The organism is Microbacterium sp. ABRD28, assembly GCF_003850245.1.
In the GTDB taxonomy this organism is placed as follows: Bacteria; Actinomycetota; Actinomycetes; order Actinomycetales; family Microbacteriaceae; genus Microbacterium.
On the sequence record NZ_CP031015.1, the window covers coordinates 1,297,213 to 1,412,555 of the forward strand.

General features: G+C 70.2%; 103 protein-coding genes and 2 riboswitches (2 of these 105 only partly in view). Of the genes, 51 read left to right on the plus strand and 52 right to left on the minus strand.

Annotation, left to right across the window (positions count from 1 at the left end; translation table 11 throughout):
- The 8 genes from DT073_RS06345 to DT073_RS06380 form a co-directional block, all read left to right on the plus strand.
- A protein-coding gene (locus DT073_RS06345) for a carbohydrate ABC transporter permease (protein ID WP_124292626.1) crosses the window boundary here: on the plus strand, positions 1-482 show its 3' portion. The gene continues 505 nt to the left of window position 1, outside the view; only the last 482 of its 987 coding nucleotides appear in the window; its start codon lies beyond the left edge, outside the window; the stop codon is at positions 480-482.
- Positions 479-1,318: a carbohydrate ABC transporter permease gene (locus DT073_RS06350; protein ID WP_124292627.1), complete on the plus strand. Its 840-nt coding sequence runs from the start codon at positions 479-481 to the stop codon at positions 1,316-1,318. The genes DT073_RS06345 and DT073_RS06350 overlap by 4 nt, the downstream gene beginning before the upstream one ends.
- The gene (locus DT073_RS06355) at positions 1,315-2,409 is read left to right on the plus strand and encodes a glycoside hydrolase family 130 protein (RefSeq protein ID WP_502697161.1); all 1,095 of its coding nucleotides are present in this window, start codon (positions 1,315-1,317) and stop codon (positions 2,407-2,409) included. Before DT073_RS06350 ends, DT073_RS06355 begins: the two co-directional genes overlap by 4 nt.
- A 35-nt stretch (positions 2,410-2,444) precedes the next feature.
- Positions 2,445-4,490 carry a hypothetical protein gene (locus DT073_RS06360; protein WP_124292629.1) on the plus strand — a complete coding sequence of 682 codons (2,046 nt, stop codon included), beginning with the start codon at positions 2,445-2,447 and terminating at the stop codon, positions 4,488-4,490.
- Between the two features lie 93 nt (positions 4,491-4,583).
- Entirely contained in the window at positions 4,584-6,260 is a 1,677-nt protein-coding gene (locus DT073_RS06365; protein WP_240638789.1) for a DNA-3-methyladenine glycosylase 2 family protein, read from the plus strand.
- Positions 6,257-6,772 carry a methylated-DNA--[protein]-cysteine S-methyltransferase gene (locus DT073_RS06370; protein ID WP_124292630.1) on the plus strand — a complete coding sequence of 172 codons (516 nt, stop codon included), beginning with the start codon at positions 6,257-6,259 and terminating at the stop codon, positions 6,770-6,772. The genes DT073_RS06365 and DT073_RS06370 overlap by 4 nt, the downstream gene beginning before the upstream one ends.
- Positions 6,773-7,031: 259 nt before the next feature.
- A complete protein-coding gene (locus tag DT073_RS06375) occupies positions 7,032-8,924 on the plus strand; it encodes an ABC transporter ATP-binding protein (protein ID WP_124292631.1) in 1,893 nt (630 codons plus the stop codon).
- Positions 8,921-10,738, plus strand: a complete 1,818-nt coding sequence (locus tag DT073_RS06380; protein WP_124292632.1) for an ABC transporter ATP-binding protein — start codon at positions 8,921-8,923, stop codon at positions 10,736-10,738. The genes DT073_RS06375 and DT073_RS06380 overlap by 4 nt, the downstream gene beginning before the upstream one ends.
- Positions 10,739-10,857: 119 nt before the next feature.
- Here DT073_RS06380 and DT073_RS06385 read toward each other — a convergent pair whose 3' ends face one another.
- Both DT073_RS06385 and DT073_RS06390 read right to left on the minus strand, forming a co-directional pair.
- Positions 10,858-11,745, minus strand: a complete 888-nt coding sequence (locus DT073_RS06385; protein WP_124292633.1) for an endonuclease domain-containing protein — start codon at positions 11,743-11,745, stop codon at positions 10,858-10,860.
- 209 nt (positions 11,746-11,954) lie between these two features.
- The gene (locus DT073_RS06390; RefSeq protein WP_124292634.1) at positions 11,955-12,407 is read right to left on the minus strand and encodes a GNAT family N-acetyltransferase; all 453 of its coding nucleotides are present in this window, start codon (positions 12,405-12,407) and stop codon (positions 11,955-11,957) included.
- A 177-nt stretch (positions 12,408-12,584) separates the two neighbouring features.
- Here DT073_RS06390 and DT073_RS06395 point away from each other — a divergent pair, with 177 nt between their 5' ends.
- Positions 12,585-14,804, plus strand: coding sequence for an NADP-dependent isocitrate dehydrogenase (locus tag DT073_RS06395; protein ID WP_124292635.1), 2,220 nt, complete (start codon positions 12,585-12,587; stop codon positions 14,802-14,804).
- A 33-nt stretch (positions 14,805-14,837) separates the two neighbouring features.
- Here DT073_RS06395 and DT073_RS06400 read toward each other — a convergent pair whose 3' ends face one another.
- The 3 genes from DT073_RS06400 to DT073_RS06410 form a co-directional block, all read right to left on the minus strand.
- Positions 14,838-15,806, minus strand: coding sequence for an acetylxylan esterase (locus DT073_RS06400; RefSeq protein WP_124292636.1), 969 nt, complete (start codon positions 15,804-15,806; stop codon positions 14,838-14,840).
- Between the two features lie 40 nt (positions 15,807-15,846).
- On the minus strand, positions 15,847-17,367 hold the full coding sequence (locus DT073_RS06405) for a L,D-transpeptidase family protein (RefSeq protein ID WP_124292637.1): 1,521 nt from the start codon (positions 17,365-17,367) through the stop codon (positions 15,847-15,849).
- A 96-nt stretch (positions 17,368-17,463) separates the two neighbouring features.
- Complete coding sequence (locus tag DT073_RS06410) at positions 17,464-17,943, minus strand: hypothetical protein (RefSeq protein WP_124292638.1); 480 nt, start codon at positions 17,941-17,943, stop codon at positions 17,464-17,466.
- A 122-nt stretch (positions 17,944-18,065) separates the two neighbouring features.
- Here DT073_RS06410 and DT073_RS06415 point away from each other — a divergent pair, with 122 nt between their 5' ends.
- The 4 genes from DT073_RS06415 to DT073_RS06430 all read left to right on the plus strand — a co-directional run bounded on the left by DT073_RS06415 (position 18,066) and on the right by DT073_RS06430 (position 21,654).
- Entirely contained in the window at positions 18,066-19,247 is a 1,182-nt protein-coding gene (locus DT073_RS06415; RefSeq protein ID WP_124292639.1) for an ROK family transcriptional regulator, read from the plus strand.
- Between the two features lie 67 nt (positions 19,248-19,314).
- A complete protein-coding gene (locus DT073_RS06420) occupies positions 19,315-19,923 on the plus strand; it encodes an extracellular solute-binding protein (protein WP_240638790.1) in 609 nt (202 codons plus the stop codon).
- Positions 19,923-20,882: an ROK family protein gene (locus tag DT073_RS06425; RefSeq protein WP_124292640.1), complete on the plus strand. Its 960-nt coding sequence runs from the start codon at positions 19,923-19,925 to the stop codon at positions 20,880-20,882. The genes DT073_RS06420 and DT073_RS06425 overlap by 1 nt, the downstream gene beginning before the upstream one ends.
- Positions 20,875-21,654: a glucosamine-6-phosphate deaminase gene (locus DT073_RS06430; RefSeq protein WP_124292641.1), complete on the plus strand. Its 780-nt coding sequence runs from the start codon at positions 20,875-20,877 to the stop codon at positions 21,652-21,654. Before DT073_RS06425 ends, DT073_RS06430 begins: the two co-directional genes overlap by 8 nt.
- Here DT073_RS06430 and DT073_RS06435 read toward each other — a convergent pair.
- The 5 genes from DT073_RS06435 to DT073_RS06455 form a co-directional block, all read right to left on the minus strand.
- Positions 21,642-22,055, minus strand: a complete 414-nt coding sequence (locus tag DT073_RS06435) for an NUDIX hydrolase (protein WP_124292642.1) — start codon at positions 22,053-22,055, stop codon at positions 21,642-21,644. The two genes, DT073_RS06430 and DT073_RS06435, sit on opposite strands and share 13 nt — an antisense overlap.
- Positions 22,052-23,425 carry an FAD-binding oxidoreductase gene (locus DT073_RS06440; RefSeq protein WP_124292643.1) on the minus strand — a complete coding sequence of 458 codons (1,374 nt, stop codon included), beginning with the start codon at positions 23,423-23,425 and terminating at the stop codon, positions 22,052-22,054. Before DT073_RS06440 ends, DT073_RS06435 begins: the two co-directional genes overlap by 4 nt.
- A complete protein-coding gene (locus DT073_RS06445; protein ID WP_124292644.1) occupies positions 23,422-23,829 on the minus strand; it encodes a YrdB family protein in 408 nt (135 codons plus the stop codon). The genes DT073_RS06440 and DT073_RS06445 overlap by 4 nt, the downstream gene beginning before the upstream one ends.
- Before the next feature lie 63 nt (positions 23,830-23,892).
- Complete coding sequence (locus DT073_RS06450) at positions 23,893-25,716, minus strand: glycoside hydrolase family 2 protein (RefSeq protein ID WP_124292645.1); 1,824 nt, start codon at positions 25,714-25,716, stop codon at positions 23,893-23,895.
- 44 nt (positions 25,717-25,760) lie between these two features.
- On the minus strand, positions 25,761-26,768 hold the full coding sequence (locus tag DT073_RS06455; protein WP_124292646.1) for a LacI family DNA-binding transcriptional regulator: 1,008 nt from the start codon (positions 26,766-26,768) through the stop codon (positions 25,761-25,763).
- A 174-nt stretch (positions 26,769-26,942) separates the two neighbouring features.
- Between DT073_RS06455 and DT073_RS06460 the strand changes: the two genes are divergently transcribed.
- The 4 genes from DT073_RS06460 to DT073_RS06475 are packed head-to-tail and all read left to right on the plus strand — an operon-like array spanning position 26,943 to position 31,022.
- Positions 26,943-28,211 (plus strand): ABC transporter substrate-binding protein, encoded by a 1,269-nt coding sequence (locus DT073_RS06460; protein WP_164478158.1) that lies wholly within the window; start codon positions 26,943-26,945, stop codon positions 28,209-28,211.
- Entirely contained in the window at positions 28,208-29,167 is a 960-nt protein-coding gene (locus tag DT073_RS06465) for a carbohydrate ABC transporter permease (protein WP_124292648.1), read from the plus strand. Before DT073_RS06460 ends, DT073_RS06465 begins: the two co-directional genes overlap by 4 nt.
- Positions 29,164-30,078 (plus strand): carbohydrate ABC transporter permease, encoded by a 915-nt coding sequence (locus tag DT073_RS06470; RefSeq protein WP_124292649.1) that lies wholly within the window; start codon positions 29,164-29,166, stop codon positions 30,076-30,078. Before DT073_RS06465 ends, DT073_RS06470 begins: the two co-directional genes overlap by 4 nt.
- Entirely contained in the window at positions 30,075-31,022 is a 948-nt protein-coding gene (locus DT073_RS06475; RefSeq protein WP_124292650.1) for a glycoside hydrolase family 43 protein, read from the plus strand. The genes DT073_RS06470 and DT073_RS06475 overlap by 4 nt, the downstream gene beginning before the upstream one ends.
- 10 nt (positions 31,023-31,032) lie before the next feature.
- Here the strand turns inward: DT073_RS06475 and DT073_RS06480 are convergent, their stop codons facing one another.
- The gene (locus DT073_RS06480; RefSeq protein ID WP_124292651.1) at positions 31,033-32,562 is read right to left on the minus strand and encodes a family 20 glycosylhydrolase; all 1,530 of its coding nucleotides are present in this window, start codon (positions 32,560-32,562) and stop codon (positions 31,033-31,035) included.
- A 57-nt stretch (positions 32,563-32,619) separates the two neighbouring features.
- Positions 32,620-32,721: riboswitch (ZMP/ZTP riboswitch) on the plus strand.
- Between the two features lie 28 nt (positions 32,722-32,749).
- Here DT073_RS06480 and glyA point away from each other — a divergent pair.
- From glyA to DT073_RS16150, 4 genes are all read left to right on the plus strand, one after another.
- Entirely contained in the window at positions 32,750-34,024 is a 1,275-nt protein-coding gene (glyA, locus tag DT073_RS06485; protein WP_124292652.1) for a serine hydroxymethyltransferase, read from the plus strand.
- 160 nt (positions 34,025-34,184) lie between these two features.
- Complete coding sequence (locus DT073_RS06490) at positions 34,185-35,069, plus strand: bifunctional methylenetetrahydrofolate dehydrogenase/methenyltetrahydrofolate cyclohydrolase (RefSeq protein ID WP_124292653.1); 885 nt, start codon at positions 34,185-34,187, stop codon at positions 35,067-35,069.
- A 60-nt stretch (positions 35,070-35,129) separates the two neighbouring features.
- A complete protein-coding gene (locus DT073_RS06495) occupies positions 35,130-35,432 on the plus strand; it encodes a hypothetical protein (RefSeq protein ID WP_124292654.1) in 303 nt (100 codons plus the stop codon).
- Positions 35,429-35,560, plus strand: a complete 132-nt coding sequence (locus tag DT073_RS16150; protein ID WP_276310448.1) for a hypothetical protein — start codon at positions 35,429-35,431, stop codon at positions 35,558-35,560. Before DT073_RS06495 ends, DT073_RS16150 begins: the two co-directional genes overlap by 4 nt.
- A gap of 32 nt (positions 35,561-35,592) precedes the next feature.
- On the opposite strand, the gene DT073_RS06500 is transcribed toward DT073_RS16150, so the two are convergent.
- From DT073_RS06500 to DT073_RS06520, 5 genes are read right to left on the minus strand one after another with little or no spacing between them, the layout of a single operon-like run.
- On the minus strand, positions 35,593-36,327 hold the full coding sequence (locus tag DT073_RS06500; protein WP_124292655.1) for an amino acid ABC transporter ATP-binding protein: 735 nt from the start codon (positions 36,325-36,327) through the stop codon (positions 35,593-35,595).
- The gene (locus tag DT073_RS06505) at positions 36,324-37,175 is read right to left on the minus strand and encodes an amino acid ABC transporter permease (protein ID WP_240638791.1); all 852 of its coding nucleotides are present in this window, start codon (positions 37,173-37,175) and stop codon (positions 36,324-36,326) included. The genes DT073_RS06500 and DT073_RS06505 overlap by 4 nt, the downstream gene beginning before the upstream one ends.
- Positions 37,176-37,209: 34 nt before the next feature.
- Positions 37,210-38,175 carry an ABC transporter substrate-binding protein gene (locus DT073_RS06510; RefSeq protein WP_353681950.1) on the minus strand — a complete coding sequence of 322 codons (966 nt, stop codon included), beginning with the start codon at positions 38,173-38,175 and terminating at the stop codon, positions 37,210-37,212.
- 44 nt (positions 38,176-38,219) lie between these two features.
- Positions 38,220-38,789 carry a hypothetical protein gene (locus DT073_RS06515; protein ID WP_124292656.1) on the minus strand — a complete coding sequence of 190 codons (570 nt, stop codon included), beginning with the start codon at positions 38,787-38,789 and terminating at the stop codon, positions 38,220-38,222.
- Between the two features lie 39 nt (positions 38,790-38,828).
- Positions 38,829-39,626, minus strand: a complete 798-nt coding sequence (locus tag DT073_RS06520) for a transglutaminase-like domain-containing protein (RefSeq protein ID WP_124292657.1) — start codon at positions 39,624-39,626, stop codon at positions 38,829-38,831.
- 64 nt (positions 39,627-39,690) lie between these two features.
- On the opposite strand from DT073_RS06520, the gene DT073_RS06525 reads away from it, so the two are divergent.
- Positions 39,691-40,452, plus strand: coding sequence for an enoyl-CoA hydratase/isomerase family protein (locus DT073_RS06525; RefSeq protein WP_124292658.1), 762 nt, complete (start codon positions 39,691-39,693; stop codon positions 40,450-40,452).
- 29 nt (positions 40,453-40,481) lie between these two features.
- Here DT073_RS06525 and DT073_RS06530 read toward each other — a convergent pair whose 3' ends face one another.
- Positions 40,482-41,189 carry an IclR family transcriptional regulator gene (locus DT073_RS06530; RefSeq protein WP_124292659.1) on the minus strand — a complete coding sequence of 236 codons (708 nt, stop codon included), beginning with the start codon at positions 41,187-41,189 and terminating at the stop codon, positions 40,482-40,484.
- A 154-nt stretch (positions 41,190-41,343) separates the two neighbouring features.
- Here DT073_RS06530 and DT073_RS06535 point away from each other — a divergent pair, with 154 nt between their 5' ends.
- The 3 genes from DT073_RS06535 to DT073_RS06545 all read left to right on the plus strand — a co-directional run bounded on the left by DT073_RS06535 (position 41,344) and on the right by DT073_RS06545 (position 46,000).
- Positions 41,344-43,287: an FAD-dependent monooxygenase gene (locus tag DT073_RS06535; RefSeq protein ID WP_124292660.1), complete on the plus strand. Its 1,944-nt coding sequence runs from the start codon at positions 41,344-41,346 to the stop codon at positions 43,285-43,287.
- Between the two features lie 117 nt (positions 43,288-43,404).
- A complete protein-coding gene (locus DT073_RS06540; protein ID WP_124292661.1) occupies positions 43,405-44,877 on the plus strand; it encodes an NAD-dependent succinate-semialdehyde dehydrogenase in 1,473 nt (490 codons plus the stop codon).
- A 67-nt stretch (positions 44,878-44,944) separates the two neighbouring features.
- Positions 44,945-46,000, plus strand: a complete 1,056-nt coding sequence (locus DT073_RS06545; RefSeq protein WP_240638792.1) for a winged helix DNA-binding domain-containing protein — start codon at positions 44,945-44,947, stop codon at positions 45,998-46,000.
- Positions 46,001-46,012: 12 nt separating this feature from the next.
- Here DT073_RS06545 and DT073_RS06550 read toward each other — a convergent pair whose 3' ends face one another.
- A complete protein-coding gene (locus DT073_RS06550) occupies positions 46,013-47,476 on the minus strand; it encodes an XRE family transcriptional regulator (RefSeq protein ID WP_124292663.1) in 1,464 nt (487 codons plus the stop codon).
- A gap of 116 nt (positions 47,477-47,592) precedes the next feature.
- Here DT073_RS06550 and DT073_RS06555 point away from each other — a divergent pair, with 116 nt between their 5' ends.
- Entirely contained in the window at positions 47,593-49,470 is a 1,878-nt protein-coding gene (locus DT073_RS06555) for a phosphoenolpyruvate carboxykinase (GTP) (RefSeq protein WP_124292664.1), read from the plus strand.
- Positions 49,471-49,477: 7 nt separating this feature from the next.
- Here the strand turns inward: DT073_RS06555 and DT073_RS06560 are convergent, their stop codons facing one another.
- Entirely contained in the window at positions 49,478-51,424 is a 1,947-nt protein-coding gene (locus tag DT073_RS06560) for an ABC transporter ATP-binding protein (RefSeq protein WP_124292665.1), read from the minus strand.
- 187 nt (positions 51,425-51,611) lie between these two features.
- On the opposite strand from DT073_RS06560, the gene DT073_RS06565 reads away from it, so the two are divergent.
- From DT073_RS06565 to DT073_RS06580, 4 genes are read left to right on the plus strand one after another with little or no spacing between them, the layout of a single operon-like run.
- On the plus strand, positions 51,612-52,553 hold the full coding sequence (locus tag DT073_RS06565) for an ABC transporter ATP-binding protein (protein WP_124292666.1): 942 nt from the start codon (positions 51,612-51,614) through the stop codon (positions 52,551-52,553).
- Positions 52,550-53,428, plus strand: coding sequence for an ABC transporter permease (locus DT073_RS06570; protein ID WP_124292667.1), 879 nt, complete (start codon positions 52,550-52,552; stop codon positions 53,426-53,428). Before DT073_RS06565 ends, DT073_RS06570 begins: the two co-directional genes overlap by 4 nt.
- A complete protein-coding gene (locus tag DT073_RS06575; RefSeq protein WP_124292668.1) occupies positions 53,425-54,252 on the plus strand; it encodes an ABC transporter permease in 828 nt (275 codons plus the stop codon). Before DT073_RS06570 ends, DT073_RS06575 begins: the two co-directional genes overlap by 4 nt.
- Before the next feature lie 37 nt (positions 54,253-54,289).
- Positions 54,290-54,745 (plus strand): LysE family translocator, encoded by a 456-nt coding sequence (locus DT073_RS06580; RefSeq protein ID WP_124292669.1) that lies wholly within the window; start codon positions 54,290-54,292, stop codon positions 54,743-54,745.
- A 3-nt stretch (positions 54,746-54,748) separates the two neighbouring features.
- On the opposite strand, the gene DT073_RS06585 is transcribed toward DT073_RS06580, so the two are convergent.
- The 7 genes from DT073_RS06585 to DT073_RS06615 form a co-directional block, all read right to left on the minus strand.
- Positions 54,749-56,236 carry an MFS transporter gene (locus tag DT073_RS06585; protein WP_124292670.1) on the minus strand — a complete coding sequence of 496 codons (1,488 nt, stop codon included), beginning with the start codon at positions 56,234-56,236 and terminating at the stop codon, positions 54,749-54,751.
- A gap of 4 nt (positions 56,237-56,240) precedes the next feature.
- A complete protein-coding gene (locus tag DT073_RS06590; RefSeq protein WP_124292671.1) occupies positions 56,241-56,591 on the minus strand; it encodes a Fe-S protein in 351 nt (116 codons plus the stop codon).
- 109 nt (positions 56,592-56,700) lie between these two features.
- Positions 56,701-57,177, minus strand: a complete 477-nt coding sequence (ribH, locus tag DT073_RS06595; RefSeq protein ID WP_124292672.1) for a 6,7-dimethyl-8-ribityllumazine synthase — start codon at positions 57,175-57,177, stop codon at positions 56,701-56,703.
- A complete protein-coding gene (gene ribA, locus DT073_RS06600; protein WP_124292673.1) occupies positions 57,174-58,448 on the minus strand; it encodes a GTP cyclohydrolase II in 1,275 nt (424 codons plus the stop codon). Before ribA ends, ribH begins: the two co-directional genes overlap by 4 nt.
- Positions 58,445-59,089, minus strand: coding sequence for a riboflavin synthase (locus DT073_RS06605; protein ID WP_124292674.1), 645 nt, complete (start codon positions 59,087-59,089; stop codon positions 58,445-58,447). The genes ribA and DT073_RS06605 overlap by 4 nt, the downstream gene beginning before the upstream one ends.
- A complete protein-coding gene (gene ribD / locus DT073_RS06610) occupies positions 59,089-60,135 on the minus strand; it encodes a bifunctional diaminohydroxyphosphoribosylaminopyrimidine deaminase/5-amino-6-(5-phosphoribosylamino)uracil reductase RibD (RefSeq protein WP_124292675.1) in 1,047 nt (348 codons plus the stop codon). The genes DT073_RS06605 and ribD overlap by 1 nt, the downstream gene beginning before the upstream one ends.
- Before the next feature lie 69 nt (positions 60,136-60,204).
- Positions 60,205-60,364, minus strand: a riboswitch (FMN riboswitch).
- A 37-nt stretch (positions 60,365-60,401) separates the two neighbouring features.
- The gene (locus tag DT073_RS06615; RefSeq protein ID WP_124292676.1) at positions 60,402-61,421 is read right to left on the minus strand and encodes a sugar-binding transcriptional regulator; all 1,020 of its coding nucleotides are present in this window, start codon (positions 61,419-61,421) and stop codon (positions 60,402-60,404) included.
- Between the two features lie 115 nt (positions 61,422-61,536).
- Here DT073_RS06615 and DT073_RS06620 point away from each other — a divergent pair, with 115 nt between their 5' ends.
- The 3 genes from DT073_RS06620 (at position 61,537) to glpK (ending at position 65,729) form a co-directional block, all read left to right on the plus strand.
- Positions 61,537-63,270: a glycerol-3-phosphate dehydrogenase/oxidase gene (locus tag DT073_RS06620; RefSeq protein ID WP_124292677.1), complete on the plus strand. Its 1,734-nt coding sequence runs from the start codon at positions 61,537-61,539 to the stop codon at positions 63,268-63,270.
- A 113-nt stretch (positions 63,271-63,383) separates the two neighbouring features.
- The gene (locus DT073_RS06625; RefSeq protein WP_160141370.1) at positions 63,384-64,142 is read left to right on the plus strand and encodes an MIP/aquaporin family protein; all 759 of its coding nucleotides are present in this window, start codon (positions 63,384-63,386) and stop codon (positions 64,140-64,142) included.
- A 72-nt stretch (positions 64,143-64,214) separates the two neighbouring features.
- Complete coding sequence (gene glpK, locus DT073_RS06630; RefSeq protein WP_124292678.1) at positions 64,215-65,729, plus strand: glycerol kinase GlpK; 1,515 nt, start codon at positions 64,215-64,217, stop codon at positions 65,727-65,729.
- Positions 65,730-65,790: 61 nt separating this feature from the next.
- Here the strand turns inward: glpK and DT073_RS06635 are convergent, their stop codons facing one another.
- The 10 genes from DT073_RS06635 to sdhC are packed head-to-tail and all read right to left on the minus strand — an operon-like array spanning position 65,791 to position 76,047.
- The gene (locus DT073_RS06635; RefSeq protein ID WP_124292679.1) at positions 65,791-66,681 is read right to left on the minus strand and encodes an Fpg/Nei family DNA glycosylase; all 891 of its coding nucleotides are present in this window, start codon (positions 66,679-66,681) and stop codon (positions 65,791-65,793) included.
- A 33-nt stretch (positions 66,682-66,714) separates the two neighbouring features.
- Positions 66,715-67,284: a GNAT family N-acetyltransferase gene (locus tag DT073_RS06640; protein ID WP_124292680.1), complete on the minus strand. Its 570-nt coding sequence runs from the start codon at positions 67,282-67,284 to the stop codon at positions 66,715-66,717.
- 43 nt (positions 67,285-67,327) lie between these two features.
- Positions 67,328-68,332 carry a tryptophan--tRNA ligase gene (gene trpS / locus DT073_RS06645; protein ID WP_124292681.1) on the minus strand — a complete coding sequence of 335 codons (1,005 nt, stop codon included), beginning with the start codon at positions 68,330-68,332 and terminating at the stop codon, positions 67,328-67,330.
- A 23-nt stretch (positions 68,333-68,355) separates the two neighbouring features.
- Positions 68,356-70,257 (minus strand): NHL repeat-containing protein, encoded by a 1,902-nt coding sequence (locus DT073_RS06650; protein WP_124292682.1) that lies wholly within the window; start codon positions 70,255-70,257, stop codon positions 68,356-68,358.
- 54 nt (positions 70,258-70,311) lie between these two features.
- A complete protein-coding gene (locus DT073_RS06655) occupies positions 70,312-71,169 on the minus strand; it encodes an exodeoxyribonuclease III (protein WP_240638793.1) in 858 nt (285 codons plus the stop codon).
- 51 nt (positions 71,170-71,220) lie between these two features.
- On the minus strand, positions 71,221-72,444 hold the full coding sequence (locus DT073_RS06660; protein WP_164478160.1) for a YihY/virulence factor BrkB family protein: 1,224 nt from the start codon (positions 72,442-72,444) through the stop codon (positions 71,221-71,223).
- A gap of 58 nt (positions 72,445-72,502) precedes the next feature.
- A complete protein-coding gene (locus tag DT073_RS06665) occupies positions 72,503-73,309 on the minus strand; it encodes a succinate dehydrogenase iron-sulfur subunit (protein ID WP_240638794.1) in 807 nt (268 codons plus the stop codon).
- The gene (gene sdhA, locus DT073_RS06670) at positions 73,309-75,114 is read right to left on the minus strand and encodes a succinate dehydrogenase flavoprotein subunit (protein WP_124292684.1); all 1,806 of its coding nucleotides are present in this window, start codon (positions 75,112-75,114) and stop codon (positions 73,309-73,311) included. Before sdhA ends, DT073_RS06665 begins: the two co-directional genes overlap by 1 nt.
- 49 nt (positions 75,115-75,163) lie before the next feature.
- On the minus strand, positions 75,164-75,616 hold the full coding sequence (locus DT073_RS06675; protein WP_124292685.1) for a succinate dehydrogenase hydrophobic membrane anchor subunit: 453 nt from the start codon (positions 75,614-75,616) through the stop codon (positions 75,164-75,166).
- Positions 75,616-76,047, minus strand: a complete 432-nt coding sequence (gene sdhC, locus DT073_RS06680) for a succinate dehydrogenase, cytochrome b556 subunit (RefSeq protein ID WP_124292686.1) — start codon at positions 76,045-76,047, stop codon at positions 75,616-75,618. The genes DT073_RS06675 and sdhC overlap by 1 nt, the downstream gene beginning before the upstream one ends.
- A gap of 239 nt (positions 76,048-76,286) precedes the next feature.
- On the opposite strand from sdhC, the gene DT073_RS06685 reads away from it, so the two are divergent.
- The 8 genes from DT073_RS06685 to DT073_RS06720 all read left to right on the plus strand — a co-directional run bounded on the left by DT073_RS06685 (position 76,287) and on the right by DT073_RS06720 (position 85,901).
- Entirely contained in the window at positions 76,287-77,402 is a 1,116-nt protein-coding gene (locus DT073_RS06685; RefSeq protein WP_124292687.1) for a mannose-1-phosphate guanylyltransferase, read from the plus strand.
- A gap of 180 nt (positions 77,403-77,582) precedes the next feature.
- On the plus strand, positions 77,583-78,695 hold the full coding sequence (locus DT073_RS06690; RefSeq protein WP_124292688.1) for a BMP family lipoprotein: 1,113 nt from the start codon (positions 77,583-77,585) through the stop codon (positions 78,693-78,695).
- Between the two features lie 80 nt (positions 78,696-78,775).
- Positions 78,776-80,308: an ABC transporter ATP-binding protein gene (locus tag DT073_RS06695; protein WP_124292689.1), complete on the plus strand. Its 1,533-nt coding sequence runs from the start codon at positions 78,776-78,778 to the stop codon at positions 80,306-80,308.
- The gene (locus tag DT073_RS06700; RefSeq protein WP_124292690.1) at positions 80,305-81,669 is read left to right on the plus strand and encodes an ABC transporter permease; all 1,365 of its coding nucleotides are present in this window, start codon (positions 80,305-80,307) and stop codon (positions 81,667-81,669) included. The genes DT073_RS06695 and DT073_RS06700 overlap by 4 nt, the downstream gene beginning before the upstream one ends.
- The gene (locus DT073_RS06705) at positions 81,666-82,961 is read left to right on the plus strand and encodes an ABC transporter permease (protein WP_124292691.1); all 1,296 of its coding nucleotides are present in this window, start codon (positions 81,666-81,668) and stop codon (positions 82,959-82,961) included. Before DT073_RS06700 ends, DT073_RS06705 begins: the two co-directional genes overlap by 4 nt.
- Before the next feature lie 71 nt (positions 82,962-83,032).
- Entirely contained in the window at positions 83,033-83,446 is a 414-nt protein-coding gene (locus DT073_RS06710) for a cytidine deaminase (RefSeq protein WP_240638833.1), read from the plus strand.
- Complete coding sequence (locus DT073_RS06715) at positions 83,443-84,753, plus strand: thymidine phosphorylase (protein WP_124292693.1); 1,311 nt, start codon at positions 83,443-83,445, stop codon at positions 84,751-84,753. Before DT073_RS06710 ends, DT073_RS06715 begins: the two co-directional genes overlap by 4 nt.
- Positions 84,754-84,785: 32 nt before the next feature.
- Positions 84,786-85,901 (plus strand): adenosine deaminase, encoded by a 1,116-nt coding sequence (locus DT073_RS06720; RefSeq protein ID WP_124292694.1) that lies wholly within the window; start codon positions 84,786-84,788, stop codon positions 85,899-85,901.
- Between the two features lie 113 nt (positions 85,902-86,014).
- Here DT073_RS06720 and DT073_RS06725 read toward each other — a convergent pair whose 3' ends face one another.
- From DT073_RS06725 to DT073_RS06755, 8 genes are all read right to left on the minus strand, one after another.
- Complete coding sequence (locus DT073_RS06725) at positions 86,015-86,857, minus strand: type IV toxin-antitoxin system AbiEi family antitoxin domain-containing protein (RefSeq protein WP_164478161.1); 843 nt, start codon at positions 86,855-86,857, stop codon at positions 86,015-86,017.
- 220 nt (positions 86,858-87,077) lie between these two features.
- Positions 87,078-87,890, minus strand: coding sequence for an alpha/beta hydrolase (locus DT073_RS06730; protein WP_240638795.1), 813 nt, complete (start codon positions 87,888-87,890; stop codon positions 87,078-87,080).
- Between the two features lie 69 nt (positions 87,891-87,959).
- A complete protein-coding gene (locus DT073_RS06735) occupies positions 87,960-89,114 on the minus strand; it encodes a mannitol-1-phosphate 5-dehydrogenase (RefSeq protein ID WP_124292695.1) in 1,155 nt (384 codons plus the stop codon).
- Positions 89,111-89,548: a PTS mannitol transporter subunit IIA gene (locus DT073_RS16060; protein ID WP_240638796.1), complete on the minus strand. Its 438-nt coding sequence runs from the start codon at positions 89,546-89,548 to the stop codon at positions 89,111-89,113. The genes DT073_RS06735 and DT073_RS16060 overlap by 4 nt, the downstream gene beginning before the upstream one ends.
- Positions 89,549-89,659: 111 nt before the next feature.
- Positions 89,660-91,216: a PTS mannitol transporter subunit IIBC gene (locus DT073_RS06740; protein ID WP_240638797.1), complete on the minus strand. Its 1,557-nt coding sequence runs from the start codon at positions 91,214-91,216 to the stop codon at positions 89,660-89,662.
- Entirely contained in the window at positions 91,213-92,859 is a 1,647-nt protein-coding gene (gene ptsP / locus DT073_RS06745; RefSeq protein ID WP_240638834.1) for a phosphoenolpyruvate--protein phosphotransferase, read from the minus strand. Before ptsP ends, DT073_RS06740 begins: the two co-directional genes overlap by 4 nt.
- 71 nt (positions 92,860-92,930) lie before the next feature.
- Positions 92,931-93,206 carry an HPr family phosphocarrier protein gene (locus DT073_RS06750; RefSeq protein ID WP_124292697.1) on the minus strand — a complete coding sequence of 92 codons (276 nt, stop codon included), beginning with the start codon at positions 93,204-93,206 and terminating at the stop codon, positions 92,931-92,933.
- A 46-nt stretch (positions 93,207-93,252) separates the two neighbouring features.
- Entirely contained in the window at positions 93,253-93,609 is a 357-nt protein-coding gene (locus DT073_RS06755; protein ID WP_124292698.1) for a PTS sugar transporter subunit IIB, read from the minus strand.
- Between the two features lie 170 nt (positions 93,610-93,779).
- Between DT073_RS06755 and DT073_RS06760 the strand changes: the two genes are divergently transcribed.
- Complete coding sequence (locus DT073_RS06760; protein WP_205783049.1) at positions 93,780-95,711, plus strand: BglG family transcription antiterminator; 1,932 nt, start codon at positions 93,780-93,782, stop codon at positions 95,709-95,711.
- A gap of 133 nt (positions 95,712-95,844) precedes the next feature.
- On the opposite strand, the gene DT073_RS06765 is transcribed toward DT073_RS06760, so the two are convergent.
- Genes DT073_RS06765 through DT073_RS06780 form a run of 4 tightly spaced genes read right to left on the minus strand, consistent with a single transcriptional unit; the run spans position 95,845 to position 100,388 of the window.
- A complete protein-coding gene (locus DT073_RS06765) occupies positions 95,845-96,429 on the minus strand; it encodes a GNAT family N-acetyltransferase (RefSeq protein WP_124292699.1) in 585 nt (194 codons plus the stop codon).
- A gap of 10 nt (positions 96,430-96,439) precedes the next feature.
- Positions 96,440-97,840, minus strand: a complete 1,401-nt coding sequence (locus tag DT073_RS06770; protein ID WP_124292700.1) for an MFS transporter — start codon at positions 97,838-97,840, stop codon at positions 96,440-96,442.
- A complete protein-coding gene (locus DT073_RS06775; RefSeq protein ID WP_124294393.1) occupies positions 97,837-99,546 on the minus strand; it encodes a phospho-sugar mutase in 1,710 nt (569 codons plus the stop codon). The genes DT073_RS06770 and DT073_RS06775 overlap by 4 nt, the downstream gene beginning before the upstream one ends.
- A gap of 8 nt (positions 99,547-99,554) precedes the next feature.
- Positions 99,555-100,388, minus strand: coding sequence for a purine-nucleoside phosphorylase (locus DT073_RS06780; RefSeq protein WP_124292701.1), 834 nt, complete (start codon positions 100,386-100,388; stop codon positions 99,555-99,557).
- Between the two features lie 81 nt (positions 100,389-100,469).
- Between DT073_RS06780 and DT073_RS06785 the strand changes: the two genes are divergently transcribed.
- Together DT073_RS06785 and DT073_RS06790 are read left to right on the plus strand one after the other, a co-directional pair.
- Positions 100,470-101,924: an NAD(P)H-quinone dehydrogenase gene (locus DT073_RS06785; protein ID WP_124292702.1), complete on the plus strand. Its 1,455-nt coding sequence runs from the start codon at positions 100,470-100,472 to the stop codon at positions 101,922-101,924.
- A 146-nt stretch (positions 101,925-102,070) separates the two neighbouring features.
- A complete protein-coding gene (locus tag DT073_RS06790) occupies positions 102,071-103,192 on the plus strand; it encodes an alpha/beta hydrolase (RefSeq protein WP_205783051.1) in 1,122 nt (373 codons plus the stop codon).
- A 342-nt stretch (positions 103,193-103,534) separates the two neighbouring features.
- Here the strand turns inward: DT073_RS06790 and DT073_RS06795 are convergent, their stop codons facing one another.
- The gene (locus DT073_RS06795; protein ID WP_124292703.1) at positions 103,535-105,304 is read right to left on the minus strand and encodes an ATP-binding protein; all 1,770 of its coding nucleotides are present in this window, start codon (positions 105,302-105,304) and stop codon (positions 103,535-103,537) included.
- 93 nt (positions 105,305-105,397) lie between these two features.
- The gene (locus tag DT073_RS06800; protein ID WP_124292704.1) at positions 105,398-106,048 is read right to left on the minus strand and encodes a Maf family protein; all 651 of its coding nucleotides are present in this window, start codon (positions 106,046-106,048) and stop codon (positions 105,398-105,400) included.
- Between the two features lie 51 nt (positions 106,049-106,099).
- Here DT073_RS06800 and DT073_RS06805 point away from each other — a divergent pair, with 51 nt between their 5' ends.
- From DT073_RS06805 to DT073_RS06820, 4 genes are read left to right on the plus strand one after another with little or no spacing between them, the layout of a single operon-like run.
- Positions 106,100-107,407, plus strand: coding sequence for a class I SAM-dependent RNA methyltransferase (locus DT073_RS06805; protein ID WP_124292705.1), 1,308 nt, complete (start codon positions 106,100-106,102; stop codon positions 107,405-107,407).
- 9 nt (positions 107,408-107,416) lie between these two features.
- Positions 107,417-108,097, plus strand: a complete 681-nt coding sequence (locus DT073_RS06810) for a response regulator transcription factor (protein WP_124292706.1) — start codon at positions 107,417-107,419, stop codon at positions 108,095-108,097.
- Entirely contained in the window at positions 108,081-109,334 is a 1,254-nt protein-coding gene (locus tag DT073_RS06815) for a sensor histidine kinase (protein ID WP_124292707.1), read from the plus strand. Before DT073_RS06810 ends, DT073_RS06815 begins: the two co-directional genes overlap by 17 nt.
- Positions 109,331-110,383: a hypothetical protein gene (locus DT073_RS06820; RefSeq protein WP_124292708.1), complete on the plus strand. Its 1,053-nt coding sequence runs from the start codon at positions 109,331-109,333 to the stop codon at positions 110,381-110,383. Before DT073_RS06815 ends, DT073_RS06820 begins: the two co-directional genes overlap by 4 nt.
- Before the next feature lie 262 nt (positions 110,384-110,645).
- On the opposite strand, the gene DT073_RS06825 is transcribed toward DT073_RS06820, so the two are convergent.
- Together DT073_RS06825 and DT073_RS06830 are read right to left on the minus strand one after the other, a co-directional pair.
- Entirely contained in the window at positions 110,646-110,855 is a 210-nt protein-coding gene (locus tag DT073_RS06825; protein ID WP_124294395.1) for an acyl-CoA carboxylase subunit epsilon, read from the minus strand.
- 50 nt (positions 110,856-110,905) lie between these two features.
- A complete protein-coding gene (locus DT073_RS06830) occupies positions 110,906-112,504 on the minus strand; it encodes an acyl-CoA carboxylase subunit beta (RefSeq protein ID WP_124292709.1) in 1,599 nt (532 codons plus the stop codon).
- A gap of 277 nt (positions 112,505-112,781) precedes the next feature.
- Between DT073_RS06830 and DT073_RS06835 the strand changes: the two genes are divergently transcribed.
- The 3 genes from DT073_RS06835 to DT073_RS06855 all read left to right on the plus strand — a co-directional run.
- The gene (locus DT073_RS06835) at positions 112,782-113,579 is read left to right on the plus strand and encodes a biotin--[acetyl-CoA-carboxylase] ligase (RefSeq protein ID WP_124292710.1); all 798 of its coding nucleotides are present in this window, start codon (positions 112,782-112,784) and stop codon (positions 113,577-113,579) included.
- 75 nt (positions 113,580-113,654) lie between these two features.
- Positions 113,655-114,239, plus strand: coding sequence for a PH domain-containing protein (locus tag DT073_RS06845; RefSeq protein ID WP_124292711.1), 585 nt, complete (start codon positions 113,655-113,657; stop codon positions 114,237-114,239).
- Between the two features lie 151 nt (positions 114,240-114,390).
- Positions 114,391-115,343 carry the 5' portion of a 5-(carboxyamino)imidazole ribonucleotide synthase gene (locus DT073_RS06855; protein ID WP_124292713.1) on the plus strand. The gene runs 181 nt beyond the window's last position, so only the first 953 of its 1,134 coding nucleotides appear in the window; it begins with the start codon at positions 114,391-114,393; the stop codon falls past the right edge of the window.

Here is a 115,343-nt window from a genome sequence, read left to right on the forward strand (position 1 = left end):
ACGGACTGGTCAACAACATCCTCGGTCCGCTCGCACCCGACCCGTCCTGGCTGATCAACTCCGCGCTGGCGATGCCGACGATCGCCCTGTTCGTCACGTGGAAGGGGCTCGGGTTCTACATCCTGCTCTACCTCGCGGCGCTGCAGAACGTGCCCCGCGAGCTCTACGAGTCGGTGTCGATGGACGGCGGTGGCCGCATCCGGCAGTTCTTCTCCGTCACGGTGCCGAGCGTGCGCCCCGCCACACTCCTCGTCGTGCTGCTGGCGACCATCACCGGGGCGAACCTCTTCACCGAGCCGTACCTGCTCACCGGCGGGGGCGGACCCAACGGCGCGTCCACCTCCCCGGTGCTCCTGATCTATCAGCGCGGCATCGAGCAGGGGAACCCCGACATCGCCGCGGCGATCGGGGTCATCCTCATCATCTTCGTGCTGATCATCGCGGCGCTCCAGCGTCGCTTGGTAGGAGGGGAGGACCGATGAAACGCGCACTCGGCAGTTCCGCCGCGATGTACGTCGTGCTGAGCCTGGGCGCTCTGGCCTTCCTCTTCCCCTTCTACTACATGGTGATCGGGTCGCTGCAGACGACGGTCGACCCGTCGCCGAGCGGGGCGTTCCCCGACCCCGGCAACCTGACGCTCGACAACTACGGCGCCATCAACGCGCGGATCGACCTGCTGCAGGGCCTGGCCAACTCGGGCATCTTCACCGGCGGCGTGATCCTCGGCACCGTGGTGTTCGGCGTGCTCGCCGGGTACGCCCTGGCGGTGCTGCACTGGCGGGGGAGGAGCGCCACCTTCTCGCTGGTGCTGCTGGTGCAGGTGATCCCATTCCAGCTGCTGATGATCCCGCTCTACGTGATGATCGCGCGGGATTACGGGCTCGCCGACTCCTACGCCGGCATGATCCTGCCGTTCTTCATCAACTCCACCGCCGTCATCATCTTCCGTCAGTACTTCCTGCAGCTTCCCAAAGAGCTCTTCGACGCCGCCCGCATCGACGGCGCCGGCGAGCTGCGGCTGCTGTGGAACGTCGCGCTGCCGCTCGTGCGCCCGGCGCTCCTGACGGTGGTGCTGCTGACCTTCATCGGCCCGTGGAACGAGTTCCTCTGGCCCTTCCTCATCACCAAGGAGGCCTCCATGCAACCCCTCGCGGTGTCGCTGGCGAACTTCCTGTCGAACATCGCCGCGTCCACCGCCAACCCGTTCGGCGCGACCCTCGCGGGCGCCGTCGTCCTGGCCGCGCCCGCCGTCGCGCTGTTCCTCGTCTTCCAGCGCTACTTCACCAGCAACGACCTCGGATCCGGAGTGAAAGGATGACCATGACATCCCCCCTGACCACCGTTCCCTATCGGATGACCCGCGTCGGCGTCGTGATGACACCGACCCCCGGCGACCCGCAGGAGGCCGAGGGGGTGCTGAACCCCGCCTCGGGTCGCAGGCCGGACGGCACCCTCTACCTCCTGCCCCGGCTCGTCGCCGAGGGCAACGTCTCACGGGTCGGCCTCGCCCGCGTCGTGCTCGACGACGGCGTGCCGGCGGGAGTCGAGCGCGAGGGTGTCGTGCTCGAGCCCGACCGCGGGTGGGAGCGGGGAGCCGACAACGCCGGCGTCGAAGACCCCCGGGTCACCTGGATCGAGACCCTCGGGCTGCACGTGATGACCTATGTCGCCTACGGTCCGCTCGGGCCCCGGACCGCGCTCGCGGTCTCGCCCGACCTCCGTCAGTGGCGCCGCCTGGGTCCCGCGCTGTTCCGGTACGACGACGCGCTCGACATGGACCTGAACCTGTTCCACAACAAAGACACCGTGTTCTTCCCCGAGCCGGTGTCCGCACCCGACGGCACGCTCAGTCTCGCGGTGCTGCACCGTCCCATGTGGGATCTCGGTGAGACCAGGCCCGGCCAGGGTGTGCGGGTGCCCGCCGGTGTCACCGACGAGCGCCAGTCGATCTGGATCAGCTACGTCCCCCTCGATGCGGTGCGCGAAGACATCGCCAACCTCGTGCTGTGGGAGCAGCACCGCTTCGTCGCGGGGCCGGAGTTCCCCTTCGAAGAGGTCAAGATCGGCGGCGGCCCGCCGCCGCTTCGCGTGCCCGAGGGGTGGCTGGTGCTCCACCACGGGGTGACGGGCGTCATCGACAACGCTTTCTCGCAGCAGCAGAAGGTCAACTACGCCGCCGGGGCGCTGCTGCTCGACGCCGACGACCCGAGCCGGGTGATCGCGCGCACCCCCGAACCGCTCCTGCGGCCCGAGACCGACGACGAGCGCAGCGGCATCGTGCCGAACGTCGTCTTCCCGACCGCGATAGAGGAGATCGACGGACGCCATTTCGTCTTCTACGGCATGGCCGACTCCAAGATCGGCGTCGCGCTTCTGGAGCGCACCGACGCCCCGATCGAGGGGGCATGACCGTCCGAGCATGGCCGACTGAAAAGGAGAAGCACATGAACATGCACGCACGACGAGGTGCGCGCTGGGCCGTCACCGGCGCCGCCGTTCTCGCCCTCACCGTGGGGCTCGTGAGCCCTGCGGCGGCGACGGCGACGGCGACGCCGCCGGCGACGGCTGCGGTGGCGACATCCGTCCCGTCCGCTCCGCTGACGAACCTCGCGCACCTGGACTTCCTGCTCGACCAGGCGACCCCGCCCGCAGACGTCGAAGGGCACACCACCTACCGCCTGGCCGAGGAACCCACCCTGACCTTCCCCTGGACCTACGCCGACGCCCGTGACGGCGGCACGTTCGAGCGGGTCGGCGGCGGGCCCCTCGATCCTGCGACCGGATACTGGGGTCAGGGGGCGTACAACGCCGACGACATCTCCCGCGCCGCGGTGGTGTACCTCCGGCACTTCGAGCAGACGGGCGACGAGGCGAGCGCCGACAAGGCGTACGAACTCCTGCGCGGGCTCACCTACATGCAGACCGTGACCGGCCCGAACGCCGGCAACGTCGTGCTGTGGATGCAGCCCGACGGCACCCTGAACCCCTCGGCCGAGCCGATCGAGCTGCCCGACCCGTCGGACTCGGGCGCCAGCTACTGGCTCGCCCGCACGATCTGGGCGCTCGGCGAGGGCTACGCCGCCTTCGCCGACGTCGACCCCGCGTTCGCGGCATTCCTCGACGAGCGGCTCGACCTCGCTCTGCAGGCCCTCGACCGGCAGGTGCTCTCGCGTTACGGCGAGTGGACCGAATCCGACGGACTGCGCGTTCCGGCGTGGCTGATCGTCGACGGAGCGGATGCCTCGGCTGAGGCCGTGATCGGACTGGCGGCGCGGGTGGCCGCCGGACCCGACGCGCCCGCGGCGCGCGACGCGCTGGCCAAGCTCGCCGACGGTATCGCGGCGATGTCGGCCGGTGACGAGAAATCGTGGCCCTACGGCGCGGTGCTCCCGTGGGCGCAGTCGCGGAGCATGTGGCACGCGTGGGCGTCGCAGATGCCGGCGGCTCTCGCCGTGGCATCCGATGTCCTCGACGACCCGTCGCTGCTCGAACCCGCCGTGGCCGACACCGCCGTCTTCACCCCGACGCTGCTGACCGCCGGCGGGGCGGACAACGGCTGGTTCCCCAGCCCCACCGACCGGGTGCAGATCGCGTACGGTGTCGACTCCCGGGTGCAGTCGCTGCTGTCGGTGGCGGATGCCACGGGCTCGGCCGGTCTCGAGGGTCTCGCGGGTCTGCAGGCGGCCTGGTACTTCGGTGCGAACCGGGCGGGGGAGCCGATGTACGACGCCGCGACCGGTGTCACCTACGACGGGCTCCAGCCCGACGGCTCCATCAACCGCAACAGCGGTGCAGAAAGTGCCATCCACGGCCTGCTGACGATGCTCGCCCTCGATGCGCACCCGGCGGTCGCGGCGCGCGCCACGGCGCTGACGACCGTCGCCGCGCAGGACGGACTGCGTGTCGTCGAGGCCGAGACCGCCGTGACCACCGACGGCACCGTCACCACCCCTGAGTCGTGGACGGGCGAGTCGAGCTGGTCGGGTGACGCCCTGTCGCTCGCCCCGGGGGAGGAGGCGACCTGGGATGTCGGTCCGGCAGACACGCGGCGCTGGCTCGAGCCGGTCGTCTGGTCCGACCCCGGCGAGACGTCGAGGTCGACCTGGCGGTCGGGCGGGCAGCTCACGGTGACAGGACCCGCGCAGGGCATCTCGCCCACACCGGGCGTGCTGCTGCCGTATGCGTTGACCGCCCCGCTGTCGGCGAACCGCGACGAGGTCAGCGTGAAAGCCCTCAGCGGTGAGCTGATGCTCGACGCGATCCTCGTGCGCCCGTGGCTATCGCGACTCGTCCTCGAGGGAGACGGGGCGCGCACCGAGCTCGTGCAGTCCACCGCGACCGGCGCGCAGCGTGCATCCCTCGGCGCCGTCGGGGTCGAGTCGACGATCCGCGTCTTCGACGAGACCGGAGAGCTCGTGCGCACGACGTCGGTGACGGGCGAGACGAGCGTGGTCGTCCCGCGCGGGGGGTTCGCGCTCGCCGAGGGCTGAGTCCCGAAGACACACGGGGGTGGGTGCCTGGGCGCCCACCCCCGTGTCCGATTTCCGCCGGAATGTGTCCCCCGATCGTGACAGGCTGGGGTCATGACGACTCCCGAGACGGCGCCTCCGCCGGTGCAGGGCACGCCCCGCGAGATGGGCTTCGCCGAACGCTACCGGGTCATCCGGTCGCGCGACCGGCGCTTCGACGGGCAGTTCGTCACCGCGGTGCGCTCGACGGGCATCTACTGCCGGCCCAGCTGCCCCGCCCGCACGCCCAAAGAGCAGAACGTCACCTTCTTCGCCACCTCGGCTGCCGCACACGAAGCCGGCTATCGCGCGTGCAAGCGCTGCCTGCCCGAAGCGGCGCCCGGCTCGCCCGCCTGGGACGTCCGCGGCGACCTCGCGGCCCGCGCCATGCGGCTCATCATCGACGGCGTCGTCGACCGCGAGGGAGTACCCGGCCTCGCCCGGCGACTCGGCTATTCGGCGCGCCACCTCACCCGTCTGCTCACCGCCGAACTCGGTGCCGGCCCCCTCGCCCTCGCCCGCGCGCAACGCGCCCACACCGCCCGCACCCTGCTCGTCGGCACCGACCTGTCGTCGGCGGATGTCGCGTTCGCGGCGGGATTCTCCAGCGTCCGCCAGTTCACCGACACGATCGGCGAGGTGTTCGGGATGCCGCCGCGCGACCTCCGCGCCCGGCGCCAGGGCTCCCCGGGGTCGGCCGTCGTCCCCGGGACGAGCGACCTCGCCCCCGGAACGATCGATCTCGCTCTCCCGCTTCGCGGACCCATCGACACCGCGGGACTGTTCGGCTGGATGCGCGCGCACGCCGTTCCGGGTGTGGAGCGCGGTGACGCGACATCCTTCGCCCGGGTCGTGCGCCTGCCGTCCGGACCCGCCTGGTTCGAGGTGCGCGAGGAGGCCGGCAGGCTGCGCCTGCGCGCCCGACCGTCGTCGCTGCACGACCTCAGCACCCTCATCGCCCGGGTGCGGCGGCTGTTCGACCTCGACGCCGACCCGCTGGCCGTCGACGAGGCGCTGTCGATCCACCCCGAGCTCAGGGCCGCGGTCGCGGACATCCCGGGTGTGCGGGTCCCGGGCGCGATCGACGCCGACGAGATGCTGCTGCGCGCGATGATCGGGCAGCAGATCAGCGTCGCCGCCGCGCGCACGATGCAGGGGAGGCTCGTCGCGGCCCTCGGCGCCGAGGTCGACACTCCCGAGGGATCGATGACGCTCTTCCCCGATCCGGCGGTGATCGCCGACCGCGGCCACGAGGTGCTGCGGGGCCCGGCGGCGCGCGTGCGTGCGGTGATCGCCGCCGCCGCGGCGCTCGCCGACGGCTCGCTGACGCTCGGGCCGGGCGACGACCGGGCCGAGCAGCGCCTGCGGCTCCTCGCCCTCCCGGGGGTCGGACCGTGGACGGCCGACTACGTCCGCATGCGCGTGCTGGGTGACCCCGACGTGCTGCTGCCGGGCGACGTCGCCGCCCGCACCGGGGCGGCAGCCCTCGGCCTCCCCGCCGACCCGCGCAGCTTCACCGCGTGGGCCGAGCGCACCGCGCCCTGGCGCAGCTACGCGATGGCCCACTTCTGGTACGCGGCACCCGTGACGCGCGCCTGGCGCGCCGACGCGGGCACCAGGGAGATCCCCGCCAGCACGGGCACCCGCAGGGCCGACCCCGTGCCCGGTGCCTCACCCGCCCCACCCGTTACCCTGCGCCCCACCGATCCTGCACCCGTCACCGCACCGACCCGCCGGAGGACCGCCTCATGAGCACCGCGATCATCCAGACCCTCGACACACCCGACGGACCCTTCACGATCCTCGAGAGCGAGGGTCACGTCGAGGCCTCGGGGTGGACCGCCGACCACGCCGCACTCCTCGCCCGCCTCGCCCCGGCTCACCGTCCCGACGCGGTCGCCGAGGGCGACACCGCGGCGGCCGTCGCCGTCACCGCCTACTACGCCGGCGACGTCGACGCGATCGACGCCGTCCCGGTCCGCCAGCACGGCACGGCCCTGCAGCGAGCCGGGTGGGAGGCGCTTCGCGGCATCTCACCGGGGCAGCCGCTCACCTACACGGCGTTCGCCGCCCGGCTCGGCAACCCCCGCGCCGTCCGCGTCGCGGCCTCGATCTGCGCGCGCAACGCGCCGGCGCTCTTCGTCCCCTGCCACCGCGTGCTCCGCTCCGACGGCACCCTCGGGGGGTTCGCGTGGGGACTCGACGTCAAGCGTTCGCTCCTCGATCGCGAGAGCCGGTTCGCCCTGGCGCGAACTGCCTCTTGATCACAGCCTCCTCCCAGGTTTAGTCTGGAGGGCTGTCGCGACCGCGGCGGCTTCGGATCACCCCACACCCTGGAGGATGCCATGTATCAGGTCGACCACGTCGCGAAGATCGCCGCCGTCCTCCCCGCGGCGCGGTAGCTCGCAGCTTTCGGGTTCTCTTCCGGCATAACCGCCGCGCTCCGAGCGTTTCGCTCGAGCAGCGCTTCTTTCCGCGTCTCGCCACGAGTGAGCGCTTCTCCGCCACGTCCCACCAAGGATCATGACCTCCTCCGCTCCGCCCGCGTCATCCGCGAAAGCCCACCTGTCCACCGCCCGCGCACTCGCGCGGCTGCTGCCGTTCGTCCGCCCGGTGCTCCCGCGCCTCGCCCTCGGCGCCGGCAGCGCGCTCATCGCCAGCCTGCTCGCCCTGGCCATCCCGCTCGTCCTCGAGGCGATCATCCAGGGGCCGATCAACTCCGGTGACATCGGCCTCATCGGCTGGGGTGCCGCCGCCATCCTCGGGCTCGGCATCGCCGAGGCGGCGATGGTGTATCTGCGTCGCTGGTTCGTGCTCGCCCCCGCCACGATGGTGGAGTACGAGCTGCGCCAGACGTTCTACTCCCGCCTGCAGCGCCTCCCGGTCTCCTTCCACGATCGCTGGCAGTCAGGACAGCTCCTCAGCCGGATGATGCAGGACATCAGCACTCTCCGCCGGTGGATGGCCTTCGGCCTCGTGCTGCTCGTGGTGAACGTGCTGACGATCGTCGTCGGCACCGCGCTGCTCTTCCGCTGGCACTGGCTCCTGGGCACCGTGTTCCTCGTGGTGTCGGCGCCGCTGTGGTACGCCGGCTACCGGTTCGAGAAGGCCTACGGCACCCTGGCCCGCCAGAGTCAGGACCAGGCCGGCGACCTCGCGACGTCCGTGGAGGAGAGCGTCCACGGCATCCGTGTGCTGAAAGCCTTCGGTCGGGGCAAGCACGCCCTGCAGAAGTTCGCCCGCCAGGCCGAGACCCTCCGCCAGACCGAGCTGCGCAAGGCCCGCGCGGTCGGATGGATCTGGTTCTGGCTGGTCATCCTGCCCGACATCGCCTTCGCGCTGTGCCTCGGCACCGGCATCTACCTCGCCGCGACCGGCCAGCTCGACGTCGACGCCCTCATCGCGTTCTTCGCCATGACCACCGTGCTGCGCTGGCCGATGGAATCGATCGGGTTCCTCTTCTCCTTCACCCTCGACGCGCGGACGGCCACCGACCGCATCTTCGAGGTCTTCGACGAGGAGAACACGATCACCGACCCCGCCCGACCGGTGCAGCTGTCGAACGTGCGCGGTCAGCTCGCTTTCGAAGACGCCCACTTCCGCTACCAGGACGCCGGCGCCCACGAAGCCGACCTGCTCAACGGCATCGACCTCGTGCTCGAGCCGGGGGAGACGATGGCGCTCGTGGGGCTGACCGGAAGCGGCAAGACCACACTCACCACGCTGCCGACGCGTCTCTACGACGTCACCGGCGGGCGGGTGACCCTCGACGGGACGGATGTCCGCGACCTGACCCTGAAGGAGCTCCGCCGTCACATCGGCATGGCCTTCGAAGACGCGACGCTGTTCTCGCAGACTGTTCGCGAGAACATCCTCCTGGGGCGCGAAGATCTCGAGCCGGGCTCGGAGGAGGCCGAGCGCATCCTGCACGAGGCACTCGGGGTCGCGCAGGCGAGCTTCGTCTACGACCTCCCCGACGGGGTCGACACCGTCATCGGCGAGGAGGGGCTGAGCCTCTCGGGCGGCCAGCGTCAACGTCTCGCGCTCGCGCGGGCAGTGGCAGCCCGACCCAGCGTGCTGGTGCTGGATGACCCGCTGTCGGCGCTCGACGTCGACACCGAGGCGCTCGTCGAAGACGCGCTCCGCGTCGTGCTGAAGGACACCACCGCCCTCGTGGTGGCGCACCGGCCCTCGACCGTCATGCTCGCCGACCGCGTCGCGCTCCTGGAAGCGGGACGTGTCACCGCGGTGGGCCGCCATTCCGACCTGCTGCGCGAGAGCGAGCATTACCGGCACGTCATCTCCAGCCTCGAGCTCGCCGAGCGCGAGGCGCGTGACCCTTCGGATGTGCTCGAGGCCTCGTCCGAAGACCGCGAGAAACCCTTCGATACCCTCGAGAAGGAGGTGACCCGATGAGCACGGCCACCGTCACCGGAACCAGCGGCGAAGACCGCTCCGACTACACCCGGGAAGAGAGTCGCGCCATCCGGCGCCGCTCGCTCCGGCTCCTCGGGTCGCTGATCGCCCCCGTGCGCTGGCAGCTGGTGCTCGCCGCCGCGGTGCTCGTCGTCTCCACGGCGCTGCGCGTCGCCGGCCCCGCGCTCATCGGATTCGGCATCAACAACGCCCTGCCCGCCGTGGTGGACCGCAACGACTGGATGCCGACCATCATCGTCGTGGGCCTCTACCTCGTCAGCGGCATCGGCGGAGCCGCCCTCATCGGGTGGTACGTGGTGGTCGCCGCGCGTCTGACCCAGGCGGTCATGCTCGACCTGCGCAAGCGGATCTTCCTGCACACCCAGAAGCTGAGCCTGGAGTTCCACGAGTCCTACACGTCGGGCCGCATCATCTCGCGGCAGACGAGCGACCTCGACACGATCCGCGAACTCCTCGACGGCGGGCTGAACGAGCTCGTCTCCGGCATCCTCTTCGGTCTGTTCACCCTCATCGCGCTGCTGCTCGTGGACTGGCAGTCCGGCGTCATCCTCATCATCATGGGGATTCCGCTCTTCCTCCTCATGCGCTGGTTCTACAAGCGCTCGCAGATGGTCTACCGCCAGTCGCGGGTGGTGAGCGCGTCGGTGATCGTGAAGTTCGTCGAGTCGATGACGGGTATCCGGGCCGTCAAGGCCTTCCGGCGCGAGGAGCGCAACGACAAGGAGTTCGGCGACCTGGCCCTCAGCTACCGCGACGTCAACATCCGCTCCATCCGCCTGTTCGGCACCTTCGAGCCGGGCCTGATGGCCGTGGCCTCGGTCGCCATCGCGATGGTGGTGCTCTGGGGCGGCATCCGGGTGTCGACCGGGGCGCTCGGGCTCGGCTTCCTGCTGTCGGCGGTGCTGTACGTGCGCAACTTCTTCTCGCCGCTGCAGGAGGTGGCGTTCTTCCTGAACTCCTACCAGTCCGCCGTCGCGGCGCTGGAGAAGGTGTCGGGCGTGCTGGAGGAGCAGCCGACGGTTCCCGACCCGAAGCGCCCGGTCGACCTGTGGTCGGCGCGCGGCCACGTGAGGTTCGACGGCGTCACCTTCGGATACGGCGATGACCGCGTCATCCTGCCCGACTTCAGCCTCGATATCCCCGCTGGCCAGACGATCGCGCTCGTCGGCACGACCGGGGCGGGGAAATCGACGCTGGCCAAGCTCGTCTCGCGGTTCTACGACCCGACGATCGGTTCGGTGTCGCTCGACGGGGTGGACCTGCGCAACCTCCACCCGAAAGACCTGCGGCGCGCGATCGTCATGGTCACGCAGGAGGCGTACCTGTTCAGCGGGACGGTCGCGGACAACATCGCCCTCGGCAAGCCCGACGCCACCATGGACCAGATCCGTGCCGCGGCGCGGGCGGTCGGCGCGGAGGCGTTCATCGAGAAGCTGCCCGACGGGTACGACACCGACGTGAACAAGCGCGGCGGCCGGGTCTCGGCGGGGCAGCGTCAGCTGATCTCGTTCGCCCGTGCGTTCCTCGCCGACCCCGCGGTGCTGATCCTCGACGAGGCGACGGCGTCGCTCGACATCCCGAGCGAACGCGCGATCCAGGAAGCGCTGCAGACCCTCCTCGCCGATCGGACGGCGATCATCATCGCCCACCGCCTGTCGACCGTCGCGATCGCCGACCGGGTGCTGGTGATGGAGCACGGCCGCATCATCGAGGACGACGCCCCCGACGTGCTGATCAACGGCGACGGCAAGTTCGCCCAGCTGCATCGGGCGTGGCGGCAGTCCCTGGTCTAACGCGCGCGTCGGTCAGTCCGGGAAACCCCTGCCCCGGTTGTCGGAGATTCGCTCCGTTGTCGGAGCTCGAGAGGTTTTGGGTGCCGACAACGCGCGGATTCCCCGACGATCCAGCGTCATCAACGATGCAGCCCCGCGGCGATCGCGCGCGACAGCGCTCGCTCGACGCTGGCCCAGTCGTGAATGACCTGCGCGTAGGTGAAGCGCAGCACGGTGTATCCGCGCATGACCAGCTCTGCGTCGAGGGCGACGTCGCGCCCGCGCTGTGCGGCCGTCGAGTGGTACGAGAACCCGTCGATCTGGATCACCAGTCGCCGGCCGACGAGCAGATCTACGCGGTGGCCTGCGACCACGGCCTGCTGGACGAAGGGCACCCCCCACGCAGTCAGCCGTACCGCAAAAAACGTCTCCAGGCCCGAGTCGGAGAGCCCGCGCACCTCGTCCGCAAGACGGGCCGCCTCGATCCGTCGCCAGGGAATGAGTCGGAGAGCGTCGATCGCAAGGTTCTCCGTGCGGATGGCTGACTCCCACACCACCAACGCCGAGGCGTGTCCCAGACACGAGGCCACATCGCGCAGGGTGTCCTCGACGGACGCCAACAACTTCCCGCGCGCGGGCGCGAGCGGCGCGGACCAGTGGGCTACCGCGTCCTCACACGGCGGGCGTCCGTGAGGCTTCAGCTGGATGTGGACGCGTTGATCGACATCAGGGGGCAGCCACCACCCGTAGCGCCGGGCCGCCGACACACAGGTCAAGACGCCGGAGCTCTGCGCCGCGGTGAGCAGGTCGCCCGCACATGAAGGGGTCATGAGCCAGTGGCGGCGGACCTTTCCGACGATGCCCATCCGCACCGCTTCCCGCTGAACAGTCAGCGCGAAGCCGGCGTCGGACGCGGCGTCACGGTGGGCGATGCCCCCGCGCTCATCGATCCAGGTGCGCAGTCGTCCGCAGCGCTCCAGAGAGCGAGGACTGAACGCGGTCGGATGCGAGGGGGCGGTCTGCGTCATTCGGCCAGTGTGTGCGACGTGGCGGAGGAAGTGCGGCCGCGATATCGAAGTCGTGCACAACATAGGCCAGACCTGCGGTGTGCAGGAGAGGACGAATGTCGGTGAAACCCGGCGAGATCGGATGCTGCAACGCGCTGTATCCGACAACCGACCGGATCTCCGACAAACCGGATGGTTGGAGGCGCCGGGCCGGTGGCGCGGGCCGGTGGTTAGAGGGAGACCTCGGCGATGACCTCGCCGTATTCGGTCTCACCAACGGGGGAGAAGCCGACTCGGCGGAAGAAGGCCTCGGGGCCGCCCTCGCCGGCCTCGTAGATCACGTTGACCGATCTCATGCCGCGCGAGCGGGCCTCGGCGAGCAGCTGCTCCACCGCGAACCGGCCGACGCCGCGGCCCTGATCGTCGGCGTCGACGTTGATGCGCCAGAGCACGGAGCGGAAGTACTCCTGGGGGAAGTCGGGGTCGAAGTTGGCGCTGACGAAGCCGACCACCTCGTCGCCGTCGAGCACGACCCGCTGCCACGAGGTCTGGGGGTTGACCACGGTTGCGGCGATGCCGTAGCTCACCGGCGAGAGGAACTCCTCCTGGCCCGGCTTCAGGGACATGTTGTTGACCGCGACGATCGTGGACGCGGACAGTTCCTCGAGGCGAAGTTCGGCCATACCCGACAGGCTAGCGAGAAAGGTCTTGTCACGCGCGCCGAGGTCGCTCGATGACACCCCACACCACCCCCGTAAGTATCTCGACGTCAAGATACTTCAGCCGGTTGGGATAGGGTGGGATGCGACGTGAACGACAGTCGAACGACGGCCGGCAGCAGCCGCATGAAGGACAGTGACGTGACGGAATCCACCATCATCTACACCTACACCGACGAGGCGCCCGCGCTGGCGACGGCCTCCTTCCTGCCCATGGTGCAGGCGGTGACGCGCACCGCGGGTGTGGACATCGAAACCCGCGACATCTCGCTGGGCGGCCGCATCCTCGCCGCCTTTCCGCAGAACCTGACGCCCGAGCAGCAGGTCGGCGACGCCCTCGCCGAGCTCGGCGGCCTCGCCACGCTTCCCGAGGCCAACATCATCAAGCTTCCCAACATCTCCGCGTCGATCCCGCAGCTGAAAGCTGCGATCGCCGAGCTGCAGAGCCAGGGATACGACATCCCCGCCTACCCCGACGAGCCGAGCACGGTCGAGGAGAAGGACATCCGTGCCCGCTACGACCGCATCAAGGGCTCCGCAGTCAACCCGGTGCTGCGCGAGGGCAACAGCGACCGCCGCGCGCCGCTGTCGGTGAAGAGCTACGCGCGCAAGCACCCCCACCGCAACAAGCCGTTCGCCGAGGGGTCGAAGACCCGGGTGGCGACCATGGGTCACGACGACTTCCGCTCGAACGAGAAGTCGGTGCTGATCCCCGCCGACGACGTGCTGACGATCCGCCATGTCGCAGCCGACGGCACCGAGACGGTGCTCAAGGACGGCATCAAGGTACTCCCGGGCGAGATCGTGGATGCCACGTTCCTGTCTGCGAAGGCCCTCGACGCCTTCCTCGCCGAGACCATCGAGACCGCCCGGGCCGACGACGTGCTCTACTCGGTGCACCTCAAGGCGACGATGATGAAGGTCAGCGACCCGATCATCTTCGGCCACGTCGTGAAGGCCTTCCTCCCCGACGTCTTCGCACGCCACGGCGCGGCTCTCGCCGCGGCCGGTCTCACCCCCAACGACGGTCTCGGCGCGATCCTGGCCGGACTGTCGACAGTCGACGGCGGCGACGAGATCGCGGCGGCCATTCGTGCCGACCTCGACGGCGGACCGCGCCTGTCGTACGTCAACTCCGACAAGGGCATCACCAACCTCCACGTCCCCTCCGACGTGATCGTCGACGCGTCGATGCCCGCGCTGATCCGCAACGGCGGCAAGCTCTGGGGCGTCGACGGCGGCGAAGACGACACGCTCGCCGTCATCCCCGACTCGTCCTACGCGAGCGTCTACCAGACGGTCATCGACGATTGTCTCGCGCACGGCCCGCTCGACCCGGCCACGATCGGCACCGTGCCGAACGTCGGGCTCATGGCCCAGGCGGCCGAGGAGTACGGCAGCCACGACAAGACCTTCGAGATCTCGGCTGCGGGCACCGTCCAGGTGGTCAACGCCGCCGGCGACGTGCTCATCGAGCACGAGGTGGAGGCGGGCGACATCTGGCGGGCGATGCAGACGAAGGATGTCGCGATCCGCGACTGGGTGAAGCTCGCGGTCACCCGTGCCCGCGCCACCGGTGCTCCCGCGGTGTTCTGGCTCGACCAGACCCGGGCCCACGACGCCACGCTCATCGAGAAGGTGCACACCTACCTCGCCGACCACGACACCGCCGGCCTCACGATCGAGATCCTCGCCCCCTCGGAGGCGACGCAGTACTCCCTCGACCGCCTCCGCCGCGGTGAGGACACGATCTCGGTCACCGGCAACGTGCTGCGCGACTACCTCACCGACCTCTTCCCGATCCTCGAGGTCGGCACGAGCGCCAAGATGCTGTCGATCGTGCCGCTCCTGGCCGGTGGCGGCCTGTTCGAGACCGGGGCCGGGGGATCGGCGCCCAAGCACGTGCAGCAGCTCGTCGCCGAGAACTACCTCCGCTGGGATTCGCTGGGCGAGTTCTTCGCCCTCGCCGCGTCGCTCGAGCATCTCGCCGATGTCACCGGCAACGGCAAGGCGCAGGTCCTCGCCGACACCCTGGATGCCGCGACCGGGACCTTCCTCGAGAACGACAAGTCCCCCGGCCGCGCCCTCGGGACCATCGACAACCGGGGAAGCCACTACTACCTCGCGCTGTACTGGGCGCAGGAGCTGGCTCGCCAGAGCGCCGACCCCGAGCTCGCCGCAGCCTTCGCGCCCATCGCCGAGGCTCTCGCCGAGAACGAGCAGCGCATCGTCGACGAGCTCATCGCCGTGCAGGGCTCGCCCGCCGAGATCGGCGGCTACTACCGTCCCGACCCCGAGCTGGTCGCGCAGGTGATGCGCCCCTCGGCGACCCTGAACGGAATCATCGACGGCATCGCCTGATCCGCTCGCCGACTCGCCGCGAGGGCGGGCAGCCTACAGTCGCTCGCGCAGGAACGCCGCCTGCACGAGCCACTGGTAGGACTGCCCGCCCTCGTGCTCGTTGAAGGGGTAGACCTCGATCGTCTTGTCGCCCACCGGCACGCGGTTGTACGCCGCGAACACCGTCGACGGCGGGCAGATCATGTCGTGGAGGGCGGCCGAGAACAGCGCCGGCGCCGAGATCCGGGCGGCGAAGTTCACGCCGTCCACGTATGACAGGGTGCGGAAGACCCGCTCCTCGGCGCCGCGGTGCACCCGCAGGTAGCGCACGATCTCCTGGTAGGGGTCTGCGTCGGTGAGACCCACGGCGCGTTCGAAGTGGCAGAGGAAGGGCACGTCGGGCATGACGGCGCGAAGACCTTCGACCAGCCCGCCCACGGCGATGGCGATCCCGCCCCCCTGGCTGCCGCCGGTGACGGCGACGCGTGCGGGGTCGATCTGCGGCAGCCCCCGCACGGCGTCGACGGCACGAACGCCGTCGGTGAAAAGACGCCGGTAGTAGTACGTCGCGGGGTCGTCGATGCCGCGGGTCATGAACCCGGATGCCGCGGGTCCCGACCCGTGCGGGTCGGGTGTCTCGCCGCCCGAACCCCAGCCGCTGCCCTGCCCGCGGGTGTCCATGAACAGGTGGGCATACCCCGCGTTCGCCCAGGACAGACGCTCGTGGGGGAGCCCGCGGCCGCCACCGTACCCGTTGAACTCCACGACGGCCGGGAGGGGGCCGTCGGCGCCGCGCGGCACCCACAGCCAGGCTCTGACAGGGTCGCCGGCGAACCCCGGGAACGTCACGTCGTAGGTGTCGACGAGGGTCAGCGGCGTCGCCACCGGGGTGACGACGACGTCGCCGCCCGCAGCGCGGGCGGCACCGATCGTCCCGGTCCAGAACTCGTCGAAGTCGGCCGGTTCGGCCACGGTGGGGCGATAGGTCGCCAGGTCGGCGGGGCTCAGATCGAAGCGGGGCACCGGGTCAGCGTAGCGCCCTCCCGGAGTCGATCGCCGCGGCTCAGGAGTAGACGCTGACCTCGGTGCCGGTGGCGGTCCACTCGTAGATGAAGCGTGCCGCGTCATCCCACATGTTCACGCAGCCGTGGCTCTGCGGGAAGCCGAGCGACGAGCGGAAGTTCGATGCGCCATGGAACGCGATGTCGGGAGCGAACCAGGTGATGTAGGGCACGTCCTCGGTGCAGTAGCTGTTCACCGCATCGGGGTTGTAGCAGAGCGCACCCATGTCCTGAACGCGCGTGTAGGCGAAGACGGTGAAGTTGCCGGTCGGGGTGGGCGTGGCGGCCGTCCCCGACGAGATGGTGAACGACTCCACCATGTTGCCGTTCTCGAAAAGGTAGGCACGCTGCGCGCTGAGATCGACCTCGACCGAGCGGGCCAGAGCGACCGTGGTGAAGGGTGTCTCGGTGACGCCGAGCTCGACGACACCATCGCCGGCGGCGATCTGCGATGCGGCGTCGGCCGCGAGCCCGTCGGTCGACTCCAGCGCCCGGCCGTTCACGCCGGCGACGTCCTCGCGAAGGACCGCACCGGCCTTGTTGGTGATGACGGTGGCGTTCACGGCCTCGCGGTTGACCAGGCCCGGCAGGGTGTCGATGACCGACTGGATGCCGGCCTCGTCGACCTCGATCGAGATCGTTCCGCGGTCGCCGTCGCCGAGGGTGATCCACGACGCCACGACGGCGCGGTCGAGCGGCACGGTCCGCTCTTCGCCGATGTAGAACCCCGCGGTGTCGAGCATGGCGTTCAGGCGTGAGGCGGTCGCTTCGGCGATCGTCGTGGTCGTCTCGGCCTCCACGGCCGCCAGCGACGGAGCGACCTCGACACGCTGCTGGCCGGCGAGGAACGCGTCCTGCAGGCTCTGCCGCACGGCATCGGCGTCGATGCCCTCGCCGGGAACGGCGGGCGTGACCTGGTAGGTGGCCGAAGTCGCGTCGAAGGCGACGGCCGCATCGACGGGTGAGACGGCGAGGTCGGGGGCGGCGGCCTGCAGGGCCTCGGCGGCGAGCACCGGATCGAGCTGCACCTCGGCGTCGACGGGGGAGGGGAACCAGACGGTCGGGTTCCACATGGGATGCTCGGCGAAGGCGGTCTCTGCGAGGGCCTGCGCGTCGACGGTGGCGCCGAGATCGGCGCCGGTCAGTTCGGCGTCGCCACCGGGCCCGGTGAGGACGACCGTCGTCTCGGCGAGACGGGTCTCGATCGCGGCGGCGGCGGCGCCGGGGGTCATGAAGCCCACGGGTAATCCGGCCACCGCCGTGCCCGGAGCGATGAGGAAGACGGATGCCGCAACCATGCCGATCGCAGCGGCCGCGGCCGTCACACCGATCCAGAGGCCCCAGCGGCGCTTCTTGGGAGCAGGTTCTGCGGGCGCCCAGGCGTAGGTCGGGGCATCCCCGCCAGGGGTGTCGGACGTCGCCGCGTCGGTGACGTCGGCAGCCAGCGGCTGAGTGGAATCAGCAGCCTGCGGCTGCGATTCAGCGGCCCCGTCGGCATTCGGCCGGGTCACAAGGTCAGTCACGCGGTCCCCCCGACTGCGTCAGTGTCGTCGTTACATGCTAAACGACGCTGTCACCGGCGAGGGCAACGGTCTTATCACGACCCGGGGTGCGGCCCGTCAGGGCGCGCAGAGCTCCTGGAACTTCGTCACCGTCACCTGGAACGACTCGCCGATCGCGGCGGCATCCTCGATCTGGGTGAGGTCGCCGCTGGCGACGGAGTCCATCACCTCGGCGGTCTGGGTGAACATGTCCTGAAGCTCGGGCAGGAGGGCGGCGATCTCGTCGTTCGTCACCTGCGAGGCGGCGGAAGCCAGGCTGTCGGCGGCGGCGCGGGCGGCCTCGGCGACGGCTCCGGGGTCTTCGGCCGAAGCCTCCTGGAACTCGGTGGTCGCCTCGGTGATGCTGTCGGAGATGAGCAGGCACGCATCCTGCGTCGACTGACCGCCGTCGCCTGAGGTGTCGGAGGATCCTTCGTCGGTTGTGCCCTGCGAGGCCGCCGAGTCCTCCGAAGGGGAGGCGGCGGGCGAACCCGTGCACCCGGCGAGGGCCAGGACGGCGAGCAGGCTGAGGGTGCCGATGGCGGCTGTGGATCGCATGGCGACCTCCTTCGTCGACCTCCACCCTAGGTCAATGGCGTTGATCACCAATTCGTAAAGACTCCGAGCAAATACCCGTTACCCCTTGCCACGGACTTAGTTCGTAAGGTGTACTAACAAACATGACTCCGGTCGACGCATCCCGCACCTCCCTCGGCGACACCGCCTTCCCGGCGCAGAGCCTGCCGTCGCGCGGGCGCCGCCAGACCGCGAAGGTGCTGCCCGAGCAGGCGCGTCGACACAACCGTGCCCTGGTGCTGCAGACGCTCTTCCACGGCGGGGCGATGAGCCGGGCCGACCTGGCTCGGGAGACCCGGCTGACGCGCGTGACCATCTCCGACCTCGTGGCGGAATTGATCGCCGACGGATTCCTCGCCGAATTCGGCACCCGCGAGAGCGCCGGCCCCGGAAAGCCCGCGATCCTCGTCGACCTCGACCGTGCGGGTCACCGCATCGTCGGCTTGGACCTCTCCGGGAGCGAGACCTTCATCGGTGCGGTGCTCACCTTGGACGGGGAGATCGTCGCCCGGCACGAGGTGGCGGTTCCCGAGGCGGCCGCGGATGTGGTGGACACGGCGGTGGCTCTGGCGCGGTCGCTCGTCGCCGATGCCCACGCTCCCGTCCTCGGCGTCGGGGTGGGAACCCCCGGTGTCGTCGACGAGCACGGCGTGATCCTCGCTGCGCCGAACTTCGGCTGGGTGGGTTTCGACCTGGAACGCGCACTCACCGACGCCCTGCAGCTGCCGGTCCTCGTGGCCAACGACGCCAACGCCGCCGTCCTCGCCGAGTACACCCTCGGTGGCGCCGCCGACGATGTGATGCTCATCAAGGTCGGCCGCGGTGTCGGCGCGGGACTTCTCACCGGTGGCAGCCCCCTCCGCGGCTCGCGCTTCGCCGCCGGCGAGATCGGCCACGTCACCGTCGGCACCGACGGCGGCCCGCAGTGCGCGTGCGGGAAGATCGGATGCCTCGAGGCGTGGCTCTCGGTCCCCTCGCTCGCCGCGCGTCTCGCCGCGGCATCCGACGACGCCGCCCGCGAGGGCGTGCTCCGCGACGCGGGGGAGAGGCTCGGGATCGCACTCGCTCCGGTGGTCGCCACCCTCGATCTGTCCGAGATCGTGCTCTCCGGCCCTCCCGAGCTCCTCGAGGGGCCCCTCGCGGCCGCCACCCTCGACACCCTCCGCGCCCGCACCCTCGCCCCCTTCCACGAGGGGGTGCGCATCCGCATGACCTTGCACGGTCAGGACATCGTCCTGCGCGGCGCCGCCGTCATGGTGCTCTCCGGTCAGCTCGGGGTCTCCTGATGCCCTTCCACTTCCTCTCCCCGCACACCCGGTCGGTTCTCCGACCCCACCCAGAAGAAGGAACGCTATGAAGAAGACGCTCGTGAGCGCCGCCCTGCTCGGGGTCGGCGCCGTGGTGCTGGCCGGCTGCGCCGGCGGCACGGGCTCGGCAGGCTCGGACGAGGGCGCGGAGATCCGCGTGTGGCTGGTCGGCGCCGACACGCCGCAGGAGGCCCGCGACTACCTCGTCGAGACGTTCGAGGCGGATAACCCCGGCTCCACCCTCGTGATCGAGGAGCAGAGCTGGGAGGGGCTGGTCGACAAGCTCACCACCAGCCTGTCCAGCTCCGACAGCCCCGACATCGTGGAGTTCGGAAACACCCAGGCGCCCGCCTTCACCTCGGTCGGCGCCCTCCTCGACCTCAGCGACGAGTTCGAGGCCCTCGGCGGTGACGACCTGCTGCCCGGATTCGTCGAAGCCGGCTCGTACGACGGGGCGTTCTACGCGCCGCCGCTGTACTCCGGCGCCCGCGTGGTGTTCGCCGATCCGGCGCTCGTCACCGAGGCACCCGCGACACTCGACGATTACATCGCCTCGGCGACCGCCCTCGCCGAGGCGAATCCCGGAATGGTGTTCTTCCTCATCGTGCAGAGCCGGATGACGTCGGGCCTGGTCTCCGGGGCGGTGAAGGGCTGATGCGGGTCGGATTGGACGTCGGCGGCACCAAGACCGAAGCGGTGGCGCTGGATGACGAGGGGTCGGTCGTCGCACGCGTGCGCCGCCCCACGGCTTTCGGCCCCGATGGTGTCATCGCCTCGATCCTCGCCGCGGTCGAGGAGGTGGGTACGCACGCCGGCGGGCTCGCGACATCGGTCGGGATCGGGATGCCGGGACAGATCGTCCCCGGCTCGGGGGTCATCTCCCACGCGGTGAACCTCGGCGTGCGCTCCCTCGACGTCGCCGCCGTGGTCGGCGCCGCTCTCGCGGTCCCCGTCGACGTCGAGAATGACGTCAAGGCCGCCGCGCTCGGCGCTGCCGTCCTCCGCCGCTCCGCGTCGCCTGGGGCCTCCGGGACTGCGGAGTCGGGCCTTGCGTACCTGAACCTCGGCACCGGGGTGGCCGCGGGGCTCGTCATCGGCGGGGACCTCTGGCGTGGGTCGCGCGGTGCGGCCGGTGAGATCGGACACCTGAGCGTCGACCCCGCCGGACCCCGGTGTGGTTGCGGTCAACGCGGATGCATCGAGGCGCTCGCCGGCGGTCGCGCCATCGCCGCGCGGTGGGAGAGGCCCGCGGCGCTCCCCGTCGCCGACGTGTTCGACTGCGTCGACGAAGAGCGACCCGACAGCGCTGTCCGTGAGCGGGCGCGCGAGCTTCGCGACGACCTCGTGCGCGGAGTGGCCGCAGCGGTGCGGGTGCTCGTCCTCACCGCCGACGTGGACGTCGTGATGCTCGGCGGCGGGCTCACGGCCCTCGGCGACCGGCTCGTCGCGCCGGTGCGCGCGGCGCTGCGGCGGAGCGGCGAGACCTCGCCGTTCCTCCGGTCGCTGCATCTGGACGAGCGGATCGAGCTTCTTCCCACCGGATCGCCGGCCGCGGCGCTCGGTGCAGCCCTTCTCGGCGCCGAGCGGGGCGAGGAGGTGCTGACCGTTGGCTGAGATCGTCATCGTCGACAGCCCTGACGCCGCCGGCGCCCTCGTCGCCGCCGAGATCGTCCGTCTCATCGGTGAGAACCCCCGGACTGTGCTGGGACTCGCCACCGGGTCGACGCCCCTTCCCGTCTACCGGGCCCTGCGGGAGCAGACCGCCGGGATCGACCTCTCCGGCATCCGGGGCTTCGCCCTCGACGAATACGTCGGAATCGCGCCCGACCACCCCGAGAGCTACGCCTCGGTCATCCGCCGTGAGGTCGTCGAACCGCTCGGCCTCGACCCGGCGCTCGTCCACGTGCCGGACGGTGACCTGGAGCGGATCACCGTGTCGGGCGAGGAGTACGAGCGGGCGATCGACGACGCCGGCGGCGTCGACCTCCAGATCCTCGGCATCGGCACCGATGGCCACCTCGGGTTCAACGAGCCGGGGTCGTCGTTCGCATCGCGGACGCGGGTGAAGACGCTCACCGCCCAGACCCGCCGCGACAACGCCCGCTTCTTCCCGAGCCTCGACGACGTGCCGCGGCACTGCATCACGCAGGGGCTCGGCACGATCCTGCGCGCGCGACACCTCGTGCTCCTTGCCTTCGGTGAGGGCAAGGCCGCGGCGGTCGCCGGGGCCGTCGAGGGCCCGCTCACCGCCTCGCTTCCGGCGTCGGCGATCCAGCTGCATCCTCATGCCACCGTCGTCGTCGACGAGGCGGCGGCGTCTCAGCTGCGCCTGGCCGACTACTACCGCTACGCTTGGGACAACAAGCCCGACGGTCAGGGCCTGTAGTCCGCGCCCCACACGAGAGGCAGCAGCACGACGCACAGGGGAGCGAGCGGAGTCCGTGCGGCATCCTCCGTCGTGATCCACCGGGCCTCGGCGATCTCGGCCCGGGGCGCCGCGTCGGCGGGATCGATCTGAAGTCGGAACGCGTCGGCGACGACGTCGTGGCCCGGTTCGTTGGCGGCGGCGGTGCGGAAGACCCCGAGCGGATGCAGCGACGCGGCCGTGACCGCGAGGCCGAGTTCCTCCTGGAGCTCGCGCACGAGCGTCTCGGCGGGGGTCTCGCCCGGCTCGGGCTTACCGCCGGGGTTCATGAACAGCCGCGTGCCGGTCTTGCGGACGAGGAGCGCGCGGCCCGCGGCATCCGTCACCAGCCCCGCGCTGACACGGATCGACGGCGGGTTCACGCGAACACTTTGCCGGGGTTGAGGATCCCCTGCGGGTCGAAGACGCGGGCGATCTCGCGCTGGAGCCGCCACTGGTCATCGCCGAGCTCGTCGGCGAGCCAGCGGCGCTTCAGAACGCCCACACCGTGTTCGCCGGTGAGCGTGCCGCCGAGCCGCAGCGCCGCGCGGAAGAGCTCGTCGGCGGCCGCCCACACCTCGGCGGGAACCTCGCCCGGTCCCCGGTAGATGAAGTTCGGGTGGAGGTTCCCGTCGCCGGCGTGGGCGACGGTGGGGATGGTCATGTCGTACTCGCGCTCGATGCGCGCGATCTTGTCGAACATCGCCGGGAGGGCGCTGCGGGGCACCGAGACGTCTTCGATGAGCGTGGTGTCGAGGCTCTCCATCGCGGGATGCATCGACCGGCGGATCGCCAGCAGCCGCTCGCCCTCCTCCGGGTCGTGCGAGAGCGCGACCGTACCGCCCGCGGCGTCGAGGATCGCGGCGATCTGCTCGGCCTCGGCGCGTGCGGCGGCGCCGTCGGTCTGGATGGTCAGCTGCGAGGCGCCGGGCGTGGGGTGCGGGAGGTCCAGCAGCGCGTGGACGGCGGCGAGGGACGCGGCATCCATCAGCTCCATGATCGCCGGCTGGATGCCCGCCGCGGTCACCGCCGCGGCACCGCCGGCAGCGGCGCGCACGGTGGGGAAGGTCGCTGCGATCGTGCAGACCTCACCGGCGGTGAGGCGGCGGAGCTTCAGGGTGGCGCCGACGATGACGCCGAGGGTCCCCTCCGAGCCGATGAAGAGCGAGGTGAGGTCGAGGCCCGTGACGCCCTTGACGGTGCGGTGCCCGAGGGAGAGCAGGCGCCCGTCGGCGAGGACGACATCGAGGCCGAGCACCGCGTCGCGGACGACGCCGTACTTCGCGCACAGGAGGCCGCCGGCACCGGTGGCGATGTTGCCGCCCACGGTCGAGATGGCCCTGCTCGCCGGGTCGGGAGCCCACCACAGTCCGTGCGGAGCGAGGGCGGCATTCAGATCGGCGTTGAGGATGCCGGGTTCGACGACCGCGATCAGGTCGTCGCCGCGCACCTCGAGCACGCGATCCATCCCGCGGACCGAGAGGGCGATCTCACCCGCGCCGGCGTTCGCGCCGCCGGCGAGGCCGGTGCGCGCCCCCTGGGTGACGACGGGGGTCGCGGTCTCGCTCGCGATGCGGAGGGTCGTCTGCACATCGGAGACGTCGCGCGCGTGGACGACGGCGAGGGGCGGGCCGGCAGCGGCGTGACCGGACTTGTCGGCGCGCGCCGCCTCGCGGGCGGCGTCGGAGTCATCCACGCGATCGCCCAGCGCCGCGCGGAGCGTGGCGAGCACCGCGCGGGCGTCGGCGGTCACGACGACAGCTGCCGCCGGCCGGCGAACACCCCGGCGGTGACGGCGATGACGCCGAAGACGACGCCCACCCAGACCGCGCCGAGGTCCCACCAGGCCAGGACGGCGGCGGCGTAGACGAGCAGCTCGACGAAGGCCCGCACGAACGGGTGCACCGCGAACACGGCGCGGGGCGAGACGAACAGCGCCCAGATGAGGATCGCGATCACCGGCGCGCCGATACCGGCGACGATGTTCCAGGGGAGGGGCCAGGCGACGAAGCCCCAGAAAGCCAGCGAGACGAAGGCGAACAGCTCGCAGACGAAGGCGAGGATGTCGATTCCCGACAGTGGTGCACGGGTGCCGGCGGGGCGCCCCTCTGCCGGCGCGTGCGGCTGCTGCGGTGCGACGTTCGGCGTCTCTGACACGCGGGCCAGTTTACCTGCCGCCTGTTGCCGCGCGTCCTGCACGCGGGGGCGTGGACGAGACCGTCAGGACTCCCCCCTGACGATCGCGCGGATGACTTCGGTCGCCAGTTTCGGCACCCGGTTCTCGTCCACGAGACCGTTGGCCTCCTGGAGCGTGTCCGTGAGCTGGGTGTAGCAGTACCCGCCCAGGACCCTGCTCGCCTGAAGCGCACCGAACACCCCGCGCAGGCGACGTTCGAACTCGTCGGGCGACTCGGCGACGGCGTATCCCCACGTCTCGATCTGTGCATCCGGCGCGTAGGTGACGCCGCCGAACTCGCTGACCACGACGGGCGCCGAAGACAGCAGCGGCGCTTCGTTCTCGGCGAGGAGAGTCATGCGGCGCCCCGCCGGCCCGATACCGGCGATCGTCGCCCTCATCGCGTCGTCATCCCGGTAGGACGCCGAGAGGATCTCGGGGTCGTTCTGGTAGTCGTGAACGGTCAGGAGCGAGGAATCGGTGTGCTCCCATCCATCGTTCGAGATCACCGGGCGCGTGCCGTCCAGCGCCTTCGTGAGGTGGAAGAGAGCACGCACGAAGTCACGCTGACGCGGGTCGTGGGCGACCTGTTGGACGCCCCAGCTCTCGTTCACGGGCACCCAGGCGACCACGGATGGGTGCGAACGATCACGCGCGATCGCCTCCGTCCATTCCCTGCTCAATCGAGAGACGGATGTCGCCGAGAAGCGATAGGCGCTCGGCAGCTCCTCCCACACCATCAGCCCCAGTCGATCCGCCCAGTACAGGAACCGCGGGTCTTCGATCTTCTGATGGACCCGAGCGGTGGTGAAGCCGAGATCCTTGATGAGCTGCACCTCCTCGCGGAGCGCGTCGACGCTCGGAGCGGCCAGGTGGGACTGCGGCCAGTACCCCTGCGCGAGCACCGCCACGATGGGGCTCGGGCGATCGTTGAGGAGGAAGTGAGCGCCGTCGACCCCGACAGTGCGCATTCCGAAGTAGGAGGCCACCGTGTCGGTCGCACCGGTCGTTGTGCGGACCGTCACGCGGGCGTCGACGAGGCGGGGATGGTCGGGCGTCCAGAGGAGGTCCTCGTAGCCCTGTCCGTTGGTCAGCGGCGGCAGGGGGAGGACGATGCGCGACCGCGGCTCGCTGACCGAGGCGCCGACTCGCGCGAGCGCCGTGCCCTCGTAGGTGAGTTCGACCTCGACGTCGACGCCGCCGGAAGGACGGCCGCTCAGTTCGATGTCGGCGGTGACGGTGCCTGCCGCCACGTCGGTCTCCCAAGCCAGGCCCGTCAGGTACAGGGAGGGAACGGTCTCGAGCCACACCGTCTGCCAGATCCCCGTCGTCCGGTGGTACCAGATCACATGCGGGTCGGGGAGCCAATCCTGCTTGCCGCGAGGCTGCTCGAGGTCGTCGGGATCATCTTCAGCGCGCACCACGATCTCGAACGAGCCTCGCCGTGCGGCCGCGGTGGCATCGAGGGTGAACGGTGTGTGGCCCCCCTCGTGGACCCCGAGCAGACGCCCGTCGGCCCAGACCGAAGCTCGGTAATCGACAGCACCGAAGTGGATGAGAAGTCGGCCGCCCTCGTCCCATTCCGCGGCGGCGAGATCCTCTTCCGTGACACGGCGGCGGTACCACACCACCGGGTGGTGTCCGGTGTCGCCGACTCCGGACAGGGCGGATTCCGGGGGGTACGGAACCATGATCGTCCGCGCCGGCGGACGGTTCGGCTCGCTCCAGCCCTCGGTCAGGCCGACGTCGCTGTCGTCGTACTCGAACCCCCAGACTCCGTCAAGGCTGTGCCACACCGGGCGCAGGAGCTGCGGTCGCGGGTGCGTGCCGTCTTGGCGGCTCGGTCGGGAGAAGACATCTTCGGCCATGAGGTCATCATGGCCCAGGTTTCCAGCGCTGTAAAGCTGAGCGTCTAGGAGGGCGTCGTCTCGCGAACAGAGATGGCGTGCGGGACGATGCGATGGCGACCGACGCCCTTGTATCCCTCGATCCGCTCGAGCAGAAGCTCCAGCGCCGTTCGCGCCAGGGCCCGCTTGTCCGGAGCGATCGAGGTCAGAGCGGGCGAGCTGTAGCTTGCCAGATGGGTGTCGTCCCACCCGAGGACGGCGACATCGGCGGGAACGGCGCGACCGGCCGTCGCAAGGGCCTTGAGAGCGCCGATCGCGAACTTGTCGTCTCGGCAGAGCACGGCGTCGAACTCGACGCCGCGATCGATCGCGCGAAGCAGGGCGTCGCGGCTGTCCTCGATCGAGAATCCGTCGACCGGAAGGATCAGGTCGGGGCTGGGGGTGATCCCCGTGGCGATGAGTCGATCCTGATAACCGAGTAACCTCTGGCCGGTCGAGCCGGTGATGTCGTCGCGGACCGTGCCGAGGAAGGCGATCCGTCGGCGACCGGCCCCGAGCAGGAGGGCCACTCCGTCGGCGGCGGCGGCGACGTTGTCGATCATGACGTGGTCGGTGGTGACCGGCATCGCGGCCTCGCCGAGAAGGACCAGGGGGACGTCGGGCGCCAGGCGAGCGATCTCCATCGTGCCCATCTGCACGGGATGGAAGATCACCCCGTCGACCAGGCCCGCTTCGCGGTCGTGGAGGACCGCGCGCTCCGCCGAGGCGTCGCTCAGAGTCTGCTCGAAGATGACCCGATAGCCCAGCGTGGTCGCCTCCTCCGCGATCCGGCGTGAGAGCTCCGAGAAGTAGGGGTGGTCGATCTCGGGTATCGCGAGAGCGATCATGCCGGTGCGCCCGGTGGCCAGCCGGCGAGCGGTCAGGTTCGGTCGATAGCCCAGCTCGTCGATGGCCGCCTGCACGCGGGCGCGGAGTGCCGGCGCGACATGCGGGTAGTCATGGATGACGTTCGAGACCGTCTTCATGGACACCCCGGCACGTTCGGCCACATCGATCAGACGAACTCGCCGCATCGGGCCTCCCTTCGTCGCCATCCTAGGGTTCGACCTTCCGAGCGCGGTCTGGCGGAAAAATTTACAGCGCTGTACAGTGTCCCTCATCGCGGCTGTCACAGCTGGGCCGCGCGATGCGTTTTCAACGAGGAGGACTTCATGACAAGGTCACATCGACGGGGACGAGGACGGGCAGTGCTCGCCGCCTCCGCGACACTGGCGACCGCGCTGGTACTCAGTGCCTGCGGCGGCGGCGCTCCGTCGACGGGCGGGGAGTTCACCGGCGAGTACGACGGACCGGAGGTGACTCTGTCGTTCTGGAACGGCTTCACCGGCGGGGACGGACCGTTCATGCAGCAGATGGTCGACCAGTTCAACGAGGAGCACGACAACATCACGGTCGAGTCCAACACGATGCAGTGGGCCGACTTCTACCAGCGACTCCCCGCCGCCGTCACGGCCGGGGAAGGCCCCGACGTCGGGGTGATGCACTTCGATCAGCTCGGTTCGAACGCGGCGCGGCAGGTCATCCTTCCCCTCGACGACATGGTCGACGAGCTCGGGCTCAGCGCCGACGACTTCACCGAGACGGTGTGGGAAGCCGGTGAATACGACGGCCAGCGCTACGGCATCCCGCTCGATGTCCACTCCCTTGCGATGTACTACAACACCGAGCACTTCGCGGCCGCGGGCATCACCGAGGCGCCGACCGACGAGGCGTCGTTCATGGCGGCGCTGGACGCTCTGCAGGCGGCCGGGTACGAGACGCCGTTCTGGATGCCCGCCCGGTGGCCCGGACACCTCATGTTCATGACCCTCGACTGGCAGTTCGGTGGTGAGCCGTACGCGCAGGACGGGTCGGAGGCGACCTTCGCCGATGAGTCCGGCGTGCAGGCGCTGGAGTGGATGCGCGGGATCGTCGACGAGGGGTACAGTCCCGAGGACGTCGCCATCGATGCGCAGTACGTCGCCTTCAAGAACGGTGAGACGTCCATCACCTGGGACGGTATCTGGCAGTTCAACGATCTCGAAGAGTCGGGGCTGCCCTACGCCGGCGCCCCGATTCCGAACATCGGTGGGCAGGAGTCCACGTGGGCGTCATCGCACCAGTTCTTCCTGCCCCGTCAGGACGACGAGAATCGCATGAACGCCGCGAAGGTCTTCATCGCCTGGATGAGCGAGCACTCCGAGGACTGGGCCGGCGCGGCCATGATCCCCGCCCGACAGTCGGTCCTCGACAGCGGGGCGCTGGACGGCATGCCGCAGGCTCCGATCGCCGAGGCCTTGGACAGCATGCGCTTCACGCCCACGGCACCCGGCATCGGAACGGTGACCACCGAGACGCTGGAGGTCGCCGTCGCCGACGGTGTCCTCGGCGCTGGTGAGCCGGCCAGCGTGCTCGAGGAGGCGCAGGGCCGCGCCACGCAGCTCATGGAAGAGAACCTGGCCACGTTCGGGCAATGAGCCAGACGACCTCTCCCTCCGGCGCGGGCGCACTCGCCACAGCGAGTGCGCCCGCGCGGCGGCTGCGTGATCACGGTCGCGCCACGCCGTGGTTGTTCCTCGCGCCCTACCTCCTGCTGTTCACGGGGTTCGTCGTCATCCCGGTGGTCCTCGGCCTCTGGATGAGCCTCCACCAGTGGGACTACACGCTTCCTCTGAAACCCTTCGTGGGGCTCGACAACTACGTCGACCTGTTCACGCCCGGATCGACCACGTCGGGGATCTTCTGGCAGGCGATGCAGGCCACGGCGATCTTCACCGTCGCGAGCGTGCCCTTCCTGCTCGTCATCCCCCTGCTGGTGGCGCTGCTGATGAATGCGAAGTTCCCGGGGCGCAATTTCTTCCGCGCCGTGTACTTCGCCCCCTACGTCCTGGGTGTCGCGGTCGTGGCCGTGCTCTGGCGGTACCTGCTCGACAACAACATCGGGCTCGTCAACTACTACCTCGGTGTTCTCGGTCTTCCCGATGACACCGCCTGGCTGACCTCCACCCCGGCAGCCTGGGTCGCCCTCGTCGGCGTCACGGTGTGGTGGACCCTCGGGTTCAACGCCATCATCTACCTCGCCGCTCTCCAAGACATCCCCGCCGAGCTCTACGAGGCGGCGCGGATGGATGGCGCCGGTCGCTGGCAGCAGTTCCGCAACGTGACCCTTCCGGGTCTTCGACCCATCCTGACCTTCGTCACCATCAACACACTCATCGCTTCTGCGAACATGTTCGGCCAGTCCTACCTGATGACCCAGGGCGGACCAGGGCGCGAGACGCGGACCGCGATCTACCAGATCGCCGAAACGGGGCTGCGCAATTTCCAGATGGGGGATGCGGCGGCGATGAGCTACATCCTGACCCTCTTCCTCATCGGGTTGAGCGTCGCGGTGTTCTGGCTGTTCCGTGAGCGCAAGGGAGCGCGCAAATGACCACCGTCCGATCCGCGCCCCGGGGCGCGCAAGCCGCTTCGCCGACAGCCTCGGAGGCCATCCCGAAGCGTCGGAAGGCGAGCGCCGGTCAGCGGGTGCGCGGCAGTCTGCGGCTGGTCGCGCTCGTCGGAATCGCGCTGGTGTTCATCAGCCCGCTGGTGTTCATGCTGATGACCTCGTTCAAGACGCGCGCGGATGCCACGAGTGTCCCCCCGAGCTGGATCCCCGAGGAGTGGACCCTCCAGGCGTACCAGACGATTCTCGGATCGGCATCCACGCCGGTCTTCACCTGGTTCCTCAACAGCGTCACCGCGGCGGTGGCGAACTCGGTCCTCGTCGTGATCACGGCGTCGCTGGCCGCGTACCCCTTGGCGCGCATGCAGTTCCGGGGTAAGAATCTCGTCTTCGGCGCGATCATCGCCACGCTCCTCGTGCCGCCCGTCATCCTCGTCATCCCGAACTACCTGATCGTCAGCGAGCTGGGCTGGCTGAACTCCCTCGTGGCGGTCATCGTGCCGACCGCTGCCGGCGCTTTCGGGGTCTTCCTGATGAGGCAGTTCTTCCTCTCCATCCCGGTGGAACTCGAGGAGGCTGCGCGTCTGGACGGCGCGAACAGATTGCGCACCTTCGTCAGCGTGGTGCTGCCGTTGGCCAAGCCCGCTCTCGCCACGTTGGGACTTCTGGCGCTCCTGACGAACTGGAATGACTTCCTCTGGCCGGTGTATGTGCTCTTCAGCCCTGACGTGCAGACGCTCCCCGCGGGTCTGTCGACCCTCCAGTCGGCCAACGCGGTGCGATACGACCTGCTGATGGCGGGTGCGGTCATCGCCAGCGCCCCCGTCGTGCTGCTCTTCGTGGCGTTGCAGCGCTTCATCGTCGAGGGCGTGTCCCAGTCGGGAATCAAAGGATGACGCCGCGCCGCGTCATCCTGGGCTCGGCCCTCTTCCTCCTCCTCACCGTCACAGCGAGCGGGTGTGCCGGCGGGCCGGACCTCACGCCGGTGCTGCGGGAGAACTTCGCCGATCCCGACGTCCTGCAGGTGGACGGCGGATACGTCGCGTACTCGTCGGACGGGAACAGGAGGAATGTGCCGGTCGCGACCTCCGACGACCTCCGCTCCTGGGAGTTGGAGGACGACGCGCTGCCCGACCTGCCGTCGTGGATCATCCCGGGCAAGACCTGGGCGCCGGAGGTCACCGAGATCTCGCCGGGCCGATACGTCATGTACTTCACGGCGACGAATTTCCAGCCGACCTTCCAGTGCATCGGGGTCGCCGTCGCCGACGATCCTCTCGGACCCTTCACCGTTCAGGGCGACGAGATGCTCGTCTGCCCACCGGAGGAGGGCGGAGCGATCGATGCGACGACGGTCGAGATCGATGACGAGTGGCACCTGGTGTGGAAGAACGACGGGAACGCCGTCGGTGTCGACACGTGGATACAGACGGCTCCGCTCACCTCCGATGGACTCGCCCTCGCCGGTGAACCGGTGAGGATGCTCAAACAGGACCAGGCGTGGGAGGGCGACCTCATCGAGGCGCCGACCGTCGTCGCCCATGACGAAGGCGGCTTCACCCTGCTCTATTCCGCCAATTCGTACGGGGGCGACGAGTACGCGATGGGGTATGCCGTCGCCGACGATCTCGCGGGACCCTGGGAGAAGGCGGACGGGCCCTGGATCTCGACGGCGTCGCTCGACGAGGAAGTGCGCGGCCCCGGCGGGCAGGACGTCGTCACGGGTCCGGACGGAGAATCGTGGCTGGTGTTCCACGGATGGGACTCGTCGTACACCTACCGGATGCTGCACACGGCGCCGCTGACATGGGAGGAGCGCGCGCCCCGCCTCGGCGGATGACGGAACGGGGTCAGTCTTCCGACCAGGTGATCCCGCCGTCGGGGTGGAACGCGATCCCCTGTCGCCGCCAGAGCGGGCCGAGTCCGCCGACACGGCGGCGGAACGATTCCCACGAGCGCTCGGGGGTGGAGCCGAGCGGTGCCGACCACGCCGCCTCGGCTGCCGCGGCCAGGCGCGGGAACATCATGGTGTCCAGGCCCGCGAGGTCGTCGATGGTCTCGGTCCACACGGCCGCCTCGACGCCGACGATGTCGTCGTCGGCGATCCCGTCGATGATCGAGGCCGGATCCCACTCGTAGGCCCGCCGGACACTCGTGGGGCCGTTCGCCCAGGTGAGGCCGCGGGGGGTGTCGCCGTCGTACTTCATGTCGAGGTAGACCGCGTCGGCGGGGGAGAGGATGACGCCGCTCGCGCGGCGCACGAAGGCGCGCGCCGCGTCGGCGCTCTCGGCGTCGGGGGTCGTCAGGCCCCAGTACTGCCCGACGGTCTCGGGGGCGACGTCGGCGCGCCCCGCGTCGTGCCAGGTCAGCGGCACCTTGCCCAGATCGGCGACGAGCTGCGTGACGCGCGAGAGGAAGGAGTCGTACTGGTCGGGGGCGGTGCCGAACGCCTCGTCGCCCCCCAGGTGCAGGTACGGACCCGGCGTGAGGTGGGCGAGCTCCCCGAGCACATCGGCGACGAAGTCGAACGTCGCCTCGTCATCGAGGCGGAGCGAGGAGAACCCCACGCCGAGCCCGGTGTACGGCGCCCCTGCAGCGGGGAGGGCCTCGCCGCGGGTGCCGGCTTCAGCGGCGAGCTCGGGGGTGACGACGGGGTCGGCTGCGAGATGCGGGTAGGCGAGGCCGACGGCGTGCGTATGCCCCGGCAGATCGATCTCGGGGACCACGGTGAGGTGGCGGGCGGCGGCGTACGCGACGATCTCCTGGTAGTCCTCCCGCGTGTAGAAACCTCCCGGACCGCCGCCGATCTCCGAGCCCGACGCCGCCGCGGTGAGGGCCGGGTGCGCACGCAGCTGCAGACGCCACCCCTGGTCGTCGGTGAGGTGGAGGTGCAGGTGCGTGAGCTTCAGGCTCGCGGCCCGGTCGATGACGGCGCAGACGTCGGCCACCGGGAAGAAGTGGCGCGCGACATCGAGCATGAGCCCGCGATAGGCGAAGCGGGGAGCGTCGTCGATGCGGATGGCGGGCACGAGCCATCCCTCGGAGACGGGGGTGAGCAGCTGCGCAAGGGTGTGAAGGCCGGCGGCGAGCCCGGCGGCGTCGGCGGCGGAGATCTCCACGCCGGTGTCGGCGGCGACGAGCCGGTACGCGCTGAGCGGCCCGATGTCGGACCGCTGCGAGAGGGTGAGCGCGAGGGAGGAAGCGGAGCCGTCGAAGGGCAGAGCGAGGGCCTGCGCGGTGGCGGCGGTAAGGATGCGGCGGGCCGCGGCCGCCGCATCCGGATCAGCGATCAGGGGGGTCTGCGCGGTCAGGACGAACGGGGCGCCCTCGATGGCGACCACGGAGCGCGGAAGGGGGACGAGGGCCGGAATCGCCGTCATGTAAGGATCCTTTACAAAAAGCGGTCCGATCAGCCTACCGTTCGCGATCCACTATGCTCGGGGTGTCGCGACTGGCGTTGAGGTGGGACACCACCGGGGAGCGACCGGGAGTCATCCGTCCGACCGCAAAGCATCCGACCGCACGCCTGGGCCGATGTCCGATCCGCCGCTGTGGAAGGAGACCGTCGTGTCCGATCCGATCTTCAACGCCCCTCTCTCCGAGGTCGACCCTGAGATCGCCGACGTGCTCGAGCGCGAGCTCGACCGCCAGCGGGGCTTCCTCGAGATGATCGCGTCCGAGAACTTCGTGCCCGTCTCGGTGCTGCAGTCCCAGGGCTCGGTGCTGACCAACAAGTACGCCGAGGGGTACCCCGGTCGCCGCTACTACGGCGGCTGCGAGGTCGTCGACATCGCTGAGGAGCTCGCCATCGAGCGCGCGAAGGCGCTGTTCGGCGCCGGGTTCGCCAACGTCCAGCCGCACTCGGGTGCCACGGCGAACGCCGCCGTGCTGCACGCGATCGCCCGCCCCGGTGACACACTGCTCGGTCTCGCGCTCGACCAGGGCGGTCACCTCACACACGGGATGAAGATCAACTTCTCCGGTCGGCTGTTCGACATCGTCGCCTACGGCGTCGACCCCGAGACCTCCCTGATCGACATGGACGAGGTGCGGCGCCTCGCCGTGGAGCACAAGCCCAAGGTCATCATCGCGGGCTGGTCGGCCTACCCCCGTCAGCTGGACTTCGCCCGGTTCCGCGAGATCGCCGATGAGGTGGGCGCCTACCTGTGGGTCGACATGGCCCACTTCGCCGGCCTCGTGGCCGCCGGTGTGCACCCCTCGCCCTTCCCGCACGCCCACGTCGTGTCTTCCACCGTTCACAAGACCATCGGCGGTCCGCGCTCGGGCATCATCCTCACCGACGATCCCGACCTGGCCAAGAAGATCAACACCGCCGTCTTCCCGGGTCAGCAGGGCGGGCCTCTCATGCACGTCATCGCCGCGAAGGCGACCGCGTTCAAACTGGCGGCGACGCCGGAGTTCCGAGAGCGTCAGGAGCGGACGCTCCGCGGCGCGAAGATCCTGGCCGACCGGCTCATGCAGCCCGATGTCGCCGCCGCCGGCGTGGCGGTGCGCTCGGGGGGCACCGACGTGCACCTCGTGCTCGTCGACCTGCGCGATGCCGCGATCGACGGCAAGCAGGCCGAGGACCTTCTCCACGACATCCGGATCACCGTCAACCGCAATGCCGTGCCGAACGACCCGCGTCCGCCGATGGTGACCTCGGGCCTGCGGATCGGCACCCCCGCGCTCGCCACGCGCGGGTTCGGTGACGCCGAGTTCACCGAGGTGGCCGACATCATCGCCCTCGCGCTCCAGCCGGGTGCCGACGTCGAGGCGCTCCGCGCGCGGGTCGCCGCCCTCGCCGATGCGTTCCCGCTGTACCCCGGCCTCACGCAGTAACCCGCGGCCCGCTCCGCGGAATCCCACTCACCGGGCACCCGCCCCCCGGCGCCCCGCGCCTTCCCGCGAGAATGCATCTGGACGCCGAGGATGCGGGCGCACCCCGCACTCTCGGCGCGCAGATGCACTCTCGCCGCAGGGACGCAGAAGGAGAGACGACATGACGGCTCAGAAGCTCGACGGCAAGGCCGCCGCCGCGGCGATCCGCGCGGAGTTGACCGAACGGGTCGCCGCGCTCACAGCACGGGGCGTCACCCCGGGCATCGCGACGGTGCTCGTCGGCGCCGACCCCGCCTCGCAGCTGTACGTGGGCATGAAGCACAAGCAGTCGGTGGGCATCGGGATGAACTCGATCCAGCGTGAGCTGCCGGCGGATGCCACGCAGGAGGATGTCGAGGCCCTCATCGACGAGTTGAACGCCGATCCGGAATGCCACGGCTACATCGTTCAGCTGCCGCTGCCGAAGCACCTCGACACCGACCGGATCCTCGAGCGGATCGACCCGGCGAAAGATGCCGACGGGCTCCACCCGACCAACCTCGGCCGTCTGGTTCTCAACGTCAACGCGCCGATCACGACGCCCCTGCCCTGCACTCCGCGGGGTGTGATCGAGCTCCTGCTGCGAAACGGCTACGACCTGAAGGGCAAGCACGTCGTCGTCGTCGGCCGCGGCGTGACGATCGGGCGGTCGATCGGCTTGCTCCTGACCCGCCGCGAGATCAACGCCACGGTCACCCTCACCCACACCGGCACCCCCGACATCCCGTCCTTCCTCCGCCAGGCCGACGTCATCGTCGCCGCCGCGGGGGTCAAGCACCTCGTGCGAGCGGAGGACGTCAAGCCCGGCGCCGCCGTGCTCGACGTCGGGGTGACCCGCGAGGACGACCCCGAGACCGGCGCTCAGCGCGTGTACGGCGACGTGCATCCCGATGTCGCGGAGGTCGCCGGCTGGCTGTCGCCGAACCCCGGCGGAGTCGGCCCGATGACCGTCGCGCTCCTCATGACGAACGTCGTGGAGGCCGCCGAGCGCTCGCTGGAGGCCTGAGCCGCGGCATCCGCCCCTCCTCATCGTCCCCGGCCTGTGGAGCCGGATTAGCGTAGGGGGATGGACGACACCGCGCGCCGCGCGATCGACCGGGCGCTCATGCCCCTCGTCGTGTCGACGGGGGCCTGGGGAGTGGTCGACGCGCACTGGCTCCCCGGTCCGGATGGCACGCCGGTGGTGTGGCTGCGGACGCGCACCGAGATCGAGCGCGTTGCGCTGGAGGCCCAACCGTGGGTGGAGGCGCAGGTCCGGGTGATCCTCACGAGGCTGAGCGTGGACTATCCGCTCGTCGCCCGCACGCGCTTCGAGATCACGTCGCTCGAGCGGCAGGGGAACCTCTTCGGCGACGGGCTCCCGGCGTGACCCCCGATCTGCCCCGCTGCCCGACCTGCGGCGACCGGTTGCGGTACGAGATCCTCGACGACGAGCGCTTCCTCGTGGCGTGGTCCTGTGTGAACTGCGGCGTCATCCGGACCACTGAGCCGGTCTGACGCGCGGCCGGCGTGGCTCGCACCAGGGCTGATCAGGTCGTGAAGCGCGAGAGGAACCGTCGCGTCCGCTCCTCGCGGGGCGCGACGAGGACCTCATCCGGCGGCCCCTCCTCGACCACCCGTCCCTCGTCGAGGAACAGCACGCGGTGAGCGACATCGCGGGCGAACGCCATCTCGTGGGTCGCCATGAGGATGGTCGCCCCCTCCTCGGCGAGGGACTGCACCAGCTCGAGCACCTCTCCGACGAGCTCGGGGTCGAGCGCCGAGGTGATCTCGTCGAGGAAGAGCACCTCGGGGTCGGTCACGACGGCGCGCACGATCGCCGCGCGCTGCTGCTGACCGCCCGACAGCCGGTCGGGATGCTCGCGCGCCTTGTCGGCCAACCCGATGCGCTCGAGGAGAGCCATCGCCTTCGCTTCGGCGTCGCGCCGCGGCATCCGGTGCACTTTCCGCGCGGCGAGGGTGACGTTGTCGATGACCGACAGGTGGGGGAAGAGGTTGTAATGCTGGAAGACCGCGCCGAACCGCGCGCGCACCCGGTTGCCGTCGACGCGGGGGTCGGAGATGTCATCGCCACCCAGCCGGATGACGCCGTCGTCGATCGTCTCGAGAAGATTCAGGCAGCGCAGCAGCGTCGACTTGCCCGACCCGCTTGCCCCGATGACGGCGACCACCTCGTGCGCCGAGAGGTCGAGCCCCACGCCGCGCAGCACCGAGCGGTCTCCGAACGACTTCCAGATGCCGTCTGCCTGCAGGAGCGCCGTCACAGGATCGATCCCATCTGCTCGCGTCGCTGCAGCCGTGCCGTCCACCAGTCCGCGAGGCGGATGGTGGGGATCGCCAGCAGCACGAACAGCACCGCCGCGACGATGTACGGGGTGAAGTTGTACGCCAGCGATGTCTCGATCTGCGCGGCCCGAACCGCATCGACGGCGCCGATGACCGAGACGAGCCCCACGTCCTTCTGCATCGCGACGAAGTCGTTCATGAGCGGGGGCGTCATCTTGCGGAGCGCCTGCGGCATCACCACGAGGCGAAGCGACTGGGCATAGCCGAGGCCCATCGCCCGTGCGGCCAGGCGCTGCGAGGGGTGCACGGCCTCGATGCCGGCGCGGATCACCTCGCTCACGTACGCCGAATAGGTGATCGTGATCGCCGCGGTACCCAGGATGACCGGGGGGATGCGCTCGTTCACGAGCCCCGGGATCCCGAACCCCACGAGGTAGAGCACGATGATCAGCGGGATGCCCCGGAAGACGTCGGTGTAGCCGGCCGCGAGCGCCCGGAGCGGGAAGAACACCGCGCCGCGCAGGGTGCGAAGCAGCGCGATGACGGTCGCGCCGATCGCGACGGTGATCACCGAGAGTCCCAGCACCTGCAGGTTGAGCAGGAACCCCTCCCACACGCGCGGGAGAGAGGCGATGGCGGTCTCGGGGTCGAAGAACGATCGCTGGACCGACTCCCACCCGGGGGTGTTGACCACGGTGAGCCAGACCGCCACCGCGAAGACGACGGTGGAGATGACGGCGATCAGCACCGACCGGGTCGACTGGCGCGCGCGGTAGGCGCGACGCTCCAGCTCGAGCGCGCTCGGCTGATGGATGTCGGCGCTCACCCTTCGACGCTAGCCGACCGCTCCGGGCCGGGCTTCACTCCAGCAGCGTGACGCCGGCACCTTCGCCCAGCCACTCCTGGGTGATGGCCTCGAGCGTTCCGTTCTCGCGCAGCGCGTCGACGGCGGCGGTGACGCGCTCGGTCAGCGGCGAGTCCTTGGCCAGCACCAGGCCCCACTCGTCGGGGATGCCGGCGGTGGGGAGCTCGCCCACGATGAACGAGTTGTCGATGTAGACGCCGGTGGCGTAGTACGCCGTCGGCGTGTCGAGCACGAGCCCGTCGATCTGGCCGGCCTCGAGGGCGGCCTTGGCGTCTTCGTTGGTGTTGTAGAGCTGCGCGGGGGTGTCGGGCTGGACGACCTCTTCGATCGTCTGCGCACTGGTCGACCCGACCATGGCGCCCAGCAGCAGACCCTTGGTGTCGGCGAGCGAGGTGACGCCCTCGGCGGCCTCGTTGCCTTCGATCGCGACGATCGCCTGGCTCGCGGCGTAGTACGGCGAGGAGAAGTCGACGTTCTCGGCGCGTTCGGGGGTGATGGAGTACTGCTGGATGTTGATGTCGAAGTCCTTCGGCCCCGGCGCGATCGCGGCTTCGAACGTGGTGCGCACCCACTCGACATCCTCGGGGGCGAAGCCCAGCTCTTCGGCGACGGCGTACGCGACCGCCGCCTCGAAACCCTCGCCCGAGGCCGGATCGTCGTCGATGACGTACGGGTAGTACGCCGGCTCGCCCGTGGCGATCGTGAGCTTGCCGGGGGTGATGTACCCCTCGTCGGCCGGAGCCGACGACGCGTCGGAACCGGTGTCGGCGTCGGAATCGCCGCTACCGGTGGCGCAGCCGGTGAGGGCGAGGGCGGCCACGGCGATGCCGGCCAGGGCCAGGTGCAGGCGGGGACGGGTGCGGGACATGGCTGCCTCCAGATACGGGATGTCGCGCGCCGCGTGCTGCCGCGGGATGCGCCCCTCCATCATCCTGCGAGAGAGCGGATGCTGCGCCGCCACGCGTCGCTTTGTTACACGCTCTTCACGCGCGGGGAAGGCCGGGGTCAGAGCTCATCGAGCATGCGGCGCTGTTCCTCGGTCAGGCCGTCGCGGAGTTCCTTCCGCCCCTGCGCGGCGGTGCGGGAGTCACCGACCGCGGGGCGCGGGCCCGTGGCATCCGCTCCCGCCGGCGCCGCGGCACCCCCCGATCTCGCGCCGGTGGCGCGGTCGTACAGGGCGCCGGCGTGCGCCTCGACTCGATCGTCGATGACGTCGTAGATCGCCCAGCCGATCATGAGCAGCACGGGAGGAAGGAACCACCCCCAGAACCATCCCCCGATCGACACGCCGGTCAGCAGCACCGTGGCGATCCACACGAGGAAGGCGACCGCGAAGGCGACGAGGAACTCCGCGACCTTCTCGCCCACCCGGGTCCGCCGGTCGGCGGAGCGGGCCGCCATGCCGCCGAACCATCGGGAGAGGAGCGGCTTGATCCAGATCACGATCGCGGTGAGCACGATGCCCGCCCACAGGGCCGCCCACCCGACGCGCGCGGGCGTGAGGAACCCGATCATCAGCAGCACCGCGATGTTGAACACCAGCAGCGAGACGAACCGCACGACCCAGGTCTTCATGGCTCCAGCGTGCCACGCCCGCTTCGCGGGGGCCACGGGTCAGCGCAGGGGCACGAGCTCGGTCAGGTCGTCGTCGGGCAGCACGTCGGCGACGGCGGTCACCGTCATGGTGCCGAGCGCGACGGCCCCGGAGATCGTGGTGAGGAAGGCGGTGTCGGCGGCGTCCCGGCCGGTGGCGATGCGCACGAGTGTGCTGCGAGGCGCGAGGGTCGTCGCATCCACGACGTACCAGGCGCCGTCGATGTGAGCCTCGGCGACGGCGTGGAAGTCCATCGGGTGAAGTCCCGGGGCGTACACCGAGACGAGCCGGGCCGGAACGTTCCGGGCACGCAGCAGGGCAACAGTCAGGTGGGCGAAGTCGCGGCAGACGCCCTGTCGGGCAAGGAGCGTGCGCATCGCGCCGTCGGTCGGCAGGCTCGATCCGCTGACGTAGGCCAGACGTGTGCCGACCCATGATGACACCGATGCGAGCAGCTCGGCCGGGTCACTGATCCCGGCGAACTCGGCAGCGGCGGTGGGGAAGAGGGCGTCCGACTCGGCGTAGCGGCTCGGCCGCCGGTAGCGCACGAGCTCCGCCTCGCTCGCGGTGGCGGGCTCGGCCCGGCCGACGATCGTCGCCGAGTAGTCGACCACGAGGGCGCCGGGACGCGTGACGATCCGGTGCAGCCGCGTGCCGTGCTCGTCTTCGAGTTCGTCCGCCTCGATCGGCTCGCCATCGATCGTGACGCTCAGCTGCTCGCGCTCGCGCGGCACCCCGGCGGCGACGGCGATGGAGAACACCAGCTCCGACGGCTCGGTGACCTCGAGCTCCAGGTTCGCGCCCACATCCCGCTTCATGCGTCCACTCTCGCGGGCGCGGGCACCGCCCACAACCGCGCGGACGGTGTGGTACGGATGAGAGGTGATCACCCTCACCCTCGACGACGGCGTCGCGGAGATCGTCCTCGACGCTCCCGAACGACGAAACGCCCTCACCCTGGACGATCTGACGAACCTGGATGCCGCCTACCGACGCGCCGCCGACGCGGGCGCCCGCGCACTGGTGCTGCGCGGCGAGGGCCGCGTGTTCTGCGCGGGCCGCGACATCTCCGGCGTCGACCCCGAGACCGACGACGTCACCGGCTACCTCGGAGCCGTCGAGCGGCTGATGCGACGGATGGCGGGGCATCCCGCCCCCACGTTCGCTGCCGTGCAGGGCGCGGCGCTCGGCGTCGGGCTCGGCCTCGTGATCGCCACCGACGTCGTCTACGTCGGCGAGGCGGCCAAGGTCGGCTCGCCGTTCGCCCAGCTCGGGGCTCTGCTGGACTCCGGCGGTCACGCGTTGCTGTTCGATCGGCTCGGCGCTCATCGCGCGCTCGACCTCATCTACACCGGCGACCTGCTCGGCGGCACCGAGGCCGTCGCAGCGGGACTGTTCAGCCGCGCCGTCCCCGACGCCGACCTGCTGTCGTTCACCCGTGAGAAGGCCCGGGCCGCGGCATCCGGTCCGACGCAGGCGTTCCTGAGGTCCAAGCGCCTCATCGGCTCGCTCCGCGACGAGCGGCTGTGGGCGGTGGTCGCCGCCGAGACGGCCGGTCAGGAGGCGCTGCGCGCCACCGACGACTACCGCGAGGGCTTCGCCGCGTTCCAGCAGAAGCGGCGTCCCACCTTCCGCGGCGCCTGATCTGCCTTCCGCAGCCCCCGACCACAGCCTCAGCCGCCGAGGGCGTCGCGGATGGCCTCGGCGGAGCGGGCCAGGCGCGCCGCGATGACCAAGGGCTCTGTTCCGCCGGCGACGTGAACCACGGCGATCGTCGCGGGCGGTCGGGACCGCAGCGTCAGCGGCACGGCGACGGCATGCACGCTCGGCAGCACCTCGTCGTGGCTCGTGGCGAAGCCGCGCGCAGCAGCCTCCCGTATCTCGGCGGCCACCGGGGCGGGCACGCTCGGCCAGGCACGTTCGGGGAGTTGCGCGAGAATCGCCTTGCCCGGCGCGCCGACGCCGACCGGATGCCGGGTGCCCGGCCGCTGCGCGACGGCGGCGACGGAGTGGCGGGGTTCGACGCTGACGAGCGTGACGCACTCCTCATGGTCGAGGACGGCGAGGAAGCATGTCATCCCGAGGTCGTTCGCGACCCCCGTGAGTTCGGGGAGAGCCTCGGCCTGCAGATCGTGGGCGACACCGGCGGCGAGGGCCGCCATCCGCGCACCCAGCGTCAGTCGCCCGCTGCGCTCGCGCACGACGAGTCCGTGCTGCTCGAGCGTGCGTACGAGGCGGTACGCGACCGATCGGTGCACCTCGAGTCGTTCGGCGACCTCGTCGATCGTCAGGGGCGCCCGGGCATCGGCGAGCGTCTCGAGGACCCGGATGCCACGGCTGAGCGTCTGCGATGCGGGTGCGCTCGGCGCGGCATCCGTCACGACTGCCCCCCTCCCGGACCGGTCCTTGCCGCATCCTCGACTCGTCGTATACGATCCGTTCAATAGTAGAACGGCGTGTTCGAATATAGAACATACCGACTCTTCTCAACAGCGCACCGCCGCGCCGCCCGGACATCGGCGTCAAGGAGAATCCATGCAGTTCCATCACCACGGCTACGTCTCGGGCGATCCCCGCGTCCAGCCCGCCGCCGGCACCGGGATCGACCGGCCCGACGATCTCCCCGACGTCGTCGACGTGCTGATCGTCGGCTCGGGGCCCGCGGGCATGCTCCTGGCCGCGCAGATGTCGCAGTTCCCGACTCTCACGACCCGACTCATCGAGCGCCGCGACGGGCGCCTGCCGCTCGGTCAGGCAGACGGCATCCAACCGCGGAGCGTCGAGACCTTCCAGGCCTTCGGGTTCGCCGAGCGCATCATCGCCGAGGCCTACAACATCGGCTGGATGAACTTCTGGGGCCCCGACCCGACCGACCCGTCACGAATCACCCGCACCGCGCGTACCGAGGACTACGGCTACAAGATCAGCGAATTCCCGCACCTCATCGTCAACCAGGCGCGGGTGCTCGACTACTTCGCCGAGGCCGCGGCGCTCGGCCCCGCCCGCATCGCGCCCGACTACGGCGTGGAGTTCCTCGGCCTCACCGTTCGCGATGCCGACATCGACCCCGGCGCCGACACCGACCACCCCGTGGAGGTGCGCGTGCGTCACGTCGCCGGCCCCCGTGCGGGGGAGGAGCGCGCCATCCGAGCGCGCTACGTCGTCGGATGCGACGGTGCGCGCAGCCGCGTCCGCGAGGCGATCGGGCGCACCCACGTCGGCAGCACCGCCCAGCACGCCTGGGGTGTCATGGACGTGCTCGTCGACACCGACTTCCCCGACTGGCGCATCAAATGCGCGATCGCGGCGGAGGCGGGAAACATCCTTCACATTCCGCGCGAGGGCGGCTACCTCAGCCGCATGTACATCGACCTCGGAGAGGTCGCCGCAGATGACAACCACCGCGTCCGCCAGACCCCGATCGAGGAGATCATCCGGCGCGCCAATGCGATCCTCCACCCCTACACGATCGAGGTGAAGCAGGTCGCCTGGCACAGTGTCTACGAGGTCGGCCACCGGGTCACCGACGGCTTCGACGACGTCGCTGCCGACGACGACCGCGATCCGCGCGTCTTCCTCACCGGCGACGCCTGCCACACCCACAGTGCCAAGGCCGGGCAGGGGATGAACGTCTCCATGCAGGACGGGTTCAACCTGGGCTGGAAACTCGGTCACGTGCTCTCCGGCCTCGCTCCGGCATCCCTCCTCCGTACCTACGACGCCGAGCGCAAGCCCGTGGCCCAGCAGCTCATCGACTTCGACCGGGAGTGGTCGTCGCTCATGGCTCGCAAACCCGCCGAGATCTCCGACCCCCAGGAGCTCGCGACCTACTACCTGGGCACCGCCGAGTTCCCGTCGGGGTTCATGACTCGCTACGCGCCGTCTTCGATCGTGGCGGATGGCGCGCACCAGCCGCTGGCGGAGGGCTTCCCCGTGGGCATGCGATTCAAGAGCTCCGAGGTGGTGAGGGTGGTCGACGGCAACGCCGTCCACCTCGGTCACCACGCCAAGGCCGACGGGCGCTGGCGCATCTACGCCTTCGCCGATCGCCCGGCCGCCGGCGAGTCCTCGGCGCTCGCAGACTGGGCGGAGCGGGTGGACGCCCCCGACGGACCCGTGCGCCGGCTGACGCCCGAGGGTGCCGACCTCGACACCGTCTTCGACGTGAAGGTGATCTACCAGCAGGCGTTCGACGACGTCGAGCTCGCCGCGGTGCCCCAGATCTTCCGGCCCCGCTCCGGCCCGCTGGGCCTCGTCGACGGCGAGAAGGTGTTCGCGGCGGCACCGAGCGCCTGGACCCGCACCGACATCTTCGACGAGCGTGGCCTCTCGCGCGATGGCGTCGTCGTGGTGGTGCGTCCCGACCAGTACGTCGCCGCCGTCCTGCCGCTCCGGGCGGCCGCTGAGCTCGATGCCTTCCTCTCGGGCGCCTTCCTGCCGCAGCGCGAGGTCGCTGGGGCCGGTGCGTCGGCGCACTGAGACAGCCGCCCGCCCCGGCGCACACCGCGTTTGCGCCGACTGTACGCCGTGTATATCGAAGCCTGCGCCGACAGCCGGGCACAATGACCACGACCGCCCCCGATCCCGAGGAGTCCCATGACCGCCGATCGTGAAGCCGCCCTGCTCGCCGAGGTCCCCGATGGACTGTTCATCGGAGGGTCCTGGCGGCACGCTTCGGAGGGCCGGACGCTCCGCGTCTTCGATCCCGCCACCGGCCACGCGGTCAAGACGATCGCCGACGCCTCGGTCGACGACGGCAAAGCGGCACTGGATGCCGCTGTCGCGGCGTTCCCGGAGTGGTCGCGCACCCCGGCGCGCGAGCGCGCCGAACTGCTGCGTCGCACCTTCGACCTCGTCCAGGAACGCAAGGAGGACCTCGCGCTCCTGATGACGATCGAGATGGGCAAGCCCCTCGCCGAGGCGCGCGGCGAGGTCGTGTACGGCGGGGAGTTCATCCGCTGGTTCAGCGAGGAGGCCGCGCACGTGCAGGGTCGTTACGGCGCGAACCCCGAGGGCACCGGGCGCATGATCGTCTCGCAGCACCCGGTGGGTCCCTGCTACCTCATCACCCCGTGGAACTTCCCCCTCGCGATGGCCACCCGCAAGATCGCCCCGGCGCTCGCCGCCGGCTGCACCGTGGTCATCAAGCCCGCCGAGCTCACGCCGCTGACGACGCTGTTCTTCGTCAAACTGCTCGAGGAGGCCGGGCTCCCGGCGGGTGTCGTGAACGTCCTCACCACGTCGAGCTCGGGGAAGGTCTCCGAGCCGATCATCCGCGACCCCCGCCTGCGCAAGCTCTCCTTCACCGGTTCGACGCCGGTGGGGCAGCGGCTGCTCGAGCAGGCCGCAGAGGGCGTGCTCCGCACCTCGATGGAGCTCGGCGGCAATGCGCCCTTCGTCGTCTTCGACGACGCCGACCTCGACAAGGCGGTCGACGGCGCGATGGCGGCGAAGTTCCGCAACATCGGTCAGGCGTGCACCGCGGCGAACCGGTTCATCGTGCACCGCTCCGTCGCCGACGAGTTCGCCCGTCGCGTCACCGCGCGCGTGCAGGGCTTCCGCATCGGTCGCGGCACGGAAGAGGGCGTCACCATCGGCCCGCTCATCGACGATCGCGCGGTGGCCAAGGCCACGGCCCTGGTCGACGACGCCGTGAGCCGCGGTGCGGAGCTGCGCACCGGCGGCAAGGCCGTCGACGGCCCGGGAACGTTCTACGAGCCGACGGTGGTCTCGGATGTGCGGCCGGGAAGCGACATCCTCCGCGAGGAGATCTTCGGGCCGGTGCTCGCCATCATCCCGTTCGACGACGAGGACGATGCCGTCCGCATCGCCAACGACACCGAGTACGGCCTGGTCTCGTACGTCTACACCGAGAACCTCGCTCGCGGGCAGCGCATGATCGAGCGGCTCGAGACCGGCATGATGGGCCTGAACATGGGGGTCGTCTCCAACGCCGCCGCCCCGTTCGGCGGGTGGAAGTTCTCGGGCCTCGGCCGCGAGGGCGGCGCCGAGGGCATCCACGAGTACCTGCAGACGAAGTACACGCTCACCCCGAACCCGTTCGCCTGAGCGCGGCGGCGCGCCTCGGAAGGGGCGGCGACCGGGTGTCGGGGGCGCGGGGCAGGATGACCGAGTGATGACGTCACCGCTGCTCGCACGCCGCCTGCGCTCGCACCGTCTGAGCGCGCCCGCCGCGACGCTGGAGGCCGCCGCGCGGTCGCTGCTCGCGGTCCAGGCGCAGGATTTCGTGGGCGGCCGGTGGGCGCTCGCGACGCGCACGCGTGGTGCTCCCTCGCTCTCCGCCGTCGACGCGCTCTTCGACGGCGGCCGGCTGGTGCGCTCGTGGACGATGCGCGGAACGCTCCACATCGTCTCCGCAGCCGACCTCCGATGGATCCTGGAGGCGACTCGGGCGAGGCAGGAGCGCCGTGCCGCCCCTGTGCTCCGGCGCGAGGGGGTCGACGGCGCCGTGCTGGTGCGCGCCGAGCAGGCCGCGCGCCGAGCGCTCGACGACGACGGGCGGATGACCCGCGCCGACCTCTTCGCCGCGTGGGATGCCGCGGGCATTCCCACCGCGGGACAGCGCGGCTATCACCTGCTCTCCGCGCTCGCCGTTGCGGGTGTGCTGTGCCTGGGGCCCGTCCAGGAGCGGCCGAGCCGTGCGGCACGGGAGCAGACCGTCATCCTCGTCGATGACCTGAGGACGGATGCCGCGGCGCCGGCCGATCCTCTCGTCGAGCTGATCGTCGGCTACATCCGCGGCCACGGGCCGGCTTCCGCACGCGATGCGGCGTGGTGGTCGGGTCTGCCGCTCACGGCCGTCCGCGCGGCGCTCGCCGATGCCGGTGATCGCGTCACGGTCTGGCGCGAGGGCGCCGAGCCGCTGTACGTCGACGCCGCCGCGGCGCCCCGCGCGACGGCGTACGACGACGCACTGGCGCTGCCGCCCTTCGACGAGTACTACCTCTCCTACGACGACCGCTCGACCACGTGCGCGCCGCAGCATCTCGACCGGGTGGGGCCGTCGAAGAACGGCATGGTCCGCGCCGTGCTGATCGCCGACGGCCGGGTGGCGGGCACCTGGACGCCTGCCAGAGGTGCGGCCGGCATCGACCTGTTCGACGCCGACAGCGTCTCGGTCGCCGACGCGCGCGCGGCGGTCGCCCGGTTCACCGCGTTCCGCGCGGGATGACCCGCAGGCGGACTACTCCGCCGGGGAGTGCCGCTCGAGGAAGGCGTACACCTCGGTGTCGTCGACTCCCGGGAACGCGCCGCGGGGGAGAGGGGAGAACATGTGCTGGTGCACCCGCGCGCTCGGCCAGGCCTTGCCGCTCCAGCGCGAGGCGACGTCGGCGGGGGGACGGCGGCAGCACGACTCGTCAGGGCAGGTGGAGGTGGCCCGCGTGGCCGTCTCGCGACCGCGGAACCACTTGGCGTCGTCGAAGGGCACGCCGACCGTGATCGAGAACTCCCCGTCGCTGGTCACGCCCGTCTGCGTCGAGCACCAGAAGGTGCCCGCCGGGGTATCGGTGTACTGGTAGTGCTCCGTGGTGCGGTTCTGCTCTTCGAACGCCGAGCGCGCCGACCACTGGCGGCACACGATCTGTCCCTCGACCGACCCCGTGACATCCATCGGCACCGGGAGGTCGTCGTTCTCGTACACGCGGGAGATCCCGCCGTTGCCGTCGACCCGCAGGAAGTGCAGTCGGATGCCGAGATGGTGGGTGAGGAGGTTCGTCAGGCGCATCGCCGCGGCTTCGTGGGTCACCCCGAACGCATCGCGGAAGTCTTCGACGGCGAGGTTGCGGTCCTTCTTCGCCTGCTGGAGGAAGGACACGGCGGCGGTTTCGGGCATGAGACAGCACGCGGCGTAGTAGTTGATCTCCAGACGCTGCTGCAGGAAGTCGGCGTAGTCGGTGGGCCGCTCGTGCCCCAGCAGACGGTGCGCCATCGCCTGCAGAGCCATGGAGCGCAGGCCGTGCCCGCCGGGGATCGACGCGGGAGGCAGGTAGATGCGTCCGTGCTCGAGGTCGGTGACCGAGCGCGCCGAGTGCGGCAGATCGTTGACGTAGATCAGCTCGAAGCCGAGCTGCTCGGCCATGATGCTCACGGTTCGGTGGGTGAGGGCGCCGGAGACGTGGCCGGCGGCCCTCAGCTGCTTCTCGGCGAGACGTTCGATGTCCGGGAGGTAGTTGTCGGCGTCGCGCATCCGTACCCGCAGCTCGGTGTTGGCCCGGCGGGCCTCCTCCGGCGTGGCGATCGCCTCGCGCTCGCGACGCTGCAGTTCGCGATGCAGCGCCAGGATCGATTCGAGCGTCTCATCGGTCATCGACTTCGACACCTTGATGGGGGCGACCCCCAGCTGGCGGAAGACGGGACTCGTCTGCGCGCGCGCGAGCTCGATCTCCAGCGCCGCGCGTCGATTGGGCGGCTCGGTGGAGAGGAGGTCGGTGACCTCGACGCCGGTGGCCCCGGCGATCGCCTGCAGCAGCGACAGCTTCGGCTCCCGCTTGCCGTTCTCGATGAGGCTCAGTTGGCTGCCGGCGACGCCGACCTGCTCTCCGAGCTCGTCGAGCGTGAAACCGCGGGAGAGCCGGTGGTGACGGATCCGGTGGCCCAGCGTCGTGAGGTGCAGCGGTGCCGTCGAGGTCGCGGTGGGAAGCGCCATGATTTGAGGATAGCGAAAGAATCAGTATTTTTGCGCGGTAGCTGCCCTTAAACACGGTGTCGCAACCCGAGATAGTGGAGGAACACCAGGTTTCATGCCGAGCTGAGGGAGCTTCCATGGCTATCGCCGATATCTTCTCGCGTACCGCGTCCGCCGCGATGGACGCCGGAGACTCCCGTGCGTACGGCGCCCGCCCCACGATCATCGGCGGCGGGATGGCCGAGTTGGAGGCGTGGGTGGAGGAGATCGCCACTCTCACCCAGCCCGATCGCATCCACTGGGTCGACGGGTCGCGCGGCGAGAACGACGCGCTGCTGCGCCAGATGGTCGACGAGGGGAAGCTGATCAAGCTCAACCCCGAGTGGCGCCCGGGTTCCTACCTCGCCCGCTCCCACCCGAGCGACGTCGCGCGCACCGAGGCGCGCACCTTCATCGCCTCGGAGCTCGAAGAAGACGCCGGCCCCACGAACAATTGGGCCCCTCCTGCCGAGATCCGCGCGACGATCACGCCGCTGTTCGAGGGATCGATGCGCGGTCGCACGATGTACGTCGTGCCCTTCTCGATGGGCCCGGTCGGCGGTCCGCTGTCGCACATCGGCGTGCAAGTGACCGACAGCGCGTACGCCGTGGCATCCATCGGGATCATGACCCGCGTGGGCACGCAGGTGCTGCGGGAGATCGCTGCCGGGAAGCCCTGGGTGAAGACCGTGCACTCGGTCGGTGCTCCTCTGCGCCCCGGCGAGCCCGATGTGGCGTGGCCGTGCAACGACGAGAAGTACATCGTGCACTTCCCCGACACCCTCGAGGTCTGGTCGTTCGGCTCGGGGTACGGCGGCAATGCGATCCTGGCCAAGAAGTGCTTCGCGCTGCGGATCGCCTCGGTGATCGGCCGAGACGAGGGCTGGCTCGCCGAGCACATGCTGCTCATCCGCGTGATCGACCCGGCCGGTCGCGCCTACCACGTCGCCGCGGCGTTCCCCTCGGCCTGCGGCAAGACGAACCTGGCCATGCTGCGCCCCACCATTCCCGGATGGCGCGTGGAGACCCTCGGCGACGACATCGCCTGGCTCCGTCCGGGCGAGGACGGACGCCTCTGGGCGATCAACCCCGAGGCGGGCTTCTTCGGGGTGGCGCCCGGCACCGGCGAATCGACCAACGTGACCGCGGTCGAGACCCTGTGGGGCAACACCATCTTCACCAACGTCGCGCTCCGCCCCGACGGCGATGTCTGGTGGGAGGGTTTGACCGACACCCCGCCCGCTGAGCTCACCGACTGGGAGGGCAACCCCTGGACGCCCGAGAGCGGTCGACCCGCCGCCCACCCCAATTCGCGCTTCACCGTCGGTGCCGCCCAGTGCCCCCAGATCGCCGAGGACTGGGATGCCCCGCAGGGAGTGCCGCTGGATGCGATCCTCTTCGGCGGCCGCCGGGCGACGAACGTCCCGCTCGTCGTCGAAGCGACCGACTGGACCCACGGCGTGTTCATGGGCGCGACGATCTCGTCGGAGCGCACCGCCGCCGCCGAGGGCACCGTCGGCGAGCTCCGCCGCGACCCGTTCGCCATGCTGCCGTTCTGCGGGTACAACATGGCCGACTATTTCGGGCACTGGCTGAAGGTCGGTCAGAAGCTCCGCTTCGACCGCGCTCCCCGCATCTTCCAGGTCAACTGGTTCCGGAAGGGCCCCGACGGACGCTTCCTGTGGCCCGGCTTCGGCGACAACGCCCGGGTCATCGACTGGATCATCCGCCGAATCGAGGGCGAGGTCCCCGCGGTCGACAGCCCGGTCGGGCGCCTGCCGCGCACCGAAGACCTCGATGTCGACGGCATCGACGTCTCGGCCGACGACCTCGAGCGCCTCTTCGCCATCGACCCGCAGTCGTGGCTCCAGGAAGCCGATCTCACCGACGAGTTCTTCCGCACCTTCGAGGGACGGATTCCCGCGGCGCTGTACGCCGAGCTCGCGGCGCTGCGCTACCGCCTCCAGCGGGCCTGACGCCGCGTCACACCAGGAGCTGGTGGCGGGCGAGGTCGCGGTACAGCGGCGTCGTCTCCACCAGCTCCCCGTGTGTGCCCTGGCCGACCACGCGGCCGTGGTCGAGAACCACGATGAGGTCGCTGTCGACCACCGTCGACAGCCGGTGCGCGATGACGATCAGCGTGCGTCCGGCCGCCACGGCGTCGATCGCGTCGCGCATCCGCTGCTCGTTCAGGCCGTCGAGCGACGAGGTCGATTCGTCCAGCAGCAGGATGGGCGGCGCCGCCAGCAACGCCCGCGCGATCGCGAGGCGCTGACGCTCACCCCCCGAGAGCATGACGCCACTCTCGCCGACCGGTGCCTCCAGGCCGAGGGGGCTGCGCTCCAGCACCTCGCCGAGGTTGACCGCGCGGAGCACCCGCTCGCATTCGGCGTCCGAGGCCTCCGGCGCCGCCAGTCGCAGGTTCTCGGCGATCGTGCCGGCGAGGGTCGGAGCATCCTGCTCGACGTAGCCGAGCTGTGAGCGCAGTGCCGCCCGGTCGATCGTGCGGACGTCCGCGCCGTCGAGGAGGATCGCGCCGCCGGTGGGATCGTAGAACCGCTCGATGAGGGCGAGCGTCGTGCTCTTTCCGGCGCCCGACGGGCCGACGAGGGCCACGCGCGCTCCGCGCGGGACGCGGAACGAGACGCCCCGCAGCACCTCGCCGTCGGGCGTCGCCTCCTGTGAGGGCGGTGATGCCCCCGCATCCGATCCCTCGTCCCGGCGCACCACGTCGATCGTCGTGGTGTCGACATGGGCCGATTCGAGCAGCGCCTTGGCCTCCTTCTCGGCCGTGCGCCGCGCGGCGATGACGTTCTCGGGATATGAGAACCGCACGTCGACGAATTCGATGGCGGCCGGCGCGGTCGTATCGACCGCCGGGGCGGCGGGCACGGCCGCGGCGGTGCGGGCGTCGTCGGCGTCCTCGGTCGGGAGATCGAGCACTTCCTGGATGCGGCCGAGGGCACCCAGTGCCTGGTTCACCGACGTGATCGCGCCGAAGAACGTGCCGAGGGGCCCGATGAGGAGGAAAAGGAAGATGACGAAGGTCACCAGGCTCGCGATCTCGATCGCTCCGGATGCGACGCGGAAGCCCCCGAAGCCGAGGACGACCAGCAGCGAGACCTGCAGGGCGATGCCGGCGACGGGAACGACGAGCGCCGACACCTTCGCGATGCGGACTCCGACGTGGTAGACGTCGGTGGCCATGGCGCTGATCGCCGCGGTCTCGCGCTCGGTCGCCCCGGCCGCGCGGACGGTGCGGATCGATCCGATGGCGCGCTCCACCCCCGAAGCCAGCTCGCCCACCTTCTCCTGCTGCACCTGGGTGGCCCGGCGGATCCGGCCGCTGAGAAGGACCACGCCCACCACCGACACACCCAGGACCAGAACGATCGCCCCGAGCAGCACCGGATCGATGATGGCCATGCCGATGATGGCGCCGATGAAGATGAGCGAGTTGCCCACGGCGTCGGCGAGGCCCTGGGTGAGGACGGCGTAGAGGAGGGTGGTGTCGGTGCCGACGCGCGACACCAGATCGCCGGTGCGGCGGGAGTCGAACTCGCTGATCGGCAGGTGGAGGATGCGCGAGATGAGCTTCCGGCGGCTGGAGTACACCACCGCGGTTCCGGTGCGCTGCAGTAGGTAATGCTGGTATCCGCCGATCAGCGACGCGGCGACGACGAGGGCGACGATGCCCCACACCAGCAGGCCGAGGGTCTCGCCCGCCTGCACGCGCTCGATCACCTGGCCGACGAGCACGGGCTGGCCGAGCGTGGCGACCGCCCCGATGATGCTGAGGACCGCCACCACCACGAGCACGCCCTTGTGCTCGAGGAGGAAGGGGATCAGCTGCTTCAGGCTCGCGCGGGGGCCGTCCTGGGAGGCTGCGCGACGGCCGCGGCGACGGGACGGGCGGGTGGTGTCAGACATGGGGATGCTCCGGGGGCTAGGGCTCAGCTACGACCGTACTTCTTGTGAGCTGCCTGTTTGCCCACCCGGCCCTCTCGCCCCGTCCGTCCCCGCCTCTCTCTTCGGTCGTCGCAGATGTACATCGAAGGGCGCTCGCGGCGTACATATTCGACGAACGAGGGTCGGAAGGCGCGGGTAGGGTGGTCCGGTGCCTGAGCCCGTGATCCGCGCCGAGAACCTTGTGAAGACGTATTCGTCGAAGGGGAAGCCCGATTTCGTCGCGGTCGACGGGCTGTCGTTCGAGGTCGCACCGGGGGAATCGTTCGGGCTGCTCGGCCCGAACGGGGCGGGCAAGTCGACGACGATGAAGATGGTCGGTGCGGTGTCGACGCGCACCCGCGGTGAGCTCAGCATCCTGGGGCTCGACCCCGATCGCTTCGGTCCCGAGATCCGCTCGCGCCTCGGCGTCGTCCCGCAGCAGGACAACCTCGATGGGGAGCTGAACGCCCGCGAGAACCTCTACATCTACGGCCGCTACTTCGGCCTGCCGGGCAAGGTCTGCCACGAGAAGGCCGATGAGCTGCTGGCCTTCGCCCAGCTCGAAGACAAGGCCAAGAGCAAGGTCGAGCAGCTCTCGGGCGGTATGAAGCGGCGCCTCACGATCGCGCGCGGGCTCATCAACGACCCCCGGATCCTCCTCCTGGACGAGCCGACCACGGGCCTGGACCCGCAGGCTCGTCACGTGCTGTGGGACCGGCTGTTCCGTCTCAAGGAGCGCGGCACGACGCTGGTTCTCACCACCCACTACATGGACGAGGCCGAGCAGCTGTGCGACCGGCTCATCGTGGTCGACAAGGGGCGCATCATGGCCGAGGGGACTCCGGCCTCGCTCATCCGCGAGCACTCCAGCCGCGAAGTCCTCGAGGTGCGCTTCGGCTCCGACCGCAACGAGCAGGTCGCCCCGCAGCTGCAGGGTCTCGGCGACAGCGTCGAGGTGCTCCCCGACCGCATCCTCATCTACACCGACAACGGTGAACGCGCGCTCGAACGCGTCACCCAGCTCGGGTTCGAGCCGATCACCTCGCTGGTGCGCCGCTCCAGCCTCGAAGACGTCTTCCTTCGCCTGACCGGAAGGTCGCTGATCGAATGAGCGCAGATGCGAGGAGCGGTCCGACGACCGCGAAGACCGAGCAGCCGAGCCTGGATGAGCTGCGCGCCGAGGCGATGGCGTGGGGACGCAAGCCCCGCGCGTACGGATCGTGGTACGTCACCGAGCACATGGTGCGCGCGATGCGCGCCTACGGTTGGACGATCGTCGTCGGCGCGCTCGGGCAGCCGGTCGTGTACCTGCTGGGGCTGGGGCTGGGGCTCGCAGCGCTGATAGATCAGGATGTCGTCGACGGTGGCGTCTCGGTCCCGTACGTCGTCTTCGTCGCCCCCGCTCTCCTCATGACCGCCACGATCGCGGTGGCGAGCGAGGAATTCACCTATCCGGTGATGGCCGGCTTCAAGTGGCGGCGATACTTCTACGGTTTCAACGCCTCGGCGCTGTCGTCGCCGCAGATCGCCCACGGCGTCATCCTCGGCGCCACGGCTCGCATGATCGTGGTCGCCGTGGCCTACTACCTGTTCCTCGTCCTCTTCCAAGCGATCCCGAACCCCGAGACCGGGTGGATCTCGATCTTCATCTCGATCCTCGCCGGGCTGGCGTTCGGCGTCCCGATCATGGCCTACGCCGGGCGCATCGAAGAGGACAAAGGGCAGTTCGCCCTCGTGCAGCGGTTCATCTTCATGCCGATGTTCCTGTTCTCGGGCACGTTCTATCCGCTGTCCGAACTGGGCGCGCTGCAGGTGATCGGCTGGATCTCCCCGTTGTGGCACGCCACCGAGCTCGGGCGCCTGGTCACGTACGGCCGACCCGAGAGTCTGCTCATGATCGGCGTGCACGTCCTGTATCTCCTCGCGCTCACCGTCGGCGCCGCGTTCCTCGCGCGCCGGATCTTCGTGCGGAGGCTCGCGAAATGACCGCCACCGTCGTCGCTCGCCAGACCCGCGCCGGGGGAGTCCGTGCCCTCTGGGCCGGCAATCCACAGGCGGTCGTGCAGCGCGGACTCATCGCGGCCCGCTCGTCGAACTGGATCGTCGTGCTGTCGGGCTTCTTCGAGCCGGTCTTCTATCTGCTGTCGATGGGTGTCGGCCTGGGCGCGCTCATCGGAGACGTCACGACCGCCTCCGGCCTCGACGTCTCTTACGCCGCCTTCATCGCGCCCGCGCTCCTGGCGGTCTCGGCCATGAACGGCGCGGTCTACGACTCCACCTGGAACGTCTTCTTCAAGCTCAACTACGGCAAGCTCTACGAGGGGATGCTCTCGACCTCGCTCGGTCCGCTCGATGTGGCGCTGGGCGAGATCCTTTATGCGCTGCTGCGGGGGCTGGTCTACGCCACCGGGTTCATGGTGATCATGCAGGTCGCCGGCCTGAACCTGTCGTGGACGGCGATCCTGGCCCTCCCGGCGGTGCTCCTCATCGCGTTCGGCTTCGCCAGCCTCGGGATGGCGATCACGAGCTACATGAAGGCGTTCCAGCACATGGACTGGATCAACTTCGTCATGCTGCCGATGTTCCTCTTCTCCGCGACGTTCTACCCGCTGAGTGTGTACGACGGGCAGCCGTGGATCATCGCCATCATCCAGGCGCTTCCGCTCTGGCACGGCGTGGAGCTCATCCGCGGCCTCACCCTCGGCGACCTGAATGCGGGCATGCTCTGGCACGTGCTCTACTTCGCGGTGATGATCACCGTCGGGCTCATCTTCACCACGAAGCGGCTGCGCGCGCTCTTCCTCGACTGACCGGGCGCGCAATACACTCGGCTCCACGTCGCCCGGGGTGGGCCTGGGGGCATTGCTCCTCGCGAGCGAGACGGCGTTCACCATCGTCAAGTGGGTGGGAGTGGCCTACCTGGCCTTCCTGGGTATCCGGATGCTGCTGGCCCGCGGTGCGCTGCTGCACGGCGCCCCGACAGCCGACCCGCGCGGCTCGCGCCGCGCGCTTTTTCTCCGCAGCTTCCTGGTCGCGGTGACCAATCCCAAGGGGTATCTCTTCGTCGGAGCACTGCTGCCGCAGTTCATCGACCCCGCCGCCTCGCCGCTGCCGCAGTATCTCCTCATCGGCGTCGTCTTCTGCGCACTCGACTTCGCGATCATGCTCGGCTACGCCGTTCTGGGCTCCGGCGTCATCCGCCTTCTCAAGCGCCGCGGCGCGGTGTGGATCGAGCGAGTGTCGGGCGCGGTGCTGCTCGGGCTCGCGGCGTGGCTCGCCACCTCGCGCCGCGCGCCGGCGTGAGCGTCAGAGCGACCCGGTCGCGCCGACCCCCAGGTCCTCGTCGTAGTCGACGTTCTTCGTCTCGGGCGCGAGCGCGAGGGCGATGAAGGTCAGCACACCCATCGCCGACAGGTAGACGCCGACGAGCCACGGGTTTCCGTCGCCGAGCTGCCACAGCGCCACCGCGATGATCGGGGCGACGGCGGCGCCGAGGATCGACGAGACGTTGTAGGCGATGGCCGAACCCGAGTAGCGCACGTTCGTCGGGAAAAGCTCGGGAAGGACCGCTCCCATCGGCCCGAAACTCCACCCCATGAGCATGAACCCGAAGATCAGGAAGGCCTGGGTCAGCGCCCCGGTGAACTTCGGGTCCGCCGAGGGCAGCAGGAAGATCGAGAACGACAGCCCGAACACGATGATGAGCCCGGTGACCCACATCAGCAGCGTGCGCCGTCCGATCGCGTCGGCGATCGGTCCCGACAGCAGCGTGAAGATGCCGAAGAAGACCACGCCGATGATCTGCATGATCACGAAGTCGGTGTAGCCGAAACCGAGCCCCGGGTAGAACTGCGCGGCGAACGCGGCCTCGTCGAAGGCTCGGCCCGACGACTCCGCCGCAGCCCGGGCGGCGGCGCTCGCGACCTCGAGGTCGGCGGGCTTCGTGCCGTACGACAGGGTGAACTGCGTCATCAGATAGAACAGCACGTAGGTGGCGAGCATGATGAACGTGCCGAGGACCGCCTGGCGCCAGTGCCGGCGCAGCACGGTGCCGACGGGGAAGCGGCGGATGACGCCCCTCTGCTCCGCCTTGACGAAGGTGCTCGATTCCACCAGCCGCAGGCGCACCCACAGGCCGATGATCACCATCACCGCCGAGAACAGGAACGGCACGCGCCATCCCCACGCCAGGAAGGCGTCCGAGCGCAGCGCCGGATCCTCGGGGTGGGGGAGGAGGAAGTAGATCGTCAGGAACACCGAGTTGGCGATGATGAACCCGAGCGGCGCGCCCAGCTGCGGGAACGTGCCGTACCAGGCGCGCTTCCCCTTCGGCGCGTTCTCGGTCGCCACGAGTGCTGCGCCCGACCACTCGCCGCCGAGGGCGAAGCCCTGGGCGAGACGGAGGATCAGCAGCAGGAGGGCCGCCCACAGGCCGATGTCGTTGAAGGTGGGCAGGCACCCGATGAGGAACGTCGCGATCCCCATCGTGAGGAGGGATGCCACGAGCGTGGCCTTGCGGCCGAAGCGGTCGCCGAAATGCCCGAAGATGACCGCGCCGAGCGGCCGGGCGACCATCGCCGCACCGAAGACGCCGAAGGAGGCCAGGAGCGAGGTGGTGTCGTTGCCCGTGGGGAAGAACAGCAGCGGGAAGACGAGCACCGAGGCGGTGGCGTAGACGTAGAAGTCGTAGAACTCGATCGTCGTGCCGACCAGGCTCGCCGTGATGACACGGGAGCGCGGGTTGGCGGGAACGGCGGACGACGAAGCGGCGGTGGAATCGGTCGCCTGTGTCATCGATTCACCACAGCACGGCGATGGCGGCGTTGGCGAAGGTGAGCACGCCGATCGACCAGAAGAGCGCCGGCGGCGTGGCATCCGTCTTGCGCTGACGGGCACGCGCGATGCCGAGCACGGCACCGATGGCAAGGAGGATCACGAGCTTCACACCGATCTTGGCGTAGTTGAGCTCGGTGCCCGCCGGCCACGGAGCTGCCAGGATCAGGCCTGCCGCGCCGGCGATGAGCAGTCCCCAGTTCATCAGGGAGGTCGCCTGGCGGCGGCGCGAGACGGCCTCGACGACCCAGGCGCCGAAGATCACGGCGAATCCGACGAGGTGGACGAGCACGACGAGGTGGCGCAGGAATTCCATAGCTCAGAGGGTAGGGTGCGCACCGGCGCCTCGCCAGGAAGGCGCGCCTCAACCGTCCCCCGCTTCGCTCCGTCTCCCCCCTCTCGCGGGAATGGGAGGGGAAGGGGGATCAGCCGCGCAGGGCGCGGAGGACGAGCGCGGTGCGCAGGGCCGCGTCGGCTGCCTCGGCCCCCTTGTCCTCCTTCGATCCCTCCAGGCCGGCACGGTCGAGGCCCTGCTGCTCGTCGTCGAGGGTGAGCACGCCGAATCCGACGGGCTTGCCCGTGTCCAGCGCCACCCGCGTGAGACCGTCGGTCGCGGCGGCCGAGACGTACTCGAAGTGCGGGGTGCCACCGCGGATGATCACCCCGAGAGCGACCACGGCGTCGGCTCCGGCCTCGAGCGCCGCTTTCGCGGCGACCGGCAGCTCGAACGATCCCGGCACGCGCACCAGGCGGTAATCGGCGCCGGCGGCGTCGAGCACGCGCTCGGCACCGGCGATCAAGCCGTCGCTGATGGTCGCGTGCCACGTGCCGGCGACGACCACGATCTGCAGGCCGGCGCCGTCGATCTCGTCGACCGCGATCGGTGCTCCCTTGCCGCTCACGCGACCCCCTCCTTCATGTGGGCGATGGCATCGGCCAGATCGCCCTCGTCGATGATGTGCCCCATGCGGTCACGCTTCGTGGCCAGGTACTGGTGGTTGTTCGGGCCGACACCGACGAGGAGCGGCACCTGCTCGACGATGTCCAGACCGAACCCGCGCAGCTGCGCGACCTTGTCGGTGTTGTTGGTCAGCAGCCGCACCTTCTCGATGCCGAGGTCGGCGAGGATCCCCGCGGCGGCGGCGTAGTCGCGGGCATCGGCGGGCAGGCCGAGGGCGAGATTCGCGTCGACGGTGTCGAGCCCTCGTTCCTGCAGGCTGTACGCGCGGAGCTTGTTGATGAGCCCGATTCCGCGCCCCTCGTGGCCGCGCATGTAGATGACCACGCCGCCGTCCCGTTCGATGGCGTCCAGCGCCGCATCCAGCTGCGGACCGCACTCGCACTTCAGCGAGCCGAAGGCCTCGCCCGTGAGGCACTCCGAGTGCACCCGCACGAGCGGAGCGGTATCGGTGAGCTCGCCCGAGATGACCGCGAGGTGGTCGGTGCCGGTGACCCGGTCCTTGTAGGCGCGGAAGCGGAACTCGCCGTGCGAGGTCGGGACCTTCGCCTCGGCGCGCAGGCTCACGCGGCGCCGCTGGGTAGCGTGCGCCGAGACGTCGACGGGGTCGACCTCGTCGAGGTGGGCGATGAGCTGCTCGATGGTGATGAGCGGGATACCGTCGCGGGCGGCGAGGTCGACGAGTCCCGGCATCCGCATCATGGATCCGTCCTCGGCGACGACCTCGGCGATCGCGCCGACCGGCGGGAGGCCGGCGAGCTTCATCAGCTCCACGGCGGCCTCGGTGTGCCCGGCGCGCTCGCGCACGCCCCCGTCGACCGCGCGCAGCGGCAGGATGTGTCCGGGGCGGATGACCGAGCTCGGTGTCGACTCGACGTCGGCGAGCACGTTCAGGGTGTGCGCCCGGTCGCTCGCGCTGATGCCGGTGGACACCCGGTCGGCGGCGTCGACACTCACGGTGTAGGCGGTGCCGCGGGCGTCCTCGTTCACCTCGACCATCGGCGGGAGGTCGAGCCGATCGGCCCAGTCGGCGGGCATCGGCGCGCAGACGAAGCCGCTCGACCAGCGCACCGTCCAGGCGACCCATTCGGGGGTCGCCAGCTGCGCCGACAGGATGATGTCGCCCTCGTTCTCGCGGTTCTCATCGTCGACGACGATGACGGGCTTGCCCGCGCGCAGGGCGTCGAGGGCGTCGGAGAGGGGGGAAAGGCTCATCGGGAGCCTCCTTCTTTCGGGACGGCGGGCGCCGTCGGAGGGAATGCGAGAAGGCGCTGCACGTGCCGCGCCAGAATGTCGGTCTCGAGGTTGACGGCATCGCCGGCCGCACGGGTGCCGAGGGTGGTGGCTTCGAGCGTCTCGGGGATGAGCGACACCTCGAACCACGGCTCGGCCGCCTCGGGCGCGCTCACGGCGCTGACGGTGAGCGAGACCCCGTCGACCGCGATCGAGCCCTTGTCGACGACGAGAGGCGCGAGGTGTGCGGGGAGGGCGATGCGCACGACCCGCCATTCGGCGCCCGGGCGCACCTCGACGACGGTGCCGGTGCCGTCGATGTGACCCTGCACGATGTGGCCGCCGAGGCGTCCTTGAGCGGCGGTCGCGCGCTCGAGGTTCACGGCGCGCCCGGCGGCGACGCCGGCGAGGGTCGACATGTCGAGGGTCTGACGCATCACATCGGCGGTGAACCAGTCCTCGCCGCGGTCGACGACGGTCAGGCACACGCCGCTGACGGCGATCGAGTCGCCGTGGCCGGCGTCCGACACCGCTTTGGGGGCGCGCACCGTCAGTCTCAGCCCGTCGCCGGACGGGGCGACGGCGGTGACGGCGCCGATCTCTTCGATGATTCCGGTGAACATCAGCTGTCCTTCACATTCGCGGGGGAGGGGGCCGTCGCGGGGCGCGCGACGAGCAGGATGTCTTCGCCGAGACGCTCGACGGAGGAGAGGGTGAGGCGCACGGCATCGCCGATCGTCTCGACGCCGATGTCGTCGAGCGCCAGACGCGGACCGCCGAGCAGGGCGGGTGCGATGTAGGCGAGCACCTCGTCCACCAGTCCCGCGCGCACGAACGCCGAGGCGAGAGTCGGACCGCCCTCGACGAACACGCGTTGCACGCCCTCGCGGCGGAGGTCATCCAGGACCCGGGTGAGGTCGCGGGAGGAGAGGAACAGCGGTTCCCGAGGATGCCGCCGGACGGCCGCGCCGGACGGGGTCTGCCGCTCGCCGATCACCACGGGGCGCGGCTGGTGGGCGAGAAGCGCCCCGTCGGCATCGCGCGCGGTCAACGACGGATCATCCGCGAGCACGGTGCCGGTCCCGACGATGATCGCATCGGCCATCGCCCGGCGCCGGTGGACGTCCTCCCGTGCGGCCGGGCCGGTGATCCACTGGCTGGTGCCGTCGGATGCCGCGGCGCGGCCGTCGAGGGACTGCGCCCACTTCACGGTGACGTGCGGGCGGCCGAGGCGCTGCACGGTCAGCCAGGCCGAGAGGAGCGCGCGGCCCTCGTCGCCGAGCACATCGGCTTCGACCTCCACGCCTGCCGCGCGCAGCGTGTCGGCGCCGCCGGCGGAGACGACGCCGGGATCGTCGACGGCGTAGAGGACGCGCGAGATCCCGGCGGCCAACAGCGCCTGGCTGCACGGCCCGGTGCGTCCGGTGTGATTGCACGGCTCGAGGGTCACCACGGCCGTGGCGCCCTCCGCCTCGCCGGGGGAGAGGTGGGACAGCGCATCGACCTCGGCATGGGGAGTGCCTGCGCCGCGATGCCACCCCTCGGCCAGGATGCGGCCGTCGGGCGCGAGGATGACCGCTCCCACCTGCGGGTTGACCCCCGCGGGGCCGTTCAGCGCCAGCGCGAGAGCGCGACGCATCGCGTCACGCTCGACGTCTCGCACCGTCATCCGTCTTCCCTCGTCATCCCATCGACCCTTACGGGCACCGGGGCACGGGAAGGACAGGCGCAGGCGCCTGACGTGCTTCTCCCATCCGGACTCGCGAGGACCTTCCCTCGCATCACCGTCGGTTCCGGAATTCCACCGGATCAGGTCGGGCGACACCCTTTCGGATGCGACGCCGTCGCTCGCGGACTCTGACCGCCGGTTCGGATTCTCACCGACCCCGGAGCACGTTGCTGCTCTCGAGTGTAGTCAACGCACTCTCCGCGGATTCATTCCCGCGCATGCGGGCGCGCGTGGCCGGCGTCGAGCGGCGTCGCGGCGAGGTCGCGCGCGGTGGACTCGTCGAGGATGACGTCGGTGATCAGCCCGGCGCGCAGGGCGCCGCGAAGGCTCGGCACTTTCGCGCGACCGGCGACGATGCCGACGCGCCGGGGCGCGCGGCGCAGAACCGAGAAGTCCGGTCCCGTCGCACGTTCGTTCAGGGGGATGCCGTCACTCGAACCGTCCGCGCGGTAGAACACCGTCGCGACGTCGCCCACGACGTGCTCGCGGCTGAGGGCCCGGTAGTCCTCGGCGTCGAGATAGCCGCCCTGATAGACGTGGCTCGGCACCTCGGCGAAGGGCGAGCCGACGCCGAAGACCGCCAGGTCGAGGCTGGCCTGCATCTCCAGCACCCGGCGGATCGAGCGCTCGCGCCAGAACGCCCGCTTGGTCGCCGGGTCGTCGAAGAAGGCCGGCACGGGGAACTGGTGGACCTGCGCCCCGAACGCGTCGCCGAACCGGCTCAGCAGCTCGCTGGCGTACATGATGCCCGTCGTGCGCATGTTGCCGGCGCCGTTGAGCTGCACCACCTCGGTGTTGTGGGTCACGCGCCGCGGCAGGTGGCGGCTGACCGCGCCGATCGTGGAGCCCCACGCGATTCCGACGCTCTGGTTGGAATCGACCCAGCTCGCGAGGGTCCGCGCGGCGGACAGGGCGACGCGGTCGAGGCGCTCGACGTCGCTCGCGCGGTCGGGCACCGGCACGATGTGGGCTGTCACCCCGAACCGATCGCGGATGTCGGCTGCGAGGCGGGACGGGCCCTCGAGGGGGGAGTGGATGACGATCTCGACCAGGCCGGTCTCGCGCGCCTGACTGAGCAGCCGCGACACGGATGACCGTGAGGTGCGCAGCTCGCGGGCGATGGCATCCATCGTGAGGTCCTGCATGTAGTACAGCTGCGCGGCACGCAGAGCGTCGCGCGTCCGCTCGGGGAGGACGGTCTCCGAGATGTCGGCCGACTTCGGCATCATCCTCTCCTTTGCACATATGTGCAAGATGATTGCACTGACGTTCGGGCGGGTTCAGGATGTATTCATCCAGATGATGCGGTGTCGCGCAAGGGGCACCGTGAGAGGAGTCCCGATGAGCAGCCAGCCCGCCACATCAGAGCCCGCGTCGCAGCGCGCTGACGTTCGCGCCATCGCCGCGGACCCGACCGCCGACGTCGTCATCGTCGGCGGCGGCATCAACGGCATCGCGACCTTCCGAGATCTGGCGCTGCAGGGCGTGAAGGTGATCCTCGTCGAGCGTGACGACTTCGTCTCGGGAGCCTCGAGTGCGTCGTCGCACATGATCCACGGCGGCATCCGCTACCTCGAGAACGGCGAGTTCCGCCTCGTGCGCGAGTCGGTCGTCGAGCGCAACGCCCTCATCAAGACCGCACCGCACTACGTGCGCCCGCTGCCCACGACGGTGCCGATCTTCTCCACCTTCTCGGGTCTGTTCTCCGCACCCCTGCGTTTCCTCACCCACAAGCAGGGCAAGCCCTCCGAGCGGGGTGCCCTGCTGATCAAGGTCGGGCTGACGATCTACGACTTCTTCTCGCGCGACGGCGGTGCGGTGCCCCGGCACCGGTTCTACGGCCGCAAGCGTTCGCTCTCCGAGCTTCCGTCGCTGAACACCGATGTGAAGTACACCGCCACCTACTTCGACGCCAGCATGCACGACCCCGAGCGTCTCGCGCTCGACGTCCTCTACGACGGCCTGGCCGCCGGTCCCCACGCGCGAGCGGCGAACTATCTGTCGGCGGTCGGGATGTCGGCATCCGGTCTGCGGGTGCGCGACGAAGTGACGGGCGAGGAGTTCGAGCTCACCTCCGACGTCGTCGTCAACGCCTCCGGACCCTGGACCGACCTCACCAACGAGTCGCTCGGTCGCGACACCGCGTACATGGGCGGCACCAAGGGGTCGCACATCGTGCTCGACAACCCGGCGCTGCGTGAGGCCACCGGGGGACGCGAGATCTTCTTCGAGCATGAAGACGGGCGCATCGTCCTCATCTACCCGCTCAAGGGTCGAGTGATGGTCGGCACCACCGACATCGACCACGACATGCGGACCCCCGCGGTGTGCACCGAGGAAGAGGTCGACTACTTCTTCGACCTCGTCTCGCACGTCTTCCCCGACATCCCCGTCGACCGCTCCGAGATCGTCTACCGTTTCGCCGGCGTCCGCCCCCTTCCGCGCCACGACGACACCCAGCCCGGCTTCGTCTCGCGCGACTACCGCGTCGAGCAGGCCACGGCCTCGGGTCGCCCGCAGACCACGGTGCTGAGCCTCGTCGGCGGCAAGTGGACGACGTTCCGCGCCCTCGGCGAGCAGCTCTCCGACCGCGTACTGGGCATCCTCGGACGCCGCCGGGTGCGCAGCACCGCCGGCCTCATGATCGGCGGCGCTGAAGGGTACCCCCGTACGCAGCGCGCCCGCGCGACCTGGGTCGAGAGTCACCGGGGTCACCTCGACGCCGCACGCACCGACCAGCTCCTCGAGCGCTACGGCACTCGCGCCGCCGCGCTCATCGAGGCCCTGCCCGAAGACGACCGGCCGCTGCGGACCCTGCCCGACTACAGCACCGGTGAGATCGCCTACCTCACGCGCACGGAGTACGTCGTGCACCTCATCGACGTGCTGCTGCGACGCACGAGCGTGGCGTTCGTGGGATCGGTCACCATGCCGGTCCTGCAGGAACTCGCCGAGGTCGTCGGCGACACGCTCGGCTGGGACGCCGAGCGGCGTGGCGAAGAAGTCGCCGCCAGCGCCCGCCTGCTTGCGGAGCGGCATGGTGTCGATCTGACGCAGGACGCCGTACTCTCGTGATCGTCATGACCGACGCTCCGGCGCCGGTCATGTCGCCCCGGTCGCCGGGGGGCGCGCTTGTCGGCGACCATCCCTGACGCGGCATTGGGGCCGCACGACGAAAGAAGGTCAATGTGGACAATCTGGGTATCGTCTTCATCTCGGAGGTGATCGGCACGATGCTGCTGACCCTCCTGGGTTGTGGCGTCGTCGCCAACGTCGCCCTGACGAAGACCAAGGGCTTCGCCGGCGGCTTCCTGCTGGTGAACTTCGGCTGGGGCCTGGCGGTCTTCGCCGGTGTGACCGTCGCCTACGTGTCGGGGGCGCACCTGAACCCCGCCGTGACGCTGGGTCTCGTCGCCAACGGCGCGACGGAGTTCGGTCAGGGCGTGCCGGTCGGCCCCCTCTCGATCCTCGTGTACATCGGGGCGCAGATGATCGGTGCCTTCATCGGTGCCGTGCTGGCCTGGGCGGCCTACAAGAAGCACTTCGACGCCGAGGAGGACGCGGCGACCAAGCTCGGCGTCTTCTCCACCGGCCCCGCCATCCGCACCTACGGCTGGAACCTCGTCACCGAGATCATCGGCACCTTCGTGCTGGTCTTCGTCGTCATCGGCTTCGGCCGAAACGGCGATCCCTCGGGTCTGGCAGCCCTCGGCGCCCTTCCCGTCGCCCTGCTCGTCGTCGGCATCGGCGCCTCGCTCGGTGGTCCCACCGGTTACGCGATCAACCCTGCGCGTGACCTCGGCCCCCGCATCGCCCACGCGATCCTGCCGATCAAGAACAAGGGCGGCAGCGACTGGAGCTACGCGTGGGTGCCGATCGTCGGACCGATCATCGGTGGTGTCCTGGCCGGTTTCGCCGCGATCCCGCTCATGCCGATCCTGGGCTGAGTCCCGGCATCCCGGGCACCACAGCCCCTCCGCACGACGAACCATCTTCAACGAGACAAAGGAGTATCACGCATGGCCGACTACATCCTCGCGATCGACCAGGGCACCACGTCCACCCGGTCGATCATCTTCGACAAGTCCGGCAACATCATCCAGAGCGGTCAGCTCGAGCACGAGCAGATCTTCCCGAGGGCCGGGTGGGTCGAGCACGACCCCATGGAGATCTGGCGGAACACCCGTGAGGTGATCGGTCAGGCGCTGTCGAAGGCCGACCTCACGCGTCACGACATCGCCGCGATCGGCATCACCAACCAGCGCGAGACCGCCGTGGTCTGGGACAAGAACACCGGTGAGCCCGTCTACAACGCCATCGTCTGGCAGGACACCCGCACGCAGGGCATCGTCGACAAGCTCGCCGCCGACGGCGGCACCGAGCGGTTCAAGTCGGTCGTCGGTCTGCCGCTGGCGACCTACTTCTCGGGGACGAAGATCGTCTGGATCCTCGACAACGTCGAGGGTGCGCGCGAGCGCGCCGAGCGTGGCGACCTCCTCTTCGGCACGACCGACACCTGGGTGCTGTGGAATCTCACCGGCGGCGTCGACGGCGGTGTGCACGCCACCGATGTGACGAACGCCTCGCGGACGATGTTCATGGACCTCGAGACGCTGACGTGGCGGGAGGACATCCTCGACACGTTCGGGGTGCCGCTGTCGATGATGCCCGAGATCCGCAGCTCGTCCGAGGTCTACGGTCACGCCGAGAGCTCGAGCCTGCTGCGCGAGACCCCGATCGCCGGCATCCTCGGCGACCAGCAGGCCGCGACCTTCGGTCAGGCGGCGTTCGAGCAGGGGGAGGCGAAGAACACCTACGGCACGGGCAACTTCATCATCTTCAACACCGACACCGAGATCGTCCACTCGCAGAACGGTCTGCTGACCACCCTCGGCTACAAGCTCGGCGACGAGCCGGCCCACTACGCCCTGGAGGGTTCGATCGCCGTCACCGGATCGCTCGTGCAGTGGCTGCGTGACAACCTCGGCATCATCTCCTCTGCGCCGGAGGTCGAGACCCTCGCGGCGAGCGTCGAGGACAACGGCGGAGCGTACTTCGTCCCCGCGTTCTCGGGTCTGTTCGCGCCGTACTGGCGTCCCGACGCCCGCGGTGCGCTGGTGGGTCTGACCCGGTACGTCAACAAGGGGCACATCGCCCGCGCGGCGCTGGAGGCCACGGCCTTCCAGACCCGCGAGGTGATCGATGCGGTCAACGCCGACTCGGGGGTGCCGCTGACGGAGCTGAAGGTCGACGGCGGCATGATCGCCAACGACCTGCTGATGCAGTTCCAGGCCGACATCCTCGGCGTGCCCGTCGTCCGCCCGGTGGTCGCCGAGACCACGGCCCTCGGCGCCGCCTACGCGGCGGGGCTGGCCGTCGGGTTCTGGTCGGGCCTGGACGACCTGTCCAAGAACTGGCAGGAGGACCGCCGCTGGGAGCCGAAGATGGATGACGCCGAGCGCGACCGTCTGCTGCGCAACTGGAAGAAGGCCGTCACCAAGACCTTCGACTGGGTCGACGAAGACGTGTCGTGATGCGCGTGTGAACAACGGGGAGGTCGCTGCGGCGGCCTCCCCGTCTTCTTTCCCGCCGGCGTCATTTGAGAAGCCGTGAGAGCCGCCGGTCGGCGAGGATCTTCCCGCCCGTCTGACACGTGGGGCAGTACTCCAACGAGTTGTCGGCGAAGAACACGCTGCGCACCTCGTCACCACAGACCGGGCATGCCTCCCCGCGGCGACCGTGCACCCGCATCCCCCGACGCTTGGCATCCTTCAGGTCGGCGGGTGGCTTTCCGGATGCCGCGGCCAACGCCTCCGCGAGGGTGTCGGTCATCGCCTGGTACAGCCGATCGATCTCGACGTCGTCGAGGCCGGCGGCGAGGGCGTACGGCGACATCTTCGCGGCGTGCAGGATCTCGTCGGAGTAGGCGTTGCCGACACCCGCGATGATCGACTGGTCGCGCAGCACCCCCTTGATCTGGGTGCGACGTCCGGCGAGGAGCGCTGCGAAGGCGTCGCGGTCGAAGGCGGGGTCGAGCGGATCGGGTCCGAGCCGCGCGACGCCGGGAACCTCATCCGGGTCGCGGACGACCGAGACGGCGAGCGACTTCTTCGTCCCGGCCTCGGTGAGGTCGAAGCCCGAGCCGTCGTCGAAGCCGACACGGAGGGCGATGGGGGTCTTCCCGGGGCGGATCACCGTCGACGGGAGGGCGTCGTACCACCGCAGCCAGCCGGCTTTGGCGAGGTGGAAGACGAGGTGGGGGGCCGCAGCGGTGCCGCTGTCTTCCCCCGTGGCGGCGGTGGCGATGTCGATGAACTTGCCGTGGCGTTCGACGCCGGTCACGGTGGCGCCGACCAGAGCGGTGATGGGCGGGTCGTACGTCTTCAGCGCGGCGATGTTCGCGACGGTGGCGCGGGTGACGGTGTGATCGATCAGGCGGCCGCGGAGGAAATCGACCAGTCCCTGCACCTCGGGCATCTCCGGCATCCCCTCATCCTGGCACGCGAGGACGGCCTGAGGTCAGGGGTGCAGCACCGGCCAGGGGACGGGAGAGCGGTCGTCGGTGCGGAGGATGCCGGCGACCCAGCCGTCGTCGCGTCCGCCGGGCCCGACGAGCGCCTGGCGGAGCAGCCCCTCGTAACGGAACCCGACGGCGCGGGCCGCGGACGCCGAACCGACGTTGCCGGCGACCGCTCGCCATTCCACCCGCACGAGATCGAGCCCCTGCGGGGCGAAGGCGAAGTCGAGCACGGCCGTCGCAGCCTCAGCCAGCAGGCCCTTGCCGCGGAAGGGCGCAGCCATCCAGAACCCGATCTCACCGCATCCTTCGGTCGCGCCCAGCCGGTGCATGCCGATCATGCCCGCCAGGGCACCGTCGTGACGGATCGCCCAGTTCGTCGAGACGCCCTCCGCCCACTGCTTGGGCACGAGGTCGATGAACTTCTCGGCGTGCTCGCGCACGTACGGCCGGGGCACGGTGGTGAACCGCTGGATGTCGGGGTCCTGACACGCGTGATACACGGCGTCGGTATCGGCCCTGGTCGGCAGCGACAGCACCAGTCGGCGGGTGCGGAGGATGGCGGGCTGCATGTCGCCACCCTACGACCTCGCGCGGGTCCGCCTCGCAGCGGCCTCAGGTGCGGCGCAGCAGCCCCACGCTGTCGTACACCTTGGCCAGCGTGTCGTCGGCGACCTCCGCCGCGCGCGCGGCGTTGACCGCCAGCACACGGTCGAGCTCGGCCGGGTCGCTGAGCAGCTCCATCGCGCGAGCGCGCACGGGCTCGAACTCGGCGACGACGACCTCGGCGAGGCCCTTCTTGAAGTCGCCGTACCCGCGGCCGGCGTACTCGTCCTCGATCGAGGCGATCTGGCGCCCGGTGAGGGCGGCGTAGATCACCAGCAGGTTGGACACTCCGGGCTTGTTCTCGCGGTCGTAGCGCACCGCACCCTCACTGTCGGTGACGGCACGCATGATCTTCTTCGCGCTGACCGCCGGGTCGTCCAGCAGCCACAGCACGCCCGCCTCCGACTCGGCCGACTTCGACATCTTCGCCAGCGGGTTCTGCAGGTCGTAGATCCGGGCGGTCTCCTGCTGGATGACCGGCATCGGCACGCGGAAGACCTCGCTGTAACGGCCGTTGAAACGCTCGGCGAGATCGCGTGTGAGCTCGACGTGCTGCTTCTGGTCGTCGCCGACCGGCACGATGTCGGTCTGGTAGAGCAGGATGTCGGCGGCCATGAGCACCGGATAGGTGAAAAGGCCGACGGATGTCGCGTCCGACCCGTACCGCTGCGACTTGTCCTTGAACTGGGTCATGCGCCCGGCCTCACCGAACCCGGTGATGGTCGACAGGATCCAGGCGAGCTCGGCGTGCGCCGGCACGTGCGACTGCACGTACAGGGTCGACTTCGACGGCTCGATGCCGGCGGCGATGTATTGGGCTGCGGTTCGACGGGTCTTCTCGCGAAGCTCGGCCGGGTCGTTCGGCTGCGTCAGCGCGTGCAGATCGACCACGGAGAAGAACGCGTCGTAGGTCTCCTGCAGGTCTCGCCACTGCATGAGCGCCCCGATGTAATTGCCGATCTGGAGGGAGTCGGCCGAGGGCTGCATGCCGGAGTAGAGACGCGCTTTCTTCACTCGTCAATCCTAGGCGCCCTGTGTCACCCGCCGTCGGCGAAGGCCGCGACCGGCACGGGTGGCGCCGCACCGACGAAGGCGACGATCTGGTGGCCCCCGGGGTTGGTCTGCTGGGGCACCTGTTCCCAGTTGTTCATCACCCAGACGTTCCCCGACGGGTCGACCGCGATGCCGGTGCTGCGGGTGAGCCCGTCGAAGGCGTAGCCGGTGTCATCCGGGGAGATCCCGTCGCCGGTGTCGAGCCCGCGCGGGCAGACCGACGGATCGGCCCCGCAGAACGCCGACACCCGCTGACCGTCGAAGTTCGCCACCCAGACATTGCCGACACCGTCGACCGCGAGACCCCAGGGAAGCACCACGCCACCCCCGGTGAAGGGACCTGCCGTGGTCGAGCCGTCGGGTGCGATCATCGTCACGGACGGCACACCCCGTCCCTCCTCGACCCGGTCGGGGCAGGGGAGGCTGATCCCGCCCGAATTGGCCACCCAGACGTTGCCCGCCGCGTCGCTGCCCAGTCCCATCGGACGGTCGAACGGCCCGGTGAGGGGCGACCCCGGGATCGGCGTGCCGTCGCGGTCGACCACGGCGACGGCGCTGTTGACCATCGCGCTGACGAACAGGAGCTGACCGTTGTCGATCACCGTGAAGGGCTGCTCCAGACCGAGGCTTCCGAGGTTCCGCGCCTGTTCGGGGTCGCCGTCGGGATAGACCGCGACGGTGTCGTTGCCGCAGTTGGCGATCCAGACGTCGCCGTTTCGGGCGACCTCGATCCCCTGCGGCCAGCTGAGGTCGCCCTGCGTGAAGCCCGTGTCGGGAGAGAGGAATTCGCCGTCGTCGAAGAGCGTCATGCTGTTGTGCAGCGGCTGCTGGTCGGCAGGACACCCCGGCTCGGGCGCAGCGAAGCCGTAGTTGCTCAGCCACAGCCGGCCTTCCGCATCGAAGTCGATGCCGAACCCCGAGCCGCTGAGTCCGCCGCCGCTGTATGTGCCGACGAGCTCCCCGTCGGGGGCGAACTCGAACATCTCGTCGCTGCCGCACACGGGCACCGTCGGGTCGTCGCCGTACTCGTAGTTGTTGTTGATCCAGATGTGACCGCGGGGGTCGATCGCGAAGTTCCCCGGTCCGTCCAGGGACTGCCCGTCACCGTCGAAGCGCAGGGCGAGCGTCCAGGCCGCGGGGGGATCGGAGAGTCCCGGTTCCGCGCCCGCGGCTTCCTGGGCGAGATCGAACAGCGCATCGGGTTCGGCCGACGGGTCGCGCGCGATGGCGGCGAAGGCGGCGGCGGCCGAGGCGACCGGCGACGCCCCCGCAGCCGTCTCGAAGAGCGACACGCACGCCGCCTCCTCCGTGAGGCACGCCGACAGCATCGCGGTCAGGGACGTGAAGGTCGCCAGCGCCTCGGTCTCCGACCCGTTGGGCGACGAGGTGAGCACCTCGCCGTACTCGCCGGTGGCGACATCGGCGAGATTGGCCGCCATCGCGGCAGCGTTGGCGAGCGGCATCTCCTCGCCCGACGGCTGGGCGTCGCCGAAGAACTGCGCCATGCCGTAGCCTGCGGCCACCGTCGTCCGCTCGTTGAGCGTCACATCGGCGGTGTCCTCGGCGATCACCCCGGCCAGCAGCGGCGCCTCAGCCCCGGCCGGGCGCGCGTCGACGAAGATCGGGCGGCGGGTGTCGTCTGCGAGGTCCAGCGTGAAGGCGCCGTCCGCGCCGGTGGTGGCCGACGCGACCTCGCGCGCCTCGGCGTCGGCGATCTCCCACGCCGTGACCTCCCAGCCGGAGGCATCGACGCCGTCGGCGACGGGGGAGATCCCACCCGTGAGGGAGGAGGCGTCCGCCGGAGGAGCCCCGGTGCAGGCTGAGACGACGAGGGCCGAGAGCCCCAGAGCCGCCGCGAAGACAAGGATGTGTGGTCGCCGCGCCATCGATCCCCCGATCGTCAGGCGCAGTCTAGCGAGACACCCGTCCACCCGGCGCGGTCAGAGACCGAGCGTGTAGTCCACGACGACCGGTGAATGATCGCTCCACCGCGTATCCCACGACGGCGCGCGCACCACCCGATAGTCACTCGCCCGCTCCGCGAGCGCGGGCGTCGCCAGGTGGTAGTCGATCCGCCACCCTGCGTCGTTGTCGAAGGCCCGCCCGCGCATCGACCACCAGGTGTAGGGGCCGTCGACCTCGCCGGCCGCGCGGCGCCCGATATCCACCCAGCCGAGCCCGGTGCCCACCGAGCCGTCATTCGCGGTGATCTCCTCTCCTGCGGGCCCGGTGAACCGATCGAAGTAGGCACGCTCCCGCGGCAAGAAGCCGGCCTTCTTCACATTGCCTTTCCAATTGCGGATGTCGAGGGTGCGGTGTCCGACATTGAGGTCACCCATGATGAGGCTGAGGGGAGACGATGCGGCGAGCTGCGGCATCCGTGCCTCCATGGCGTCGAGGAAGGCCCACTTCGCTTCCTGACGCGGGGTGTCGGCCTCACCGCTGTGCACATAGGCGCTGACGACCGTGAGGCGCTCGCCGTCGATGTCGAGGTCTGCCTCGATCCACCGCCCGGCCCATTCCGTGCGGTCGTCGTCGTCGGGGCCCAGTCCGCGGCGAACGGCCGCCGCCGGCTCCCTGGTCGCGATCGCCACTCCGGCGCGGCCCTTGGCCACGGCCTCCTCGTTCACGATCTGCCAGCCGGGCAGCGCGGCCCCCAGCTCGTCGGCCGTCGCCCGCACCTCCTGCAGGGCGAGGACGTCCACGTCGGCGTCGGCCAACCACTCGGTCATCCCCTTGCGGACGGCGGCACGGATGCCGTTGACGTTGACAGTGGCGATACGAACCCTGCGAGACACGCCCGCCAGCCTAACCGGCGCCTCCGACATCGGGCCCGGTGCGCGGCGGAGTCACTCGAGCAGCAGCGAGCGCTTGACCGGTGGGGGAGGGGACGCCTCCAGCAAGGCGAGATCCTCCTCGGCACGTCGGAGCGTGCGTGCCGCGTTCCACCGTCGGAACCACGGCGCCGTCGCCAGATCCTCCTGGGCCTCTCGCACCCTGACGCGCGCGGCGACGACGAGCGCCTCGTGCTCGTGCAGACGACGCTCCTCTTCGCTCAGCTCGGCGAGAGCGACGTTGCGGTCGGCGGCCGCCACGGCGATCCACGCACCCGCGACGAGGATCACGATGCTGTTCAGGCGGAACCAGAGCAGGAACCCGATGAACACCGTGAAGGTCGTCAACAGCGGATTGGAAGGGGTGTAGCGCAGCAGCAGACCCGCGCCGATCTGCAGCACCACGATCGCCGCACCACCGAGCATCGCCCCCGGCCAGATGCGCCGCCAGCCGAGCGCGGCGCCGGTGAGGAAGCGGATGAGCGCGGCGAGAGCGGCGGCGTTGATCGCGAAGGAGACGCTGAGCGAGAGAAGTCGGGTGAGCAGATCCGTCACCGTGCTCAGCGCCGCGAGGCCGAGGAGGTCGAAGACCCCCTCCAACGCCCAGACCGCGACGCTGCTGAGCGAAGCCCCCGCCAGCAGGGCGACGCCGAAGATGACGGCGGCGACGAGGTCGCGGGCCTTCAACAGCACGTACGGTCGTCGATCGAAGGGCAGCCCGAAGATGTCGCGCACCGCGCGGCGGGTGAAGGTGATGAATCCGATCGCCGTCCAGATGACCACGACGAGCGCGATCGCACCCGTGATCCCGAGGGCGCTTGCCGACTGGTTGGCCACATCCTCCGCCTGCTCGGGCGTGACGAGCCCGTTCTCACTGATGAGGTTCGGGATGTACTCGTTGATGATCTCGATCGCACGCTGGATCGCGGCGCTCGACGCGCCGAGCCACAGCCCCACGATCGCGAAGGCGAGGTAGATGACACCGAAGATCGCGAAGAGGGACTGATAGCTCACGCCGGCGGCGAGGAGAAAGCCGTTGTGCTGCAGGAAGTGGCGCCAGACGCGCACGGGAAACCAGGCCAGTGTTCGTCGGGTGAGCTCGGTTGCCCGCGTCAGGGGAACATCGAAGCGCTCACGCAACCGGCCCTCGGTGTCCGACCATCGTCGCGCGGCCGTCGACGTCGGCGACGACCCGGCATCCGGATCGGCGCGCCCGGCGTCATCCGCTCCTCTGGTCACAGGCCCACTGTATCGAGGGGTGCGCCCGCGGAGTCGTCGCGGTCGCCCCTCGGAGACGTCAGCGCCCGCGCAGGACCGCCTGCTTCACCTCGGCGATGGCCTTGGTGACCTCGATGCCGCGAGGGCAGGCCTCGGTGCAGTTGAAGGTGGTGCGGCAGCGCCACACGCCCTCCTTGTCGTTCAGGATGTCCAGACGAACATCCCCGGCGTCGTCGCGCGAGTCGAAGATGAACCGGTGGGCGTTGACGATCGCGGCAGGGCCGAAGTACTGCCCGTCGGTCCAGAACACCGGGCACGACGACGTGCACGCGGCGCACAGGATGCACTTGGTGGTGTCGTCGAAGATCTCGCGGTTCGCGATCGACTGGATGCGCTCCTTGCCCTGCTCGGGCGTCGAGTTCGCGATGAGGAACGGCTTGATCTCGCGGTAGGAGGCGAAGAACGGCTCCATGTCCACCACGAGGTCCTTCTCCAACGGCAGACCCTTGATGGCCTCGACGTAGATCGGCTGCGAGATGTCGAGGTCCTTGATAAGGGTCTTGCAGGCCAGGCGGTTGCGGCCGTTGATGCGCATCGCGTCCGATCCGCAGATGCCGTGCGCACACGAGCGGCGGAAGGTCAGCGAGCCGTCGACCTCCCACTTGATCTTGTGGAGGGCGTCGAGCACACGGTCGGTGGAATACAGCTCCACGTCGTAGTCGACCCAGCGCGGCTCATCATCGACCTCGGGATCGAAGCGGCGGATGTTGAAGGTGACCAGGAACGACTGGATGCCGGTGTCTTCGGGCGCCTGCTCGACGCGGTCTTCTCCGTCCGCGACGCGATCGCCTGCGGCATCCGTCCGAGTGTCGAGAACCGTCGACATCAGTACTTCCTCTCCATCGGCTGGTAGCGGGTGATGACCACGGGTTTCCACCCGAGCGTGATGTGGTCGTCGGCGTGGGACGAGGTGGGGTCGCCCGTGAGGTAGGCCATCGTGTGCTGCATGTAGTTCTCGTCGTCGCGCGTGGGGAAGTCGTCGCGCATGTGGCCGCCGCGGCTCTCCTTGCGGTTGCGCGCCGTGACGACGACCACCTCGGCGATGTCGAGGAGGAAGCCGAGCTCGACCGCCTCGAGCAGATCGGTGTTGAACCGCTTGCCCTTGTCGTCGACGTGGATGTTCTTGTAGCGCTCGCGCAGATCGGCGATGACGTCGAGGACGTGGGCGAGCGACTCCTCGGTGCGGAACACCTGGGCGCCCTTGTCCATCTCCTCCTGCAGCTTCTTGCGCAGCACAGAGATACGCTCGGTGCCGGCGTTGTTGCGCAGGCCCTCGATCATCTCGCGCACGCCGCGGGCGGGGTCGTCGGGGAGGGGGACGAAGTCGGCGGTCGCGGCGTACTCGACGGCGTAGCGACCGGCGCGCTTGCCGAAGACGTTGATGTCGAGCAGGGAGTTGGTGCCGAGACGGTTCGAGCCGTGCACCGACACGCACGCGCACTCGCCCGCGGCGTACAGGCCCGGCACGACGGTGTCGTTGTCGGCCAGCACCTCGGCCTTGATGTTGGTGGGGATGCCGCCCATGGCGTAGTGGGCCGTCGGCATCACCGGCACCGGCTCGACCACCGGGTCGACACCGAGGTAGGTGCGGGCGAACTCGGTGATGTCGGGAAGCTTCGTCTCGAGCACCTCGGCGCCCAGGTGCGTGCAGTCCAGCAGCACGTAGTCGCGGTTGGGGCCGGCGCCGCGGCCCTCGGCGACCTCCTGCTGCATGCAACGGCTGATGATGTCGCGCGGTGCGAGGTCTTTGATCGTGGGGGCGTAGCGCTCCATGAAGCGCTCGCCGCTGACGTTGCGGAGGATCGCTCCCTCGCCGCGCGCGCCCTCCGTGAGGAGGATGCCGAGACCGGCGAGACCGGTGGGATGGAACTGGAAGAACTCCATGTCCTCCAGCGGGAGACCCTTGCGCCAGACGATCCCGACACCGTCACCGGTGAGGGTGTGGGCGTTGGAGGTCGTCTTGTAGATCTTGCCGAAACCGCCGGTGGCGAACACCACGGCCTTGGAGTGGAACACGTGCAGCTCACCGGTCGCGAGGTCGTAGGCGACGACGCCGGCGGTCTGGGTCTTGCCCTCGGCGTCCTTCACGGTGAGCAGGTCGAGGACGTAGAACTCGTTGAAGAAGTTGATGCCGAGCTTCACGCAGTTCTGGAACAGCGTCTGCAGGATCATGTGCCCGGTGCGGTCGGCGGCGTAGCACGCGCGGCGCACGGGGGTCTTGCCGTGGTCGGCGGTGTGACCGCCGAATCGGCGCTGATCGATCTTGCCGTCGGGCGTGCGGTTGAAGGGCAGGCCCATGTTCTCAAGGTCGATGACGGCGTCGATGGCCTCCTTGGCCAGGATCTCGGCCGCGTCCTGGTCGACGAGGTAGTCGCCGCCCTTGACGGTGTCGAAGGTGTGCCACTCCCACGAGTCCTCTTCGACGTTGGCGAGGGCCGCGGCCATCCCGCCCTGGGCCGCACCGGTGTGCGAGCGCGTGGGGTAGAGCTTGGAGATGACAGCGGTCTTCGCACCCGAACCCGCCTCGATCGCCGCTCGCATGCCGGCGCCGCCGGCGCCGACGATGACGATGTCGAACTGGTGGTAGTGGACGCCGTCGCGAACGACGCTGTCGGAGGTCTGCGTGCTCACTGGAGGATGTCTTCCGTTCTGGTGAGAGGGCCGTGAACCGCAGCGCCGGTCAGGCGCACAGCTCCTGCAGCCAGTCGGCGCTGGTGCTGCTCAGGCCCAGGCACGGGTCGAAGGTGAACACCACGAGGGTGCCGAGGAGGATGAGGAAGGCGGCGGATGCCCAGAGGCCGTAGACGAGGACCTTGCGGGTGGTCTCGTTGGCGACGTAGTCGTTGACGATCGTGCGCATGCCGTTGGTGCCGTGGATGAGCGCGAGCCAGAGCATCGCGACATCCCACCACTGCCAGAACGGGGTGGCGAACTTACCGGCGACGAAGGCGAAGTCGATGCCGCGGATGCCCTCGCCGACCATCAGGTTGACGAAGAGGTGCCCGAAGATGAGGACGATCAGCAGCACGCCCGAGGCGCGCATGTAGATCCAGCCCCACTTCTCGAGGTTGCCGCGGCGGCGCTGGGTGGCCGAGCGGGGGCTGCGGGGTGCGGCGAGCAGGTCGGTGGTCATCAGTTCCCTCCGAGCTCGGCGAAGACGTTGATCAGGTGTCGCGGGGTGAAGGCGAGCATCGTCACGACCCAGAGGCCGAGGACGCCCCACCACAGCTGCCGCTGGTGGCGGGTGGCCCAGCTCCAGAAGTCCACGAGGATGATCCGCAGACCGTTGTAGGCGTGGTAGGCGATCGCTCCCACGAGAGCCACCTCGCCGACGCCCATGACGGGGTTCTTGTAGGTGCCGATGACCGCGTCGTACGCCTCGGGGGAGACCCGGATGAGCGCGGTGTCGAGGATATGCACCAGCAGGAAGAAGAAGATGGCCACGCCGGTGATGCGGTGAAGCACCCATGACCACATGCCCTCACGGCCGCGGTAGAGCGTTCCGCGTGGCACGCTCGAGGTGGTCTCCGAAACCGTCGGTGTGACGCGTGCTGGTGCTGACACGGTCGTCCTCCCTGGGTCGAACACGGTGCGGGGCAGGCATTGCCCCTCGCGGGACACGGGGCCCTCACGGCGTCACACGGGCGCACCGCAATCCTATGGCGGGAGGTCTTCGGGCGGCGATGAGGCGAACCTAACTGTCTCGATATCGAGACAAGAGGATGCCGCCTCGGGCCCTCCGGACCGGCTCGCCGTGGCGCTGCGAGACCGGATCGGAAACACGGGCCGGATACCCTGTCGCCATGCCTGAACCCATCGCCGACTTCTACGCCGTGATCCCCGCCGGCGGCATCGGCAGCCGGCTGTGGCCGCTGTCGAGGGCCGACGCACCCAAGTTCCTCCACGATCTCACCGGATCGGGGCAGACGCTGCTGCGCGACACCTGGGACCGGCTCGAGCCGCTGAGCGGATCCGACCGCATCGCGGTGGTCACGGGGCGCGCGCACCGCGCCGCCGTCGAGCGCGAGCTCCCGGGCATTCCCGACAAGAACGTCTTCCTCGAGTCCGAACCCCGCGACTCCACGGCAGCGATCGGCCTCGCCGCCGCCATCCTCGTCCGCCGCGAACCCGACGTCATCATCGGCTCGTTCGCCGCCGACCACGTCATCCGCCCCACCCACCTGTTCGACTGGGGAGTCCGGCAGGCGATCGCCGTCGCGCGCGAGGGATACATCTGCACCCTCGGCATCCAGCCGACGGAGCCGTCGATCGGATTCGGCTACATCAAGAAGGGTTCCGAGCTCATCGTCGAGGGGGCGCCCGAGGCAGCCCTCGTCGAGCGCTTCGTGGAGAAGCCCGACCTCGACACCGCACGGGAGTATTTCGCCGACCGCTCCTACCTGTGGAACGCCGGCATGTTCATCTCGCGCGCCGATGTGCTTCTCGCCGCGATCGAGGAGAACCGTCCGGAGCTCCACGCCGGGCTGATCGAACTCGCCGAAGCGTGGGACGACCGGGAACGCCGGGGGCCCGTCGTCGACCGGGTGTGGCCGACGCTGGAGAAGATCGCCATCGACTACAGCGTCGCCGAGCCCGCGGCCGCGGCGGGGCGCCTGGCCGTCATCCCCGGTCACTTCGACTGGGACGACGTGGGCGATTTCGCCAGCCTCACCAAGCTCAACTCGCACGGACGCGGCAACGACCTCGCGATCCTCGGTGAGAACGCCCGGATCCTCGCCGATACCTCTAGCGGCATCGTCGTCTCGCAGACCCAACGGATCATCAGCGTGATCGGCGTCAAGGACATCGTCATCGTCGACACCGACGACGCGTTGCTGGTCACCACCAGCGAGAACGCGCAGCGCGTGAAGGGCGTCGTCGACGCCCTGAAGCTCACCGGACGCGGCGACGTCCTCTGACCCGATGAGGGGCCGCCCGACGGGCGCGGAAGCGTGGCATCCGGCCTTTTGGTCACGCGCAGATTGCGTCTTTGTAACCTTTGGGTACGCCGGGCTCAGCACGTCTACCCGTGCGCTGTCACAGTAGGTAACTTTGTGCAGTCCCCGTGAAGGACGCGGGGCATCGATGTGGAGGCTGAGTTGACCATCTCACGCACCAAGAAGCTCGCTGGCGCTGCCGCCGCCGCGGGCCTGCTCGTGGCCCTGGCGGGCTGCGGCGCCGCACCCGAAGCAGCGCCGTCCGGAGAAGCATCCGGTGGGGGCGAGGCGACGTCCGACTTCAAGGCCTGCATGGTCTCCGACGCGGGCGGGTTCGACGACAAGTCGTTCAATCAGCTGGGCCTCGAAGGCCTGACCGCCGCATCCGAGGAACTCGGCTTCGAGATCGCGACGACCGAGTCGCAGTCCGAGAGCGACTACGCCGCCAACCTCGACAACCTCGCCGCCGAGGGCTGCAACTTCATCGTCTCGGTCGGCTTCCTGCTCTCGGCTCCCACCGTCGAGGCGGCTCTGGCCAACCCCGAGATCCAGTACGCGATCATCGACGACTACGCCGACAACGACTTCGACGGCGAGACCGATGCCCCGAACATCAAGCCGCTCGTCTTCGACACCGCGCAGGCCGCGTTCCTCGCCGGCTACGCGTCGGCGTCGTACAGCGAGTCCGGCATCGTCGGCACCTTCGGTGGCGCCAAGATCCCGCCGGTGACCATCTTCATGGACGGCTTCCAGATGGGCGTCGAGTACTGGAACGAGCAGAAGGGCGAGGACGTCCAGGTCGTCGGCTGGGACATGGAGACCCAGGAGGGCCAGTTCACCGAGGAGTTCCTCGCGAACGACACCGCCAAGCAGGTCGCGCAGGGTCTGATCGACCAGGGCGCCGACGTGCTGCTGCCGGTCGGTGGCCCGATCTACCAGTCGGCCGCTGAGGCGATCCGTGACTCGGGCGGCAACATCGCGCTGCTCGGTGTCGACGCCGACGTGTACGAGACCGACCCGAGCGTCGCCGACCTGCTGCTGGTGTCCGTGCTCAAGGGCATGGACGTCGCCGTGAGCGAAGCCGCGACCGAGGCGGCGAACGGCGAGTTCGACCCGACCCCGTTCATCGGCACGCTCGAGAACGACGGCGTCGGCATCTCCTCGTTCCACGACTTCGAGTCGCTCGTCGACCCGGCGCTCGCGGACGAGCTGGAGGAGATCCGCGCGGGCATCATCGACGGGTCGATCGACGCCCGTTCGCCTGCATCGCCGTAACACCTCTTCGAAACACACCGGCGGCCGGACAGATGCGTGCATCTGTCCGGCCGCCTCACGACTCGATTAGATTGGCGGCTATGACGCTCGAACTTCGGGGCATCACCAAGCGGTTCGGCGCCCTCGTGGCGAACGACCACATCGACCTGGTGGTCAAGCCCGGAGAGATCCATTGCCTGCTCGGCGAGAACGGCGCCGGCAAATCGACTCTCATGAATGTCCTCTACGGCCTCTACACCGCCGATGAAGGTGAGATCCTCCTCGACGACGAGGTGCAGCACTTCACCGGACCCGGTGACGCGATGGCCGCAGGAATCGGCATGGTGCACCAGCACTTCATGCTCATCCCCGTCTTCACCGTCGCCGAGAACGTCATGCTCGGCCATGAAGACACCCGGTTCGCCGGCGCCCTCGATCTCGACAAGGCCCGCGCCCACGTCCGCGAAGTGGCGGCACGGTTCGGCTTCCAGATCGACCCCGACGCGCTGGTCGGCGACCTTCCGGTCGGCGCGCAGCAGCGTGTGGAGATCATCAAGGCGCTCTCGCGCGACGCGAAGGTGCTCGTCTTCGACGAGCCGACCGCGGTGCTGACGCCGCAGGAGACCGACGAGCTCATGGCGATCATGCGCCAGCTGCGCGATGACGGCACGGCGATCGTCTTCATCACCCACAAGCTCCGTGAGGTCCGCGAGGTCGCCGACCGCATCACGGTCATGCGTCTCGGGAAGATCGTGGGGGAGGCCGAGCCCACCGCCACCAACGCCGACCTCGCGAACCTCATGGTCGGTCGCGCCGTCGAGCTCACCGTTCACAAGGAGCCGGCTCAGCCCGCTCCCGGTGGACTGGTCGTCGACAACCTCCGCGTGCTCGACGATCACGACCAGATCGTCGTCGACGGGGTCAGCTTCGAGGTGCGGCCCGGCGAGATCCTCGCGATCGCCGGGGTGCAGGGCAACGGTCAGACCGAGCTCACCGAGGCGATCATCGGCCTTCAGCGCAAGGTCTCGGGCTCCATCCGCCTGAACGACCGCGAGCTCACCGGCAAGTCGGTCAAGCACATCATCGACGAAGGCGTCGGTTTCGTCCCGGAAGACCGCAAGGTGGAGGGCCTGGTGGGCGAGTTCAGCGTCGCCGCCAACCTCATCCTCAACCGTTCCAGCGGCGCTCCCTTCTTCTCCGCGGCGACCCTTCGTCGCGGCGTGCTGCGCGCATTCGCCGAGGAACGGATCGCGGAGTTCGACATCCGCACCCAGGGTCCCGACCTCGCCGCCGGGCGGCTCTCGGGGGGAAACCAGCAGAAGGTGGTGCTCGCCCGCGAGCTCAGTCGCGACCTGAGCCTCTTCGTCGCCTCGCAGCCGACCCGCGGCATCGACGTGGGATCGATCGAGTTCGTCCACAAGCGCATCGTCGCCACCCGCGACGCGGGGGTGCCGGTGATCGTGGTCTCCACCGAACTCGACGAGGTCTCCGCCCTCGCCGACCGCATCGCGGTGATGTACCGCGGCAAGATCGTCGGGATCGTGCCCGGCGACGCCCCGCGTGAGACCCTCGGCCTGATGATGGCGGGCGAGCTGCCCGCCGAGGCCGTTCCCGCCCAGGGGGTGTCGGCATGAGCGGTCTTCCCCCCGAGGGCACGAACCTCGGTCCCGGCGTCGATCCCGGGATCACCCGCACGGCGCAGGGCGAACCGGGCGTGCAGACGCCGGTCGCCGAGATCCCGCCGCCCCCGCGGCAGAACCAGATCATCCGCGAGATCCTGCGCAGCAACGCCGTCGCGACGGTGCTGGCGATCGTGCTGGCGATGCTCATCGGCGGCGTGCTCGTGGCCTTCACCAACCCCGAGGTGCAGCGGACGTCGGGCTACTTCTTCGCTCGCCCCCAGGACACCCTCGTCGCCGTCTGGGATGCGGTCGCGGGCGCCTACGCCGCGCTGTTCCGGGGCGCGATCTGGAATTACGAGGCGGAGACGTTCGTCCGCGCGATCAAGCCGATCACCGACACCCTGAACTTCGCCACGCCGCTGATCGCCGCAGGCCTCGGCGTGGGACTGGCCTTCCGCGTCGGCCTGTTCAACATCGGCGCCCGTGGTCAGATGCTCATCGGCGTGACCACCGCCGCGTTCGTAGCCACTGGCATCAGCGCCCCGCTCTTCATCCACCTGCCGCTGACGATCGCGGCCGGCATCGTGGGCGGCATGATCTGGGGTGGCCTCGTGGGTCTCCTCAAAGCGCGCACCGGGGCGAACGAAGTGATCCTCACGATCATGTTGAACTTCGTGGCGTTCTACTTCCTCTCCTGGCTGCTGAACACCCCGGGTCTGCTGCAGCGTCCCGGCGGGTCGCAGCCGATCTCATCGCCCACCCCCGCCTCGGCGCAGTTCCCGAGCCTGTTCGGCGCGCCGCTGACGGTGAACTGGGGATTCATCGTAGCGATCGCCGCGACGGTCTTCGTCTGGTGGCTCGTCGAGCGGTCGAGCCTCGGCTTCCGCATGCGCGCGGTCGGAGAGAACCCGTTCGCTGCCCGCGCGGCCGGCATCAACGTCGAGCGCATCATCATCTATGCGATGGCCTTCGCCGGCGGACTGGCCGGACTCGCCGGGGTCAATCAGATCTCGGGGACGATCACCAGCGGCTTCGGCAACGGCATCGATGCGGGCATCGGCTTCGACGCGATCACCGTCGCCCTGCTCGGTCGCAGCAGGGCGTGGGGCGTCTTCGCCGCCGGCATCCTGTTCGGAGCCCTGAAGGCCGGCAGCTTCACGATGCAGGTCTCCGAGGGGATTCCCGTCGACATCGTCGTGGTCGTCCAGGCGCTCATCGTGCTCTTCATCGCCGCACCGCCCCTGGTGAGGACGATCTTCTTCCTCCCGAAGGACCCCGGTGAGCTCTCGGCCGGCCGGCGCGCGCGCCGAGCCGCGAAGGCCGCCGCGAAGAACACGTCCGCACCCGCACGCAAGGAGGAGGTGAGCGCATGAGCACCGCGACCGTGAACCCCGCCCCCGCCGAGGCCGACGAGGTCATCACCCGTCAGACCGTGCGCCAGCGGCGTTGGAAGCTCGCGATCTCGCTCGCCGTCGCCACCGTCCTCATCGGCATCATGGCCTTCGCGTTCCCGCGCGACGGGGTGAGCACGTATCGACTGGGCGACCGCACCTCGTCGGTCGACCTCGGGGACATCGGACTGCCGACGTTCGCCACCGTCGCCGTCTGCGTCGTCCTGATGGTCATCATGACCGCGTACGCGGTGTGGGCGGCCTACACCTACCGGCGCCCGGGGCTCTGGCTCCCGATCGTGTTCGCGTTCGTGGCCGTGTTCGCCTTCCTCACGTGGTCGGCCGCCGACGGACTGGTCCCGGTGACGGGTCTGCTCTTCGGGGCGGTCTCGCTGTCGGTGCCGCTGGTGTTCGGCGCGCTCGGCGGTGTCATCGGCGAGCGCGCGGGTGTGGTCAACGTCGCGATCGAGGCCCAGTTCCTCTTCGCGGCGTTCTCCTCGGCGATCGTCGCGTCGATCACCGGCTCGTTCCTCCTCGGGCTCGTCGCGGCGATGCTGGCCGGCGCGCTCGTGGCCTCGGTGCTCGCGGCGTTCTCGATCAAGTACCTCGTCGATCAGGTGATCGTCGGCGTGGTCCTCAACGTCCTCATCACGGGCCTCACAAGCTTCCTCCACGGGGCGCTGCTGACCCCCAACTCCGAGGCGCTGAACTCCCCGCCGCGCTTCCCGCGCTGGGCGATCCCGTTCCTCTCCGACATCCCCGTCATCGGACCGGTCGTGTTCAATCAGACGCTGATCGTCTACATCATGTACATCGCCGTCCCGCTCGTGGCGTGGGGCCTGTACAAGACCCGCTGGGGTCTGCGGCTTCGCGCGGTCGGCGAGCATCCGCAGGCCGCCGACACCGTCGGCATCCGGGTGAACCCGACCCGCTTCTGGAACGTCCTCCTCGCCGGCGCTGTGGCCGGCATCGGCGGCGCGTACTTCACGCTCGGCTCGGTGGGGTCCTTCGACAAGGAGATGACCGGAGGTCTCGGATTCATCGCGCTGGCCGCCGTCATCTTCGGCGGCTGGGATCCGGTGAAGGCCTCTCTGGCGGCGCTGCTGTTCGGGTTCGCCACGAACCTGCGGACGCTGCTGACCAACCTGGGATCGCCGATCCCGTCGGAATTCATGGCGATGCTGCCGTACGTCGTGACGGTCCTGGCGGTGGTCGGCTTCGCCGGCCAGGTGCGCGGACCTGCGGCGGCGGGCAAGCCGTACATCAAGGGGTGAGTGTGGCACGACGATCCGGACGCGGCTGGGACGCGTCATCCGACGACCATGACGATCAGGTCCCGGTCGATATCGACTGGGACCACCTGAGGACCGTCGCCAACGAGGCGGCATCGCGGGCTTACGCACCGTACTCGCGCTATCGCGTGGGCGCGGCGGCGCTCGTCTCCGACGGGCGCGTGGTGGCGGGGTGCAACGTCGAGAACGCCTCCTACGGCGTCACCCTCTGCGCGGAATGCGGGCTGGTGTCGGAGCTGCACATGTCCGGCGGCGGTCAGCTCGTCGCCTTCCTGTGCGTCAACGGCGAGGGCGAGACGATCATGCCGTGCGGTCGCTGCCGGCAGCTGCTGTTCGAGCACGCGATCCCCGGGATGCTGCTGGAGACCGTCTCGGGCATCCGTACCATCGACGAGGTGCTGCCCGATGCCTTCGGTCCGCGCGATCTCGAGGCGCGGCCGAACCGCGAGTCGGAGTCGGCGCGATGAGCGGTGCTGCCGCACCCGAGCCCTTCGACGCCGTCGATGTCATCCGCGCCAAGCGCGACGGCAAGCCGGTCTCCGAGGACGCGCTGCGATGGATGATCGATGCGTACACCCGCGGCTACGTCATGGACGCGCAGATGTCGGCGTTCACGATGGCGGTGCTGCTCAACGGCATGTCGCGGGACGAGATCCGCGTGATGACCGACGCGATGATCGCCTCCGGCGAGCGGATGAGCTTCGAGGGTCTCGGCAAGACCACCGTCGACAAGCACTCCACCGGCGGCGTCGGTGACAAGATCACCCTCCCCCTCGCGCCGCTCGTCGCGGCCTTCGGCGTGGCTGTTCCGCAGCTCTCGGGCCGCGGGCTCGGGCACACCGGTGGCACGCTCGACAAGCTGGAGTCGATCCCCGGTTGGCGCGCCGCGCTGTCGAACGACGAACTCCACGCGCAGCTGCGCGACGTCGGAGCGGTCATCTGCGCCGCGGGCTCGGGCCTGGCGCCGGCGGACAAGCGCCTCTACGCACTGCGTGATGTCACCGGGACCGTCGAGGCCATCCCGCTCATCGCATCGAGCATCATGTCCAAGAAGATCGCGGAGGGGACGGCCGCGCTGGTGCTGGACGTGAAGTTCGGCTCGGGCGCGTTCATGCAGGACATCGACCGAGCCCGCGAGCTCGCGAGCACGATGGTCGGACTCGGCACCGATTCGGGCGTGGCGACCACGGCACTCCTCACCGACATGAACACGCCGCTGGGTCTTGCGATCGGCAACGCCAACGAGGTGCGCGAGTCTGTCGAGGTGCTCGCCGGTGGGGGCCCTGCCGACGTCGTCGAACTGACCGTCGCGCTGGCGCGCGAGATGCTCGCCCTCGCCGGTCAGCCGGATGCCGACGTGGCGGCCGCCCTGCAGGACGGTCGGGCGATGGACGTCTGGAGGGCGATGATCCGCGCCCAGGACGGCGACCCCGACGCCGCACTCCCCACGGCACGCGAGACGCACACCGTCACCGCGCCGCGCGGGGGCATCGTCACCCGCATGGAGGCGCTGCCCTTCGGCATCGCCGCCTGGCGCCTGGGAGCGGGCCGCGCCCGGGCCGAGGACGCCGTCATCCACGCGGCCGGTATCGACCTGCACGTCAAGCCCGGCGACGAGGTCGCCGAAGGCGCACCCGTCTTCACCCTCTCGGCCGATGATCCGGCCCGTTTCGCCCGGGCACTGGACGCCGTCGAGGGGGCGTGGGACATTGGCGAAGACGCGCCCGCCGCGTCATCCCTCGTTCGCGAACGCATCACCGCCGACTCGATCTGATTCGCCGCCCGCCCAACCCCCGGAGGAACACGATGGCCATCGATCAGCACGGTGACGCCCAGCTGGAGGGTGTGTCTCTGCGGAGCCTGCCCAAGATCTCCCTGCACGACCACCTCGACGGCGGTCTGCGCCCCGCCACGATCGTGGAGCTCGCCGACGACGCCGACGTCGACCTGCCCGAGGACGACGCCGAGGCGCTCGGGGAGTGGTTCGCCGAGAAGAGCGACTCGGGGTCGCTCGTGGAGTACCTCAAGACCTTCGACGTCACCCTGTCGGTGCTGCAGACCCGCGAGGGCCTCACGCGCGTCGCCCGTGAGTTCGTCGAGGACCTCGCCGCCGACGGCGTGATCTACGGCGAGGTGCGGTGGGCGCCCGAGCAGCACCTCGGCGGCGGCCTCACCCTCGACGAGGTCGTGGAGGCGGTGCAGGACGGCATCGAAGAGGGCGAAGATCTCGCCGCCGACGCCGGGCGCGACATCCGTGTCGGGCAGCTCATCACCGCCATGCGCCACACCGACCGCTCGCACGAGATCGCGCGGCTCGCGGTGGAGTGGCGCGGGCGCGGCGCCGTCGGGTTCGACATCGCCGGCCCCGAGGACGGCTTCCTCCCGTCGCGGCACCGCAAGGCGTTCGACTACCTCGCCGGCCAGTTCTTCCCCGTCACCGTCCACGCCGGCGAGGCGGCGGGGCTCGAGTCCATCCGGTCGGCGCTCATCGACGGCCGCGCCCTGCGTCTCGGGCACGGCGTGCGCATCGCCGAAGACCTCGACATCGTGCAGCGGTCGGGCGAAGAAGTGCTCGTGGAGTTCGGCGACCTCGCCCGGTGGGTGCGCGACCGCGAGATCCCGCTGGAGCTGTCGCCGTCGTCGAACCTGCAGACCGGTGCGATCCAGCGGTGGGGCACCGACCTCGAAGACCACCCGTTCGACCTGCTCTACCAGCTGGGTTTCGCGGTGACGGTCAACGTCGACAACCGGCTCATGAGCCGCACCTCGCTCACCCGCGAGCTCGCGCTCCTTGCCGAGGCCTTCGACTACGGACTCGACGACCTCGAGGCGTTCCAGATGAACGCCGCCGCGGGCGCGTTCCTCCCTGTGGAGCAGCGCGAGGAGCTGATCGACCTCATCTCCGACGGCTTCGACCGCTAGGCGCGGCGCCGGCCGCGTGCCGCTTCCCCAACTCCTGCAGAATCCCCGGCCGAGGCCCGAAACCCCGGATTTCGGCCTGTCGGGACGCCAGATGCAGGAGTTGGGGACATGCGTCACCGCGTCCGGCGCGTGAGAACGACGGCTCGGAGGGCGGTCGCCGTGGCGTCGTAGGCGTAGAGAAGGTCTTCGGCCATGGGGCGAATGGTCGTGTAACCGAGTGCGGCAGCAGCGATATCGCGGCGCCGGTCTCGCCGCTGAGCATCCCACCCGTCGTGGTGAGCCTTGCTGTCGCACTCGATGATGAGCCATCCGTCGACGACGAAGTCGACCCGGCCCACGCCGGGGATCTGCACCTGGACGTCGACCTTGCACCCGAGCCCTCGCAGAATCAGGCGGACCAGCGTCTCGGGCCCCGACTCCATACGACGATCGAGGAGTCGTCGGAGCGCCTGGTAGCGACGGGGGAGCCGTCGGAACACCTCGGCTATCCCCGCTTCATCCACCACGCCGAGGTGCCACGCGCTGTCGAGGGTGGCGATCGCGTCCCGCGGAGACTGGCACTTCACCGCTTGGGCCAGCGCCCCGATCAGGTCGGCGCAGAGGTCGTCGGAGGGCTTTCCGCCGTTTCGCCAGTGAGCGGTGACGTCGTGTCGGCGCGGAGGGATGCGGCTGGCTGCGCGGTCGAACTGGATGTGCAACTCTGGGCGCTCCCGTACGAAGACGCCGAGGGTGGCGAGAAGCGAGACGCAATCGAGGCGGCCTCCGGCGCGTCCGGCGTCGAGGACGTGCGGGTGGCAGCGCGGATCGGCGTACCGGCCCCTGCGCAGCCGGATGAGCCGTCCCTCTGTCACCAACCGCCGGATCATCCGCTTGTCGAGCCCGCGCTGGGCGAGTCCCTGCGTACTGAGGAAGGTCGCGGAAAGAACCTGCGACGAGGCGAGGTGGGAGTCGACCACACGTCCATTCCACGGGCGCGGACCCGTTGCGGGTCGTCGCGCGGGCGATCCGTGGACAGGGTGCGCGGTTCACTTCGCTGTGCAGGAGGGGTGGGTGCGACCCGGCCCGTGTCCCTCACTCCTGCAGAATCGACCTCGTACGGTGACGGGAGAGTCATTCGGGGCCCGCCAGTGACGTTGTGCAGGAGTTCGGGACACCCCGGCCCCGGCGGGCGGGCGGTCAGCGGGGGAGGGCGTCGACGAAGGGGGCCAGCAGGCCCGCGAGCTCGGACCGCATCTCCGGCAGCGTGATCGACGCCTCGTTGTCGCCCGCCTGCGGGCCGTAGGCGCCGAAGGCGGCGTGGTTGGCACCCTCGATCTCGGTCATCAGCGCGTCCTCGGGCAGCAGCGGCCGCGCCTCGGCGATCTTCTCGGGGGTGGAGAGCCCGTCCTCGCTCCCCGCGATGCTGATGACGGGCAGATCCGAGTCAGAGACGTCGCCCGCGCAGTAGGACGCGAACAGTGCGAGCGCGTCGGCGTCGCCGGCGAGCTGGCACGCTCGCACGCCGCCGAGCGAGTGCCCGCCGACGATCCACTCGTCGATACCGGGCACCAGGTCGGTGAAGCTCGACAGCGGCCGCAGATCGAAGAACGCCAGGTTCAGCCAGGGCTTGGTGATGACGACCGTCACTCCGTCTTCGGCCACGACGTCCGCCATCGTCGCCGCATACGCCGCAGCCTCGACCTTCGCCCCGGGGATGTAGACGAGGCCGACCTCTCCCGGCCCGTCGGACGGCTCGAGGATGACGGCCGTCGAGGTGTCGGTGAACCGGATGCCGGGATCGCTCTGCACCTCGGCGAGCGGACCGGCCTCGGCCTGCATCACCCCGACCTGGCTCCAGACGACGAGGCCGCCGACGGCGAGGAGGAGCAGCACGCCGATCGAGCCGAGCGCCCACGCCAGCACGCGCCGCCACCGGCGCCGCGGGCGGGGCGCCGCGTCAGACGATTCGGACGACTCGTCTGCAGCCCTGTCGGAAGATCCGGATGACACCCCCCGAGCGTACCGCCGCCCGTGCGCCCCGGCCCACGCCCGACGCCCGCAGCCGCGCGGCGCCGCAGGTCAGCCCGCGAGCGCCGCTTGCCGCGCGGCGACCGCGTCGCGCACGCGCGCGTACAGAGGATGACTCCGCTCGAGCCCGGTCACCGCAGCCGTCACCGCGTCGGCGTCCTGCTCCCGCAGCATCGCCTGCAGTTCCACCGCCTGGGGGTCGTCGGGGTCGTCGAACGCGAGCGCCGCGCCCATGGCCGCGACGAGCGCCTCCACTGAGAGCCCCCGCTCGGCCGCTTCGGCCGCCGGCCCGACGAACCGCTCGTTGCGCGAGAGCTTCCGCAGCGGCTGCCGCGCGACCCGGCGCACGTGATCGGGCAGCGCGGGGTTGGCGAAGCGCGCGAGGATCGTCGCGCGGTACTCCGCCAGCTCCTCGGGGGCGAACTCGTGCTTGGCGATCAGCACCGCCGAGGTCTCCTCCAGCGCTGCCGCCACCCGCGCGGCGATCGCCGGGTCGGCGAGGGCGTCGGCGATCCGCTCGACACCCGCCTGCGCGCCGAAGTACGCCGTCGCGGCATGCCCGGTGTTCACGGTGAACAGCTTCCGCTCGATGTACGGGGTGAGGTCGTCGACGAAGTGCGCACCGGGGATAGCGGGCGGGTCGTCACCGAAGGGATGCCGCTCGATCGCCCATTCGAAGAACGGCTCGACCGTGACATCCACCCCCGCGCCCGCGGGCTGCTCGGGCACGATCCTGTCGACGGCGGTATTGGCGAACACCGCGCGCTGCTCCAGTGCCGCCCAGGCCTCACCCGCCGCTTCGACCATCTCGTCGCGGAGCAGGTCGGTGGCGTTGATCGCGTTCTCGCAGGCCATGATCTGCAGCGGCGGGGACGACGGGTCGCGCAGCGCGAGACCCGCCACGAGGTGCGGCGCGACGAAGCGCAGGATGGTCGGACCCACGGCTGTCGTCACGACGTTCGCGCCCGCGACCTCCTCGATCACCTGGTCGGGATGCTCGGCGCTGTTGATCGCCCGGAACCCCGTGACGACGTGGTCGCGCCCGCCCTCACCGACCTCGTGCACGGTGTACTCCGACACGGCGTTGATGGCGTCGACGAGCGGCCCCGCGACATCCGAGAAGACCACCTCGTAGCCGCCCTCGTGCAGCAGCAGTCCGACGAAGCCCCGCCCGATGTTCCCGGCGCCGAAGTGGACCGCCTTCATTCCACGCCCGCCGCGACGGCGTCGTACAGCTCCTGAGCCGTCGAGGTCGCCTTCAGCCGCGCCACGTCGTCCTCCTCGGAGAACAGCAGCGCGATCCGCGAGAGGATCTCGAGGTGCTCGTCGCCCTTGCCGGCGATGCCGATGACGAAGGTCACCTGCTCGCCGCCCCAGTCGACGCCGCCGTCGTAGCGCACGACCGAGAGGCCCGACTCGAGGATGGTGTCCTTCGTCTCGTTGGTGCCGTGCGGGATCGCCAGCTCGTTGCCCATGTAGGTCGAGACCGTCTGCTCGCGCTGCTGCATCGCATCGAAGTAGGCGCCGGTGACGGCGCCGACCGACTCGAGGATCTCGGCGGCCTCGCGCATCGCCTCCTCGCGGGTCGCGCTGCCGGAGTGGATGCGGACCTGCCCGGGGGTGAGGACCTCACGTGCCATGATTTCGCCTTTCGCTCGTCTCGTCGTGCGTCGTTGTCGTCGGTGATGAAGACGGATGCCGGGAGCCGCGCGTCCACGCACCGGCCCCCGGCATCCGGGTCGATCAGATGCTCACGCACCATCCTTGTGCTGATCGCGCACGAGTTCCACGACCTCGTCGTACCGCGGCGAGTTCATGAAGTTGTCCACCGACACGTGGATCGCGCCCGGTGTCTGGCGCCGCGCGCGGTCGGTGAGCTGGTTCTGCGTGATCACGAGGTCGGCCGAATCGTCGAGCGCGGCGATGGCCTTGTTGACCACGGTCACGTCTTCGATACCGGCCTTCTTGATCTTGTTGCGCAGGACGCTGGCGCCCATGGCCGAGGAGCCCATGCCGGCGTCGCAGGCGAACACGATGCTCTTCACTTCGCGCTCGGTCATGACCGCCGGCTCCACGCCGCCGCCGGCCTGGGTGGCCGCCCCGCCGCGCAGGTTGGACAGCGCGTCGGAGGACTTGCCCTTGGCCGCCTCGGTCTGGGTGATCGCCGCGCCGAAGGCGTCGTCGGTCGCCGCGAGGGCCTCGAGGTCGCGCTTGCGGGAAGCTCGGAGGATGACGGCGGCGATGAGGAATGTCACTCCCGCCGAGAGGATGACCGAGAGGATGACCGCGAAGTAGGCGCCGTTCGCGGTCTGCAGCATCACCGCGATGATGCTTCCGGGCGCAGCCGGCGCCCGAAGCGCCCCACCGAGGAGCATGTTGGTGGTGACACCGGTCATACCCCCCGCGATGAGGGCCAGGATGACGGCCGGCTTCATCAGCGCGTAGGGGAAGTAGACCTCGTGGATGCCGCCGAAGAACTGGATGATCGCGGCGCCCGGGGCCGACGCGCGGGCGGCGCCGAGTCCGAAGATCGCGAACGCCAGCAGGAGGCCAAGGCCCGGGCCGGGGTTGGCTTCGAGGAGGAACAGGATCGACGAGCCCTGCTCGTCGGCCTGCTGGATGCCGAGCGGTGTCAGCACGCCGTGGTTGATGGCGTTGTTGAGGAAGAGCACCTTCGCCGGCTCGATGATGATGCTCGTCAGTGGCAGGAGGTTCGCTTCGACGAGGAAGTCCACGGCGTTGCTGAGCGTGGTCATGAGGCCGTTGACCAGCCACGCGATGGGGTAGAACCCGACGACGGCCATGACGAAGCCCCAGATGCCGGCCGAGAACATGTTCACGAGCATCTCGAAGCCGGCGCGGATCTTTCCGTCCCACAGGCTGTCGAGCCACTTCATGGTGTAGGCCGCCAGCGGCGCCATGATCATCGCGCCGATGAACATGTGCACCTGGCCGAGCTGGTTGTCGGCGGGGAGGGTCGCGTTGATGTCGGCGATCAGCTTGTCCGACCCGGCGATGGCGCCCATCACGGCGATCGAGGCGACCACGCCGCCGCGCACGCCGTAGACGATGGTGCCGCCGGTGTAGGCGATGATGATCGGCAGCAGGTAGTGGATGAAGGGTCCGACGATCGTCGCGAGGTCGGCGTTGGGCGTCCAGCCCACCTCGATGAAGAACGCCGTGAAGATGCCCCAGGCGATCAGCGCCGGAATGTTCGGCATGATCATGCCGGACAGGAACGTTCCGAAACGCTGAACGCCGACCCGCACCCCTCCGGACTTTCGCGCCGGTGCAGACGTCGTTGTCATTGCTGTGTCTCCTTCGTTGTGGTCGCGGCCCCGCGTTGGGTGGCGAGGAGGGCCGCATCTCGGGCTGCCGCGGCATCATCCGCGGCGAGGGCTGCCTCGGCGATCGCGCGTGCGTCGTCGAGGGTGTACTGCAGGAGGGTGGCGCGCACGTCCGCGAGGGCGCTCGGCGCCATCGACAGGCTCGTCGCGCCGAGCCCGACCAGAACGACCGCCAGCAGGGGGTCGGCAGCGGCTTCGCCGCAGATCCCCACGGGCTTGCCGTGTGCGCGGCCGGCGTCGCCCACCTCGCGGATGAGGCGGAGGACGGCCGGATGCCACGGGTCCTGGAACCCCGCGACCGAACCGAGCAGACGGTCGGCGGCGAGGGTGTACTGGGTGAGGTCGTTCGTGCCGATCGAGGCGAAGTCGGCGTGCGCGAGCACGCGGTCGGCGAGGAGCGCCGAGGAGGGCACCTCCACCATCACCCCCGCGGTGCGGATGCCGTACTCCTTCGCCAGCGCCGTGAAGTACGCCGTCTCCTCGACGGTGGCGACCATCGGCGCCATGACCCACAGATCGGCCGGGCCCTCGGGGGAGCGCCTCGTCGCGGCATCCGCCTCTGCCAGCGCCGTGAGCTGCTCGCGCAGGATGTCCTCGCTCGCGCGGAGCGCGCGCAGACCCCGGAGCCCGAGGGCGGGGTTCTCCTCGTGCGCGTCGTTGAGGAACGGCAGGGGTTTGTCGGCGCCGGCGTCGAGCACGCGCACGACGACCTTCTTTCCGGGGAACGCCCGGAGGAGCTGCTCGTACGACGTCCGCTGCTGCTCGACCGTCGGCGCCGAGGAGGCGCTGAGGAAGAGGAACTCGGTGCGGAACAGTCCCACCCCCTCTGCGCCGAGCGCCACGGCCTCGGCGGCACCCTCGGGCTTGCCGAGGTTCGCCAGGAGCGGCATGGGCGTGCCGTCGGCCAGGGCGCCGTTGGTGATCGGCGCGGACGCCGCGTTCGCGCGGGCGTCGGCGCGCACGCGTGCGCGCTGCAGCTCGTCGTCGGTCGGGTCGGCGGTGACGACGCCGGCGGCGGCGTCGACGATCACGCTCTGCCCCTCGGTGAGCGCGGCGGCGCCGGCGGCGCCGACGATGGCGACGATCCCCTTCTCGCGGGCGAGGATGGCGGTGTGCGAAGTGGGTCCGCCCTCGGTGGTCACGAGCGCGAGCACCTGGTCGAGATCGAGCAGAGCGGTGTCGGCAGGGGCGAGGTCCTTCGCGACGAGGACGAACGGATGACCCGGTTCGGGCACACCCGGAGCCGCCACGCCTCGCAGCCGCGCGATGACACGCTGGGCGACGTCGTCGAGGTCGGCGGCGCGCTCGCCGAGGTAGCCGCCGACGGCGGTGAGCTGGTCGCGGAACGCGGCGAACGCCTCGAACACCGCGCGCTCGCCGGTCTTTCCGTCGGCCAGTCGCGTGCCGATCTCGTCGGACAGCGTCGGGTCCTCGGCCATCATGGCCTGCGCCTCGAGCACGTCCTGCGCCGCGCCGCCGGCCTGCTCGGCGCGCTCCTCGAGCTCGCGGGCGACCGCGGCCACCGCCTCGTCGACGCGCTCCCGTTCGGCGGCCTCGCCGATCGTGCTCGGCTCGTCGGCGGGGGCGGGCAGCGGCTCGGCCATGCGGGCCACCGGGCCCTGCGCGACGCCCAGACCGATCCCGACGCCGCGGATCCCGGAACGTGTCACGGTGCTCACGCCGCGTCGTGGTCGGTGGTCAGCAGCTCGCTGAGAGCGTCGAGCACGTTCTCGGCGTTCTCGCCGTCGGCGGTGAGCGTGACGTAGTCGCCCTGGTCGACGCCCAGCGAGATCACGCCGAGGATGCTCGCGGCGTTCACCGGCTCACCCGAGCCCTTGGCCACCGTGATCGGGATGCCGGCTTCCTTCGCCGCCTGCGCGAAGAGCTTTGCGGGGCGGGCGTGCAGCCCGTGCGACGATCCGATGCGCACCGTGCGGGTCAGGGGGGCCATGGTGATTCCTCTCCTCGGTTCTCAGTGGGGGCTGACTCGCGGGGAGTCAGGTGTGCGCGGGGTTCTCGGCCCCGGCATCCGTCGTGGTCTCCGGTGCCGCGACGGCGACCGCGCGACGCACGAGTTCCAGCGTGCGGGCGCCGCCGAGGTCGGCGAAGACGTCATCGGGCAGCAGCACCACCGTCGTCATCCGCAGGGCCGCTGCCTCCTCGATGTGCGGGAGCGCATCGGCAAGGTGCGGACCGACGAGGATCACGTCGGTGGCATCGAGGTCGATCGGGAGCGACTGCTCGGTCCCGGCGATGGCGGTCCAGGGCAGTCCCGCATCCTGTGCGGCGCGGCGCACACGCTGCGCCACGAAGGTGCTGGACGCACCCGCTCCACACACGACAAGGATCCGCATCGATCCGCCCTCCTCGTGAGCGATTCTTGTGAACTCGCTGAGGGCCGACAAGTCACGCGTTCTTCCGCCCGGGCGGAAACCCCTGCCTGCCCCCGGGCTCTGCGGGCCCCGGCGTGGTTGACTGGTGCTCGATCCGGACCGCGGCACGGCGGCCCGGCGGAGGGGTGCCCGTGACCAAAGCCAGGCAGGATCGCCTGCTGACGCTGCTGCTGCGGGACGGCACCTGGGCGACGGCCTCGACCCTGGCCGATGCGCTCGGGGTCACCCCCCGCAGCATCCGCTCGTACGTCGGCTCCATCAACGCGCGCGTCGCTCCCGGCGTCGCGATCGAGTCGGGTCCGCTGGGCTATCGGGCGGGGCCCGAGGGTGCCGTCGCTCTGCGGGCCGCCGGGGGGACGGATGCCGGGACCCCGCGTGACCGGCTGCACACCGTCATCCGGGGTCTCCTCGACACCGACACCGGGATCGACCTGTTCGACACCGCGATGGAACTGCACGTCAGTCCCGCCACGCTCGAGGCCGACCTCGCGCGCGTCCGGGGCCTTCTCAGCGGCACCGACCTGACCCTGGAGCGTTCGGCGTCCACGGCGCGACTGCGCGGCGGCGAGATGGCCCGGCGGCGCCTTCTCAGCAGGCTCGCGCACGACGAGATGGATGCCGGTGCGTTCGACCTCGGGGCGCTCCGGCGGAGCCTTGCCGGCACCGCCGTCGACGCCGACGCGTTCGGCGCGTTCAAGTCCGATCTCGTCACCGAGCTCGGCGGACTCGGCTACTACGTCAACGAGCTCGGGATCGCCGACGTCGTCATGCACATCGCCATCGCCGCCGACCGGGTCGCCCACCGGCATCCGCTCTCTCACGACCCCGCGTCGGGCAGCGCCGCCGGGGCCGACGTCGCGGCCGTGATCGAACGCCTCGTGCAGCAGCACTTCGGCGTGCGGCTGGGAGAGGGCGACGTGCAGCATCTCGCCGCGCTCGTGCTCACCCGTGTGATCGCGCCGGGCGGCGAGGGCGTGCAGGCGCGGGCGCGGCCGTCGCTCGACCCTCGGGTGGAGGCGGCGGTGCGGACGGCCGTCGGCCGGGCGGCGCGGGAGTTCCTCGTCGACATCGACGATGAGGACTTCATCACCCGTCTGGCGCTTCACGTTCAGAACCTCCGCCACCGTGCGCAGGACCAGGCGTGGTCGCGCAACCCGCTCACCCGGTCGTTGAAGTCGACGTATCCGATGATCTTCGAGCTGGCGGTGTACATCGCCGGTGAGCTCGACGCCGAGCTCGGCTTCCCCCTGCCCGACGACGAGATCGCCTACATCGCGATGCACGTCGGGGGCCGGCTCGAGCGGAGCCGCCAGAACGCTCAGCTGCTCACAGCCACGATCGTGTGCCCGGGATACTACGAGCTCCACGAGCTGCTGCGCTCGAGCGTGGACCGCTCGCTCGGCCAGGCGATCGAGGTCGTCGGCGTGGAGACGCGCGTCGACCCCGACTGGGAGAACCTCGGCACCGACCTCGTGCTCACCACGATCGACGCGCCGGTGACGGGGGAGCGGATCGTCCGCATCCAGCCGTTCCTCACCGACGCCGACGTCGAGCGGGTGCAGGCGGCGGCGGGCCGGGTGCGCCGCGCGCGGCGCCTCGCACGGCTGCGCACCGAGCTCGAGCGCTACTTCCCCGCCGATGCCTTCGTGCGCGGACTCGACGTCGACGACACCGGCGAGGAGGGGATCATCCGCCGCCTCGGCGGCATGCTCGTCGCCCAGGGCGTCATCGACGACGACTACGTCGAGCGGTCGATCCAGCGGGAGCGGATGTCGTCGACGGCATTCACCGACGCGCTGGCCGTGCCTCATGCGATCGGGATGACCGCGACGCGCACCGCCATCGCGGTGGGGGTCGCCGAGGGGTCGATTCCGTGGGGGGACTCGCGGGTGCAGGTCGTCGCGCTGGTGGCGTTCTCCGAGGGCGACCGGGAGGCCTTCCAGACGGTCTTCGAGCAGCTGGTCGAGGTCTTCTCCGAGCGCGAGAGCGTGTCGCGCATCGTCCGGCGGGGTACCGACTTCCCCGCCTTCCTCGACGAGCTCGTCGCCGTCATCGACGGCTAGCGTCGCTCGCGCGTTCCCAACTCCTGCAGATCCGCCCGGCCCCCGGCCTCGACGGCGCTTCCGGCGGCGTCGGCCCCGTTCTGCAGGAGTTGCGGACATCCAGCGGAGCGAACCCGGCGCTGGGAGCCCGCGTTCACCCGCGGCGAAGCCGCGCCTGGAGGCCCAGCCGTGCGGCGGGCCACTCGTGGGGGAGGAGCGAGTACACCGCGGTGTCGCGCAGCGACCCGTCGGGGCCCAGGCGGTGGTTGCGCAGAATCCCGTCGAGCTTCGCGCCGAGGCGCTCGATCGCCGCGCGCGACTGCCGGTTGTGGAAGTGGGTGCGGAATTCCACCGCGATCGCGTCGCACACCTCGAAGGCGTGCCCGAGCAGGAGAAGCTTCGCGGCCGTGTTGACCGCCGTGCGCTGCGACGCCACGCCCAGCCAGGTGTAACCGATCTCGACGTGCCGATTCGCCTGGTCGATGTTGCAGAAGGTCGTCATGCCGACGGCCGCGCCGGTGTCGGCGCGCACGACCGCCCACGGGTTCATCTCGCCGCGCTCCCCCCACGCCCGCCGCCGTGCGATCTCGGCATCCACGTCGGCGGGGGTCGGTACGGAGGTGTACCACGCATGCTCGAGACCCGCGGCAGCCTCGCGCAGGTCGGCGGCGTGCCCAGCCGCCAGGGGCTCGAGCCGGACGTGAGCGTTTTCGAGGATGACGGGGTCGGTCAGCAGCACGCCCGTCAGCCTACGCGCGCTCGCCGCTGTCGCCGGCCCGGTCACCGCCGCGGTCGTCGGCTCCCGATGTCTCACCCATCGCGGCCTGGACCACCACCGCCCCGGTCGCGGGATCCGGTGCGCGCGATGCCGCCCGCGCGGCGATGATCGCCCGGCGCCCGGCCGGCACGGTGACCGCCAACCCGATGACGATGAATGTCAGCACACCCGCCGCCACCAGGAGGGTCTCGATCGGCACTCTGTCGGCGAGCGGCCCGAAGAACACCATCCCGATCGGCATCGCCACGGCCATGACGATCCCGACGAAGCCGAACACGCGACCCTGCCGTTCGGGTTCGACCGTCTCCTGCAGGAGCGTCATCGACGGCGTCGAGAAGAACGGCACCGCCAGCCCGACGAGGAACATGAAGCCGAAGAACACCCACACGTTCGGTGACAGGCCGAGGCCCACCGAGAGCCCGCCGAACACCAGCGACGACACCACGATGAGACCGATCCGGCTTCGCCGCGCGAAGAAGGTCGCGACCACGACGCCGCCCAGCGTCATCCCGACACTGAAGGCGACCTCCAGCACCGCGAGGTTGACGACGTTCTGCTGCTCACCCGCGTCGAACGAGCGCACCAGCATCAGCGGGGTCAGGTTCGACGGGGCGACGGTGAGGAGGAAGATGATCGCGAACACGATCAGCAGCCACCGTACGAAGGCGTGGTGGGCGATGTATCGCACACCGTCGACGAGGTCGGCGAAGTACGCCGTCGGTGCACCCTCCGCCCGGCGCACCGCCCGCACCGGGATGAGAGCCAGCAGGCCGATCCCGATGACGGCGGTGACGACGTCGATGAAGAAGATCGGGACGAGGGATGCCGCGGTGCCGCCGGTCGCGGCGGACGCCCAGGCGTAGATCGCGCCGGCCGCGGCCGGGGCAAGCAGCGCCATCGCCGACTGGATCGACCCGTTGAGGCCGTTGATCCGCATCAGGTGGCGCGTCGGGGTGATCTGCGGGATGAGCGCCGAGACCGCCGGCATCTGGATGCCCGCTCCGGCCGAACGGATCGCGAGGGCCAGGAAGACCAGCCACAGATCGTCGTATCCGGTCAGCATGATCAGCGCGAGGCCCAGCGTGGTGGCCGCGATGGCGGCATCGGCCCCCATGATCAGGAACTTGCGGTTGTGCCGGTCGGCCCACACACCGCCGAAGATCGACACGATCGCCTGCGGCAGGAACCCGAAGACGGCCGCCAGGGTCATGATCAGCCCCGACTCGTACGTGATCGTGAGATACCAGAAGACGGCGTACTGCACGAGCATCGAGCCGAGGAGGCTCGCGGTCTGACCGCTCAGGAAGAAGACGACGTTCCGCAGCCAGCCCGGGGCCTCTGCGGTGTCGACCGGGGCCGCGTCGGAGGTCATCTCCCCTCGATCTGCGCGAGGAGGGCGCGCGCACCGGCGGCGATGTCGGCGACCTGCGCGGCGGCGTCGGCGGCCGATGACCCGCGCACATCCAGATAGAGCTTCAGCTTCGGTTCCGTCCCGCTCGGGCGCACGATGACCCGGGCGCCCTGGGCGAGCCACAGTCTCAGCACATCGCCGGGCGGCAGGTCGCCGACGCCCTGGCTGAGGTCTTCGAACCGCTCGACGGCGACCGTGCCGATGCGGACTGGAGGGTCGGCGCGCAGCGCCGCCATCACCCGGTCGATCGCCGAGAGGTCATCGACCCGCACCGAGATCTGGTCGCTGGCGAAGAAGCCGAAGGTCTCATCGAACTCGCGCAGCACGTCGGCCAGTGTGCGCCCCTCGGCACGCGCGTCGGTGACGATGCCGAGCAGGGCGATAGCGGCGGAGATCCCGTCCTTGTCGCGCACCGTCTCGGGGTTGACGAGGTAGCCGAGGGCCTCCTCGAAGCCGTAGACGATGCCCGGCGCGCGCGAGATCCACTTGAAACCTGTGAGGGTCGCGTGGAAGTCGAGGCCGTAGTGGTGCGCGACGGCTTCGAGCCCGGGGGAGGAGACGAGAGAACACGCAAGGGATGCCGCGGGCCCGCGCCCCGCATCGGCCGCGGCCGCACGGGCGGCACGCCATCCGAGGAGCAGTCCGACCTGGTTGCCGGTGAGCCGGCGCCAGCCGCCCTCGGCGGCCGGGTCGGGCACAGCGACCGCGAGCCGATCGGCGTCGGGGTCGTTCGCCACGACGAGTTCCGCACCTGAGGCGCGTGCGGTCTCGAAGGCCAGATCCATCGCCCCGGGCTCTTCGGGGTTGGGGAAGGCGACGGTGGGGAAGCGCCCGTCGGGGGCGGTCTGCTGCTCGACGAGGATCGGCTCGGGGTAACCCGCCGCAGCGACGATCTTCGACAGTGTCTCCCAGCCCACGCCGTGCATCGCGGTGTAGACCCAGCGGAGCCCGGCCGCACCCGGCCCGGCCGGTGCGACCCGCGCGGTCGCGGCGACGTAGGCGTCGACGACGGCCTCGTCGGCGAGCTCCCACGCATCCGACCGCGGCAGCTCGTCGACCCGCAGGGTGTCGGCCACGCGCTGGATCTCGGCGGCGATGTGCGCGTCGGCGGGCGCGACGATCTGCGACCCGCCGTGCACCCCTCCGAGATACACCTTGTAGCCGTTGTCGTTCGGCGGATTGTGGCTCGCCGTCACCATGACGCCCGCGTGGGCGCCGAGGTGGCGTACGGCGAAGGCGAGCACAGGAGTCGGGAGAAGACGGGGGAGGACGGTCACGCGCAGTCCCATGCCCGCCATGATCTCGGCGGAGTCGCGGGCGAAGACGTCGGAGTTCCGACGCCCGTCGTAACCGATCACGACGAGTGGGGCCTCGTCTCCGGCTCCCGGTCCGATCTCGTCGGCCTGCGCCAGCACATACGCCCCGAGCCCGGCCGCGGCCTGCGAGACCAGCACCCGGTTCATCCGATTGCTGCCCGCTCCCAGCTCACCGCGCAGGCCCGCGGTGCCGAAGGCCAGGCGCGCGGCGAAGCGGTCGGTCAGCTCGGTGGCCGCGGCCTCGTCTCCGGCCTCCGTGCGCGCGATCAGGTCATCGAGCTCGGCGCGGGTCTCGTCATCGGGATCCTGATCGCGCCAGGCGCGCGCCCGCGCGATCGCGTGCGACCCCACCGGTGCGGTCACAGCTTCTCCACCACCCGGGCGAGGAGGGAGGAGATCACCGGCTCGGCGTCGCGTCCGGCCTCGAGAACCTCCTCGTGGCTGAGAGGCGTGGTCTGGATGCCCGCCGCGAGATTGGTGATGAGCGAGAACCCGAGGATCTCCATCCCGGCCTGTCGGGCCGCGATCGCCTCGAGGGCGGTGGACATGCCGACGATGTCGCCGCCGATGCGCTCGGCCATCCGGACTTCTGCCGGGGTCTCGTAGTGCGGCCCGCGGAACTGGCAGTACACGCCCTCGTCGAGCGTCGCGTCGACCGCGCGCGCGATCTCGCGCAGGCGCTCCGAGTACAGGTCGGTGAGGTCGATGAAGGTCGCGCCTTCGAGCGGTGAGGCGGCCGTGAGGTTGATGTGGTCGCTGATGAGCACCGGCTGCCCCGGATGCCACGTGCGGCGGATGCCGCCCGCGCCGTTGGTGAGGACCATGATCCGGGCCCCGGTCGCGGCGGCGGTCCGGACGCTGTGCACGACACGGCGCACCCCGTGGCCCTCGTAGAAATGCGTGCGCGCGCCGATGACGAGCACCCTGCGGCCGGCAGGGGTGAGGATGCTGCGGATCGTGCCCACGTGACCCTCGAGCGCCGGACGGCTGAAACCGGTCACCTCGGTGGCGGGAACCGTCGCGACGGTCTCGCCGATCAGGTCGGCGGCCTTCCCCCACCCGCTTCCGAGGGTGAGGGCGATGTCGTGGTGGTCCACGCCCGTGAGGCGGGCGATGTCGTCGGCCGCCTGGGCGGCGACGGCGAACGGATCGGCGTTCGGGTCGTCGAGCGGATGGGCAGGGGAATGATGCATGAGATCACGATACGGACCAGATCCGACGCCCTGCCACTGCACCGCCCCCGAGCGACCCCCCGCGGCTGTTTGAATGGAGGCATGTCGTTGAGCTTCGAGCGGACCCAGAGCGTGGCGATCCTGGGCGGCGGTCCCGGCGGGTACGAGGCGGCCCTGGCAGCCGCTCAGCTGGGCGCCGAGGTCACCCTCGTCGAGCGCGCCGGCGTCGGCGGATCGGCCGTCATCACCGATGTCGTCCCCTCCAAGACGCTCATCGCCACGGCCGACGCCGCCGTGGCGATCTCGGAGGCGAGCGACCTGGGCGTGCAGCTGTTCGCCCGAGGCGAGACGGGAAAGCCCCTCAAGCCCGAGATCGCGATCAACCTCGCGGCGGTGAACAAGCGCGTGCTCTCGCTCGCGCGCCAGCAGTCCGACGACATGCGGGCGTCGCTGGTCGAAGCCGGGGTGCGCATCATCTCGGGCCACGGGCGTCTCGAAGGGCGCAACGAGGTCATCGTCTCCACCGACATCGGCGGTACCGATTTCGATCGGGTGGAGGCCGACACCCTCGTCGTCTCGGTCGGCGCCTCGCCCCGTCGGCTGCCGAGCGCCAAGCCCGACGGGCAGCGCATCCTCACCTGGACGCAGCTCTACACGATGAACGCCCTCCCTTCGCACCTCATCGTCGTGGGATCGGGGGTCACCGGGGCCGAGTTCGCCTCGGCGTACATGAACCTCGGAGCCCAGGTCACGCTCATCTCCAGCCGCGACCAGGTGCTCCCGGGCGAGGATGCCGACGCCGCGACCGTGCTCGAGAAGGTGTTCAAGCGCGGCGGCATGACCGTGCTGTCGCGGTGCCGCGCCGAGAGCGTCGTCAACACCGGCGACGGCGTCCAGGTGACCCTGGGCGACGGACGCGTCGTCGAGGGGAGCCACTGCCTCATGGCGGTCGGCGCCATCCCGAACACCGCCGGCATCGGCCTGGAGGAGGCCGGGGTGCAGATGACCGACTCCGGTCACATCCAGGTCAACCGGGTCGCACGCACGAGCGTGCCGAACATCTACGCGGCGGGCGACTGCACCACCTTCGTGCCGCTGGCTTCGGTCGCCTCGATGCAGGGCCGCACCGCCGTCTTCCACGCCCTCGGCGACGTGGTCATCCCGCTCGAGCAACGCCGCATCACCTCGAACATCTTCACCGCTCCCGAGATCGCCACCATCGGCTTCCAGGAGAAGGATGTCACCTCCGGCGCCATCGACGGACAGGTGCTGAAACTCCCTCTCTCGGCCAATCCGCGGGCGAAGATGATGGGGGTGCGCGACGGGTTCGTCAAGCTCATCGCCCGCCGCGGCAGCGGCACCGTCATCGGCGGGGTCATCGTCGCCCCGCGGGCGTCGGAGCTGATCTACCCGATCGCGATCGCCGTGGAGCGGCGCCTCACCGTCGATCAGGTCTCGCGGGTCTTCGCCGTCTATCCCTCGCTGTCGGGCAGCATCACCGATGCCGCGCGCGCCATGCACATCGTCGACCGGCCGATGGACGCCGCCCAGGTCTGACCCGCCCGCGTGCGAGGCACCCCGTCGCCGAACGAGCGCAGCGAGACGACACGCACCGCCGCGGGGACGCGTTTCGTCTCGTCGCCGCGCTCCTCGCTCGCCGACCGGCAGGACGAAACGCCCCCGCCCACCTCTAGAATTCCCCCGTGCCGATCAATCCCGCGGCGCGCTCGGCGCCCGGCGCCGACGCCGCCCCCGCAGCATCCCGCCCGATCGATCCTGCGCTGCTGACGATCCCCGACGGCGCGGTCGATGTCACCGTCGTCCGCGAGATCGACGGCCTGAGCTACATCGATCCGGACGACCCGGCCATGCCCTCTTACCGGGTGATCGCCAACAACCGCCAGCCCGTGGCCCTGCGCGACATGATGATCCTCCCGGTCCGCACGGGCTACATCGGGCAGGACCGGATCAAGCCCGACCCTGCTCTGGTGCCTCCGACCGGCGCGGAGGCGGTGCCCGACGTCGACGTCGACACCGTGTACCTTCCCGTCCGAGACGGGGTCGCCTCCGCCCTGGTCTACCGCCCTCAGGGCCTCGCCGCCGATGACGCGCTCGGCGTCATCCTGTATGTCCACGGCGGCGGGTTCACCGTCGGCTCGGCCGCCGACACCGACTACATCACGCGTCGCCTGGCCAAGGACAACGGGGTGATCGTCGTGTCGGCCAACTACCGGCTGGCGCCCGAGTACCCGTTCCCGACCCCGCTCGACGACGTCGCCGACCTTTACGCGTGGCTGCGCACCGATGCGCACCGGCTCGGCGGCGACCCGGCGTGGGTGGCGGTGGCGGGCGACTCGGCGGGGTCGAACTTCGCCGCGGCGCTTCCCCTTCTCGCGCGCACGCGCGGGCTTCCCGCCCCCGACGCGGTGCTGATGTACGGCGCGTTCGTCGACTTCGCACAGGAGCGGTGGCCGTCGTTCCAGGCGCAGGCGCCGCGGGGGATCGTCTACGACAGCGCGTTCTTCGGGTTCATCCGGGGGGCCTACCTGCCGACGACGCCCTGGACCGATCCCCTCGCGAGCCCCATCTACGGCGACCTCGCCGGTTACCCGCCCACCTTCCTCGCCACCGGGACCCACGACCCGATCGTCGACTCGGCCAGGGCGTTCGCCCAGGCGCTCGCCGCCGAAGGCGTCGCCGTCGACGGCTACTTCCCCGAGGGGATGCCGCACGGGTTCTACTTCTTCCCGGACGTCCAGGTGCCCGAGGGCGACATCGCCTTCGAGCGCACCGCAGCCTTTCTCGCGAAGCTCCGCGCGGGATAGCGGGTCGCGCGTCGACTCCGGTCGCCTCCTGTCCGCGACCCGTCAAGAAAGGCTGCCTGGTGCGGCGTCAGGCCGCAGATTCTGACGGGTCGTGCGAACCAGCCGTCGCCTCCTGTCCGCGACCCGTCAAGAACGGCGGCCTGGTGCGGCGTCAGGCCGCAGATTCTGACGGGTCGGGGGACACCGGGCGCGTGCGCGCGATGAGCGCGGGGGGGAGGGATGCTCCGGAGCGGGCGCACAACGCCGCCCGCGCGCGCCCGCGCCAGCAGGGCTCCGCGCGACCGCTCCGCGCGTCACGCCCGCACGATCGCCTGCCGCGCTCTCCGCCCGCGCGCGGGCGCGCTACGCGATCGTCAGGAGCTGGTGACCCGCCGCGACAGTCGTGCCGGGATCGGCGTTGATGGCGCCGACGGTGCCGTCCTTGTGCGCCTGGATGGGCTGCTCCATCTTCATGGCCTCGAGCACCACGACGAGGTCGCCCTTGACGACCTGCTGCCCCTCCGCCACCGCGACCTTGACGATCGTCGCCTGCATCGGCGCCTTCACCGCGTCGCCCGATGCGCCCGCGACAGCGGAGGCGGTGTGGGAGCGCCGCGAGGGCGGCACGGCTGCCGGACGACCGGCCGTGTGCGAGGCGGTGGTGGCGACCCGGTCGGGGAGGCTGACCTCGAGGCGCTTGCCGGCGACCTCGACGACGACGGTGTGGCGGCCCTCGCCGGCGGCGGGAGCGTCGAGCTCGCCGTCCCACGGCGGGATGTCATTGTCGAACTCCGTCTCGATCCACCTGGTGTACACGCCGAACACGCCGTCCGCGGCGGTGAAGGCGGGGTCACGGACGACCTTGCGGTGGAACGGCAGAACGGTGGGGAGTCCCGCCACCTCGAACTCGTCCAGAGCCCTCCGCGCGCGCTCGAGCGCCTCCGCGCGGTCGCGGCCGGTCACGATGATCTTGGCCAGCAGCGAGTCGAACGCCCCCGACACGCTGTCGCCGGCGGTGACGCCGGAGTCCAGACGCAGGCCCGGGCCGCCGAACGTCTTGAAGACGTGGATCGGGCCGGGCTGAGGGAGGAAGCCGCGACCGGGGTCTTCGCCGTTGATGCGGAACTCGATCGAGTGGCCCACCGGCGCCGGGTCGTCGTAGCCGAGCTCTTCGCCCTCGGCGAGGCGGAACTGCTCGCGCACGAGGTCGAGCCCGGTCACCTCCTCGGAGACGGGGTGCTCCACCTGGAGGCGGGTGTTCACCTCGAGGAAGGAGATGGTGCCGTCGGCGCCGATCAGGAACTCGCACGTTCCCGCGCCGAGGTAGCCCACCTCACGGAGGATGGCCTTCGAGGCGTCGTAGAGGATGCGGTTCTGCTCCTCGGTGAGGAACGGTGCGGGGGCCTCTTCGACGAGCTTCTGGTGGCGGCGCTGGAGCGAGCAGTCGCGCGTGGAGACGACCACGACGTTGCCCGCGCTGTCGGCGAGGCACTGGGTCTCGACGTGTCGGGGCTTGTCGAGGTACTTCTCCACGAAGCACTCGCCCCGCCCGAAGGCCGCGATCGCCTCGCGGGTCGCCGACTCGAACATCTCGGGCACCTCGTCGAGGGTGCGCGCGACCTTCAGGCCCCGCCCGCCGCCGCCGTAGGCGGCCTTGATCGCGATGGGGAGCCCCACCGACTCGGCGAAGGCCACGACTTCGTCCGCGCCCGCGACCGGCCCCGGCGTGCCGGGAGCCAGGGGAGCGCCGACCTTCTCGGCGACGGCGCGCGCGGTGACCTTGTCGCCCAGCGCCTCGATCGCCTCGGGCGAGGGACCGATCCACACCAGGCCCGCGGCGATGACGGCCCGGGCGAAGTCGGCGTTCTCGGCGAGGAAGCCGTAGCCGGGGTGCACCGCGTCGGCGCCCGAGCGGCGGGCGATCGAGAGGATCTTCTCGATCGACAGGTACGTCTCGGCGCTCGTGGAGCCCTCGAGGGCGTACGCCTCGTCGGCGAGACGGGCGTGGAGGGCGTCGCGATCCTGGTCGGCGTAGACGGCGACAGACGCCTTCCCGGCGTCGCGGGCGGCACGGATGACGCGGACGGCGATCTCGCCGCGATTCGCGATGAGCACCTTGGCGATTCGAGGCATGGAGGCCAGCCTACCCACGCGGATGCTCGGTCATTTGACTGGTTCGTACAAGAACCGGGAAGAAACGTGGGCGTCCAACCACAACTCGCCGTCTCAGTCGGAAGTGCCCCAGAGCGAGGTCCAGGCGACCCCGTGGCGCGTGATCAGGCGTCGAAGGGTCGACAGCGACATCCCGACCACCGTCGACGGATCGCCCTCGACCCGCTCGATGAAGGGTCCGCCCAGGCTGTCGACGGTGAAGGCGCCCGCGACCTGCAGCGGCTCCCCGGTGGCCACGTACGCGTCGATCTCGTCGTCGGTGACGTCGGCGCAGAAGCTCACCGACGCCTCGGCCACGGCGTGCTCCTCGTGCGCGGGCGCACCGGGGGAGATGCGGAACACGCTGTGGCCCGAGTGCAGCACGCCGGTGCGGCCGCGCATCGCGCGCCACCGCGCGACCGCCACGTCGGGTTCATACGGCTTCCCGAGGATCTCGCCGTCAAGCTCGAACATCGAGTCCCCGCCGATCACGACACCGTCGAAGGCCGGATCCTCCGCGACCACGCGCGCCGCGACATCCGCCGCCTTCCGCCGCGCGAGCAGCAGGACGTGCTCCTGAGGACTGAGGGTGCGCCCTTCACCCGCCTCGACGGCCGCGATGACCTCTTCCTCGTCGACGTCGGGGGCGAGGGTCTCGGGTTCGATGCCGGCGCTGCGCAGCAGCATGAGACGGGCGGGCGACGTCGAGGCGAGGAGCACACGCATGACTCCCACGCTAGCGAGGGAGCGGCCCCGGTCGGTCATTAGGGTTGAGGGATGGATGTCGGTGACCTGCTCGATCTCCGCATCGACGACGTCGCCCACGGCGGCGTCTTCGTCGCCCGTCACGGTGCCGGAGACGGGGAGCGGGGTCGGGTCGTCTTCGTGCCCGATACCCTGCCCGGCGAAGTGGTCCGTGCGCGGCTCGTCGACACCTCGAAGAAGGCGTTCTGGCGCGCCGAGGTCGTCGAGGTCACCGAGGTCTCACCCGATCGACGCCCCCACATCTGGCCGCAGGCCGACCTGACCACGCCCCCGGCGAACCGCCCCGGCGGCGCCGACTTCGGGCACATCGCCCTGGGCGCGCAGCGTGCGCTGAAGAAGCGGGTGATCGACGACGCGCTCCGCCGCATCGGCGGCGCCGAGCGAGAGGTCACGATGGCGCCGGCAGGCACCGCGGGTGGGGGAACGGAGACCACGGATGCCACGCGCTGGCGCACCCGCGTCAGCCTCCACGTCGACGCCCGCGGCGCCGTCGGGCCCTACGCGGTGCGCAGTCACCGCGTGGTGGAGGTCACCGAGCTGCCGCTGGCGACAGCCGAGATCGAAGAGGCGACGTCGTCGCTCGGACGTCTGCGTCCGGGGCGGGTGGACCTCGTTCAGCCCGCCGACGGGCGCGTGCGCGTCATCCCTCGCCCGGAGCGCACGCGCCGCAGCCCGGCGAACCCCGCCGATCCGGCCGCCCACGAGGTGATCATCGAGCACGTGGGCGAGCGCGCGTTCCGCGTCGATGCCGGCGGCTTCTGGCAGGTGCATCGCCTGGCCGCCGAGACCCTCACCGATGTCGTCACGGGCGCAGTGCGCCGGTCGGGCGCCTTCGATCCCGACGCCCTGCACCTCGACCTCTACGGGGGTGTCGGTCTCTTCGCGGCGGCTCTCGGTGACCTCGGCGGCCCGCGCACCCGGGCGATCAGCGTCGAGTCCGACCCCCGCGCCACCGGTCACGCCGCACAGAACCTCACCGCGTGGCCGGCCATGAGTGCCGAGACCGGGCGCGTCGACCGTTGGCTTCCCCGCTTCGCCCAGAGGCTCGCGCGCGCCGACGCCGCGGCGCTCGCCCGCGGCACGATCCTCCTCGACCCGCCGCGGGCCGGCGCCGGGCGCGAGGTCGTCGACGCCGTCGCCGCGCTGACGCCCGCCGCCGTGGTCTACGTCGCCTGCGACCCGGTCGCGCTCGCGCGCGACCTCCGCACCTTCCGCGACCACGGCTACGACACCGCCCTCATCGAGGCGATCGACCTCTTCCCCCACTCCCACCACGTTGAAGCGGTGGCGGTGCTCACCGGCGAGGGGCCGCGTGGATAGAGTGCTGACATGACCCGCGTGGCCCTCATCGACGATCACGAGTCGGTGCGCCTCGGGCTGGAGGCGGCCTGCGCCCGCGTCGGCGCTCAGACCGTGGTGTTCTCGGGCAGTTCGGTCGCCGCCTATCTCGATTGGCGAGCCTTCAGCGCCTCGTCACCCGCCGATGTCGTCGTGCTCGACCTCACGCTCGGCGATGGGACGACCGTCTCCGAGAACGTCCGCCGGCTCGTCCGCGACGGCTCGAGCGTCATCATCCACAGCGTCGCCGACCGGCCCGAAGCCGTGCGCGAAGCGCTGCTGGCGGGAGCAGCGGGGATCGTCAGCAAGTCCTCCCGCATCGACGACGTCACCGCCGCGATCGCCACGGTGTCCCGGGGCGAGCCGCTCAACAACGTCGAGTGGGCGAGTGCCATCGAAGGCGACCGCGCGTTCGCCGACGCGCAGCTGTCCGCGCGCGAGCGCGATGTTCTGCGCCTGTATGCGGCGGGCCTGCCGCTGCGCGCGGTCGCGGAACGGCTGGGAGTGGCCTACTCCACGGCCAAGGAGAACATCACGCGCGTTCGGGTGAAGTACGTCGAGGTCGGGCGGCCGGCGCCCACCAAGCTCGACCTCATGCGCCGCGCGATCGAGGACGGCATCCTGACCCCACCGGCCGCGGACGGATCGGTCGGCCATGAGCGTCGGCGCTGAGGCTCAGCGCGCGGCGCCACCTGAGGCCGTCGGGCGCATTCCGCAGGGACCGGAGAGCGCGGCATCCCTCGGGTCCTTCACCCGGCGCCGGGTCGAGCGCATCCTCACCATCGCGATCGCGATCGGATGCCTCATCCTCGGCGCTCAGGCCTTCGTCACCGCCCTCGGGCCGAGCGACGAGGCTCCCGGGTGGCATGTGCCCCTGATGGTCCTCACCTTCGGACCGCTGGCGGCCATGCTCATCGCCTGCGCGGTCGGGCGCGCCGTGCGGGTCTTCGCCGCACTGTTCTGCGTCTGCTACGTCATCGCGCTTGCCCTCTGGCCGGCAGCGACCGCCGGTCAACCGTCGGACCCCACCACGCAGCCCTGGATCTGGTACCTGGTGAACGTCGCCACGGTCGCCTCGGTGGTCGTCGTGCCCTTCATGTGGCAGGTGGCGTGGACGCTGATGGTGCCGATGTTCTTCGGCTCGGTGCGGATCCTCCAGACCGATGCGGCGCCGCAGCTGTGGATCCCTCTGGTGCTGGACGTCTCGTTCGCCCTCATCCTGGGAATGATGCTCATCACCCTCGGCCGGGTGTTCCGGCGGATCGCGGCCGACGTCGATGATGCCCGCACCAAGGCCGTCGCCAGCTACGCCCGTGCCGCCGCGGCCAACGCCGCGGAGGAGGAGCGGGTCGCGGTTGCCGCCCTCATGCACGACAGCGTGCTGGCCGCGCTCATCGCCAGCGAGCGTGCCGACACCGAGCGTGAGCGCACCCTCGCCGTGGCGATGGCCCGTGAGGCGCTGACCCGCTTCGCCAACACCGAGCAGGGTGTGGAGGAAGGAAGCGACGAGCCCACCGACGCCCAGGCGCTCGCCGACGCCGTCGAGCGCGCCGCCGCGAACCTGGGGGCCGACCCCGTGCGGAGTCGCGACATCGAGCGCGACACGCCGCCGCTGCCGGGCCGCGTCGCGCGCGCGCTCACCCTCGCCGCGACCCAGGCCGTCGCCAACGCGGTCGAGCACGCGCACGGTGAGGGGCTCGCCGTCCACGTGTCGGGGCGGGCCGACCGGATCGCCGTCGTCGTCTCCGACACCGGTCACGGTTTCGACCTGCACGCGATCCCCGACGATCGGCTGGGGATCCGTGCGTCCATCGTCGCCCGCGTCGCCGCCGTCGGCGGCATCGCCGCCGTCGAACCGACGCCGCAGGGGACCACGGTGACTCTGGAATGGCGGCCGGTGACCGCATGATCAGTGTCCGCGGCATCCTTCTCGGCCTCGCCTTCGCCTTCACCGCCTACCTCGCCGCGCGCGGGCTGTGGTGGACGGAGGACGTCCAGAGCCCTTCGCTGGTGATCGCCGCGCTCCTGCTGTACCTGCCCACGACCTGGCTCTGCATCTTCTGGGAGCCCCGGCTCACCACCGACGACCCCGTCGACTCGTCCGTGACCGCGGGCGTGCGTGGACCCACACGCCTGCCGGTGTGGATCTCCCTCCTCGCCATCGCGAACGCCGTCGTCGTGCCCGCGGCCATCTCGATGGGGGTCGCCGCCGACATCCGCACCGAGCCGTTCGCCACCTGGTATCTCGGGGGTATCGGAGCGCTCATGACGATCGTGATGGCGCGACGGCGGCCCCTGTTCGCCTGGATCGGCACCGCCATCCTCGCCGCACTGTCGGCATGGTGGATGGGCGGACTGAATGCCCTCGCACTCGGGCTGGTCGGGTCGGTGGTGTGGGTCGTCGTCGCTCAGCTGCTCATTCGCGGGCTCGATCGTGCGGCCCGTGACACCGCGCAGCTCGCCGAACTGCAGCGGGTGTCGTCGGCCTGGCAGGCCTCACAGCTCACCCGCCAGCGCGAGCGGCGGATCCAAGTGCAGCGCGCCCTTGCGATCGCCGGTCCGCTCCTGACCCGCACCGTGTCGACGGGCGGCCGGCTCACGCCCGAGGAGCGCCTGCAGGCGCGCCTCGCCGAAGGCCGGCTCCGCGACGACATGCGGGGGCCGCGCCTGCTGGACGACGACGTCCGCACCGAGGTCGAACGCCTGCGGCGGCGGGGCGCTTCGGTGACGATGCTCGACGAGGGCGGCCTCGACGGCATCGACGAACGGTCGCTCGCGGTCATCCGCGCAGAACTCGCCGAGACGCTGCGCTCGGCCACGTCCGACCGGCTCTACATCCGCACGTCGCCGCACACGCGCGTGGCCGTCACCGTGGTGGGGCGCTCGGGCACCGAGAACGGCCTGTCCGACGAGGATTCCGTCGACCTCTGGCGTGAGATCGACCACCCCGGTCGGTGACCTCTCCGGTCGCCACGCGGGATCATCCGTCTGCCTCACCCCCAGGAGGGGGAGGAGGCGAGGGGCGGCGAAGCCGCCCGCCCCTCGCCTGAGCGAACGGTTACCCGAAAACCGTTCGCACAGCCAAACCGCTTGGACCGTCGAAGAGACGACGGGCGGTCGGGCCGAACGCAGAGCGTTCCAGCTCCTCCAGTATGCAAGGTCGGAAACGGTCTGTCTGTAGGTAGTTTGGGGGACAAATCGTCGATTTCGACAGATTTTTTCAGCCCGCGTACCGACCCCATCCGACGTCGCGGCGAAGGGGCTGGCGCAGCCCCCGCTGCGAGAGCGACCAGGCGCTCCGGGCGGGGCGGTCATCGGCGACGGCCTCGGCCGATTCGGCGGCGTACTCCTCGCTGACCACGGCGATGAGGGCGGCGAGCTCCTCCTCGGTGGGCGCACCGCGACGCACGTCGATCGCGACGGGCGGCAGGGTCTCGCCGGATCCGCCCGCTCCGCCGCCGCGCGGATCGCTCGCCGTGCTCACAGCGGGATGTTCCCGTGCTTCTTCGGGGGGAGGCTCGCCCGCTTGCCGCGGAGGGACCGCAGCGCCTTGGCGACTGCGACCCGCGTCTGGGCAGGCTCGATGATCCCGTCGAGTTCACCGCGCTCGGCGGCGAGGAAGGGAGACGCGACGTTGTAGGTGTATTCGTTGGCGAGGCGGGTGCGTACCGCCGCGACATCCTCACCCGCTTCCTCAGCGCGCTTGATCTCGCCGCGGTAGAGGATGTTCACCGCGCCCTGACCACCCATCACCGCGATCTCGGCGGTCGGCCAGGCGAGGTTCACGTCGGCGCCGAGCTGCTTGGAGCCCATCACGATGTAGGCGCCGCCGTAGGCCTTGCGGAGGATGACGGTGACCAGGGGAACCGTGGCCTCGGCGTAGGCGTACAGCAGCTTCGCGCCGCGGCGGATGACGCCGGTCCACTCCTGATCGGTGCCGGGGAGATACCCGGGCACGTCGACCAGGGTGAGGATCGGCACGGAGAACGCATCGCAGAAGCGCACGAACCGGCTCGCCTTCTCGCCCGCGTCGATGTTCAGGGTCCCCGCCATCTGCGAGGGCTGATTGGCGATCACGCCGACCGTGCGCCCCTCGACCCGGCCGAAGCCGATCACGATGTTGGGGGCGAAGAGGGGCTGCACCTCGAGGAAGTCGCCGTCGTCGACCAGGTGGCCGATGACGCCGTGGATGTCGTAGGGCTGGTTCGCGGAGTCGGGGATGACGGTGTTGAGGCTTCGATCGGCGTCGGTCGTCTCGAACTCGAACGCCGTCTCGTAGACCGGCAGCTCCGACATGTTGTTGTCGGGGAGGAACCCCAGGAGCGTGCGGGCGTAGTCGATCGCGTCGTCCTCGTCCTCGGCGAGGTAGTGCGCCACGCCGGAGCGGGTGTTGTGGGTGTGCGCGCCGCCGAGCTCCTCCATCCCGACGTCTTCGCCGGTGACGGTCTTGATGACGTCGGGCCCGGTGACGAACATCTGGCTGGTCTTGTCGACCATGATGACGAAGTCGGTCAGGGCGGGGGAGTACACCGCGCCACCGGCGGCGGGCCCCATGATGATCGAGATCTGGGGGATGACGCCGGAGGCGGCGGTATTCAGGCGGAAGATCTCGCCGTACTTGCCCAGGGCCACCACGCCCTCCTGGATGCGGGCGCCGCCGGAGTCGAGGATTCCGATGATCGGGATGCCGCCGCGGAGGGCGAACTCCATGATCTTGATGATCTTGTCGCCGGCGACCTCGCCGAGCGAACCGCCGAAGGTGGAGAAGTCCTGCGCGTAGACCGCGACCGTCCGGCCGTGGATCGTGCCGGTCCCCGTGACGACCGAGTCGCCGTAGGGGCGGGATTTGTCCATGCCGAACGCGGTCGTGCGGTGGCGGACGTACTCGTCGAACTCGACGAACGAGCCGGTGTCGACCAGCAGTTCGATCCGTTCGCGGGCGGTGAGCTTGTGCTTGGCGTGCTGCTTCTGCTGCGCCGTCGCCTCGGCGTCGAGAACGGCCTCCTGATAGCGCGCCCGAAGGTCTGCGATCTTGCCTGCGGTCGTGTAGAAGTCGGGCTGATCGGTCACGGGTTCCACCCTATCGGCGGGGGCTCGCGAGCCCTTGGAGGGTTCGCACAAGCGGTTCGCGATTCCGCTGTGCTCGGCGCACGCCTGCGGCTGCGGCCCGCGTCGCGCCCGCGGCATCCGTCCGTCCCTCTCCCCGCGCGCGTATCCGCGCGGCCTAGACGCGTATACCGTGCGGCGGAGAGTCCTCGTTCCGGCCGATCGTCCGCGCGCGAAGCGGGAGTCGAGGGGTGACCGCGCCGCGCGCAAGCCCCCCGCGTGCCGAACCGACCGCGCATAGGGTGAGGTCATGCCGATCCCCACCGACGGGTATCCCCGCGCCGCCGCCGTCAGCCCCCGCGTCCAGATCACCGAGTCCACCGACTCCACCAACGCCGACGTCCTCGCCGCCGCCGGCGCCGACCCGGCCGGCTGGCCGCATCTCTCGGTGCTCCTCACCACCGACCAGCGCGCCGGGCGCGGCCGCCTCGACCGCAGCTGGACCACTCCGCCCGGCACCGCCCTGGCGATGTCGGTCGTCGTCCGCGTGCCCGCCCTCCCCGTCGGAGCACGCGGGTGGATCCCGCTCGTCGCCGGCGCCGCGATGGCCCGCGCCGTCGGCGCTCAGCTGCGCGGCACGCCCCACTCGGCCACGCTCAAGTGGCCGAACGACGTGCTCATCGACGGCGGCAAGGTCTGCGGCATCCTCGCCGAGGTCGTTCCGGGCGACCCCGACGCCGTCGTCGTCGGTGCCGGGGTGAACACACGGATGACACGGGCAGACCTCCCGGTCGACACCGCCGTCTCCTTCGCCGCCCTCGGCCTGAGCTGCGACGACGACCGCCTCGTCGCCGACTTCCTCTCGGCGCTCGATGAGCAGCTCAGTGCGCTGGTCGCCGGAGGAGGGGATGCCGCCGCATCCGGGGTCTCCGGAGAGGTGAGCGCCCTGTGCTCGACCCTCGGCGCCGACGTCGCCGTGCACCTGCCCGACGGCACCCGCCTCACCGGCCGCGCCGCCCGGCTCGACGCCGACGGGCGGCTGGTCGTCGAAGACGCCACGGGGCTCGAGACCGCGGTCTCGGCCGGAGACGTCGTGCACGTGCGCTGATCCGATTCCGGGCGGGAGCGGCGCTCGCCGGGTGTGGTGCGCCCGATTGTCGGGCCCTGCCCCGACAATGGGTGCATGACGCACCCGACCAGCTTCGCCGGGCGTCCTGCCACTCCCGCACCGGGAGTGCCGACGCCCGAGCTGCGGATCGCGCGGGTGCGCTCGCATGCCCGGAGGCTTTTCTGGTCGGCGCTCATCCTCATCGCGGTCGCCGGCGCGGCCGGTTTCTTCTGGGGGAATCTTCCGGCGCCGTTCGAGAATTGGATGCTGCTGACCGCAGCCGCCGTCGTCGTGTTCCTCCTCGTGCTCCTGCCGTTCGTGGCCTGGTGGAGTCGCGTCTACACGATCACGACGCGAAGGGTCATCGAGCGTTCCGGGATCTTCGCCACCCGTCGCCGCGATCTGTCCCATGTGCGGGGCTACACGATCCAGGTGCGTCGAGGCATTCTGCAGCGGATGTGGGGAGCAGGAACCCTCACCCTCTTCAACGGTGCCGACGAGCCGCTCCGGATGAAGAACATCCCCGGCGTCGTCCTCGTGCACGAGGTGCTCGTCGACCAGGTCGAGGTCAACCAGATCCTCGCGCATCGTGATGCGCAGGCCTCGGTGTCGGGGCCGTACCCGCCGGGACCGCCGCCGCCTCTGCCGCAGCTCGGCTGACGCGGTCCGCGCCTGCCGGTGGGCCGGCGACGGGGCGGGACCGGCCGCCTGCGCCGGCCTCGCGTCTGCGTGAACTCGCCGACTGCGCGAAGATGGCCACGGCGCGAAAAGGCCACGGCGCGAAAGAAGCAGTCGAGCGGAAGGATGTCCCATGGCGTTGCGAGTCGGAGTCGTCGGGGGAGGGCAGCTGGCGCGGATGATGATCGCGCCGGCCGTCGAGCTAGGGGTCGAGCTGCGGGTCCTGGCTGAGGACGACGGGATGGCCGCGGCGCTCGCCGCTACCGCGGTCGGCGACTACCGCGACGCCGACACCGTGCTGCGGTTCGCCCGCGATGTCGATGTCGTCACCTTCGACCACGAGCATGTGCCCCAGGACGTCCTCGGCGCCCTCGTCGATGCAGGTGTGGCCGTGCGCCCCGGGCCCCACGCGCTGCGGTTCGCTCAGGACAAGCTGCACATGCGCCGGCGCCTCGCCGAGCTCGGCATGCCCCAGCCCGACTGGGCAGCCGTCAGCGATGCCGCCGGGATCGGGGCCTTCCTCGCCGATCATGGCGGCCGTGCCGTGGTGAAGACCCCGCGGGGTGGCTATGACGGAAAGGGCGTGCGCGTGGTGTCATCCGAACACGACGCCGACGACTGGTTCACGGCCCTCGCCGAAGACGGTCGCGGCGGCGAGCTTCTCATCGAGGAACTCGTTCCCTTCACCCGCGAACTCGCCCAGCAGGTCGCTCGGCGCCCGTCGGGCGAGGTGCGGGCGTACCCGATCGTCGAGACGGTCCAGCGCGACGGCGTCTGCGCCGAGGTGCTCGCTCCGGCCCAGCGCACGGGGGAACGCGAGCAGCAGGTCACCAGTGAGATCGCCGTCGGTATCGCCGAGGGGCTGGATGTGTCGGGGATGCTGGCGGTCGAACTCTTCGAGACCGCCGACCGTGTGCTCGTGAACGAGCTCGCGATGCGCCCCCACAACAGCGGCCACTGGACCCAGGACGGCGCGGTCACGAGTCAGTTCGAGCAGCACCTGCGCGCCGTGCTCGACCTGCCGCTCGGCGACCCGTCACCCAAGGCACCGTGGACCGTCATGATCAACATCCTCGGGGGTCCCGC

What these genes read in the sequence shown, in the direction of transcription:
- DT073_RS06640 (WP_124292680.1), bottom strand. Translation starts at nt 67,284, where the DNA reads ATGCAGCCCGCCATCCTCCGCACCCGCCGACTGGTGCTGTCGCTGCCG.
- DT073_RS06665 (WP_240638794.1), bottom strand. Translation starts at nt 73,309, where the DNA reads ATGTCGACGGTTCTCGACACTCGGACGGATGCCGCAGGCGATCGCGTC.
- DT073_RS06605 (WP_124292674.1), bottom strand. Translation starts at nt 59,089, where the DNA reads ATGTTCACCGGAATCATCGAAGAGATCGGCGCCGTCACCGCCGTCGCC.
- DT073_RS06380 (WP_124292632.1), top strand. Translation starts at nt 8,921, where the DNA reads ATGAGCACGGCCACCGTCACCGGAACCAGCGGCGAAGACCGCTCCGAC.
- DT073_RS06740 (WP_240638797.1), bottom strand. Translation starts at nt 91,216, where the DNA reads ATGACAACGACGTCTGCACCGGCGCGAAAGTCCGGAGGGGTGCGGGTC.
- DT073_RS06425 (WP_124292640.1), top strand. Translation starts at nt 19,923, where the DNA reads ATGCGGGTCGGATTGGACGTCGGCGGCACCAAGACCGAAGCGGTGGCG.
- DT073_RS06455 (WP_124292646.1), bottom strand. Translation starts at nt 26,768, where the DNA reads ATGCGGCGAGTTCGTCTGATCGATGTGGCCGAACGTGCCGGGGTGTCC.
- DT073_RS06750 (WP_124292697.1), bottom strand. Translation starts at nt 93,206, where the DNA reads ATGGCCCCCCTGACCCGCACGGTGCGCATCGGATCGTCGCACGGGCTG.
- DT073_RS06780 (WP_124292701.1), bottom strand. Translation starts at nt 100,388, where the DNA reads ATGCATCATTCCCCTGCCCATCCGCTCGACGACCCGAACGCCGATCCG.
- DT073_RS06375 (WP_124292631.1), top strand. Translation starts at nt 7,032, where the DNA reads ATGACCTCCTCCGCTCCGCCCGCGTCATCCGCGAAAGCCCACCTGTCC.
- DT073_RS06390 (WP_124292634.1), bottom strand. Translation starts at nt 12,407, where the DNA reads ATGGCCGAACTTCGCCTCGAGGAACTGTCCGCGTCCACGATCGTCGCG.
- DT073_RS06800 (WP_124292704.1), bottom strand. Translation starts at nt 106,048, where the DNA reads ATGCGTGTGCTCCTCGCCTCGACGTCGCCCGCCCGTCTCATGCTGCTG.
- DT073_RS06555 (WP_124292664.1), top strand. Translation starts at nt 47,593, where the DNA reads ATGGCTATCGCCGATATCTTCTCGCGTACCGCGTCCGCCGCGATGGAC.
- glpK (WP_124292678.1), top strand. Translation starts at nt 64,215, where the DNA reads ATGGCCGACTACATCCTCGCGATCGACCAGGGCACCACGTCCACCCGG.
- DT073_RS06575 (WP_124292668.1), top strand. Translation starts at nt 53,425, where the DNA reads ATGACCGCCACCGTCGTCGCTCGCCAGACCCGCGCCGGGGGAGTCCGT.
- DT073_RS06450 (WP_124292645.1), bottom strand. Translation starts at nt 25,716, where the DNA reads ATGGCCGAAGATGTCTTCTCCCGACCGAGCCGCCAAGACGGCACGCAC.
- DT073_RS06385 (WP_124292633.1), bottom strand. Translation starts at nt 11,745, where the DNA reads ATGACGCAGACCGCCCCCTCGCATCCGACCGCGTTCAGTCCTCGCTCT.
- DT073_RS16060 (WP_240638796.1), bottom strand. Translation starts at nt 89,548, where the DNA reads ATGGCACGTGAGGTCCTCACCCCCGGGCAGGTCCGCATCCACTCCGGC.
- DT073_RS06540 (WP_124292661.1), top strand. Translation starts at nt 43,405, where the DNA reads ATGACCGCCGATCGTGAAGCCGCCCTGCTCGCCGAGGTCCCCGATGGA.
- DT073_RS06835 (WP_124292710.1), top strand. Translation starts at nt 112,782, where the DNA reads ATGCCGATCCCCACCGACGGGTATCCCCGCGCCGCCGCCGTCAGCCCC.
- DT073_RS06755 (WP_124292698.1), bottom strand. Translation starts at nt 93,609, where the DNA reads ATGCGGATCCTTGTCGTGTGTGGAGCGGGTGCGTCCAGCACCTTCGTG.
- DT073_RS06650 (WP_124292682.1), bottom strand. Translation starts at nt 70,257, where the DNA reads ATGGCGCGGCGACCACACATCCTTGTCTTCGCGGCGGCTCTGGGGCTC.
- DT073_RS06420 (WP_240638790.1), top strand. Translation starts at nt 19,315, where the DNA reads ATGAAGAAGACGCTCGTGAGCGCCGCCCTGCTCGGGGTCGGCGCCGTG.
- DT073_RS06635 (WP_124292679.1), bottom strand. Translation starts at nt 66,681, where the DNA reads ATGCCGGAGATGCCCGAGGTGCAGGGACTGGTCGATTTCCTCCGCGGC.
- DT073_RS06490 (WP_124292653.1), top strand. Translation starts at nt 34,185, where the DNA reads ATGACGGCTCAGAAGCTCGACGGCAAGGCCGCCGCCGCGGCGATCCGC.
- DT073_RS06695 (WP_124292689.1), top strand. Translation starts at nt 78,776, where the DNA reads ATGACGCTCGAACTTCGGGGCATCACCAAGCGGTTCGGCGCCCTCGTG.
- DT073_RS06845 (WP_124292711.1), top strand. Translation starts at nt 113,655, where the DNA reads ATGACGCACCCGACCAGCTTCGCCGGGCGTCCTGCCACTCCCGCACCG.
- DT073_RS06770 (WP_124292700.1), bottom strand. Translation starts at nt 97,840, where the DNA reads ATGACCTCCGACGCGGCCCCGGTCGACACCGCAGAGGCCCCGGGCTGG.
- DT073_RS06810 (WP_124292706.1), top strand. Translation starts at nt 107,417, where the DNA reads ATGACCCGCGTGGCCCTCATCGACGATCACGAGTCGGTGCGCCTCGGG.
- DT073_RS06815 (WP_124292707.1), top strand. Translation starts at nt 108,081, where the DNA reads ATGAGCGTCGGCGCTGAGGCTCAGCGCGCGGCGCCACCTGAGGCCGTC.
- DT073_RS06615 (WP_124292676.1), bottom strand. Translation starts at nt 61,421, where the DNA reads ATGCCGAAGTCGGCCGACATCTCGGAGACCGTCCTCCCCGAGCGGACG.
- DT073_RS06360 (WP_124292629.1), top strand. Translation starts at nt 2,445, where the DNA reads ATGAACATGCACGCACGACGAGGTGCGCGCTGGGCCGTCACCGGCGCC.
- DT073_RS06370 (WP_124292630.1), top strand. Translation starts at nt 6,257, where the DNA reads ATGAGCACCGCGATCATCCAGACCCTCGACACACCCGACGGACCCTTC.
- DT073_RS06570 (WP_124292667.1), top strand. Translation starts at nt 52,550, where the DNA reads ATGAGCGCAGATGCGAGGAGCGGTCCGACGACCGCGAAGACCGAGCAG.
- DT073_RS06675 (WP_124292685.1), bottom strand. Translation starts at nt 75,616, where the DNA reads ATGACCACCGACCTGCTCGCCGCACCCCGCAGCCCCCGCTCGGCCACC.
- DT073_RS06470 (WP_124292649.1), top strand. Translation starts at nt 29,164, where the DNA reads ATGACCACCGTCCGATCCGCGCCCCGGGGCGCGCAAGCCGCTTCGCCG.
- DT073_RS06365 (WP_240638789.1), top strand. Translation starts at nt 4,584, where the DNA reads ATGACGACTCCCGAGACGGCGCCTCCGCCGGTGCAGGGCACGCCCCGC.
- DT073_RS06785 (WP_124292702.1), top strand. Translation starts at nt 100,470, where the DNA reads ATGTCGTTGAGCTTCGAGCGGACCCAGAGCGTGGCGATCCTGGGCGGC.
- DT073_RS06720 (WP_124292694.1), top strand. Translation starts at nt 84,786, where the DNA reads ATGGCCATCGATCAGCACGGTGACGCCCAGCTGGAGGGTGTGTCTCTG.
- DT073_RS06700 (WP_124292690.1), top strand. Translation starts at nt 80,305, where the DNA reads ATGAGCGGTCTTCCCCCCGAGGGCACGAACCTCGGTCCCGGCGTCGAT.
- DT073_RS06480 (WP_124292651.1), bottom strand. Translation starts at nt 32,562, where the DNA reads ATGACGGCGATTCCGGCCCTCGTCCCCCTTCCGCGCTCCGTGGTCGCC.
- DT073_RS06410 (WP_124292638.1), bottom strand. Translation starts at nt 17,943, where the DNA reads ATGCGATCCACAGCCGCCATCGGCACCCTCAGCCTGCTCGCCGTCCTG.
- DT073_RS06685 (WP_124292687.1), top strand. Translation starts at nt 76,287, where the DNA reads ATGCCTGAACCCATCGCCGACTTCTACGCCGTGATCCCCGCCGGCGGC.
- DT073_RS06465 (WP_124292648.1), top strand. Translation starts at nt 28,208, where the DNA reads ATGAGCCAGACGACCTCTCCCTCCGGCGCGGGCGCACTCGCCACAGCG.
- DT073_RS06590 (WP_124292671.1), bottom strand. Translation starts at nt 56,591, where the DNA reads ATGGAATTCCTGCGCCACCTCGTCGTGCTCGTCCACCTCGTCGGATTC.
- DT073_RS06520 (WP_124292657.1), bottom strand. Translation starts at nt 39,626, where the DNA reads ATGAAGCGGGATGTGGGCGCGAACCTGGAGCTCGAGGTCACCGAGCCG.
- DT073_RS06515 (WP_124292656.1), bottom strand. Translation starts at nt 38,789, where the DNA reads ATGAAGACCTGGGTCGTGCGGTTCGTCTCGCTGCTGGTGTTCAACATC.
- DT073_RS06715 (WP_124292693.1), top strand. Translation starts at nt 83,443, where the DNA reads ATGAGCGGTGCTGCCGCACCCGAGCCCTTCGACGCCGTCGATGTCATC.
- DT073_RS06705 (WP_124292691.1), top strand. Translation starts at nt 81,666, where the DNA reads ATGAGCACCGCGACCGTGAACCCCGCCCCCGCCGAGGCCGACGAGGTC.
- DT073_RS06620 (WP_124292677.1), top strand. Translation starts at nt 61,537, where the DNA reads ATGAGCAGCCAGCCCGCCACATCAGAGCCCGCGTCGCAGCGCGCTGAC.
- DT073_RS06350 (WP_124292627.1), top strand. Translation starts at nt 479, where the DNA reads ATGAAACGCGCACTCGGCAGTTCCGCCGCGATGTACGTCGTGCTGAGC.
- DT073_RS06550 (WP_124292663.1), bottom strand. Translation starts at nt 47,476, where the DNA reads ATGGCGCTTCCCACCGCGACCTCGACGGCACCGCTGCACCTCACGACG.
- DT073_RS06560 (WP_124292665.1), bottom strand. Translation starts at nt 51,424, where the DNA reads ATGTCTGACACCACCCGCCCGTCCCGTCGCCGCGGCCGTCGCGCAGCC.
- ribA (WP_124292673.1), bottom strand. Translation starts at nt 58,448, where the DNA reads ATGAGCCTTTCCCCCCTCTCCGACGCCCTCGACGCCCTGCGCGCGGGC.
- DT073_RS06820 (WP_124292708.1), top strand. Translation starts at nt 109,331, where the DNA reads ATGATCAGTGTCCGCGGCATCCTTCTCGGCCTCGCCTTCGCCTTCACC.
- DT073_RS06535 (WP_124292660.1), top strand. Translation starts at nt 41,344, where the DNA reads ATGCAGTTCCATCACCACGGCTACGTCTCGGGCGATCCCCGCGTCCAG.
- DT073_RS06355 (WP_502697161.1), top strand. Translation starts at nt 1,315, where the DNA reads ATGACCATGACATCCCCCCTGACCACCGTTCCCTATCGGATGACCCGC.
- DT073_RS06585 (WP_124292670.1), bottom strand. Translation starts at nt 56,236, where the DNA reads ATGACACAGGCGACCGATTCCACCGCCGCTTCGTCGTCCGCCGTTCCC.
- DT073_RS06805 (WP_124292705.1), top strand. Translation starts at nt 106,100, where the DNA reads ATGGATGTCGGTGACCTGCTCGATCTCCGCATCGACGACGTCGCCCAC.
- ribD (WP_124292675.1), bottom strand. Translation starts at nt 60,135, where the DNA reads ATGACGGTGCGAGACGTCGAGCGTGACGCGATGCGTCGCGCTCTCGCG.
- DT073_RS06495 (WP_124292654.1), top strand. Translation starts at nt 35,130, where the DNA reads ATGGACGACACCGCGCGCCGCGCGATCGACCGGGCGCTCATGCCCCTC.
- DT073_RS06545 (WP_240638792.1), top strand. Translation starts at nt 44,945, where the DNA reads ATGACGTCACCGCTGCTCGCACGCCGCCTGCGCTCGCACCGTCTGAGC.
- ptsP (WP_240638834.1), bottom strand. Translation starts at nt 92,859, where the DNA reads ATGGCCGAGCCGCTGCCCGCCCCCGCCGACGAGCCGAGCACGATCGGC.
- DT073_RS06475 (WP_124292650.1), top strand. Translation starts at nt 30,075, where the DNA reads ATGACGCCGCGCCGCGTCATCCTGGGCTCGGCCCTCTTCCTCCTCCTC.
- DT073_RS06795 (WP_124292703.1), bottom strand. Translation starts at nt 105,304, where the DNA reads ATGCCTCGAATCGCCAAGGTGCTCATCGCGAATCGCGGCGAGATCGCC.
- DT073_RS06735 (WP_124292695.1), bottom strand. Translation starts at nt 89,114, where the DNA reads ATGAAGGCGGTCCACTTCGGCGCCGGGAACATCGGGCGGGGCTTCGTC.
- DT073_RS06415 (WP_124292639.1), top strand. Translation starts at nt 18,066, where the DNA reads ATGACTCCGGTCGACGCATCCCGCACCTCCCTCGGCGACACCGCCTTC.